General features: G+C 44.2%; 53 protein-coding genes and 16 pseudogenes. 39 read left to right on the top strand and 30 right to left on the bottom strand.

What is annotated here, in order from left to right; all coding sequences use genetic code 11:
* Positions 1 to 538: 538 nt before the first annotated feature.
* Both DXA15_RS02455 and DXA15_RS02450 read right to left on the bottom strand, forming a co-directional pair.
* Positions 539 to 967: an Hsp20/alpha crystallin family protein gene (locus tag DXA15_RS02455; protein ID WP_009859944.1), complete on the bottom strand. Its 429-nt coding sequence runs from the start codon at positions 965 to 967 to the stop codon at positions 539 to 541.
* A gap of 197 nt (positions 968 to 1,164) precedes the next feature.
* Positions 1,165 to 1,395 carry a hypothetical protein gene (locus DXA15_RS02450; protein ID WP_009859943.1) on the bottom strand — a complete coding sequence of 77 codons (231 nt, stop codon included), beginning with the start codon at positions 1,393 to 1,395 and terminating at the stop codon, positions 1,165 to 1,167.
* Between the two features lie 381 nt (positions 1,396 to 1,776).
* Here DXA15_RS02450 and pyrH point away from each other — a divergent pair, with 381 nt between their 5' ends.
* From pyrH to rsgA, 9 genes and pseudogenes are all read left to right on the top strand, one after another.
* Positions 1,777 to 2,487 (top strand): UMP kinase, encoded by a 711-nt coding sequence (gene pyrH, locus DXA15_RS02445; protein WP_005867363.1) that lies wholly within the window; start codon positions 1,777 to 1,779, stop codon positions 2,485 to 2,487.
* A gap of 6 nt (positions 2,488 to 2,493) precedes the next feature.
* The gene (locus DXA15_RS02440; RefSeq protein WP_233566694.1) at positions 2,494 to 5,280 is read left to right on the top strand and encodes a substrate-binding domain-containing protein; all 2,787 of its coding nucleotides are present in this window, start codon (positions 2,494 to 2,496) and stop codon (positions 5,278 to 5,280) included.
* Between the two features lie 144 nt (positions 5,281 to 5,424).
* Positions 5,425 to 7,715: pseudogene (locus tag DXA15_RS02435) on the top strand (TonB-dependent receptor).
* A gap of 18 nt (positions 7,716 to 7,733) precedes the next feature.
* Positions 7,734 to 9,619, top strand: a pseudogene (locus DXA15_RS02430) (DUF4980 domain-containing protein).
* Positions 9,620 to 9,789: 170 nt separating this feature from the next.
* A pseudogene (locus DXA15_RS02425) lies at positions 9,790 to 11,405 on the top strand (DUF4980 domain-containing protein).
* Between the two features lie 11 nt (positions 11,406 to 11,416).
* Positions 11,417 to 12,285 (top strand): annotated as a pseudogene (locus tag DXA15_RS02420) (carbohydrate kinase).
* 2 nt (positions 12,286 to 12,287) lie between these two features.
* A complete protein-coding gene (locus DXA15_RS02415) occupies positions 12,288 to 13,448 on the top strand; it encodes an MFS transporter (RefSeq protein WP_128132999.1) in 1,161 nt (386 codons plus the stop codon).
* A gap of 276 nt (positions 13,449 to 13,724) precedes the next feature.
* Positions 13,725 to 14,288, top strand: coding sequence for a ribosome recycling factor (frr, locus tag DXA15_RS02410; protein ID WP_128132998.1), 564 nt, complete (start codon positions 13,725 to 13,727; stop codon positions 14,286 to 14,288).
* 107 nt (positions 14,289 to 14,395) lie between these two features.
* Positions 14,396 to 15,328 carry a ribosome small subunit-dependent GTPase A gene (gene rsgA / locus DXA15_RS02405; protein ID WP_128132997.1) on the top strand — a complete coding sequence of 311 codons (933 nt, stop codon included), beginning with the start codon at positions 14,396 to 14,398 and terminating at the stop codon, positions 15,326 to 15,328.
* Here rsgA and dgt read toward each other — a convergent pair.
* Positions 15,325 to 16,650 (bottom strand): dGTP triphosphohydrolase, encoded by a 1,326-nt coding sequence (gene dgt, locus DXA15_RS02400; RefSeq protein ID WP_128132996.1) that lies wholly within the window; start codon positions 16,648 to 16,650, stop codon positions 15,325 to 15,327. The two genes, rsgA and dgt, sit on opposite strands and share 4 nt — an antisense overlap.
* Positions 16,651 to 17,043: 393 nt before the next feature.
* Here dgt and DXA15_RS02395 point away from each other — a divergent pair.
* A pseudogene (locus DXA15_RS02395) lies at positions 17,044 to 20,080 on the top strand (SusC/RagA family TonB-linked outer membrane protein).
* A 12-nt stretch (positions 20,081 to 20,092) separates the two neighbouring features.
* Positions 20,093 to 21,749: pseudogene (locus DXA15_RS02390) on the top strand (SusD/RagB family nutrient-binding outer membrane lipoprotein).
* Positions 21,750 to 21,817: 68 nt separating this feature from the next.
* On the opposite strand, the gene DXA15_RS02385 reads toward DXA15_RS02390, so the two are convergent.
* The 8 genes and pseudogenes from DXA15_RS02385 to DXA15_RS02350 all read right to left on the bottom strand — a co-directional run bounded on the left by DXA15_RS02385 (position 21,818) and on the right by DXA15_RS02350 (position 33,775).
* Entirely contained in the window at positions 21,818 to 22,423 is a 606-nt protein-coding gene (locus DXA15_RS02385) for an L-threonylcarbamoyladenylate synthase (protein ID WP_048316542.1), read from the bottom strand.
* Positions 22,424 to 22,446: 23 nt separating this feature from the next.
* Entirely contained in the window at positions 22,447 to 23,304 is an 858-nt protein-coding gene (locus tag DXA15_RS02380) for an enoyl-ACP reductase (protein WP_046146122.1), read from the bottom strand.
* A gap of 250 nt (positions 23,305 to 23,554) precedes the next feature.
* Positions 23,555 to 24,418, bottom strand: coding sequence for a RagB/SusD family nutrient uptake outer membrane protein (locus DXA15_RS02375; RefSeq protein ID WP_128132995.1), 864 nt, complete (start codon positions 24,416 to 24,418; stop codon positions 23,555 to 23,557).
* 38 nt (positions 24,419 to 24,456) lie between these two features.
* Positions 24,457 to 25,071, bottom strand: a complete 615-nt coding sequence (locus tag DXA15_RS02370) for a RagB/SusD family nutrient uptake outer membrane protein (protein ID WP_128132994.1) — start codon at positions 25,069 to 25,071, stop codon at positions 24,457 to 24,459.
* A gap of 12 nt (positions 25,072 to 25,083) precedes the next feature.
* A pseudogene (locus tag DXA15_RS02365) lies at positions 25,084 to 28,382 on the bottom strand (SusC/RagA family TonB-linked outer membrane protein).
* A gap of 1,294 nt (positions 28,383 to 29,676) precedes the next feature.
* A complete protein-coding gene (locus DXA15_RS02360) occupies positions 29,677 to 32,142 on the bottom strand; it encodes a bifunctional UDP-N-acetylmuramoyl-tripeptide:D-alanyl-D-alanine ligase/alanine racemase (RefSeq protein WP_128132993.1) in 2,466 nt (821 codons plus the stop codon).
* A 3-nt stretch (positions 32,143 to 32,145) separates the two neighbouring features.
* The gene (locus DXA15_RS02355) at positions 32,146 to 33,132 is read right to left on the bottom strand and encodes a GSCFA domain-containing protein (RefSeq protein WP_128133001.1); all 987 of its coding nucleotides are present in this window, start codon (positions 33,130 to 33,132) and stop codon (positions 32,146 to 32,148) included.
* Position 33,133: 1 nt separating this feature from the next.
* Positions 33,134 to 33,775, bottom strand: a complete 642-nt coding sequence (locus tag DXA15_RS02350; protein WP_128132992.1) for an HU family DNA-binding protein — start codon at positions 33,773 to 33,775, stop codon at positions 33,134 to 33,136.
* A 661-nt stretch (positions 33,776 to 34,436) separates the two neighbouring features.
* Between DXA15_RS02350 and DXA15_RS02345 the strand changes: the two genes are divergently transcribed.
* The 23 genes and pseudogenes from DXA15_RS02345 to DXA15_RS02240 all read left to right on the top strand — a co-directional run bounded on the left by DXA15_RS02345 (position 34,437) and on the right by DXA15_RS02240 (position 67,559).
* A complete protein-coding gene (locus DXA15_RS02345; RefSeq protein ID WP_128132991.1) occupies positions 34,437 to 37,553 on the top strand; it encodes a DUF6383 domain-containing protein in 3,117 nt (1,038 codons plus the stop codon).
* 478 nt (positions 37,554 to 38,031) lie between these two features.
* Positions 38,032 to 38,610 (top strand): RNA polymerase sigma-70 factor, encoded by a 579-nt coding sequence (locus tag DXA15_RS02340; RefSeq protein WP_128132990.1) that lies wholly within the window; start codon positions 38,032 to 38,034, stop codon positions 38,608 to 38,610.
* A gap of 63 nt (positions 38,611 to 38,673) precedes the next feature.
* A complete protein-coding gene (locus DXA15_RS02335; RefSeq protein WP_128132989.1) occupies positions 38,674 to 39,708 on the top strand; it encodes a FecR domain-containing protein in 1,035 nt (344 codons plus the stop codon).
* A gap of 328 nt (positions 39,709 to 40,036) precedes the next feature.
* Positions 40,037 to 40,372 carry an STN domain-containing protein gene (locus DXA15_RS25425; RefSeq protein WP_233566693.1) on the top strand — a complete coding sequence of 112 codons (336 nt, stop codon included), beginning with the start codon at positions 40,037 to 40,039 and terminating at the stop codon, positions 40,370 to 40,372.
* A gap of 17 nt (positions 40,373 to 40,389) precedes the next feature.
* On the top strand, positions 40,390 to 43,410 hold the full coding sequence (locus tag DXA15_RS02330; protein WP_199676192.1) for a TonB-dependent receptor: 3,021 nt from the start codon (positions 40,390 to 40,392) through the stop codon (positions 43,408 to 43,410).
* 14 nt (positions 43,411 to 43,424) lie between these two features.
* Complete coding sequence (locus DXA15_RS02325) at positions 43,425 to 45,353, top strand: RagB/SusD family nutrient uptake outer membrane protein (RefSeq protein ID WP_128132988.1); 1,929 nt, start codon at positions 43,425 to 43,427, stop codon at positions 45,351 to 45,353.
* Positions 45,354 to 45,450: 97 nt separating this feature from the next.
* Positions 45,451 to 46,539 carry a glycoside hydrolase family 105 protein gene (locus tag DXA15_RS02320; RefSeq protein ID WP_128132987.1) on the top strand — a complete coding sequence of 363 codons (1,089 nt, stop codon included), beginning with the start codon at positions 45,451 to 45,453 and terminating at the stop codon, positions 46,537 to 46,539.
* A 5-nt stretch (positions 46,540 to 46,544) separates the two neighbouring features.
* Positions 46,545 to 47,761: pseudogene (locus DXA15_RS02315) on the top strand (DUF2264 domain-containing protein).
* 136 nt (positions 47,762 to 47,897) lie between these two features.
* Positions 47,898 to 49,901, top strand: coding sequence for a hypothetical protein (locus DXA15_RS02310; RefSeq protein ID WP_128132986.1), 2,004 nt, complete (start codon positions 47,898 to 47,900; stop codon positions 49,899 to 49,901).
* A 387-nt stretch (positions 49,902 to 50,288) separates the two neighbouring features.
* Complete coding sequence (rsmH, locus tag DXA15_RS02305) at positions 50,289 to 51,221, top strand: 16S rRNA (cytosine(1402)-N(4))-methyltransferase RsmH (protein ID WP_009859919.1); 933 nt, start codon at positions 50,289 to 50,291, stop codon at positions 51,219 to 51,221.
* A 65-nt stretch (positions 51,222 to 51,286) separates the two neighbouring features.
* Entirely contained in the window at positions 51,287 to 51,640 is a 354-nt protein-coding gene (locus tag DXA15_RS02300; RefSeq protein ID WP_009859918.1) for an FtsL-like putative cell division protein, read from the top strand.
* Positions 51,641 to 51,642: 2 nt separating this feature from the next.
* The gene (locus tag DXA15_RS02295) at positions 51,643 to 53,811 is read left to right on the top strand and encodes a penicillin-binding protein (protein WP_128132985.1); all 2,169 of its coding nucleotides are present in this window, start codon (positions 51,643 to 51,645) and stop codon (positions 53,809 to 53,811) included.
* A gap of 43 nt (positions 53,812 to 53,854) precedes the next feature.
* Positions 53,855 to 55,327 carry a UDP-N-acetylmuramoyl-L-alanyl-D-glutamate--2,6-diaminopimelate ligase gene (locus DXA15_RS02290; protein WP_128132984.1) on the top strand — a complete coding sequence of 491 codons (1,473 nt, stop codon included), beginning with the start codon at positions 53,855 to 53,857 and terminating at the stop codon, positions 55,325 to 55,327.
* A gap of 90 nt (positions 55,328 to 55,417) precedes the next feature.
* Positions 55,418 to 56,677 carry a phospho-N-acetylmuramoyl-pentapeptide-transferase gene (mraY, locus tag DXA15_RS02285; RefSeq protein WP_044215089.1) on the top strand — a complete coding sequence of 420 codons (1,260 nt, stop codon included), beginning with the start codon at positions 55,418 to 55,420 and terminating at the stop codon, positions 56,675 to 56,677.
* Positions 56,678 to 56,692: 15 nt separating this feature from the next.
* Positions 56,693 to 58,027, top strand: coding sequence for a UDP-N-acetylmuramoyl-L-alanine--D-glutamate ligase (murD, locus tag DXA15_RS02280; protein ID WP_128132983.1), 1,335 nt, complete (start codon positions 56,693 to 56,695; stop codon positions 58,025 to 58,027).
* A gap of 170 nt (positions 58,028 to 58,197) precedes the next feature.
* A pseudogene (locus tag DXA15_RS02275) lies at positions 58,198 to 59,501 on the top strand (FtsW/RodA/SpoVE family cell cycle protein).
* Positions 59,498 to 60,606: pseudogene (murG, locus tag DXA15_RS02270) on the top strand (undecaprenyldiphospho-muramoylpentapeptide beta-N-acetylglucosaminyltransferase). The pseudogenes DXA15_RS02275 and murG overlap by 4 nt, the downstream one beginning before the upstream one ends.
* A 10-nt stretch (positions 60,607 to 60,616) precedes the next feature.
* Entirely contained in the window at positions 60,617 to 62,002 is a 1,386-nt protein-coding gene (gene murC / locus DXA15_RS02265; RefSeq protein WP_128132982.1) for a UDP-N-acetylmuramate--L-alanine ligase, read from the top strand.
* Positions 61,999 to 62,726 (top strand): annotated as a pseudogene (locus DXA15_RS02260) (cell division protein FtsQ/DivIB). Before murC ends, DXA15_RS02260 begins: the two are co-directional and overlap by 4 nt.
* A 5-nt stretch (positions 62,727 to 62,731) precedes the next feature.
* Positions 62,732 to 64,078: a cell division protein FtsA gene (ftsA, locus tag DXA15_RS02255; protein ID WP_128132981.1), complete on the top strand. Its 1,347-nt coding sequence runs from the start codon at positions 62,732 to 62,734 to the stop codon at positions 64,076 to 64,078.
* Positions 64,079 to 64,108: 30 nt separating this feature from the next.
* Positions 64,109 to 65,476 carry a cell division protein FtsZ gene (gene ftsZ, locus DXA15_RS02250; RefSeq protein ID WP_128132980.1) on the top strand — a complete coding sequence of 456 codons (1,368 nt, stop codon included), beginning with the start codon at positions 64,109 to 64,111 and terminating at the stop codon, positions 65,474 to 65,476.
* Between the two features lie 21 nt (positions 65,477 to 65,497).
* Positions 65,498 to 65,949, top strand: a pseudogene (locus tag DXA15_RS02245) (GatB/YqeY domain-containing protein).
* A gap of 189 nt (positions 65,950 to 66,138) precedes the next feature.
* A pseudogene (locus DXA15_RS02240) lies at positions 66,139 to 67,559 on the top strand (carbon starvation protein A).
* Between the two features lie 135 nt (positions 67,560 to 67,694).
* Here the strand turns inward: DXA15_RS02240 and DXA15_RS02235 are convergent.
* Both DXA15_RS02235 and DXA15_RS02230 read right to left on the bottom strand, forming a co-directional pair.
* Entirely contained in the window at positions 67,695 to 68,426 is a 732-nt protein-coding gene (locus DXA15_RS02235; RefSeq protein WP_005861388.1) for a response regulator transcription factor, read from the bottom strand.
* 2 nt (positions 68,427 to 68,428) lie between these two features.
* The gene (locus DXA15_RS02230) at positions 68,429 to 69,982 is read right to left on the bottom strand and encodes a sensor histidine kinase KdpD (protein WP_009859905.1); all 1,554 of its coding nucleotides are present in this window, start codon (positions 69,980 to 69,982) and stop codon (positions 68,429 to 68,431) included.
* A gap of 453 nt (positions 69,983 to 70,435) precedes the next feature.
* On the opposite strand from DXA15_RS02230, the gene DXA15_RS02225 reads away from it, so the two are divergent.
* Together DXA15_RS02225 and DXA15_RS02220 are read left to right on the top strand one after the other, a co-directional pair.
* A complete protein-coding gene (locus DXA15_RS02225) occupies positions 70,436 to 71,263 on the top strand; it encodes a 1-acyl-sn-glycerol-3-phosphate acyltransferase (protein ID WP_128132979.1) in 828 nt (275 codons plus the stop codon).
* Between the two features lie 12 nt (positions 71,264 to 71,275).
* Positions 71,276 to 72,241 carry a GNAT family N-acetyltransferase gene (locus DXA15_RS02220; RefSeq protein ID WP_128132978.1) on the top strand — a complete coding sequence of 322 codons (966 nt, stop codon included), beginning with the start codon at positions 71,276 to 71,278 and terminating at the stop codon, positions 72,239 to 72,241.
* A 153-nt stretch (positions 72,242 to 72,394) separates the two neighbouring features.
* On the opposite strand, the gene DXA15_RS02215 is transcribed toward DXA15_RS02220, so the two are convergent.
* Positions 72,395 to 72,988 carry a DUF3109 family protein gene (locus DXA15_RS02215; protein ID WP_128132977.1) on the bottom strand — a complete coding sequence of 198 codons (594 nt, stop codon included), beginning with the start codon at positions 72,986 to 72,988 and terminating at the stop codon, positions 72,395 to 72,397.
* 121 nt (positions 72,989 to 73,109) lie between these two features.
* A complete protein-coding gene (gene gpmI, locus DXA15_RS02210) occupies positions 73,110 to 74,633 on the bottom strand; it encodes a 2,3-bisphosphoglycerate-independent phosphoglycerate mutase (RefSeq protein ID WP_128132976.1) in 1,524 nt (507 codons plus the stop codon).
* 112 nt (positions 74,634 to 74,745) lie between these two features.
* Between gpmI and DXA15_RS02205 the strand changes: the two genes are divergently transcribed.
* Entirely contained in the window at positions 74,746 to 75,444 is a 699-nt protein-coding gene (locus DXA15_RS02205; RefSeq protein ID WP_128132975.1) for a M48 family metallopeptidase, read from the top strand.
* A 246-nt stretch (positions 75,445 to 75,690) separates the two neighbouring features.
* Here the strand turns inward: DXA15_RS02205 and sprA are convergent.
* The 7 genes and pseudogenes from sprA to DXA15_RS02170 form a co-directional block, all read right to left on the bottom strand.
* Positions 75,691 to 83,192, bottom strand: a pseudogene (gene sprA / locus DXA15_RS02200) (cell surface protein SprA).
* 60 nt (positions 83,193 to 83,252) lie between these two features.
* Positions 83,253 to 83,842: pseudogene (gene ruvA, locus DXA15_RS02195) on the bottom strand (Holliday junction branch migration protein RuvA).
* 93 nt (positions 83,843 to 83,935) lie between these two features.
* Positions 83,936 to 84,823, bottom strand: a complete 888-nt coding sequence (locus DXA15_RS02190; RefSeq protein ID WP_128132974.1) for an SMP-30/gluconolactonase/LRE family protein — start codon at positions 84,821 to 84,823, stop codon at positions 83,936 to 83,938.
* A gap of 12 nt (positions 84,824 to 84,835) precedes the next feature.
* On the bottom strand, positions 84,836 to 86,293 hold the full coding sequence (locus DXA15_RS02185) for a TrkH family potassium uptake protein (RefSeq protein ID WP_199676190.1): 1,458 nt from the start codon (positions 86,291 to 86,293) through the stop codon (positions 84,836 to 84,838).
* An 11-nt stretch (positions 86,294 to 86,304) separates the two neighbouring features.
* The gene (gene trkA, locus DXA15_RS02180) at positions 86,305 to 87,642 is read right to left on the bottom strand and encodes a Trk system potassium transporter TrkA (RefSeq protein ID WP_128132973.1); all 1,338 of its coding nucleotides are present in this window, start codon (positions 87,640 to 87,642) and stop codon (positions 86,305 to 86,307) included.
* A gap of 57 nt (positions 87,643 to 87,699) precedes the next feature.
* Positions 87,700 to 89,603 (bottom strand): annotated as a pseudogene (gene dxs / locus DXA15_RS02175) (1-deoxy-D-xylulose-5-phosphate synthase).
* A 119-nt stretch (positions 89,604 to 89,722) separates the two neighbouring features.
* On the bottom strand, positions 89,723 to 90,295 hold the full coding sequence (locus DXA15_RS02170) for a Crp/Fnr family transcriptional regulator (protein ID WP_128132972.1): 573 nt from the start codon (positions 90,293 to 90,295) through the stop codon (positions 89,723 to 89,725).
* Positions 90,296 to 90,446: 151 nt separating this feature from the next.
* Here DXA15_RS02170 and DXA15_RS02165 point away from each other — a divergent pair, with 151 nt between their 5' ends.
* Positions 90,447 to 90,767 carry a multidrug efflux SMR transporter gene (locus DXA15_RS02165; RefSeq protein WP_128132971.1) on the top strand — a complete coding sequence of 107 codons (321 nt, stop codon included), beginning with the start codon at positions 90,447 to 90,449 and terminating at the stop codon, positions 90,765 to 90,767.
* A gap of 78 nt (positions 90,768 to 90,845) precedes the next feature.
* Here DXA15_RS02165 and DXA15_RS02160 read toward each other — a convergent pair whose 3' ends face one another.
* The 8 genes from DXA15_RS02160 to DXA15_RS02125 form a co-directional block, all read right to left on the bottom strand.
* Positions 90,846 to 91,691: an Rpn family recombination-promoting nuclease/putative transposase gene (locus tag DXA15_RS02160; RefSeq protein WP_044245416.1), complete on the bottom strand. Its 846-nt coding sequence runs from the start codon at positions 91,689 to 91,691 to the stop codon at positions 90,846 to 90,848.
* A gap of 150 nt (positions 91,692 to 91,841) precedes the next feature.
* Entirely contained in the window at positions 91,842 to 92,300 is a 459-nt protein-coding gene (locus DXA15_RS02155; RefSeq protein WP_128132970.1) for a hypothetical protein, read from the bottom strand.
* 54 nt (positions 92,301 to 92,354) lie between these two features.
* On the bottom strand, positions 92,355 to 92,756 hold the full coding sequence (locus DXA15_RS02150; RefSeq protein WP_128132969.1) for a D-Ala-D-Ala carboxypeptidase family metallohydrolase: 402 nt from the start codon (positions 92,754 to 92,756) through the stop codon (positions 92,355 to 92,357).
* Positions 92,753 to 92,944: a hypothetical protein gene (locus DXA15_RS02145; RefSeq protein ID WP_128132968.1), complete on the bottom strand. Its 192-nt coding sequence runs from the start codon at positions 92,942 to 92,944 to the stop codon at positions 92,753 to 92,755. Before DXA15_RS02145 ends, DXA15_RS02150 begins: the two co-directional genes overlap by 4 nt.
* Positions 92,945 to 92,953: 9 nt before the next feature.
* Positions 92,954 to 93,163, bottom strand: coding sequence for a DUF4248 domain-containing protein (locus DXA15_RS02140; protein WP_044215091.1), 210 nt, complete (start codon positions 93,161 to 93,163; stop codon positions 92,954 to 92,956).
* A gap of 100 nt (positions 93,164 to 93,263) precedes the next feature.
* On the bottom strand, positions 93,264 to 93,737 hold the full coding sequence (locus DXA15_RS02135) for an HU family DNA-binding protein (RefSeq protein WP_233566692.1): 474 nt from the start codon (positions 93,735 to 93,737) through the stop codon (positions 93,264 to 93,266).
* Positions 93,738 to 93,936: 199 nt separating this feature from the next.
* The gene (locus DXA15_RS02130) at positions 93,937 to 94,470 is read right to left on the bottom strand and encodes a PDDEXK nuclease domain-containing protein (protein WP_233566690.1); all 534 of its coding nucleotides are present in this window, start codon (positions 94,468 to 94,470) and stop codon (positions 93,937 to 93,939) included.
* 202 nt (positions 94,471 to 94,672) lie between these two features.
* Complete coding sequence (locus tag DXA15_RS02125) at positions 94,673 to 94,954, bottom strand: DUF1016 N-terminal domain-containing protein (RefSeq protein WP_128132967.1); 282 nt, start codon at positions 94,952 to 94,954, stop codon at positions 94,673 to 94,675.
* Positions 94,955 to 95,212: 258 nt separating this feature from the next.
* Between DXA15_RS02125 and DXA15_RS02120 the strand changes: the two genes are divergently transcribed.
* Entirely contained in the window at positions 95,213 to 95,410 is a 198-nt protein-coding gene (locus DXA15_RS02120) for a hypothetical protein (RefSeq protein ID WP_128132966.1), read from the top strand.
* Positions 95,411 to 95,808 lie beyond the last annotated feature (398 nt).

Below are 95,808 nucleotides of genomic sequence, written 5' to 3'. Positions count from 1 at the left end.
TATGAAACTTATACTTTACTAAAAAGAAAGGTATGCCTTACATATATGTAGACATAATATTACATTTATGTATTCACTAAAAAGAAAGGTATGCCTTACATATATGTAGACATAATATTACATTTATGTATTCATATGGTTTCATATTTAAAAGTAGTAAAGAAGATGGTTAAAGTCTACTACAATAGGGCTTAGTTCTTATAGTATAATGGGGTAACTGTTCTAGGCCGGTATAAAGGCGATAGACTAGAGAGTAGCTTTATTTTTGCTATGTGAAAATAGGTGATGCCGAATAATATCTCAGCGTCACTTGTAATGTATTGATATGTAGTGTTATATTGCCTTTTTTTTTGTTTTGACACTGAATCGGTGAAAACTATGAGGCTGTGTCAAAATCTTGTTTTGTCATGGCGGACTTGATCCGCCATCTTATCCTAAGTATGGATTATCAGTGTAGGATGCGATCCCGGATCAAGTCCGGGATGACAGAATAGTGAATTTTGACACACCCTCTATTCATTATTAATGATGAGGTTACTTATTTAATCTCAATGTTTCTCTGTAATTTGGCCGTTTCTACAGGCGCTTTTTTAGGAACATCTACGGTCAATACGCCATGTTCTACTTTAGCGCTGATCTTTTCTTTGTCAACATCATCCGGCAATATCATTGTCTGCTGGAATTTAGAATATGAAAATTCGCGGCGTAGATAACGTCCGTTATGCTTTTCGTCTTTATTCTCGTTTTTCTTTTCCATTGAAACAACCAGGCAGTTGTCATCGTCAATACGGACATTGAAATCTTCCTTAGTCATTCCCGGGGCAGCCAATTCAATCTTATAATCTTTTTCGCTTTCAATTACATTGATAGCAGGTGCTGTTGAATTAGCTTTTTCCATCCAGTCGTTATCGAAGAAATCATTGAAGATACTCGGTAACCAATTTTGATTTTTTCTGATCGGCATCATAATTAAATCTCCTATTTTTAAGTTACACATTCAATAATTTACTGAACGAAGGGTTCTTTCCGAACCCTTCGTTCAGCTATCAATAAGCAAACTTTGTGCCAGTTGGATTTAATGCCTAATTCTGTCTTTTTGTCATTTATTTAAGCTGTGTTTGACAGAATTGGTGACATATTGTAGCTATAATCCTTGAATAGCTATTAATTTGTTGCCCCTTTCTTGACTTTGTCGGTGATATGTTCGACACGGTCACCGATATATTCGGCTTCGTTAACGCCTTTATCGACTACGTCTTTGATTTTCTTTTTTGCTCTGTCGGCCAGCTCGCTCATGTCGTCGTGGATACATTTGAATTTACCGTCGTCTTCCATTTTGCGAAGCACATAGCCGATAGCGATACCGGCAGCAATACCAATCAATACATTTTTCATAACTACTTAATTTTTAAATGATTCTTTTTGTTTAATGTCTCTTTGTTTATGAAACAGTGCGTCAGGCTGTATTGTTTAGGCTTTAAAAGTGAAAAAGATATATGAAATTGTAAAGTAACATTCCCCTGTCTCTTTCCGCTGAAAGGGGAGGGGAATGCTAAAGTTAGGAAGAAGGTTTGGTTGTTTTCTTAGTGTTTTTCAAAATAAGGAATAAAGTGTGTTTCATTTCGATAGCAAAAGTAGGGGGACGGCATTACAGAGTTGCTACATAGGCTATACAGTTTTATTAAATAAAACCGGATTAATTGACTCCCGATATTGTTTGCTAATCGAAATACTGTATTTTTGCAGAAGAACAATTAAAAATCAAAAAACAGAAAGATGGCACAATACAAGAGAATTCTCCTGAAGTTAAGCGGTGAGTCGCTGATGGGAGGTAAACAATATGGTATCGACGAAGTTCGTTTGAATGAGTATGCAGCACAGATCAAGGAGATTGCAGAGATGGGTGTCCAAATCGGCATTGTCATAGGCGGAGGTAATATCTTCCGTGGCTTGAGTGGGGCGTCTAAAGGGTTCGACCGGGTGAAAGGTGATCAGATGGGGATGCTGGCAACGGTAATCAATAGTTTGGCCTTGAGTTCTGCGCTGGTTGCACAGGGAGTAAAGGCGAAGGTGTTGACTGCTATCCGGATGGAGCCGATCGGTGAGTTTTATAATAAATGGCGTGCCATCGAATTGCTGGAACAGGGTAATGTGGTGATTATGTCCGGTGGAACAGGCAATCCGTTCTTTACAACCGATACAGGTTCTTCTTTAAGAGGTATCGAGATTGAAGCCGATGTGATGCTGAAAGGTACACGTGTGGATGGCATCTATACGGCCGATCCGGAAAAAGACCCGACTGCGACTAAGTTCTCAGATATTACTTATGATGAAATATACACTCGTGGCCTGAAAGTGATGGACCTGACAGCGACCACCATGTGTAAAGAAAACAATCTGCCTATCATTGTCTTTGATATGGATACCAACGGGAATCTGAAGAAGGTGATGAGCGGCGAGAATATTGGGACGTTGGTGCATAATTAGAAAAATGTGAAATACTTCCTATCCATATTATTCCTTTTATGCCTGTTGCTTGCCGGTTGCGACCGTGCCGATAGGGAAAAGAAATATGTGATAGGAATTTCCCAATGTATGCTGGATGATGCCTGGCGGCAGCAAATGATTCGGGAGGTGGGAATTGAGGCATCCAATTATGATAGTATTAAAGTTGTTATTAAGGATGCCGATAATGATAATGACCGACAAATCGAACAGATACGCGAACTGATTGCACAAAAGGTGGATGTCCTGATTATTTCACCCTTCGAGTCTGCGCCGATAACAGATGTGGCCGAAGAAGCATTCCGTGCAGGCATCCCAACGATTATCACTGACCGTAAAGTAAACACGAACCAATATACCACCTTTGTCGGAGCGAATAATTATGATCTGGGTTTTGCTGCCGGAACATATGCCGCCAAACATTTACCCCCTCATGCCACTATTCTTGAAATCTGGGGAATGATGGGCTCTTCTCCCGCCCAGGAACGTCACAACGGTTTTCGGGATGCCTTGCAGCAACGGACGGATTTAACCTTTCGCCCCGTGGAAGGCGACTGGCGGTATGATGTCGCAGCCAAGCGCTTGAAAGAGATAGACTTTTCACAACCCATCGACTTTGTATATGCTCATAACGATATGATGGCTATTGCCGCCCGTGAACATTTTCTGGCAATAGACTCGGTGCGCGGTAAGGAATTACATATTATAGGAATGGATGCCGTGGCCAATGCCGGACTGGAAGCGGTGGCGGATGGACGGATTAATGTCTCTTTCCTTTATCCGACGGGCGGTGAACAGGTGATACGGACCGCCATGCAGTTGCTTAGAGGAGAGAAGGTGGATAAATATATTCCTTTGTTGAGCGGTTTGGTTGATAAATCGGCAGCCCAGACCCTGTTGCTTCAATCTGAACGGTTGAGCAATTATCAACAGCGTATCGAGACACAGCGGAGCCGTATGGATGAACTGCTGAACCGTTTTAATTTTCTCCGGGATTCATTGAGTGTTATCATGCTTTTGATGATTGGCTTCATTTCTTTGTCGGTCTATGTATTCTATATTAACCGTAAGATACGGCTTAAAAACCGCGAATTGCGTGAGATTAATAGGAAAGAGGAAGAACAGCGCCGTAAATTGATATCTCTGAATGCGGAGATAGAAGAGGTGACAGCCTCCAAACTCCAGTTCTTTACCAATATATCCCATGAAGTACGTACTCCGTTAACACTGATATTGGGGCCGTTGGACAGGTTGCTTAACTTATTGCACGATTCCCCCTACCTTTCAGACCTGGAGTTGATTCATAAGAATGCGGGGCGTTTACTCCGCGTCATCAACCAACTATTGGATTTCCGAAAGGTGGAGAATAAGCAGGAGAAACTGAAGATACGTGAGACGGAAATCGTTTCGTTCAGCAGTGAGGTGAAGTCATATTTCAATAGTATGGCGAAGGTGCGTACTATTACCTATACTTTTGCCTCGGACATGAAGAACTGCCGTATCTGGATTGATGCGGATATGATTGAGAAGGTGTTGGTGAATTTGTTATCCAATGCATTTAAGTTTACGGCCGAAGGGGGAAAGATTGGGGTAGCGCTGGAAGAGTCGGACGAATGGGTGACGATACATGTCGAAGACAATGGCTCGGGTATCCAACCGGAGAATTTGCCTTATCTCTTCAACCGTTTCTATTCGGAGAACAGCCGGGTGGGGACAGGTATCGGTTTGCATCTGGTCCATGAATATGTGGAGATGCATAATGGAGAGGTAACAGTGGAAAGTGTCCCCGGACAGCGAACCGTTTTCTCCGTTTGCCTTCGGAAAGATAAGACGCAGCTGAACGGCGAATATATCACGGAACTGCCCGTTTCCCATTTGGCGTATGATGCTTCGAACCTGGATGATTCCGAAGAGAAAACGTTGCTGGCACAGAAATATCCTTATTCCGTTTTGGTTGTTGAAGACGATGACGAGGTCCGTGCGTTCCTGGAAAAGGAATTATCGGAGAACTTTCGCGTACTTACAGCTGCCAATGGAAAGGTTGCTTTGAATCTTCTTCAGGAGGAAAATGAAATATCGCTTGTCTTATCCGATGTGATGATGCCGGAAATGAATGGCTTCGAACTTTGCCGCAGTATAAAAACGGATATCGCCATCAGCCATATTCCCGTTATCCTGTTGACGGCCTTGTCGGATGAACGTCAGCGTATGTATGGCATATCGGGTGGGGCGGACGGTTATATCCAGAAGCCTTTCCATGTGAACTTTGTAAAACTCCGTATGATCCGTATCCTCGATGAACAAAAAAAGTTGCGTGAGGCATTGCTGAAAAAGCTGCAAAGCAATAATATGCTGATGGCGCAACCGGAGAAGGTGGAGAATATGGATGACCTGTTTCTCCGCCGATTCCTGACACAGATTGAAGAGATATATACCGATTCTGAATTTAATGTGGAGAAGTTGAGTGATACGCTCGGTTTGTCGCGCGGCCATCTCCACCGTAAGATAAAAGACCTGACCGGAACCAGCCCGGTCGATTTTCTCCGTAACTACCGTTTAAAGAAGGCTGCCGTTCTTCTGAAACAAAAGCAATACAATATCAACGAGATTGCTTACCAGACAGGTTTTTCGTCTCCCGCCTATTTTGCCAAATGCTTTAAGACCGTTTATAACCAAACCCCGAAAGAGTATCAGAATACAGAGGGGTATGATTTGAATTTAATATCCTATCACATTTGTCGCATTTATCTGACGGATATTATACTACTGGAATGAATTTCAGGGTATGTGACGAATGTGACAGGATTGGCTCGTTTTGTTATATCCGATTGTTTTCAGTGCCTCTACATTTGCTTCCGAAAACTTGTTAGCAAGAACAACATTAAAACATTCTATATGAAAACAGTTGCCATGATTACCATGAAGAAGTCTTTCCTTTTATTAGTTGCCGGCTGTACTTTGTCTGCCGCAACATATGCACAGGAAGCGGTAAAAGATACCGTTCAGGTGAATAAGGAAAAATCAAATGAAACGAACAGCCGCAATGTGATGCTGAATGCCTCCAGTGCGAATGGTCCCCGCGAGATATCCATCGGACTGCCCGGTGGGGATGTCAATGTTCTCGAAAATGGTTTGCCTGTCGTCTACAGTTCCAATCCTCATAATGTAAATACCCATTGGCGCGGTGACGGCAACTTGGGGCATGTCGGATTATTGAAGATTTCGGAAACGGCTATCACAACCGGTACTGTCGGATATGCGGTAAACTCTCATACGCAACTCGGGACGGAAAAATTCCAGGGTAAACTGAATTATAATACGAATCATTTCGGCAAGCAGCAAATCGACCTGAATATCAGTGGTAATGCTGGGAAAGGTTGGTTTTACAGCGGAAGTATTTATCAGGATTTCGACCCGGGAACTTTCAAGCTGCGTTTTGCTTCCAATCAGGACCGTACCCAGATTTATAAAGTAGCTATCACCAAACGCTATCATCAGGACCGCGGTGAATTGTCGGTTATTTATCATTACAGCAACAGCCGCTGGCCCTCGAATGCCGCGACCAATGCCCCTTTTATGTATGTGGGCGACGGAAGTGTGAAGGAGATTCCCGGTTTTAAACTGGGCACAAGTTCTTACCTGCCGACAACGGGCGAGATGGTTTATATGGATATGCGTTCCGGTGAATTGAAGAAGGCCAACCTCTATGATGCCTCTCTGAATAAAGGCAACCAGATTAGTCTGCATCATGCTTATAAATGGGATAACGGATTGAAATGGATTGTGAATGCCAAATACGACCATGCTCTCGGTTCTTATGTCTATCAGACGCCGATGTCGCTGGAAAAGAAGACTTCGGAAGACGGCTACTCCCTGAAAGACCTGGAAGGTAATCTGACTCCTTATGAAGGCTATGTGCAAAGCCGCATGTCTTGTCTGAATCGCGGTAATATAGATGAAACCTTCCTGACTTCCGAACTGTCGCGCGAATATAAAAACGGAACCTGGCGTATCGGGTTGAACCAGTGGCATTATAAGATTGATTATGCCTCCAATACTACCATGTACGACCATACAGTGGAAGAATATCCGAGCCGCTGATGAAAGAAGGTTATACTGATGGCATTTACTACGACTTCAACAAGAATGCTTCCGAATATTACAAAGGGTATGAAAATAAACTGGCCCTTTATTTTACCCACGATTGGGATATCAACGACAAAATCAATGTCTACTATGGTGCCCGTTTCGAATATCAGAAGATGCACGGTCAGAATGCAGCGGTCTATCTGAGAAATGACAGCGTATTGGGACGTTTCCCTAACTATCATTTGGGGGCGGCTTATAATAAGAACGGACAGACCGGAACTGTCGCTCCGCAGGATTTCGATTATGACTGGTTCAATCAGGTTTATACGTTTGCCCTGACCTACAAACTGACCGGGCAGTTCGGTTTTACAGGCGATTTCACTTATAATACGCAGCATCCTGCCATTTCCAGTTTTGCCCCGTCCGAATTGCCGAATGTGGAGAAAGTATCCATTCCGTTGGGACGTGCCGGTATCTATTATAATAATAACTGGTTGAGCCTGACGTCTTTGTTCTCTTATATCGGAAAGACGAACAACAACTCTACCCTGAACCTGATTAATCCGAACAACTCGAAAGATATCAACGCAGCCCCGCTCAGCTACGATATTAAAACTATCGGGTGGACGACCGACCTGATTGCCAAGTTGTTCAGAGGCTTCGACCTGCACTTCCTGTTTACTTACCAGAATCCGACCTATAAGAAATATGAAACAGGCGTGAATTTCTCGGACGGCAGCTACGCCGGTATCAATGCAACCGGCAACATCGTGACGGAAATACCGAAAGTCCTGCTGGAGATTGATCCGAGTTACACCTATAAAGACTTCCGGGTTTGGTTGAGCGCCCGTTATTTCAGCAAGACGTATGCCAATATCAACAATGCCTATTATTTTAATGGCCGTTGGGAAACATTCGGAGGCGTTAATTATAAGGTAAATAAGTATCTTAGCCTGGGAGCGACAGTCGTGAATATCCTGAACCAGACCGGAGCACGCGGCAGCATTTCGGGAGCCGAACTGGATAAGAAGGAGGATGCCTCCAAGCATAACGGGCAGTGGATGGCCGGCAGCTATATCCGTCCCTTCACCGTAGAATTTAGTGCAAACATTACATTTTAACAATTAATCTATTATCATATGAAAGCAACGATTTTAAATAACAGTAAGAATTTCCTGATGGGTTGTGCCGTATCAGTAAGCCTGGCCGCTTGCCAGTCCGCTTCTAAAGAAGGATTTACATTGGAACAGCAGGGCGATACACTAACGCTTGTCCATATTACGAATCCGGGCAAATACCTCTTGTTGCCGGTGGAAGAACATACCGGTGAAGGGCAGGTGTGTCTTGTGACGGGGAATCCGGCGGATACGGATATGGATATCCGTCTGGCTAAAAAGGAAACGGATTATTTCGTCCCTTTCGAACTGCCTGCCGGAGCAAAAGAGGTGGTTGTCCGTATCCGCAAAACGCCGAAGGATGCCGTGTGTTGGAAAGAGATGAAACTCTCCGACACGTTCGATACGGCCAACCGTGATAAATACCGTCCTCTTTACCACCATACCCCGTTGTATGGCTGGATGAATGATGCGAACGGACTGGTTTATAAGGATGGCGAATATCATCTTTACTTTCAGTATAATCCTTACGGTTCGGTATGGGGAAATATGCATTGGGGGCATTCCGTAAGCCGTGACCTGGTTCATTGGGAACATCTTCCGGTTGCTTTGGCCCGTGATACGATGGGGCATATCTTTTCCGGCAGTTCCGTTGTGGACAAGGATAATACGGCCGGTTACGGTGCCGGTTCGATTGTCTCCTTCTATACTTCCGCCAGCGATAAGAACGGACAGATACAATGTATGGCTCACAGTAGCGATAACGGGCGTACGTTTACCAAATATGAAAAGAACCCTGTCCTTACCCCGTTCGACGGCCTAAAAGATTTCCGTGATCCGAAAGTGTTCTGGTATGCTCCGGAAGAGAAGTGGGTGATGATTGTGTCTGCGGATAAGGAAATGCGGTTTTATTCTTCCAGGGATTTAAAAGACTGGACGTATATGAGTGCTTTCGGTGACGGGTACGGTGTGCAGCCGAGTCAGTTCGAATGCCCGGATATGGTGCAACTGCCGGTAAACGGAGATGTGAATATCAAGAAATGGGCGCTGATTGTCAATATCAATCCGGGCTGTTTGTTCGGAGGGTCGGCTACGCAGTATTTTATCGGGGATTTCGACGGAACAAAGTTTGTCTGCGATACGAAACCGGAAGTAGTCAAATGGATGGACTGGGGAAAAGACCATTATGCGACAGTCTGCTTTTCCAATACCGGCGACCGTGTCATTGCCGTGCCCTGGATGAGCAATTGGCAGTACGCGAATATTATTCCTACGCAGCAGTACCGTAGTGCTAATGCTTTGCCTCGCGAATTGACCATGTATCCGAAGGGAAAGAGGTGTATGTGGCTGTGAATCCGGTCAGGGAACTGGAATCGCTCCGGAAAGAGACACGTGAGATTCCTGCTTTTACGGTTGAGGCGAATAAAGCTGTCAGCATAGATACGCTGTTTGCCGGAAATGATGGCGCATTCGAGATAAATATGAATGTAGCAACCGGTGAATCGAGTATCGCAGGCTTTCAGCTGGTGAACGGGAAAGGTGAGTATGTGGATATTTATCTGGACCTGAATGCGAAGAAGCTGGTTATGGACAGGGTGCATAGCGGTATCGTGGACTTTGGAAAGAATAGTGTTCCGCATGAAAAGGAAGCACACGATAACCGTATCGCCAACTCCATTAATTATGTGGACGATTTTGCTTTGGCGACCTGGGGACCGTTATCTCCGGCACAGGAACATACGCTCCGGATATTTGTAGATAAATGTTCTGTCGAAGTTTTCCTCGATGGCGGAAAGGTGGCTATGACCAACCTTGTTTTCCCGAACGAACCTTACAACAGTCTGAACTTTTACAGTAAGGACGGCTCCTGCCGGATAAATTCGCTAGTCCTTTACAAATTAGGGCTTTGATAATTGAAAATGATGTTTTTCAGGTGTTAAGTGACATTTGTTATACTTTATGTGCGTTTTGTTATCGTTTATATTATAAGTATCTCATACTTTTGTCAGACAACTTGTGAGTATAATTTAATAGCATGAAGAACAGTATGAATTACGGAAAATTGTTAACTTTATCAGGAATGATGTTGGTTCTCTCCGCCGGTATGAATGCGGAAGATATTACATTGAAGATTACGAAGAGATATTTGAATCTTCCGGTTTCCCATCAGCAGGAACGTGCGGTAATGACATTGGCTGTCGATGGGAAACGGGTCCGGTCCTTTGATATCCGACTGGCTCCGGCGCAACCGGATTACTGGGTGTTTTGCGATGTATCCTCTTTTAAAGGGAAACAGCTGAAAATCTCTTATCCGGGAGAAGTTGCCGGACTGGACAAGATTTATCAGGCAGATGAAATAGCCGGACAAGACAGTCTTTATAAAGAGACAAACCGCCCGCAAATCCATTATACCCAGCGCAGAGGATGGAATAATGACCCGAACGGTCTGATTTATTATGAAGGCGAGTATCATCTTTTCTATCAGCATAATCCTTACGAACGGGATTGGGGCAATATGCACTGGGGGCATGCGGTGAGCAAAGACCTGGTTCATTGGGAGGAATTACCTCTTGCCTTGTTTCCGGATGAACATGGAACGATGTTTTCCGGTTCGGCTGTAATCGACTACAACAATACTGCCGGATTTAACAAGGGAGGAACTCCTGCCATGGTAGCCATCTATACGGCCGACAGTCCGGAAAAGCAGGTCCAGTGCATTGCCTACAGTCTCGATAAGGGAAGGACCTGGACTAAATATGAAGGTAATCCCATTATTGATTCGAAAGCCAAATGGAACAGCCACGATACACGTGATCCGAAAGTCTTCTGGCATGAACCTTCCGGAAAATGGGTGTTGGTGCTGAACGAACGTGACGGCCATTCAATCTATAACTCGGATGATTTGAAAAACTGGACTTACGAGAGCCATATTACCGGATTCTGGGAATGTCCCGAACTGTTCGAACTGCCGGTCGACGGAGATGTGAATAATACGAAATGGGTGATGTATGGTGCATCCGGTACTTATATGACGGGGACGTTTGATGGAAAAACATTTGTCCCCGAATCCGGAAAACATTATTATTCTACCGGAACAATCTATGCCGCACAGACTTATAATAACATACCGGCATCGGACGGACGCAGGATACAGATTGGCTGGGGCCGTATCTCCCATTCGGGTATGCCGTTTAACGGGACGATGTTGTTGCCTACTGTCCTGTCTTTGCGGACAACCAAAGAGGGAATCCGTTTGTTCAGTGAACCCGTAAAGGAATTCGAAACATTGCAAACGTTGAAAGGACAGTGGAAAGATTTGACAGCCGGGAATGCTAATGAGTTGATGCTACCTTACAATCAGGCGGATTGCCTCCGTATCCGGCTACATTGAAATTGTCGCATGCGACGAGTGCCGGATTGAGCTTGTACGGACAGAATCTGTTGGATTATGATATGAACTTCAATAGGGTTAACGGCGTTTTTTATTCTCCGGAAGATATGACGAGCATGGAAATCTCTGTCGATATGATTCTGGACAGGACTTCTGTTGAAGTATTCGTAGACGGCGGTGCCTATTCATACTCTATGGAAAGAAGGCCCGACCGCGCAAACAAGACAGGATTCAATTTCTGGGGAAATAGCATTGAAGTCACGAACCTGGAAGTCTATTCGCTTAGTTCGATTTGGAATAAATAAAATATAAAATCATGGAAAAGAATAAACCTGTAGTAGTCGGTATCGGCGAACTCCTTTGGGATGTCCTGCCAACCGGAAAGCGTGCCGGAGGTGCCCGATCAACTTTGTATATCACGCCACACAAATGGGAGCTGAGGGATATGCCATCAGCGCAGTAGGAAATGATTTGTCGGGAACGGAAATCGTTCAGGAACTGGAAAAGAATCATATCTCCAACAGCTTGGGAACAGTAGAATATCCGACCGGAAGTGTGATGGTGGAACTGAAGGACGGTATTCCAACCTACACAATCATTGAAGGTGTTGCCTGGGACCATATTCCTCTAACCCAGGATTCTATCGACCTGGTAAAGAGGGCGGATGCCATTTGTTATGGCACATTGGCTTTGCGTTCGCAGGCATCGAAAGAAACGATCCTGTCTTTATTGTCGTATGCACGTGAGGATGCTTTGCGCTTTTTCGATATCAATATCCGGCAATCGTATTACTCCAAGGAACTGATTGAAACGTTGTTGCATAAAGCGAATGTCTTTAAGGTGAATGACGAGGAACTGGTATTGCTTCGCAGTATGTGTGACTTGGAAGGTACGGACGAGGAAGTGTGCCGTAAGATGTTGAGGAAATATAACCTCAGATATGTGGTTCTGACAGCCGGAAGCGCTTTCAGTTCGATTTATTCGCCGGATGAGCAGTCCACCATCCCGACTCCTAAAGTACAAGTTGCCGATACGGTAGGAGCAGGCGATTCCTTTTCCGGGGCGTTTGTTTATTCTATATTAACAGGGAAATCCCTGCGTGAAGCCCATCAGCTTGCTGTCGAAACAGCCGCTTTTGTTTGTACACAGGAAGGGGCATGGCCTCCTTATCCGAATAAAGAATAATCATGAAAGAAAAAGGTTTATATATAAAGTTGATCCCGGTCATGCTGGCGTTCTTCGCTATGGGATTTGTGGATCTGGTGGGGATTGCTTCCAACTATGTGAAGGCCGATTTGAATCTGACAGATTCGGAGGCGAATATCTTTCCGTCGCTTGTATTCTTCTGGTTTCTGATTTTCTCTGTTCCAACCGGAATGCTGATGAACCGGATCGGACGGAAGAAGACCGTATTACTTAGTCTGATCGTTACATTCTTCTCTTTGCTGCTCCCAATCTTTGGCGATGGTTATATGCTGATGCTTATTTCCTTTTCTCTGCTGGGTATCGGTAATGCTTTGATGCAGACGTCTTTGAATCCGTTGCTTTCGAATATTATCAGTGGGGATAAGTTGGCCAGCAGTCTGACTTTCGGACAGTTTGTAAAGGCTATCGCTTCTTTCCAGGCTCCTTATATCGCGATGTGGGGCGCAACGGCTGTGATTCCTTCTTTCGGCCTGGGCTGGCGGATACTTTTCCCGGTTTATATGGTTGTTGCAGTTATTACAATCCTTTTGTTGGGAGCAACGCAGATAGAAGAAGAGAAGCCGGAAGGGAAACCTTCGACATTCGGAGAATGCTTTGCCTTGTTGGGCAAGCCTTTTATTCTGTTGTGTTTTATCGGTATCATGTGCCATGTAGGTATTGATGTCGGAACGAATACAACGGCTCCGAAAATCCTGATGGAGCGTTTAGGAATGGGATTACATGATGCATCGTTTGCCACCAGTCTTTATTTTATCTTCCGTACGGTAGGTTGTTTTCTGGGTGCTTTTATCCTGAGTCGCATGTCGGCCAAGATATTCTTTGGCATTAGCGTTGCAATGATGGCGCTGGCAATGGTCGGATTGTCTTTGTTCCACAGCAAAGAAATTATATATATATGTATAGGGTTGATTGGATTCGGAAATTCGAACGTATTCTCGATTATCTTTTCGCAGGCAATCCAGTCCATGCCCCAGCGTAAGAACGAGATATCCGGGCTGATGATTATGGGGCTGTTCGGAGGTACTGTCTTCCCCCTTTTCATGGGCTTCCTGTCGGATGCAATGGCTTCGCAATTAGGGGCGGTGATTGTGCTGAGTGTGGGCGTTCTCTATCTGATGTTACTTTGTCCGAAGCTTAAGTGATAAAGCATCCCTTATGAGGTAATGAGAATATCATATATTGTAATATAACTGTATCATAATATATGATATTTTATTTTTATAATATATGATATCTTAGTATCATAATATATGATACAAATTTTCTTTCTGGATTGCTTTGTTGATTTCTTCGGAGTCGCAAGTTTATGCTACGCTTTCAGTTGAATTATAGAGCTAAAAAAGTAATTTGTTTGTCAGGTTCAAAAACTTTACTACTTTTGTTTATCGAAAAAACAGAAAACAAAATATCAATCAGTTATGGCAGATATCAAGCAGTATGTAAATGCAGCAGAAGAGAAAATGACGTTCGCAATCGATTATCTTGACGAACAGTTGGCTCATATCCGTGCCGGAAAGGCTAATCCGAAGATCCTTGACGGAGTGAAGGTCCCTTATTACGGAGGTCTTGTTCCTCTGACTAACGTGGCTTCGGTAAATACACCGGATGCAAAAACGATTATCATTACTCCGTGGGAAAAGCCGCTTATCAAAGAGATTGAAAAGGCGATCATGAACTCGGAAGTAGGTATCACTCCTGAAAATAATGGCGAAATAATCCGCCTGGGGATTCCTCCTCTGACAGAAGAACGCCGTCGCATGTTGGCTAAACAATCCAAACAGGAAGCCGAAACGGCAAAAATCAGTGTTCGTAATGCGCGTCGTGATGCGATCGAGGCAATAAAGAAAAGTGTGAAAGCCGACGGAACTCCTGAAGATGTGGCAAAAGATGCGGAAGCGGAAGTTCAGAAGGTGCACGATAAATTTATAAAGAAAGTAGATGACCTCTACGCTGCTAAAGAAAAAGAAATAATGACAGTTTAAATAATTAAAAATTGAGAATTGAAAATTGAAAATTATTTTGACGCGTATCGTCCGGTAGTTTGTTCAATTTTCAATTCTCAATTTTCAATTTTCAATTTTCAATTAGAATGAGGGGACTGGTAATAAAGAATACAGGTAGCTGGTATACCGTACGCACCGATGACGGGCGTGATGTGGAAAGTAAGGTAAAAGGAAATTTCCGTTTAAAGGAGATACGCAGCACAAATCCTGTCTCTGTCGGTGACCGGGTTGATATCGATATCAATAATGAAGGTACGGCGTTTATTACCAAGATAGAAGACCGTAAGAACTATATTATCCGGCGGGCTTCCAACTTATCTAAACAGTCGCATATTATTGCGGCCAATCTCGATCAGGCCATGTTGATCGTAACTGTCAATTATCCGATTACTACAACTGTTTTTATCGATCGTTTTCTGGCCACGGCTGAGGCTTATAGTGTGCCGGTAAAGTTGGTTTTCAATAAAATCGACCGTTATAAAGGGGAAGATAAGGAATATCTCGACGCCTTGATTAATTTATACACAACGATCGGTTATCCCTGTTCTACCCTATGTGCTAAAACGGAAGAAGGTCTCGATGCGCTTAAAGCGGAACTGAAAGATAAGATAACTCTTTTATCCGGTCATTCGGGAGTCGGTAAATCAACGATTATCAATAAGTTAGTTCCCGGTGTTAATCTCCGGACCGGCGATATCTCCGAATATCATAATAAAGGGATGCATACGACAACTTTCTCTGAAATGATCCCGCTGCCGGAAGGAGGCTACCTGATTGATACCCCCGGAATCAAAGGGTTTGGTACGATAGAGATGGAGACTGCTGAAATCTCCCACTATTTTCCGGAGATATTCAAATTCTCCGAAGATTGCCGGTTCAATAACTGTAGCCATCGTCATGAACCGGGATGTGCTGTTTTGCAAGCGCTTGAAGATCACTATATCAGCGAGTCCCGCTATAAGAGCTATCTCAGTATCCTGGAAGATAAAGAAGAAAGCAAATATAGGGAAGAGTATTAAACGGCCGGGAGGCTCATCCCTGTGATTTTGCGGTATAGGTCGAGTGCATAAACATCCGTCATTCCTGAGATATAATCAAGTACACATTGTATTTTGCCATAAGTTGTTGGTGCATTCGTGTCATATTGTTCCGGGATGCGCTGTAACAATAATTTACTGTATGCATGACTCTGATTCATGACAGCTTCTGTCAGGCTGTCGATCAGGTGGCTGAAGATATGATAACCGGCCAGTTCTATGTCGAGTACTTCTTTGGCGCGGTAAATCTTTTTGTAAGCCGTTTTTGAACAGGTGGCATAGGCTTGTTTGGCTTGTTCTTCAATCTGTTCAATAAGTGGGGAGTTGTAAGTCCCATCAAGTATCCCGTTTTCATTTTCAAGGAAGACACGTGAACATTCATCCACCAGTAGTCCGATGATGCAGGAGCGTAGATAGGCGATCTGTTCGTTTGTATCGTCTACCATTTTCATGACACGGATGATATGGTCCAGTCGTTCTCCTTCAAAAAAGTTGAGCAATAGTTGAATGGCTTCTTCTGTTGTAAGGATGTGTAGTTTGCAGGCATCTTCTATATCCATGATCTGATAACAGATATCGTCGGCTGCTTCTACCAGATAAACCAGCGGGTAACGGACAAATTTATTCTTGTCTTCCGGATTGTGGTTTATTCCCAATTCGGTCGCTATGCGCATATAAGTCTCTTCTTCCGACTGGAAAAAACCAAACTTCCCTTTTTTACCTGAATGAACCGATGCATAAGGATATTTGACGATAGAGGCCAATGTGCTGTAAGTTAAAGCAAATCCGCCTTTTCTCCGGCCGATAAACTGATGGGTAAGCAGGCGCATGGCATTGGCATTGCCTTCAAAATGAAGAAAGTCTTCCCAACGGCCGCCGGCGGAACGAATTTCATCTTCCAGATAACTGCCGTTCCCTTCCAGGAAGTAAGCGGAAATAGCTCTCTCTCCGGAATGTCCGAATGGCGGGTTGCCCATGTCGTGAGCCAGGCAGGCTGCGGAAACAATGGAACCTATTTCCGGAAAGTTAATACTTCCGTCGGGATATTTTTGCATCAATCCCTTTGCTACATTATTACCTAACGAACGACCTACACAGGAAACTTCCAGGCTATGTGTCAGACGATTGTGGACAAAGATACTGCCCGGCAAAGGAAATACCTGCGTTTTGTTCTGTAATCTACGGAAGGGGGAGGAGAAGATCAAACGGTCATAATCCCGCTGGAAGTCTGTACGTTCATGTTTACGTTCATGATATTCTTCCATTCCGAAACGTTTACCTGATAATAATTGGGTCCAGTTCATATTGCTATATTAATAATGTAATAATTACAAAGGTAGGCATTTTGGAAGACAATAGGAATATGAAGGTTTCAAATAAATATTTTATTACGGAGTTCTACCAGAACTCTGTCTATTTGCTACAAACAAATGTTAATACTGATGCAGGTGTGCTGGGAAACGCGATATTATTGTGTTAATATAAATAAAAATAATAATCTTTATTCAAACAATTATTGCTTGTTTTGGTTATAATTTAATAGATTTACAACCGAGTAAACGCAATACTATATAAGTTCTGGTAGGACTTAGTTCTTGTTTTGGCTGTATGTATGTAAATGTTAAACGTGTTATTTAACTTTAGGATAAAGTATTATGGAAATTTTCATTATTAATTCACCTAAACAATCTGACTTTATGAGGAAGAGCTTTGTTATGTTGGTACTATTCTGCATTGGGATATGTACAAATGTGCTGTGGGCACAAGGAAAAGTAAGCGGTGTTGTGATGGACAAAGAACTGAATGAGCCTCTTGCTGGCGTAAATGTTCTACAAAAGGGTACGACTATTGGAACTGTAACTGATTTCGAAGGAAAGTATTCTCTGGAAGTTGGTGAAAATGCAATTCTGGTATTTTCTTACTTGAGTATGAAACAGTGGAAGAACCGGTTAACGGACGTTCTGTTGTTAATGTTTCTATGGTTTCCGATTCTGAACAATTGGGCGAAGTTGTTGTAACTGCCATGGGTATCAAACGCGAATCGAAAACGTTGTCATATGCAGCCCAGACTGTTGGTGGCAAAGACTTAAATGAAATTAAGAACGTAAACATGATCAACTCTTTACAGGGTAAGAGTGCCGGTTTGCAGATCACTCCGAACTCTACCGGTGCGGGTGGTGCTTCCAAGATCCTGTTTCGTGGTAACAAATCTATTAATGGTAGCAACCAACCGTTGATTGTGGTAGACGGGGTACCTTTGATGATGAATGTGTCTGATTCACAGGTAAACAGTAATTATGGTGGAGGTCGTGATGGTGGTGATGCCATGTCTACGATCAATCCGGACGATATTGCTCAGATAACTTTATTGAAAGGTGCTTCTGCGGCGGCTTTGTATGGTGCTGTGGCTGCCAACGGTGCAATTATGATTACTACTAAATCGGCATCGTCGGGTAAAGTGTCGATCGATGTATCGAGCAATACAACAGTGGAAACAGTTGCTTCGTTGCCTAAGTTCCAGAATTCTTACGGAATGAGCAATGAGGGTACATTCAGTTGGGGGGACAAATTGTCGACTACTGCTCCAAATTATGCAAAAGATTTCTATCAGACTGGTTTCACTACCAACAATTCAATTGCTTTGAGTGGTGGTAATGAACACATCTCTTCTTATTTTTCTTATGCGAATGTAGCTTCTCACGGTGTAACACCGAAAAATACCTATATGAGTCATAACCTGTTGGCTAAAGTCGGTTTCCACCTATGGAAGAAAGTTCATATTGATGTAAGTGCCCGCTATAATAATCAGGATATTGAGAATCAGGCAGCAGCCGGTTTTCTGGGTAATCCGGTTACCGGTGCTTATTTGTTCCCGAGAGGAGAAGACTGGGATCATTACAAAAATAATTACGAGGTGTATAAACCTTCTTTGAATGCAAATGTCCAGAATTGGACGAATGTTGCTCAGGAACAATTCTCCAACCCTTACTGGATGGTGAACCGTCAGAAACCGACTTCAAACCGTAACCGTTATGAGTTCGGAGGTAGTGTTAAATATGATATTATGGAAGGTCTTTCCGTTACCGGCCGTTTGCGTTACGAACGTGGCGATGAGAAATGGATATATAATGAATATGCTTCCAGTACAGGCGGACGTAACCAGATGGGTACCATGAAGGATTCCCGTATTTTCAGTGAACAGATGTATGGGGATATTCTGGCAAGCTATAATAAAAGTTGGGAAGATACTTATATCTTATCTGTAACGGCTGGTAGCAGTTTTACGAAAACAACTGGTTCCAGTGTAGATTTGATCGGTTGGGGTGACTCCAAATTCTCGGTTGTAGATGGCAAACCGACTGGTAGTGCTTATTATCCGAATATCTTCTCTCCGGCTAACTATTACCGGATGACTACGACTGAATCATTGAAAGAAAAACGTTTGAATTCTGTATTCGCGACTGCTCAGTTCGGTTATAAGGAAGGTTTGTTCCTAGATGTAACTGCCCGTAATGACTGGTCTTCTGCTTTGGCATATACGGATGGTGTTTCTTTCTTCTATCCGTCAGTAGGTGCCAGTGCTTTGCTGGATAAGTTTATTGACTTTGGCAAGAGTGTTAATATGTTTAAGTTGCGTGCTTCTTACTCAATGGTAGGTAATGACGTTCCTATTTTTATGACGAACCTGCGTTATGAGTTAGGTGACCAGGGAGCTTTGACGCCTCCCGAAAATGCACCGTTCAAAACATTGAAACCGGAAAAGACAAATTCTCTGGAAGTTGGTTTTGACGGAACATTCCTACAGAATCGCCTAGATGTGAATCTTACATATTATAAGACAAATACAAAGAACCAGTTCTTCTCAATCTCAGCTCCGTGGGAAACAGGTCTGAGAAATCGTTATGTAAATGCCGGTAATGTGCAGAACCAGGGTTTTGAAATTGGCTTGGGTTGGCATAATCAGTTTACCGATCATTTTAGCTGGAGTACAAACTTCAACTTTGCTTATAACGAGAATGAGATTAAGGAATTAGTGGATGAACTACCTGACGGTTTGACCCTGGCTGATTATGGCGGAGCAAAAGTGATCCTGAAGGAAGGCGGCCATTATGGTGACTTGTATGTTCGTCAGATCAAAAGAGATGACAACGGTAAACCTGTTGTTTCTGAAAACGGTGCTCCCCAGTTGGGTGGTGACGGTATTCAGGATCTGAAATATGTCGGTGATATGAATGCTAAAGTAAATATGGGTTGGACCAATACATTCCACTATAAAGATTTCACTTTGTCATTCTTGATCGATGCAAAGGTGGGTGGTAAAGTAATGTCTATGACCGAAGCAACATTAGATGGTTGGGGTGTTTCTGAACGCTCTGGTGCTGCCCGCGATAATGGTGGTGTTGTGTTTGAAGGAGTAACTTTCGATCCTCAGAAATTCTATTCCGTAGTAGGTGCAACAAACTTCAATTCGCAGTATGCTAATGAGTTGTATGTTTATGATGCAACAAATGTCCGTTTGCGTGAGTTGTCTTTCGGATATACGTTCCGTAACCTTTTCGGTATCGGAAAGAATCTGAATGCGTCTTTGATCGCCCGTAACCTGTTCTTCTTCTACAAAGATGCTCCGATGGATCCGGATGTATCAGCGGTACCGGAAACGGTTGGCAAGGGGTTGATATGTTTGCGTTGCCTTCTTCCCGTAGTATTGGTCTTAATCTGAAATTAAACTTCTAATCTTGATTATCTATGAAATTAAATATATTATTCAAATATGCAGCCGCTTTGGGCCTGACTATTGCCTGCGGCACGATGATTGTCGGTTGTACTGATAATTTTGAGGAACTGAATACCAATAAATATGAAGTCGATCCGGATAACATGCCGTTTGAGGCTCAGTTCATAGAACCGATTACTTATGTATATGCTCCGCAGCAGAATATGTTCCAGTTCTGGACAAACCTGAGTGTTGATCTGTTTGGCGGTTATTTCATGACCCCTCACAACTTTGGAGGTAACGGGAATGCCGATTATAAATTGAACCGTGGTTTCTGTGGCGGTATGTATGAGAATTTTTATCTGCATATCTTCAATAATACCCGCCGTCTGATCAATGCCTGTGATGAAAAGGGTATCAAAGATTATGCTGCCGTTATGCGTGTTGTCCAGGTTTACGGTATGCTGATGACGACAGATGCTTACGGACCTATTGCCTATCAGTCTGTATTGGATGGCAATGATGTGGCTTTTGCTTATGATACACAGGAAAGTGTTTATAATAGTATGTTCACTTTGCTGGATGAAGCAATAGAAGGTTTCAAAAATGGAACTTCAGCCGTAGCAGACATGCAACAGTTTGACTATTGGTGCAAAGGTGACCGCTCTTTATGGATAAAGGTTGCTAACCAGTTCAAACTTCGTATTGCGATGCGTATTGTAAAAGCGAATCCGACTTTGGCAAAACAGAAAGCGGAAGAAGCGTATCAGGGTGGTGTTCTGACCTCTGCCGATAAAGATATTCTGATCGATCAGGGTCTAAGTAATGAATTGACCCGTATGTTCGAATGGGGAGATTGTGGCGTCAATGCATCTTTGGTAACTATTATGGAAGGTTATAAGGATCCTCGTACGCCGTTGTATATAACGAAGAATACTCAGGAAATTGCTGCCGAAGACGGATCTAAAATAGCTGTAGATACTAAGTATCTGGCATACGTGCGGGTTGTGAATTACCTTCGAAGCCGAATAAATGGGGTGGTTTCTCAAGTGTCGTTTGTTCTTATGCTACTCCGTTCCCGGTAATGAAGGTGGCAGAAGCTTATTTCCTGCGTGCAGAAGGTGCTTTGCGTGGTTGGAGTATGGGTGGTAATGCCAAGGATTTGTATGAAGAAGGTATCCGTATCTCTATTAATAATGAGTTGAAATACAAAAAGGCTTATGTGAATGGAACGGTTGATATATCTGAACAAGATATCGAGAATTACATCAATGGTACTACAACGCAGATTGACTTCGTAGATCCGATTGACTCTAAAAATAGTTATAAAGCAATGAATACAGTGCCGGTTAAATGGAATGATGGTGCGAGCAATGAAGAAAAGCTGCAGCGTATCATTACGCAAAAATGGCTGGCAAACTTCCCGTTGTCTACAGAAGCCTGGCTGAATATCGCCGTACAGGTTATCCTAAACTATTCCCGGTTCGCGTCAATAGTAGTAACGGAACAATTGATACGGATGAACAAATTCGCCGTCTGATTTATTCTGAAATTGAAATCAATACAAATAATGCAGAATTACAGAAAGGTATTGATCTGTTGAATCAGGAAAACTCAAGTGGAAAATTTACCGGCGATATTGGCGGTACTCGTGTCTGGTGGGATAAAGCAAATGTGGGGAACTTCTAAATTGCAGATTCTGTTAGATAGTTAAAATAAAAAAGGCTTCCTGTTTCAATGCAGGAAGCCTTTTTGCTTTATTCTAATATACCTTTCCCTTGGCGTACAATCTCAAACTCATCCGTGGTGCAATCTACAACCGTTGAGGCTTCGAAACCACCGTAGCCACCGTCGATAACGATGTCCACCGTATTTTCATACTTTTCATGGATCAGCTCCGGATCGGTCGAATATTCGATCACGTCATCGTCGTCATGAACAGACATGGTCAGAATAGGGTTTCCCAGCTCCTTTACTAGGGTCCGGATAATATTGTTATCCGGTACACGGATACCGACTTCTTTCCTGTTTTTGTATATTTTCGGCAATTCGCTACTTGTTGGCAGGATGAAGGTGAAAGGACCGGGCAGGTTCTTCTTCATCAGCTTGAATGCCGTGTTGCTCACTTTGGCATATTCGCTCAAATTGGAAAGATCGTAACAGATGATGGAAAGGTTGCTCTTTTGAGGATTGATACCTTTCATCTGGCAGATCTTTTCAACTGCGCGGACATTCAGCGCATCACAGCCGATCGCATATACTGTGTCGGTCGGGTAAATGACCAGGCCTCCGTCGCGAAGGACGTCGATAACCTTGTCTATTTCCCTCGGATTGGGATTTTCGGGGTATATTTTTATTAGCATAACTGTCAGCTATTTACGGCTGGTTAGCCGTAAATAATATTTCCGTTCTCGTCGGTAAATTCTTCTAATCCTTTGCTGTACTGGTTCATGGCGCGAAGGCTCATGCCCATGCTTGAGAAGCCACCATCGTGGAAAAGGTTCTGCATAGTAACCTTGCGGGTCAGGTCGGAGAACATTACGATGCAGTAATCTGCACATTCTTCGGCCGATGCATTACCCAGCGGACTCATCTTATTGGAGAAATCCATCAGATGATCCATACCTTTCACTCCGCTACCGGCTGTTGTCAGGGTCGGTGACTGAGAGATCGTATTGATACGTACTCCCTTTTCGCGTCCGTAAATATAACCGAAGCTGCGTGCAATCGATTCCAGCAGGCTCTTGGCATCCGCCATGTCGTTGTAACCGAAGAAAGTACGCTGTGCTGCCACATACGATAAAGCAAGTACCGAACCGCAATCGGCGATAGCATCCTGCTTTTTGGCTACCTGGAGCATCTTGTGGAAAGAGACGGCGGATATATCCAATGTCTTTCCCAGCATATCGTAATCCAGGTCATCGTATGTACGTTTTTTGCGCACGTTCGGACTCATACCGATAGAGTGTAATACGAAATCTATTTTTCCTCCCAGTATTTCTACTGATTTTGAGAATACCATTTCCAGATCTTCCACGCTAGTGGCATCTGCCGGCAGCACTTCAGCGTTCAGCTTTTTAGCCAGGGCGTCAACTTCACCCATACGTACGGCAACCGGCGTATTACTTAATGTAATAGTTGCCCCTTCTTCCACAGCCTTTTCTGCCACCTTCCAGGCAATCGACATCTCGTTCAGCGCACCGAAGATAATGCCTCTTTTACCTTTCAATAAATTATGACTCATACCTTTATTTAATTTATTTACGGCACAAAAGTACATAAAATGTGCAAGATGGGCAACTTCTTTATCATAAACAGTGGTTTCAGTCCAAGAATACTGACAAGCATGTATCTTTTTCTGAAAAAAGACTCCCAAGAAGTATTTAATGAAAAAGATCTTCTTGGGAGGTACATTTTTATTCCGATTGTAATGCGGAATAAGGATCAATTATGCTGAAAAAGCGTAAAAGTTAATATCATAATTAATAAATCGATTAATATCCTTCGGTTTGTTTCACCAATGGATCTTTTGTCATAGTTCCCGTATCAATCGGCCAAAGTAATTTATAAGCTTCTGATTGGCTTAGTCCGCTTTGTGTGAATGCTAACGGATTACCAGAGGCATCATGCATACGGCGTACATCAAACCATCTTTTGCCTTCACGTACAAATTCTTTATCTCTTTCAGAAAGTATTGCCAACTCGTTTTCTGCAAAACTCTTATTTGTATAGCTGGGATAAGCATTTCCTGTATATGCTCTTTCTCTGATTTTATTGATTTCAACAGAAGGGTCTGATCCTTGCATGTTTTTAATTTCAGCTCTCATCAGTAATAAGTCGGCATAACGGTACAGAGGCATGTCGTCGCTGTAGTTACGTATATTATTGTCAACTGTTCCCAGAAATTTACGTAATACGACACCGTGTTGTGTTTTATCCTGATTATAGAAATCCATGAATGTCGTATATTTTCTAGTGTCATTTTCATCGTATGATTCAAACAAATCCCATTTGTATTCGTTCGCCAGAATACATCTATCACCTACATTTAATGGGTCGTTCATCGGAATCCCTTCTTTATCATACCAACTGGCCATCATTGGGATATCATACATGAATCTTCTCAAATTCTGTTCTGCTTCTCCTTTCTCATAATGTAAAGTAAGGATAATTTCATTGTTCCCTTTATTGTTGTAAGCAAAAATATCTTGAAATGAAGAGAGTAAACCAAACTTACCGGAAGCCTCCACTGCGGTGAGGGCCTGTGCGGCTGTAGTAAGATCATCAGAGGGGGATGCAGGAGGGTTCCCGTCGGTTTTTACTTTTGCCGCCCACAAGTATATCTCTGCTTTTAGCATTAGCGTTGCTGCCTTCGACCATGTTTCGCGTTTGGATGTTAATGTGAAATTATCATCCTTGAAATAACTTCGGATAGATTGATTTCTTTTTTCAAGAAATCTAAAATTTCAGCTTCTGTACTTCTGGCTGTGTATAATTCATTCGGACTAGTTGCACCTGTTGCAACTTTCGGTTCAGTAACCAGAGGAACTCCCCCCCAGGTTCGGAGCATATAGAAATAGTAATATGCCCGGATTCCATGAGCTTGTCCTAAATAAAAATCTGTTTTCTCTTTGGATAAGAATGGTAATCCGCTTTCCACTTTGTAGATAAACATATTTACATTAACCAAATTGCCATAGAAACCGTCCCAGTTGGAAAATCCGGGAGAACTTTCCTTTAAATTGTGAATAATCATATTCACATTATCCATGCCTGTTCCAAAAGTACCGTTTTCAATAAAGAGGCCGCCTCTTTGTTCTCCCATTAGAAAGAATGTGTTGGCTTTATTCCTTAAACTTGTATGCATACCGGACATGAATCCGTTAACCTGTGATTCGTTTTTCCAGAAATTGCCTTCCGCATAGTAATCTTCCGGAGCGATATCCAGTGAGTCACATGATGCAAGTATCAGCATTATACATATAGTGAGATAGTTAATAATATTTTTCATAATTCTTCATTTTTAGAAAGTTAATTGTGCACCAAATACAATTGAAATAGGTAACGGATAACCGGAGTTTGCGAATCCGCGTCCTTCCGGAGTATATACATTGGATTTCAGATAGCCCAGATTTTGTCCCGTGACAGAAAAGGTAAGTCCTTGTACGTTCACTTTACTTATCAGACTCTGTGGAAGGGCATAGCTAAGCGTAATATCACGAAAACATAAATAATTGCCTTTATGAGCAAAGAGAGTGCTACCCCTGTAGTTGTTTTTTATAAGACCGTCAGCACGATCGTATCGTGGATATTTGGCGCCAGTGTTTTCTGGTGTCCACGTATCTTTTACATCTTCCAGTGTATTAAATTCTCCCTGGTTATTCGACAAGAATCCGGGGCGGATATTATCGTAGATCGTATGCCCTAAAGCAAAATCTAATTTAGCGTAAAGAGTTAACCCTTTCCATGCAACAGTAGTGTTGATACCACCTGTCCATTTAGGGACCTGGTTGCCAAGAGACGCTTGGTCATACTGGTCGATAATGCCATCTCCGTTTATATCTTTCCATTTGATATCCCCAGGGGCGAGTTTGTAATTTTTTGCTTGATCCTCAGGAGATAGTTTGGCATATTCTTCCGGGCTGTAGGCATCTCCATAATAGGTCGTAATATCTTGTTTTATACCTGACCGGTTGATTTCATCTTCACTTTGGTAAATGCCTTCAGCTATATAGCCTACCATTTGACCGACACGTTGGCCTTCCTGGGTTCCACCGATCCAGATCTTTTCGTAAGTGCCGTCTTCCAGCTTTTTGCCGCTGTAAACCTGCTGACCTCCCTGACGGTTGTTCAGGTTGCCATTGTCCGGTAATTTTGTAACAATACTTTTGATGAAAGTGATATTGCCACCAATATCCCATTTCCAGTCTTTTGTGTTGATAATCTTTACACTTGCATCTATTTCCAAACCATTGTTGCGGACGGAACCGTTGTTTGTCAGAATTGTATTGTAGCCTGATGATCCGGGAAGATCTACATTGGCGTACAGGTCGGAAGTTATGCGATTGAAGAATCCTACACTTAGATTGTATTTATTCTCCATAAAGCTGGCATCGACAGCTGCATCAAATGTTGCGGACTTTTCCCAGCGGATTCCCGGTGTTGGCAAATTACCCATTCCAAAACCTAAAGTCCCGTTATATTTACTACTTGTTCCATAAGAACCTTGTAATGTATAACTACCGATATAATCCGGGTTTACATTTCCGTTTTGGCCGTAACCTGCACGCACTTTCAAGAAAGAAAGTACATTTCGGCTATTTTCCATAAAGTCTTCTTTTAGAATATTCCAACCCAATGATACTCCGGGGAAAAATCCCCATCGGTTATCCAACAGTTTTGAATAGCCGTCTTCTCTGAATGTAAAAGAGAGCAGGTATTTGCCATCATAATCGTAGTTGATTTTACCGAAAGCTGACATAATACGTTGGCGTTCATGCAGGAGTCAACACCTCTTTTATTCGCTTCCGAACTGGTATATCCCAGGTCCATGAAATCATCTGTCGGAGCTTGCTGGCCGGATGCAGAGAATCCTTTTTTTCTCCAGTCATAAAATTCATAGCCTACTAAAGCATCGAAATTATGCTTCTGAAAACTCTGTTGCCAACCGGCAAGTACATTATAGGTTTGAGTCAATTCTCTTTCGAATTTGGCACTGGTGGATCGGGTTGTATTGATTGTTCCCGGTCTTTCCATGTAATCCCTATCCATCGATTCATAAAAACCTTCGTTATAATACCAGTTACCGACCAGTTTTAAATAAATATGTTTAGTAATATCGAATTTGAATGTTTGTGAGAAAGACATTTTGTCTGTATTATTTTTTCGGGTGAATTTGCCGGCGTTAAAATTGGGATTACCATCTTTAGAGTGTACCCCCATTAACAATTCTCCATCTTCATTATATCCACGCATTGTAGGCGGTACACTCAACATGCGACCGAAATATTCAGCAATGCTTTGGTTCATATTGACCGGATCACGCCAACGTGCATCTGCAAAAGAAAAGCCGGAGTATGAAGTAAACCAATCAGTCACTTTGTAATCAGCATTTAATGTAGCGTTAAGTCGTTTGTACCAGGTGTTGATAGGAAATCCTTTTTCATTATAATATCCCAGTCCTAAATAATAAGAAGCCTTGTCGTTTCCACCGGTGATTGAAATATTATAGTCTTGTGTCAGTGCTACTTTACGGAAAGCTTCGTCACGAAAATTTGTTTCGGTGTACAGTAATTCATCACCGTATACCGGATCTGTCATCGTTCGCCACCCTTGATTTAATTTGTAACGGTTTTGATCATTTAAGATCATCGTGCTATAGATGGCTCTGGCATCCTTGTTTCCGTCCAGAACAACTCCTGTGTTCGGGTCATAGATTAAGTTGCCGGTACCGTAACCGTTGGCTTGTTTTAATAAAGACATCCAGCTTTCGGTAGTGGAGTTTCCCGAAGAGGCCGCATTTTTAATGCCCATACGCTGCCAGTGAAGGTAATCTCCTGCATTCAGGAATTCAGGTAAATATCCCATATAACTCAATCCTTCTTTCGCTTTAAAAGAAACTTCCGCCTTCCCTTTTTTACCTCTTTTAGTTGTGATGAGGATTACACCATTATTAGCACGGGCACCATAAATGGAGGTTGCAGCAGCGTCTTTTAAAACTTCCATCGATTCTATGTCTTCCGGATTGAAGTCACTGATTGTACGTACAATACCATCAATAACATATAGAGGGCTTCCACTTCCGTTTAACGAAGCTCCTCCACGTAGAACAACAGTAGGTACACTTCCTGGTTTTCCTGAGTTTTGTTGTACAACCAGTCCGGAAACAGTTCCTGCTAATGCTGCTGCCGGGTTAGCCTTTATGCCAATGACCAGGTCTTTTTCATTTACTTTAGATATTGCCGAGGTTACTTTAGAGCGAACCTGTGTTCCTCCGTAACCGGTAACGACCACTTCTTCCAGTTGTTGTGAATCTTCCGCTAAAGTTACTTTTAGTATTTGTTTGTCGGTAGCAGTTACTTCCATCGTTTTATATCCGATGAAAGAGACCTCTATTTTGGAACCGGCATTTACTTGTATCGTAAAATTACCGTCCATATCTGTGACAGTTCCGTTCTGTGTCCCTTTCTCGACGACAGATGCCCCCGGTATGGTCATGTTATAGTTGTCATAAACAATTCCTTTGACGCTTATTTTGTTTTGTCCCCATGCCATAACAGGTAGTAGGGTAATAAGCAAAAGAATCCATGCATTTCTTTTCATAATATTTTTATATTTAGTTTATAGTAAAAAGTTTTTTATCTTTTTCTTTGATTGATAATATCAATGGATTAAGCCAGCATAATTTATCGCTGTGTGAACAATTCATTTAATTTGTTTTGCTAGGAATGATGTTCTATGATTTTTCTAATATCCATAGGCATAGATTTTTAGTGAGACAATATGATTTTTATGTGTATTCTTTATTCCCTTTTGTTGGGTAAAAATAAATTTCTTAAAACCTAATCGGTTTGGATATTTGTTTTCAAATCCTAAAAACTTCTTGGCTGATAGTATAAATGATATTTCCGGTAACTTATAGGTAATTATTCTGAACGTTAAGGGCAATGTGTTTTGGGTATTATTGTATAAAATATTATATATGATAGTATAAATGATATTTCCGGTAACTTATAGGTAATTATTCTGAACGTTAAGGGCAATGTGTTTTGGGTATTATTGTATAAAATATTATATATTTTGAAGGAGGTATTTGTTCTGTTATTCCTCCGATTGTGTTGATAAATACTTAATTCTTTTAGTGTGTATAGTTTGTGTGTCAGAGATATTATTTGTTTTGTTATTTGAGTATTGAAACAAATAATATTAAATATTAAATTAACATAGTTCACACAAGACTCTGGTATAGTGCGAACCTTAAAGTTGATTTTGTGGATATTTTAGGCGATTGTTTATATACGCTTTGTATTTCAAGTAGTTTGTGTAGGAGTGTGTGATATCTGAGGAGATGTGTCTGCATATGATATACTATTTTTTGTCTTTGGAGTATTCTTCAAGAAAGCCTTTTAAAGGTAAATATGAAATATATTTTCATTTAAAGTATTTATTATTAAAAATATTTATTTATATTTGCATTGTATTTAAATATTAAATATGATATTGACGGGGCAAAGTAAAAATGAAGAAAAGTTCCAGTTAGTACCTGATTCCTACTTAAGTAATACAACAATCTGATTTTTTTTGTAAAATGAGACTTATGAATAGGAGAGTAGAATATTATTCAATTTCGTGTAATTTGCTTTGTATCAGCGCTCTGACGGGATGTCCTAATGGCGGAATACAGCCTTTTTTATTCTTGATAAAGGAGAGGGCTTGTAATGATCGACCAGAGTCTTGTGTGAACTACGTCTAATTAGTTGTTTAAAGAACTAATTGGCTTCTGGTTGAAAATTGTTATTGATAATATGTCAGAATTGTTTTTGGGAGAAGAATAAAAAATAAAATCCCGGGTATAACCAATCTTATATCCGGGATTTTATTATTTGATAATGTACAGTTATTCCCTGTAATAAACTCTTTTTACCCGTGGAGAAATTGAAGTAAGTATCTCGTAAGGTATAGTTTTCAGTTTGTCGGACAGTTCGCTTACCGGAAGTTCTTCGCCGAAGACGATGACCGGGTCGCCTTCCTGGGCGTCTGTGTCGGTCACGTCGATCATGCAGGCATCCATACAGATATTTCCGACGATCGGACAGCGTTTTCCACTGATGGAGACTTCGCCTCCCCGGTTACTGAAATGACGGTCCAGGCCGTCGGCATAACCGATCGGGATAATGGCGATACGTGAATCACGGTCCACATAAGTACGGCGGCTGTAACCGATGGAGTCGCCAGCCGGGACATGTTGTATCTGAAGGATGGTGGTACGCAGGGTACTGACATTGCGCAGGCCTTTTATGCCGGAAGCACTTACACCGTATAGTCCGATTCCCAGACGGACCATATCCATTTGATAGTCCATGAAACGTTCGATGCCGGCAGAGTTCAGGATATGTTTGATGACTTTATACTCCAGGCCGTTTTCCAGTTCGGCAGCCGCCAGGGTAAATGTATCCAGTTGTTTCTTTGTGAAATCATCGAAGATGGATGAGTCGCTTCCCACCAGATGGGAGAATACAGAACGTGCCGTTACGCCACTTTGTTCTTTCAGTCGTTCACAGATCGCGGGGACGTCATCCGGTTGGAATCCCAGACGGTGCATTCCTGTGTCTATCTTGATATGGATCGGGTAGGAGGTGATTCCCCGGCGTTCCGTTTCCTTTATCATGGCATCCAGCAGGCGGAAGCTATATATCTCCGGCTCCAGATTGTTTTCAAACAAGACATTGAAACTGCTGAACTCCGGATTCATTACGATAATAGGGATTGAGATGCCCTCTTTACGGAGTTCCGCCCCTTCATCGGCAACGGCAACAGCCAGGTAATCGCAACGATGTTCCTGTAACGTTTTAGCCAGTTCGTATGAACCTGCCCCGTATCCGAACGCTTTTACCATACAAACCATCTTGGTTTCCGGTTTCAGCTTCGAACGGTAATAGTTGAAGTTATGCACAACCGCGTCCAGGTTTACTTCGAGGATCGTTTCATGCACTTTCTTTTCCAGCAACTCGGAGATACGTTCGAAGTGGAAGTGGCGTGAGCCTTTTATCAGGATCAGTTCGTCTTTGAACTTCTTGAATGTCGGTGATTTGAGGAACTCATCCGTGCTGAGGTAAAATTCCTTTTCGATATCGAATGCACTGCCGTATTCTTTCAGGTCCCGTCCGATACCGATAATCCGGTCGATGTTTTTACGGCGAACCAGGTCGGCAACCTTTTTGTAAAGCGACTTGGGCAAGGTGCCTGATTGCAGGATATCGGAGAGGATCAACGTACATTTCAGGTTCTTGTCCACATGACGGCTCTGTTGGAAGTCGAGGGCGATATCCAGCGAGTTGATATCAGAGTTGTATGTGTCGTTGATCAGCATGCAATTGTTGATGCCTTGTTTTACGTCGAGACGCATGGCGACAGGCTCCAACCTGGCAAATTTGTTTGCATCATTTACGCTGGTCGGCTTTAAATAAAGCATTACTGCCAGACAATGGATCACATTTTCGATGGAAGCATCGTCGGTGAAAGGAATGACATATTTCTGAGTTAGCCCGAGCAGTGTGCAAAGGATGACTGTTTCCGCCTCTTTCTTTTCGATCTTCTCGATGTAAAGCGGCGCTTCGGAATCTGTCCGGCTCCAGGCAATCGCCTTATGTGAAAGGCAGGCCGATTCGATACAGTTGGATATAAACGCATCATCCCCATCATATATAATGGCTTCGCATTCATTGAACAACGTCAGTTTCTCCAGGCATTTCTGCGTGGTGGAAATGAAATTTTCCTGATGTGCTTCTCCGATATTGGTAATAACACCGATAGTCGGTGAAATGATCGGGCGCAGGTTTTCCATTTCATCCGGTTGGGAAATGCCGGCTTCAAAGATTCCCAGCGTATTCTTGTCGCTTATCTGCCAGACAGATAGCGGCACGCCCAACTGTGAATTGTAACTGCGCGGCGAGCGGACAATATTGAATTCCTTGTGCAATAGTTGATAAAGGAACTCCTTTACAATCGTTTTTCCGTTACTGCCTGTAATGCCGATCACCGGGATATTGAACTGTTTCCGGTGATGGGTAGCCAGTTTCTGAAGGGCTTTCAACGTATCTTTTACCACCAGGAAGTTTGCTTCTCCGAGCGATTCGAACTCCGGAAGCATTTCGCTCACTACAAAATTGCGGACGCGCAGTTTGTAGAGTTCCTTTATATATCTGTGTCCGTCGTTGGTCTTTGTCTTAAGGGCAAAGAAGAGACTTTGTTCCGGAAAAGAAAGCCGGCGACTGTCAGTCAGCAAAATGCTGATGGTACTATCCTGCAAGTTGTTTGCCTGCGCACCGATAATTCTGACGATTTCTTTTATTGAGTATTCCATTCTTTACATTAGTTTAGACTTTATTATTTCCATCTCTTTTGTACTATCAAAGGAAGGAAATTTCTCGTTAATTCGTTTCATCTTTAACAAAGTTTGCGAGATGAAGCGTTTATAGGCTTCACTTTCGGGCTGGAACGGGCGGTGATTAATAGCCTTTTGGATCTCTGCCCATTCTTTAAGAAAGCCTTTCGTTTCATCGGATAAGAAATTTTCTGTAAAACGTTGCCAAATATAATCAACAGCGAGCTCCGAAGGATGCAGCATGTCGGTTGCATAGAAGCGGTAATCGCGCAGCTCGTCCATCATGATTTCGTAGGCGGGGAAGTAAGCGATCCGTTCCGAATAGGCCGTCTGGAGCGTATCGGCTGCCAGTAGCAAAGTGGCCTTACTGAGTTGATTGCCATGTGCCCCGTCCTTCCAATGGCGTATCGGACTGACGGTGAAAAGTATCTTCAGGTCCGGGCATTGCTTCCATAGAGAGAGCAATAATTCCTTCCATTCCGACACAATCTCCGCCACGGATAGCATCGAGCGGTCAAACATTTTCTCCGGTAGCTTATGGCAGTTTGCCACCACCTGGCCGGAGCTTTTCAGCCGGTAGACATAGGCAGTCCCCAGTGTAATCACCATATATCCGGTCCTCCTGATTTCTTGTGCCGAGGCAAACAACCTGTCGTTAATATTTTCCAGGCACTCTGTTTCCGAGGTGGAAGAGAAACGGCTGTGGTGCGTAAAACTATGATATACGCCTTCGTGCCGGAATAAATTATTTGCTGTAAACCGCTCCGGATGCAGCAGCATTCGCAATGCGGCAGCGATGGATGCCGGATTATACAGTGTTCCGAACGGATTAATATCGACATTGAACTTGTTCTCAGCCAGCTTCGCCCCGATATTTTCCGCAAAACAGGAACCGAGCAGTAAGATGCGTTTCTGCCAGGAAAACCGGAAAGGGGGCTTGGGGATTTTGATAGCGGTGTATAGTTCCATATTATTCCGTTGGGTCGTTAGGTAACGGGCCGGCTGTTGGTTGCTGGGGCGAACGCCTGGTGTAGAAAGCCCGTTTTCCGCACCAGCTCTTTTGTATCTGATTGTCTTCAAGCAGCTGTTCCAGATCTTTTTTAGTCTTTTGCCGCGTGCATTGGTTTAGGCTGGCAGCAACCGTCAGGTTGATTGTCCCATAGTTTTTTATATACCACAGGATACGTTTCTGCCGGATATCGGCATTGTAGTTTTTTTTCTCGCTGGTCCCTTCCCGCCGTTCGATACGAACGCCCCGGAAACGTTTCTTCAACTCCGGATCAGCACGGAACTCCACGTTCTTAAACTCAATGGATGCCGAGCGTATATCTTTTTTGTTTTCCACCTGCTGCTTGCATCTCAGCGTCACCGAAAACGTACCGATCCCTTCCAGATGTACGCTCTGGCTATTACTGAGGCAGAAGTACAACCGTTCGCTGATTGCCTTGATTGCCCCTTTGATATCGGCCGTCGTGAAAGTGCTCATGCTCTCGATCATCCGCGCCAGTTCGTTGGTATTGACGGTCTGGATATTGATAGCTCTGGCATGTAACGTCGGCTTCTCTTCCCCATTTTTGGGGGGATTGGCAAATAAGTCGTATTCAATACTCATATTCCTCCTGATATTTAAGGTTTAACGTCATGACTATTAAGGATTTTTCTCCCTAATCTTATTTATGAAACAATTTCTTTTCATAAATGTAAGGTTAGGAATACAAATATGTAAGGAGTACTTTACTTTTCTGTAATGTATTCCTTGCATATTTAAAAGTCCGTACCAAAGGTAATAAATCTCCTGATATAAAGAATTAATTATCCAGGGCTTTTTTCTTAGTTCCGTTGGATGATTTGTGAAGTATTGTAAAGTGCTGAAAGAAAAGCTATATAGTTATATATATAGATGTACGGGCGTACATTATATTATTCGGTGCAAAATATGCGAAAAATGATATATAAATAGTTGATGAGTAGTGAGATGAGTGGAAAAATGGTGTGACGAGAAAAATCGTTCCTTTAATCTCGCCATTTTTGGGGAGGGCATTTCCTTTCGTTTGTGAAAGCCCCTATTTTGTACTTTGTTTGCTATTCAATTGATAAGAAAGCATATAGACAGATAAAAAATATCTTAAAAAGAATGGTTGGTATGAAACTAATTCTTACTTTTGTTGACGAGAAAAAAGGAACGATTAAACTCGCCATTTATCAAGAAAGCGGGGCGTTTCAATTGTGAATTGAACTTATTACACTTTAGTATTAATATTAAATTTTAAATTATGAACAAAAAGTTTTCTACTCTTTTGGCAGGTGTAGCATTGTTAGGTGCAACATCTGTTTTTGCAGCAGACAACGTTACTTCTTTAGTTGAAGGAACCAATAGTGGTTTGTATCAACTGAAAACAGACGGCGGTCAGTTCTTGTCGATTAATGAAGACGGAAAGTTAAGTGTTGTTGATGCTATTGAAGCTGACAATGTGGCAAGTACTTTGTGGTGTGTCACTGTTACAGAAGAAAATAAGGGAAAAGCTCCTTATTTTGATTTTGTAAACAAAGGCGCTGAAGCATTGCTGTCTATTACAATGGAAGAATTTGCTGCTGGTGCTACAGCAACAACTGTTGCTCCTGAAGTTGGTGGTGAGGTCAGTGGTTGGGCATTTTCTCCTACTTATGAAACTCTGGTAAATGAAAAGCCTCTGTATTCTTATTTTACAACAGACTCTGTAGTAGGATTCGTTGTTGATAATGGTACTGTAGTTTTAAAGAAAGACTTAGCAAGTAATGCAGCTACAACTTTTACTACTACTTTCTCTTTGGTTAAAGCTGATGCTGTTACTTTGAATGCAAAGCAGATCAACACTAAACTGGGTATTCAGAAAGAAGATGCTGGCGTTAAGCTGACATTTACTCCGGATGCAAACAAAACAAGTTTGAAAAATCCGTTCAGCCAGGAATTTTTCTTAGCTGCTGATGCAGAAGACGAATTTGTTTATATTACAAGAAAAGAAGACGCTAAAGCTTTGTTTGTTGATACTGCTTTCATCAACACAACTGGTTCTATGTTCCTTGCATTTAATTATATGAATGATCTGGATGCATTGAAAGCTAGCTCTTTGAAAGAGCATGGTCAATTCTTATTCACTTATTTCCCGACAAATGACTCTTTGGTTATTCAGGTGAAGACTATCATTGAAGCTCCGACTGCTGATGGTTGGAAGGCAGCAACACCGACTACTATCACTGCTAATGCTGATGACAAGAACTATGTAACAGTTCAGGATTTGGTAAAAGAAGATCAAATTCGTGTTGTAACAATCGGTGAAAAGAAAGAAACTGATATCGTATTAGGTTTCACTTCTTGTAAAGAAAGCGATACAGACAGAGTATCTTTGGAAGACGGTGTATATTTCATCCGCAATGCTAAAACTAATAAATATTACGCATCTCCGATCCATATCGATGGCGCAAAAGAAGAATGGGTGAGCGTTGACGCTGACGAACAGAATGTTGACCACATGCCGGCTTACCAGTGGGTTGTTCTGAAAACTAAGACTTCAGAATACTTCGCTGCTACTTCTCCGGTGGAAGTTGTAAACCGTGAATATGCAAGCTTGAATGGAACTTATCAGTTTACTCAGGCTACCGGTTCTTCTAAATATTTCTGTGCAGATCTTGCAGCTGACTCTTTAGTTATTACAAAAATTACAGATGCAAATATCTTAGGAGATGAACATCTTGGTTACAAATATCTGACTAAGGATGAGTTGATGATTACTAACTATGCATTCAACTACTTCAACCCTTATACAATGGAAAAATACATTGCTCAGGTGGCTGGTAGCAACAAATTGAATGTATTGCAGGATACTCCGACTTATTTCGAAATCAAACCGGTTAATGGTAACGTAGCAGCTGATTATGGTTATAAAGTAACAGCAGACGTTAAAAAGAGAATTAATGGTTTGGCTCAGTTGAAGAGAGAGTCTTATACAATCCACACTAAGAATGCTGTTATTGCTTTAGGTGAAGAAAATAACTTTGTGATCACAGATAAAACTGCTGCAAGCAAATTCTTCTTCAAAGAAAACAATCAATTGGATGCTACTTGCTATTATGCATTTATTGATGCTGCAAATCTGGAAGAAACAGATAAATCATTTAAATTTAAAGCCGGTGTTGCTGACCAGAGCTTAACTGCCCTGTTGCAACAACAGGTTATTGATGAAGTTAGAACATCTGCTTTCTCTATCGGTTTAACTGACCAACCTCTGTATCGTCGTTTCAACAATGTTAAATTGGATGGCGCTGTAGAAGGTAATGAAGATGCAACTAAGCTCTTGAAGTTCAAAGAAGCATACGTAAACGACTACTTGATGGACGAAACTAACGTAAACTTCAAGCGTGAAGGTATGAGCTACTTAGGTATCGGTGCTGCTAATATTGCTGAAGCTGGTCTGTCATTCAATGTACGTCCGTACAACATTGGTAAATCTGCACAGTATAATATCAAACCGCAATACTTAATCTATGTAAGCGAAACTGTAAACGAAGGTTCTGAAAACATTCCTTGTGATGCAACTAACCACAAGCACATGAATGCTGCTGGCGAAGAATGCGGACCAGAAGATTGTATCCACGCAACTCCGGCTGTAGAAGGCTTCAACCGTTACAAACTGTTGGTTAGCTTCGCTGACTCTACAGATGCAGAAGTTGTTACGGAAAAACAACTTTACAAATTCGGTAAATATGTTCGTGTAGGTTTCGTAGATGCAGTAGAACAGGATAGCGTAATCTATATCTTGGGTAACACATTTGCAAATATTGCAACAAAAGATCTGAATATGGATGATGTTAAGAAAGCTCTTGAAGCTAAGAAGATCTCTTCTATTAACATGAAAGCTACTGTTAAGGAAGACAAACATCACAACTACACTTGGTCATTCCGTTATATCGACCCGACTAAGGCTGCTAACGAAGTAGAAGAAGATCGCGCATTCTTGATCGAATCAAATGCTGTAGCTCCTATAGCTCCGAAGAATGCAGCATGGATCAAGAACCAGAATAACTGCTTGGTATTGTCTGCTATGGATGCTTCTTTCGATGATGCTAAGACTGGTGGTGATGCTGCTTTGATCTTCAACATCGAAAAGGGTGCTGCTGACGATATGGCAACAGACAATGAAAGCATCAGCGCTTCTGAAGTATCAGTAGTTGCAACTAACGGTGCCGTTATCATTAAGGGTGCTGAAGGTAAGACTGTTGCTATCAGCAATGTTCTTGGTCAGACAATTGCTAACACAGTAATCACTTCTAGCGAAGCTACAATCTCTGTTCCTGCAGGTGTAGTTGTAGTAGCTGTTGAAGGCGAAGCTGCTGTTAAGGCAATCGTAAAATAAGATAATTTATAATCAAAAATAAATTCTAAAATTTCCACGAGTTGGAGTCTAGGCGTGCATGCAACGCCTAGACTATCCATCAATTACCCTGTGACAGGCGAACAAGTGGTTATTAATATTAAGTAATAAAATAAAGTTCTTACTGTAATTTCTCCCGTGAGGAAGGAATACAGAAAAAAAACAGCCTCTGCGATCTTGTGTCGTAGGGGCTTTGTTGGTTGTGTTTGGTTGAATATTATCGAATGACTAGAAAAAACGGTCGTTTTAATTAGTCATGAAATCGGATGAAGGGATAAGTGAAATATTGCGATAAAAAAACTTTAGAAGTAGGGGCTAAATCACCTATTTACAGTACTTTTTGTGTTAATCATTAATGAGAACTAAAAAAATGTCTTTACCTTAGCTGCGTGACTAAAAAAAACGACCGATTAATTTAGTCAGTTAATTTAAGTAAAAAACGTCTGATAAGTGATTTATAATGAGTAAACTAGATTCGTCGCAAGAGCAATATTTGTTGTCCGCAATTAAGCAGGATAATGAAGAAGCTTTCTCATTAATCTTTCAGTCATATTATGTTGATTTAGTGCTGTTTGGCGGGAACTTTATAAAAAATGAACAAGTCTGTGAAGATATCGTCCAATCCATCTTTTTGAAGTTATGGAACGAAAGAAAGAACATTCAGATAGAAACCTCATTAAAATCTTTCCTGTTAAGATCTGTTCGAAACAGTTGCCTGGATGAATTCCGACATTTGGAAGTTGTGCGTCAGTATGAGGAAAATTATAAGGATAGTGTACTGGATTGCTATGATACAGAAAATTATATATTGTATTCCGATTTACATGATCATCTTCATAATGCATTGCAACAAATCCCTGACTTATATCGAGAAGCATTTGAGTTGAATCGTTTTGAAGGTTTGAAATACAGGGAGATTGCAGAGAAATTGAATGTATCGGAACGAACAGTAGAGGTTCGTGTGAGTAAGACATTAGAACTGTTGAGGAAACAATTGAAAGATTTTTTTATCCTTTTACTTTCAATCGGTATTCCCTAAAAAAAGTTACAAACGATGTGGAAAAAAGTTTTCGGGACGTCTTAATACTATAAAAAAGAAATAATGACAGATAAAGATCAAATACAATCTATTATAACCGCTTATCTTTCAGGAAAAGCGACAAATGAAGAGCGTCGTGAACTGGAAGATTGGGTGAGTCAATCTTCTGATAATGAACGTTGTTTTCAGGAAATGCGTAACATTTGGCAAGTAATGAATCCCGCTTTTAACCCTTCTGAGATTAACGTATTTGAAGCCAGGAAAAATATTCTTGCAAATATCGCAGCTACAAAGAGGAATATGGTTCGCAGATTGGTAGTTTATTGGCAACGTGCGGCAGCGATTCTCATTATACCTTTATTGATATTCTGCACTTATTTGTATCTGGATAAAGACAGCGGTTTGTATGATACAATAGAATATCAGGAGGTAAAGTCGCCTCATGGAACTTTCTCTGAAGTCCGTTTACCTGATGGAACCAATGTTTGGTTGAATGGCGGAAGTTCGTTGAAATATCCTTTGGTTTTCCGAAAAGGAGAACGGGATGTGTATTTGAATGGCGAAGGTTATTTTGAAGTACAGTCGGACAAGGAAAATCCTTTTATTGTAAAAACCGGTCAAGTAATCCTTAAAGCTACTGGAACGGCTTTTAATATAGAAGCCTACAATAAGGATTCTATCACTTCTGTCACAATGGTAAACGGAAAGATTGACGTTGCTTTCGGGAACTCTTCGCCTGTTGCGATGGTACCGGGAGAACGTGCCTCTTTTAACAGTCTGACAAATCGTTGCCAGATAATAAAGACAGATCCTTATAAATGGTGTGCCTGGAAGGATGGATTGATGATATTCAGGGATGATCCTCTTTCATACGTCTTTAAGCGTCTGGGGCTGACCTTCAATGTGAATATAGAACTGAAAGATTCGACTTTGGCGGATGCTCCTTACCGGGCTACTTTCGAATATGAGTCGCTGGACGAGATTTTACGATTATTACGATTAAGTGCCCCTTTATCTTTTAAACAAAATAAAAGAGTGAAGGATAAGAATAATACTTATGAAAAACAAACGATAGAAGTTTATAGAGATAAAAGGTGATTCATTCACCTTTTATTTTTTTGAAAAAAAACATTATCCTTATGTGGGAAAAAATAGCTGAAACGTCTTTTATATGATGAGAGGATATAAAACGAGTTGTTCACCCTAAAATCTAATTGCCTATGACATAAAGATGTTGTGATATATATGATTAATATGTGATTAAACAAAAAAAGGAAAGGTCTCGCACACCTTTCCTTTTGGTAGTTCAGTCATTAAAAAAGTTTTTAGTCAACCTTATTTTTCTAACTAAACAAACAAAAGTATGAATTCCATTTCGGATAAAAAAATCGAAAGGCAAAGTTTTGTCATAAAAATTTTTCGTGTTATGAGATTGTTCGTTTTATTTCTTTTTACGAGTGTAACATTGGCTATGGCAACGAATACATATTCTCAAAACGCCATCTTAAATTTACACATGGAAAATGCCACAATAGAAGATGTGATAAATAGTATTGAAAAACAGACTGGATATCATTTCCTCTACAATAAAAATATTGTGGATGTAAACCATAAAGTGACTGTATCTACAGTAGGAAAGCCTATTGCAGAAGTTCTGGACGGCCTGTTTGAAAATGCCGATATCTCTTATACCATAAGCGATAAGCACATAGTACTGAATAAGAAAGGTATATTTATGCAGGTAACTCAATCGAGGCTATAACAGGTAATGTGGTCGATATGAATGGAGAGCCGATAATCGGAGTGAATGTTGTTGAAAAAGGGACAACGAATGGTACGGTTACCGATTTGAACGGTAAGTTCTCGATTAATATCTCTCCTTCTTCCACTATTGTTGTTTCTTATATCGGTTATGTTTCTCAGGAAATTAGGGTCGGAAACAATACAAATATTGTTATCGAATTGAAGGAAGATACTCAAACACTGGATGAGGTTGTAGTAGTAGGTTACGGTACGATGCGTAAGAAAGACCTTACGGGAGCGGTTTCCCAGGTTCGTCCCGACAAATTGCTCAAAGAAGGTATTACTACGGTGCAGGATATTTTGCGTACTGGGGTTCCCGGACTGAATGTCGGAGTCAGTTCTTCTGCAAAAGGCGGAGGTTCCTTGCAGGTTCGTGGCCAGCGTTCGTTATCTGCAAATAATGATCCTTTGATTGTGGTTGATAATGTTATATTCTTTGGTGAACTATCAGAAATTAATCCTCAGGATATTGAACAGGTAGATGTTTTGAAAGACGCTTCTTCCGCAGCCGTTTTTGGTGCTAAGTCTGCAAATGGTGTTATCATTATTACTACAAAGAAAGGGAAATCAGATAAACCGAGTGTTCGTTTCGATGCTAACTGGGGGGTGACTGCCATGGGCAGACAGCGTAAAGTATATGATGCTGACGGATATTTGGACTTCCGTTCTGATTGGTTTGATAGCCAGACAGGTTTTGTTAATCCCGGAAAGTATAGACAACCTACTTCTGAAAATTTGGCAAAATATGGATTGACGCTTGATGAGTGGAGAGCGATGTCGGTCGACAAGGGCACAGATGATGAAATATGGTTAAGCCGTTTAGGATTATTCGATAAGGAAAAAGAAAACTATTTTGCAGGTAAGACCTATGATTGGTACGATGAAGCATATCGTACAGGTTTTAAGCAGGATTATAATGCCAGTATTTCCGGTCGCGGTGAGAAAATGAATTATTATTTTTCAATGGGCTATCTGGATTCAAAAGGTCAGGTTATCGGAGATGATTATAAGAGCATTCGTTCTAATTTGAAATTGGATGCAACTGTAAGTAATTTCCTGACATTAGGTGCTAATGTGAATTTTCAGGATCGTACCGATGGTAATTTGGCGGTGGCTCCCGGAGATGTTTTACAGAAAAACTCGCCATATTCTACTCCGTATGAAGATGATGGAAGTTTAGCATGGCATCCGATGGGTGAGAATCCGTTGAATATGGGTTATAACTATCGTTTTGACAAACAGTATAAAGATTTGGAACGAGGCTATACAACGTTAAATACTATTTTAACTGCAAAAGTCAAACTGCCGTTCAATATTAATTATACATTGAATTTCACTCCGCGTTTCCAATGGTATCATAATCGCTACCATGAATCTTCACAACACCCTGAGTGGAAGAGTAAACATAACGGCGCGGTAGACAGAGAACAGACGTCGCGATTTGAATGGCTGGTGAATAATACAATTAACTGGGATTATACATTCGTAGAAAAACATAAAGTGAATGTAACATTAGCGCAGGAAGCGGAAGAACATAGACGTTGGACCGATAAAATAAATGCCCGGGATTTTACTCCTACCGATGCATTGGGTTTACATTATGTAAATAGTGCCGATAAATTGAAAAGTTCTTTCTCTACTGACGATACTCACAGTACGGGTGATGCGTTGTTGGCACGTTTATTCTATGCCTATGATGATAAGTATATGACAACGTTATCTGTCCGTCGTGACGGATATTCTGCATTCGGTACATCAAATCCCAGAGCAACCTTTTGGTCGGCAGCTTTGGCCTGGACATTCACGGAAGAAGATTTCTTTACCTGGGAGCCGATGAGTCGTGGCAAATTAAGAGCTTCTTGGGGTTCGAACGGTAATCGTGGTGTCGGAATATATGATGCACTTTCTAACTTGACAACCGGATCGGGTCCTTATGCTTATATTGGTTCAAACGGTTCTTTAGAAGAAATCTCTATGTTGTATGTCAGCCGTATGGCAAATCCGAATTTGCGTTGGGAAAGAACGACCTCCTGGAACTTTGGTCTGGATTTTGGTTTCCTGAATGATCGTATCACAGGTAGTTTAGAGTACTATCAAATGCCTACAACGGACTTGGTAATGAGCCAGAGTTTGCCGAGTATTACCGGCTTCTCCAATATTACGACCAATTTAGGTGAAGTTCAAAATAAAGGTTTTGAGTTGACTTTGAATACGCTGAACATTCAAAACGAAAACTTCGAATGGAGTTCTAGCATCAATCTTTCTTTGAACAGAAATAAGATTGTTCATCTATATTATACTTTTGAAGATGTGGTGGATGAAAATGGCAATGTGATAGGACGTAAAGAAGTGGATGACCAGAAAAATAAATGGTTTATTGGTAAGGATATTAATGAAATATGGAATTATCAATACGAAGGAATCTGGCAGGTCGGCGAGGAAGAGGAAGCCGCAAAGTATAAACAAGTACCGGGAGATCCTAAATTTAAGGATGTATATGATGTTGAAAATAGAAGATATTCAAACGAAGATAAAGTATTTCAGGGTTCTACCTCTCCGCGTTTCCGCTGGTCGTTCAGAAATGATTTCACTTTTTGGAAGAATTTCAATGTGTCCGTAAACATTTATTCCAAATGGGGGCATAAAGGTTCTGAAGAATTTATAAATAGTGGGTATCAGGCTGAACGTCAGAATGTTTATCGACTGAAATATTGGACTCCTGACAATCCGACCAATAATTATGCACGTCTGGGGGCCTCGAATGTGGCCAGTGGAGGAGAGCGCATTATTGATAAATCGTTTATCCGTTTAGAAAGTATTGCTTTGGAATATAATGTTCCTAAAAAGTACTTGTCTAAATTCCATATCGGAGGTTTGCGTGTATCGGGAAGTGTCCGCAATGTTGCTTGCTGGACAAAAGAATGGCAATATAATGATCCTGAATACGGAAGTTTAGTTCCTGTTTCATTCAATTTCGGTTTAGGTGTAACTTTATAAAAAAACAGTGAAATATGAAAAATAAGAAATATATCAAACATATATTGATTGCAGCAGTATCTTCTACTGCCTTGATAATGTCGGGATGCTCTGAAGATTTTTTGAAACCGGACCCGCTTTCTTTCTATGAGCCGTCAAAGACTTTTACAACGAAAGAAGGTCTTGAATCTGCTTTGGCTACTTGTGATAAACATTTGAGAAATATGTTTTTTCACTGGGAAAATGCCGATGGAGCTCCTTTCACATCAGAATATCTCTTTTCGGAGATGGCTGTTAATGGGACAACGGATCAACCTTCAATTCCGGGTGTTGGCGTTGACCTTATCACATTGATGCAGCCTTCTGCAGCGGACAATGCTTCTACAATAAGATACGGATATTTTTGGGATCAAACCTTCTCGGGTATTAAATATGCGAATTCCATAATAACAAATATTGATAATGTAGAAGGGTTGGATCCTCAGTTACACGACGAAATGCTGGGGAGAGCTTATTTCCATAGAGCCTATAGATACTTTAATGTGGTATTTCAATTCAAAGATGTACCTTTGTTTACCAGAGAGGTTCAAGGTCCTAAATTTGATTATAAATCCACGCAACGTTCGGTTATTCTGGATATGATTACAAAAGATTTGGAGTATGCAGTCCAGCATGTACCGGAAGTAGCCGATTTAGCCGGTATGGTTAATAAAGGTACTTGCCGTCACTTGTTAATCAAATGTTATTTGGCAACAGGACAGTTTGATAAAGCTATTGCGGAAGCTGATTTATTAATTAATGATTCAGGATATTCTTTGATGACTGATAATTTCGGAACATTTATTAATCCGATGCCGGATGTTCATCCTGTTACGCGTAATGTTATTTGGGATTTGCACAGGCCTGAAAATAAAATGGCTGCTACAAACAAAGAAACAATATTCTGTATGATTAGTCGCAACGAATCAGCTTCAAGTAGCATACGTATTAAAACAATGCGTAATGCCGTTCCTTTTTGGCCGGCAGCCGGTGCTATCGGAATTATGACTCCGGATGGAAAACAAGGTATGGATATTACAACTACTTACTTTAACTATAAGAAAACTTATGGTCGTGGAGTCGCTCGTATGCGTCCGACTAATTATAATCAATATGGCTTGTGGTTGGATGATCAGACTGATTTGCGCCATAATGTTGAATCGGGTAACTGGATGGTTATGGAGAAATTTAAATACAATCATCCTAAATTATTCACGGACGGGAATCCGTATGCCGGAAAAAATATTCGTTTGTATGGTGATAACGGGGAATTGCTGTGTACTGATACTATACGAAACTGGTTCAACTGGCCTCATTACAAAACTTGGGTAGAAGATCCTAATTATGAAACAAGTAATAGTTATGAAGGAGGTGAAGCTGATTGGTATATGTTCCGTCTGGCAGAAACATATCTTTTGAGAGCAGAAGCCTATATGTGGAAAGGTGATGCGGCTAAAGCGGCTGAAGATGTTAATGTAATCCGTAAAAGATCCCATTGCTCAAAACTCTTTACAGCCGGCGAAATGAATATGGGAGTTGTCATGGACGAAAGGGCGCGTGAACTGTATCTGGAAGAATGGCGTCATACAGAATTAAGCCGCGTATCTTACATTTTTGCATTGACCGGACAAACGGATGAATTTGGACAGACGTATACAGAAGAAACATTATCTGATAATAGCTATTGGTGGCAACGAGTTTCTAAATACAATAATTTCTATAACTCAGGTATAAAAACACGTTCCGGTGTGGAATATACGATTGCTCCTTATCATATCTTTTATCCGATACCTCAAGGAACTATTGATGCAAACAGAGAAGGACGTATTAACCAGAATAAGGGATATGCCGGTTATGAATACAATGTTGCTCCGTTTGATAACTTAGAAGAGGCTATGGCGGCAGAAACAGAATATAGCAATTAATCGTATGATTTAATTGGATAGAAATGATATTCGGGAGCATGTATTTTAAGTATATTTGCTCCCGAATCATATTGGATAATCTTAAATAAAAGTATAGATGAAAAAAGTTTTATTTACTGTCTTCTGCTATCTCTTTATTGCAGGAGTAGCGGTAGGAAAGAATAAACAGAATGACCGGGAGCTTATCGACCGGGTTGCCGGCTGGCAAATAGACAACTTCGCTAAAGTTAAACATAAGAATCTCGATTGGACAAACGGCGCCCTTTATCGTGGCATGATTGAATGGGCTGACTATACCAATGACAAAAAGTATTATGATTTCCTGATGGGAATAGGTCAAAAGAATTCCTGGGATTTTTTGCCAAGAGTGTATCATGCGGATGATCTTTGTGTGGCACAAATGTATGTCGGTATGTATCGGAAATATAAAGATCCTGCAATGATCGACAATGTCCGGAAAAGATTGGATCAGATAGTATGGTATCCTTCGGACGAGCCTTTGTGGACTGCCGAGAAAGTCGCTAATAAACGTTGGTGGTGGTGTGACGCACTTTTCATGGCTCCGCCCGTATTTGTGGAAATGTATAATCTGACCAAGGATGAAAAATATCTTCAGTATATGGACCGTGAATACAAACTGACAACCGACTCTTTATTCAGTAAGGATGACGGACTGTATTTCAGGGACAAGAACTATCTGGGTAAAAAAGAGAAAAACGGTTCAAAAGTATTCTGGGGACGTGGTAATGGATGGGTTTTCGGAGGATTGGCACTTATACTGGAACATCTTCCCAAAGATCATTATACATATAATTATTATTTGAATATTTATAAAGAAATGGCTGCCGCTGTTATCCGTTGTCAGGATAAGAAAGGCTCATGGCACGCCAGTATGTATGACCATAAAGCTTATCCACAGGCAGAAAATAGCGCTTCCGGCTTTTTTGTCTATGGTTTGGCTTGGGGGATAAATAATAATATACTGGAAGGCAAGGATTATAAGAATGCTGTCGTAAAAGGATGGAAGGCTCTAAAAAGTTATGTCAATGAAGAAGGAAAACTCGGTTCTGTCCAACCGATAGCGGCAGCTCCTCAGGATGTTACATCTGATATGACTGAAGTTTATGGTGTGGGAGCATTTCTGTTGGCAGGAAAGGAAATGTTGAAATTTAATAACGAAAAATAGAAGAAATGAAATCGAAAATAATAATAGGGCTCCTTTTATATTTAGTTATATTTACTATTCCCGAAGGTCAAGCCCAATCGACAGGGAAAGATGCTAGAAAATATTGGGTGGAGACAATGTTGCAGATTGTAAGACCTGTATATGTAAATCTGAGTGAGAATACATTAAGGAAAAACATGCCGGTCGAGATGTATCATGAAAGACAGCGGGCTGGTGTAACTCATCTGGAAGCGTTGGGACGTTCATTCTGTGGTATTGCTCCCTGGTTAAATTTGCCGGATGATAATACGGATGAAGGACAACAACGGAAAGAGTTTCGTGCATTGGTCATAAGAGCAATAAAGAATGCGATGGATCCGGCTTCGCCCGATTACCTCGTTTTGATGGGCCGGGTGGACAGCCGTTGGTCGATGCCGCCTTTTTTGCTCAAGGTTTATTGCGAAGCGAAGAAGGAATATGGTTACAGCTGGATGATGTAACCCGGAAGAGAATCATAGAGAATTTTATATCTTCCAGAAAAATCAAACCGGGTGAAAGTAATTGGCTGATGTTCTCCGCTACGATAGAAGCAGCTTTACTTCATTTTACCGGAGAATGTGAAATGGGACCGATTGAATATGCCTTGAAGAAACATAAAGAATGGTATAAAGGGGACGGTTGGTATGGAGATGGTCCTAATTTCCATTTTGATTATTATAACAGCTATGTAATCCAACCGATGTTGATGGATGTTCTGGAAGTATTGCGTGAGAAGAATATGGATCCGGAAAACTTCTATGACGTACAACGGAAGAGGCTGATAAGATATGCAGAACAACAGGAAAAAATGATATCACCGGAAGGTACTTATCCCATTATCGGTCGATCGGTTGCTTATCGTTTTGGTGCATTCCAGGCGCTTTCGCAGGTTGCATTAAGAAAAGAACTTCCGCTCTATATTGCACCAGGACAGGTTCGTTGTGCTCTTACTGCTGTGATGAAACGCCAGCTTATTCCTGGGACATTTGATGAAAACGGGTGGTTGACACTTGGTGTTTGCGGCCATCAGCCGGAACTTGCCGATAGCTATGTCTCTACCGGTAGCACGTATTTATGTGCATTTGTCTTCTTGCCTTTAGGTTTACCGGCAGATGATCTTTTTTGGTCTCAGCCTTCGGCAGAATGGTCGTCGCAGAGAATATGGTCGGGCAAATCGATGCGGCGTGACGGCGCAATTAAATAGAATCAAGTTTTAGAAGGATAATGAAGTTGCAGGAAAAGTCTGTGTGTTATTTACAGACTTTTCCTATAGCTTCATTTTTTTTGTGAATACTTTTTCATACATTGCACAATTAAAAGATAAACAGAGCAATAGTATTATGAAGAAGTTATTTTTATTTGTGTTTTTATTCTGGACCCTTGTTTGTGGCGGAACTCTTTCTGCTCAAAACCGTTGGTCGATCAATCCCGACGGCAGTATCTCCTGGGATGTCAAAGACTGTATCCCTCATTATGACCATATTGAGATGAGCGGGCTGAAAGTTTCGACTGTGCTCCGTTACGGGGTGAATGCGGACGGCTCTTTTGAACTGAATAAAAGTATGGTTTGGCCCATGTTGCGTACTATCCCGAACAATACACATGCTAGCCTGATGCGCCGTTTTGCCTGGAATGCAACGGACATGGTGTCGGTGAACGGACAATCGTTATCCGGAGAAAAGGTGAATAAGATTACGCTGGATGGAAAAATGACGGTAGAGAGTACTATCGGATTATCGCGTAATGCAAAGGCTGAACTGACACGCATCATTTTCCCGGCGGTGGCGAAACCGGCCATTTATGAAAAGTATATCCTTCGGAATACAGGCAGTTCGCCTCTTATGGTGGAAGTCCCCGAATCGCGTGCCATGATTAACACAGACCCGGAAAAAGGAGTGGACGGCAGTTATAAATTAGTCTCGGAAATTATCGGGGCAGCGACCAAGCTGCTTCAGCCGAAAGAAGAACTTGTTTTCTATGCTGCCATCACCGGCTATAAAAACGGTGAAGCAGAATTGAAACCCGATGTGGAAAAAGAACTTCAGGAGCGGAAAGAACTGATTGCAGGCTTTTGGGATAACCTGATTCTCGAAACACCGGACCCTGTTGTCAATACCATGTTTGCCTTTGCCAAAATACGTGGTGCTGAAAGTATTTACGATACTAAAGGCGGATTGATGCACGGCCCTGGCGGTGAGTCGTATTATGCCGCTATCTGGGCAAACGACCAGGCGGAATATATCAATCCCTTCTTCCCTTATCTCGGATATGAAGCCGGAAATGGCTCGGCCCTTAATTCGTTTAAACATTTTGCCCGTTTCATGAATCCGGAGTACAAAAAGATACCGAGTTCAATCATCGCAGAAGGTATTGATGTCTGGGGTGGGGCCGGCGATCGTGGTGATGCGGCAATGGTCGCTTACGGAGCTTCCCGTTATGCCCTGGCAAGAGGTGACAAGGCGGAAGCCGAAGAGTTGTGGCCTCTGATTGAATGGTGTCTGGAGTATTGCCATCGTAACCTGAATGATAAAGGTGTGGTTGCCTCTGATTCGGATGAACTGGAAGGACGTTTTCCTGCCGGAAAAGCCAATCTTTGTACCTCTTCATTGTATTACGATGCGTTGCGTTCGGCTGTCTATCTGGGAAAAGATTTGAAGAAGCCTTTTTCTGTATTGAGTGCTTATGAAAAACAGGCAAGAGACCTTCGGGAAAATATGGAAAACTATTTCGGAGCCAAAGTCGAAGGTTTTGACACGTATCAATATTATGAAGGAAACGATATCCTCCGTTCCTGGATTTGTATTCCTCTGACTGTTGGAATCTTTGACCGCAAAGAAGGTACGATTAATGCCCTGTTCTCTCCCCGCCTGTGGACGGAAAACGGTTTGTTGACCCAGGCAGGAAGTGAAACATTTTGGGACCGTTCCACCCTTTATGCTTTAAGAGGCGTATATGCCTGTGGGGCAACCGAGAAGGCAACAGAATATCTGAAATTCTATTCCAATCAACGTCTGTTAGGCGAGCACGTACCTTATGCTATCGAAGCCTGGCCGGAAGGAAGTCAGCGCCATCTTTCCGCAGAAAGCGGATTATATGGGCGTATCATCACAGAAGGAATGTTTGGCATCCGTCCGACAGGACTGAAATCCTTCACTTTTACTCCCCGTTTGCCGTCGGAATGGAACAGTATGAACCTGCGTAAAATAAAAGCATTCGATACAACATTCGATATCGAAGTGCTCCGTGAGAATGGAAAACAGTTAGTTACTGTCAAATCCGAGGGAAAGACACTATTACATAAAGCCATAAAAGAAGGAGAAATCGTTTCTGTTAAACTTGACTGATTACTAATTCATTACAGTTTCCTCGTAGTTCCCTGCTTTGGATACTGGCGTTCCCTGCCTGGGAAACTACAATTCCCTGGGCAGGGAACTCTGATTTCCTCCCGAGGAAACTTCGGCTTCTTGGGAGGAAATTGTATTTATCTCCCTGTTTGTTCCATTGCAGAACCACACTATTGTTTGGGTGCAGCCTTGATCTTTGCCTACTTTTCTGTCAAGAGAAAAGTAGGTCTCCCTTACCTGTTGATAACTTTTTTGTACTTTTCTCATATATTTCTTGGAAGGTAATTTGATAAATGTTTAATTTTACCCACAAATATAGTAAAGTGCCCGTTGCCAACGAAGTAGGGTACTTTTGTTTAAGGGAAAGTTTAACGTGTAAAACAGAAAATGGAAGAGAAAGAGACTAGCTATCATGTACCGGTGATGCTCGATGAAAGCGTGAAAGGCCTGAATATTCAAGAAGGGGGTATCTACGTGGATGTGACCTTCGGAGGAGGTGGACATTCACGCGAAATCCTGAAACGGATGGATAGCGATGGCGAACTTTACGGATTTGACCAGGATGCCGACGCCGAACATAATATTCCTGACGACTCCCGTTTTGTGTTTGTTCGTAGTAATTTCCGTTATTTGTATAATTTTATGCGTTATCACGGCGTAGACGGCGAAGTGGACGGGCTATTGGCCGACCTGGGCGTTTCCTCCCATCATTTCGATGATAAAGACCGTGGTTTCTCTTTCCGTTTCGACGGAGCGCTGGATATGCGTATGAACACCCGTGCCGGCCAGACGGCTGCCGATATCGTAAACAACTATACGGAAGAAGCATTGGCCGACGTCTTTTACCTTTACGGCGAACTGAAAGTTGCCCGCAGGCTGGCCTCATTGATTGTCCGGACACGTGAAAACAAAAAGATAGAAACAATCGGAGACTTTCTGGAACTGGTTAAACCCTTTACCGGAAAAGACAAAGAGAAAAAGTTCCTGGCACAGGCATTCCAGGCCCTTCGTATTGAAGTGAACGACGAAATGCGTGCCCTGAAAGAAATGCTGCAACAAACCCTCCAGGTCTTAAAGCCCGGCGGACGTTTGGTTGTAATCACTTACCACTCTCTGGAAGACAGGTTGGTAAAGAACTTCCTGAAAACAGGAAATTTTGAAGGAAAAAGCGAACAAGACTTTTTCGGAAACGTACAAACGCCATTTCGTATGGTAAATAATAAAGTAATTGTGCCTTCCGACGAGGAGATTGAAAGAAATCCCCGGTCGAGAAGTGCCAAATTAAGAATAGCGGAGAAGAAAGGAAAAAAAGAGAATTGAAAATTATACGAACGCGAAGCTAATTTTCAATTCTTAATTTTCAATTTTCAATTAAAAAGGGAGTTATGGAGGAAAAACAACAACGTAAAAAGTCAAAGAAAAAAGAGAAACGTCTTTCTCTTTTGTATGTGCTGGGCGGTGGTATCCTGAACGAGGATTTTATCGTTAAACACACAAGAATGATTGTGCTTGTTGTGATAATGATATTTTTCTTCATCGGCAACCGCTACACCTGCATGCAGAAACTAAGGGAGATCGACCGCCTGCAACAACGTTTGCGCGACATTCGTTTCGAGGCATTGTCTATTTCATCGGAACTGACGGGCAACAGCCGTCAGTCGCAAGTAGAATTATTGATTGAAGAACAAGGTATTGAACTGGAAGGAGCCAAAACTCCGCCGTATGAATTATACAAATAAATATGGCAGAAGAGAATGAACCAATAGAAATCGCCCCGAAAAGTAACCGTATATTATTCTGTTACTTTCTTGTCGTGCTATTATTGGGGCTTATAGCAGTGGGCATATTGCTTCGCACGTTTGATACAGCTTTTGTGGAGAAGGAGAAATGGGAGAAGGTGGCCGAAAGCCAGAAACGCCCGAACCGTACGATATTACCCGGACGTGGGAACATCTATTCTTCTGATGGAAAGTTGATGGCTACCAGTGTGCCTCGTTATTATACCTATATTGACTTCCGTGCTGACGGATTTTCTGTCGATACGTTCCTGAGTTCGAAGGTGAACGGGGTGGATTCGCTGTCCGTTTATCTGTCACGTAAATTCAAGAACCGTACGCCGGCCGGATATAAGGCGCATCTGCTTCGCGGGCTGAAAAGCAAAAGCCGCCAGTATCCCGTTTATGAGGGGCGTGCTTCTTATACCGATCTGAAAGAGATGAAGAAATACCCGTTCCTCCGGCTGAGCCGTTATAAGAGCGGATTCTATACGAAGGAAATGGTGCAGCGCCAGAAACCCTTTGGGACACTGGCTTCCCGTACTATCGGAGATATTTACGGTGAGATTGAAGCCGGAGGTGTGACCAAGGGAAAGAACGGGTTGGAGTTGCAGTACGACTCTTTGCTTCGGGGTGAACCCGGGGTGAGTTCGGTTCGTCGTGTTGGTGGCGGATGGACGAATGTGGTCGAGATAGAACCGGTCGATGGTATGGATATCCGTACTACGATTGATATCAATATTCAGGATATAACCGAGAAGTCATTGGTCGATATGTTGAAGAAGATTGACGCCGAATCCGGAACAGCCGTTGTCATGGAAGTGGCGACAGGCGAGGTGAAGGCGATCACCAATATGGGCCGTATCCGTGAAGGTGCTTATGCCGAAACCAAGAACCATGCAGTAGCGGATGAGATAGAGCCGGGTTCGACCTTCAAAGTCGCCTCTATGATGGTGGCATTGGAAGACGGAATCTGCCAGCCAAGCGATACGGTAGATGTGGGTAAAGGTATTTATATGTATAAAGGTGCCCGTATGACCGACCATAATATGAATAAAGGCGGTTACGGTCGTATCTCGGCAGAACAGGCTATCTGGTATTCTTCGAATATCGGTGTGGCGAAGATTATTCTGAAAGGGTACGAAAAGAACCCGACTAAATATGTGGAAGGTTTGTATAAGCTGGGCCTGACTATCCCGCTGAACCTGGAAATCCCGGGAGCCGGACGTGCCAAAATACGTATGCCGAACGATACCGCCTTGTACTGGTCGAAGACAACATTGCCCTGGATGTCTTTCGGATATGAAACGCAGATACCGCCTATCTATACGCTGACATTCTTTAATGCCATTGCAAACGGTGGAAAGATGGTGCGCCCGATGTTCACCAAAGAGATTATGCACAACGGAAAGACGGTGCAGAGTTTCTCGACAGAGGTGTTGAAATCTTCCATCTGCTCGGATAACACACTGGCGATTATCAAAGATATGTTGCTGGGCGTAGTAGAGAAAGGAACCGGTAAAGCCGTTCATTCGGATATCATCCGTATAGCTGGAAAGACAGGTACGGCGCAGATTGCTTCGGGCGGTGTTTACCGTACAAGCGGGCACCAGGTTGCTTTTTGCGGATATTTCCCGGCCGATGAGCCGAAATATTCCTGCATTGTCGTTATCCGCCGTCCGCGTATCGGTTATCCGTCCGGTGGAACGATGTCCGGGGGCGTGGTAAAAGCCATTGCCGAGAAAGTATATGCCAGCCATATGTCGTTTGATGTGCGTGATATGGAGCGCGATTCATTAGCCGTGATATTGCCGGCAGCAAAGAACGGGAATCTGGAGGCACTGGAAAATGTATTGGATAAACTCGATGTCAATGTAAATACAGACAGTCTGGAGACGAAATGGGTTGTCGCAAAGCGTGAAGATGGCGAAGAAGAACTTCATCTGCGTGACCTGGCAATCCGTGAAGGCCTCGTGCCGAATGTGATCGGGATGGGCGCTAAAGATGCGGTTTTCCTGCTTGAAAGTGCCGGTTTGCGGGTAGTATTGGATGGAATGGGACGTGTTTCCGCCCAGTCGATGGGAGCAGGCACACGAATTGCCAAAGGACAGTCCATCCGTTTAACATTAAAATAAATAGAGGGAGAGGTTTCCGGACCTCTCCGTAAACAGATAGAATATGGAACTGAAGAAATTGATTCATGCGTTGGATGTACTGGAAGTCGTTGGAACAGATGATGTAAAAATCGCAGGTATCCAGTCTGATTCCCGTAAGGTGGAAGACGGCTTTTTGTTCGTGGCGGTAAGAGGCACGGCAGTCGACGGTCACGCTTATATTGACGGGGCCATAGCCAAAGGTGCCGTAGCGGTAGTCTGCGAGGAAATTCCATCCCTTTCGGAAGAAAATGGAAATCCTTCCGGGAGAAATGTCATTTTCATCCGGGTGAAAGATTCGGCAGATGCATTGGGTAAGTTGGTTTCGACCTGGTATGACAATCCTTCGGATAAATTGACGCTGGTGGGCGTTACCGGAACGAACGGCAAGACGACTATCGCTACCTTATTATATGAAATGTTCCGTAAGATGGGACATAAGGTTGGCTTGCTTTCAACCGTATGTAATTATATCGACGGTGAAGCGATCCCGACCGATCATACGACACCCGACCCGATCACCCTTCATAGCCTGATGACACGGATGGTGGAAGCCGGATGCGAATATGCTTTTATGGAAGTCAGTTCCCATTCGATCGACCAGAAACGTATCAGTGGTCTTTCGTTCGACGGTGGTATCTTTACCAACCTGACACGCGACCATCTGGATTATCATAAAACAGTGGAGAATTATCTGAAAGCCAAGAAGAAATTCTTCGACAACCTGCCAACCGGCGCTTTCGCACTGACGAATGCCGACGACAAATCAGGTCTGGTAATGCTTCAGAATACGGCAGCAAAGAAGCTGACCTATTCATTGCGTACATTGGCAGACTTCAAAGGAAAGATTCTTGAATCGCACTTTGAAGGAACTGAGATGATTATTAACGGCCGTGAGGTGGTTGTTCATTTCGTAGGCCGATTCAATGCCTACAACCTGCTGGCTGTTTACGGGGCTGCCGTTTCTTTGGGCAAAGATCCGGAAGAGACGCTGATTGTGTTAAGCACGCTTCATTCGGTTTCCGGTCGTTTTGAAACGATACAGTCTCCGAAGGGTTATACGGCAATTGTCGACTATGCCCATACGCCGGATGCCTTGACGAATGTGTTGAACGGTATCGATGAGGTGCTGAATGGCAGAGGCCGCATCATCACCGTAGTGGGTGCCGGAGGAAACCGTGACAAAGGCAAACGCCCGTTGATGGCAAAGGAAGCCGCCAAGCTGAGCGACCAGGTCATCCTGACTTCCGATAACCCCCGTTTTGAGGAACCGGACGATATCATCAACGATATGGTGGCCGGACTAAGCAAGGCGGATATGGAACGTACGCTCTGTATCACCGACCGTATGCAAGCCATCAAAACGGCAGCCATGCTGGCGAAGAAAGGCGATGTGATCCTTGTAGCCGGCAAGGGACACGAAGATTATCAGGAAGTAAAAGGTGTGAAACATCATTTTGACGACCGCGAAGTAATAAGAAATATATTTAATAGTTGACAGTTGACAGATGATAGTTGACAGTTAAATGTTCATCACAAATAACTGTCAACTGTCACTTGTCAACTGTCAACTGAAAACGAAGTTTTTATGTTGTATTATCTTTTTAATTATCTGGATCAGCTGGATCTCCCTGGGGCGGGGATGTTTAAGTATGTATCATTCCGTTCCGGACTGGCGTTGATCCTCTCTTTGTTCATCTCGACAGCGATCGGCCGCCGGATCATCGATCGTTTGCAGTTATTGCAGATCGGTGAAACTGTGCGTAACCTCGGACTGGAAGGGCAGATGAGTAAGAAAGGTACGCCGACAATGGGAGGTATCATTATTATCATTGCCATTTTGATCCCGACATTGCTTTGCGCCAAGCTGAACAATATTTACGTAATCCTGATGATGGTGACGACCGTCTGGCTGGGTGCTCTCGGTTTTGCTGACGATTATATCAAAGTCTTCCGCAAGAATAAGGAAGGGATGCACGGCAAGTTCAAGATCGTCGGACAGATCGGTCTGGGACTGATTGTCGGACTGGTGTTGTTTATGAGTCCGGATGTCGTAATTAAAGAGAATATGGAGGTGCGCCATGATAATGTGATTGAAGAAGTACATTATCATACGGTGGAAACAAAGTCGACCAAGACGACGATCCCGTTCCTGAAGAATAATAACTTTGATTACGCCCAACTGGTCAGCTGGGCGGGCGATTATAAGGAAGAAGCAGCGTGGCTGGTATTCGTGCTGATGACTATCTTTGTGGTGACAGCCGTTTCAAACGGGGCGAACCTGACCGACGGGTTGGACGGACTGGCTGCCGGAAGTTCTGCGATTATTGGGGTTGCTCTGGGGATATTGGCTTATATGTCGTCTCACTTCGAGTTTGCTTCCTTCTTGAATATCATGTTTATTCCGGGGGCGGAAGAACTGGTGGTCTTTGCTGCTGCCTTTATCGGGGCGACAGTCGGTTTCCTGTGGTATAATTCATATCCGGCACAGGTATTTATGGGCGACACGGGTAGTTTGACGTTGGGAGGTATTATAGCAGTGTTTGCCATAATTATCCGTAAAGAGTTGCTTATCCCGATTCTTTGTGGTATTTTTCTTGCTGAAAGTATTTCGGTGATGGCACAGGTTGCTTACTTTAAATATACAAAGAAGAAGTATGGCGAAGGTCGTCGCATATTTAAAATGACGCCATTGCATCATCATTTCCAGAAAGCAGGGAATGCAGGAATACAGGCGTTGATACAAAAACCGTTCAATGTAGTGCCCGAATCGAAGATCGTGGTGCGCTTCTGGTTGATCGGTATTATTCTGGCGGTTATTACGATCGTCACATTGAAGATGAGATAATAAATATATATAAACGTGGAAAGAATTGTTGTATTAGGGGGAGGAGAAAGCGGTGCAGGTGCTGCCGTGTTGGCGAAAGCGAAAGGATTTGACGTGTTCGTTTCCGACTTTTCGTCTATCAAACCCAAGTATAAGGAGATGCTGGACACCCACGGAATCCGTTGGGAAGAGGGACAGCATACTGAAGCCGACATTCTGAATGCCGACGAGATCATCAAGAGCCCGGGAATACCCGACAAGGCTCCGATCATCCAAAAGCTGAAAGCGCAGGGGACGCATATCATCTCCGAGATCGAATTTGCCGGACGATACACCGACTCGAAAATGGTCTGTATCACCGGTAGCAATGGGAAAACAACGACCACCATGCTGACCTACCACATCCTGAAAGAAGCCGGACTGGACGTCGGGTTGGCAGGAAACGTCGGTAACAGCCTGGCCTTACAGGTCGCAGAAGAACCGCATGCGGTCTATGTCATCGAACTGAGTAGTTTCCAGTTGGATAACATGTACGACTTCAAAGCGGATATAGCTATCTTGCTGAATATAACGCCCGATCATCTGGACCGTTATAATTACGAGATGCAGAATTATGTGGACGCCAAGTTCCGCATCATTCAGAACCAGACGTCTGAAGATGCATTCATCTTCTGGAACGACGACCCGATCATTGCCCGCGAGATCGCTAAGCACCATCCTGCGGCTACTCTTTACCCATTCGCCGAAACATATGAAGACGGCGTGAAGGGATATACGGATAATAAGCAAATAGTAATTGAAACCTCAAACGGAACATTTACAATGGATCAGGACTTATTAGCATTAACGGGTACACATAACCTGTACAATTCGTTGGCTTCGGGTATCGCCTCCAAGGTGGTCGATATCCACGATGAGAATATACGGGCTTCACTGAGTGACTTTACCGGGGTGGAACACCGCCTGGAAAAGGTTGCCCGTGTACGCGGAGTAGATTATATCAACGATTCGAAAGCAACAAACGTAAACTCTTGCTGGTATGCCTTGCAAAGTATGACTACCAAGCTGGTACTGATACTGGGCGGGACAGACAAGGGTAACGACTACTCCGAGATTGAAGAACTTGTGAAACAGAAAGTACGTGCCTTGATCTTCCTGGGTGTCGACAATGCCAAGCTACATGCCTTTTTCGATGGGAAAGTAGCGCAGATAGAAGATGCCCGCTCGATGGAAGAAGCGGTAAACAAAGCGTATAAAATGGCAGAAAAGGGAGATACGGTCTTGTTATCCCCGTGTTGCGCCAGCTTCGACCTCTTCAAGAGTTACGAAGACCGCGGCGACCAGTTCAAGGCCTGCGTGCGCAGTCTTTAATTTCCGGTTGTCGGAATAACGCTTTTCCGATGGTCGGAACAGTGCTCTTCCGATGGGTGGAACAACACTCTTCTGATGGTCGGAACAGTACTCTTCCGGTCATCGGAAATATAAATATCGGGAATCCGGAGATTGCCGTAGTTTTAATTTGAATAAAAGACAAGTATAGAATGGATCTGGCAAGTAAATTATTTAAGGGCGACCGGGTGATATGGATCATCTTCATGTTCCTGTGCCTGATTTCGGTTGTTGAGGTGTTCAGTGCCACGAGTACGATTGCCTACAAGAACGCGAATCATTGGGCGCCGATCGTTCGTCATGCCACTTTCCTGCTGGGCGGGTTTGTGCTGGTTTTGCTGTTGCACAATGTCCCGTGCCGGTTCTTTCCGGCGTTTATATTGTTGCTGCCCGTCTCGGTGCTGATGTTGCTTGTCACGCCCTTTGTCGGGATCAATGCTAACGATGCACACCGCTGGCTGGAGATATTCGGCATACAGTTCCAGCCTTCGGAGTTTGCCAAGCTGGCCTCCATTGTGTTTATCGCCTTCCTGCTCAGTAAGCGGAGCAGGTTTACCGACGACCAGATATTCAAATACATACTGATCGGGGTGGGGGTGACCTGTGTGTTGATTCTTCCGGAAACTTCTCGACGGCGTTTATGCTGTTCGGGGTCTGTTTCCTGATGATGTTCATCGGCCAGTTGCCATTGATGAAGTTGGGGAAGCTGGCGGGTGTCCTGATATTGGCACTTATCCTCTTCGTTGTCTTGCTGCGGTTTACGCCGGCTGGGGTGACCCAATATTTGCCGGACCGTTTCAGCACTTGGCAGGGACGTTTGGAGCGTTTCTTCGACGGGCATGAATCGGATACCGACGAGAACGGAGTCTATAAGATTACCGACGATAATTACCAGGTCTCCCATGCAAAGATCGCGATTGCACGCGGAGGGGTGTTCGGACAGTTGCCCGGTCATGGTCAGCAGAGGGATTTTCTTCCGCAGGCCTATTCCGACTTTATTTATGCGATCATTATTGAAGAATTGGGTGTGGTAGGCGGTGTATTCGTGCTGATGCTTTATATCATGTTATTGGTGCGAGTCGGGATGATTGCGCGAAAGTGCGAGAAAGCCTTTCCCAAATACCTGGTGCTCGGGTGCGGCCTGTTGGTCGTCGTGCAGGCGCTTGCCAATATGGCGGTGGCCGTCAACCTGATACCGGTAACCGGCCAGCCGATGCCGTTGGTCAGCCGTGGTGGTACTTCGACGGTGATATCCTGTATTTATTTCGGGATCATCCTGAGTGTAAGCCGTTTTGGAGCCAATATGGGTAATGAGGAAGATGAACTTCCGGAAGAAGATGAAACCGAAGGCGCCGGTGCAGCCCCAGCCATCACGGAGGAAGAAATCTCCAACTGGGTGCCCGACACACAGCCTGAGACAGAAGAAGTAGTAACAGAGACAAAATCAAGAGAATGAAGGAACAGTACCGTATAATAATAAGTGGTGGCGGAACCGGAGGACATATCTTCCCGGCTATCTCCATTGCCAATACTTTCAGGAAACGTTTCCTGATGCGGAAATCTTATTTGTAGGTGCGGAAGACCGGATGGAAATGGAAAAGGTTCCGGCCGCCGGCTATGAAATAGTAGGTTTACCGGTGAGCGGTTTCGACCGTGCCCACCTGCTCAACAATATAAAAGTGCTCAACCGTCTGCGTAAAAGCCTCGGACTGGCGAAGAAGACGATCCGCGAGTTTCGTCCGGACATTGCTGTGGGAGTGGGCGGCTATGCCAGCGGCCCGACATTGTGGATGGCGGCTTCGCTGGGCATTCCGACCCTGATACAGGAGCAAAACTCTTATGCCGGAGTAACCAATAAGTTGCTGGCAAAGAAGACCTCGAAGATATGTGTCGCCTACGACGGTATGGAGAAGTTCTTTCCAGCCGACAAGATTGTGATTACCGGAAACCCTGTCCGCAAGGACCTGGAAGAAGCGACCGACAAGAAAGAGGAAGCGCTGGCTTTCTTTGGTCTTTCTCTGGAAAAGAAAACGATACTGGTAGTCGGCGGTAGCTTGGGAGCCCGCACGATCAATCGCAGCATACAGGGCGACTTGGATAAATTGTTCGCTTCCGACGTGCAGGTGATTTGGCAGACGGGGCGTTATTATTACAGCGAAGCCACCAAGCATTTGAAAGCCTATCGCGGCATGCCCATCTGGTGCTCCGACTTTATCACCCGTATGGATTATGCCTATTCGGCTGCCGACCTGATCATCTCCCGTGCCGGAGCAAGTTCTATTTCTGAACTTTGCCTGTTGAAGAAACCTGTCATCCTGGTTCCTTCCCCCAACGTGGCGGAAGATCATCAGACGAAGAATGCCATGGCTTTGGTAAACAAAGATGCAGCGATCATGGTTTCAGATAAAGATGCTGAACAGCAACTGGTAACGAAAGCCCTGGAGGTTATCCACGATGACAAACGTCTGGCTCAGTTGAGCAGTAATATCGAACAGTTGGCCCAGCATCAGAGTGCAGACCGTATTGTTGACGAGATAGTAAAGATTATAGAGAAGAAATAAAGAAAACGATATGAATATAAATACGATAACGGCCGTTTATTTTGTCGGAGCCGGAGGAATCGGGATGAGTGCCCTGATCCGTTACTTTCTTTCAAAAGGAAAACAAGTAGCCGGATATGATAAGACTTCGTCCGACCTGACTGCGCAGTTGAACCGTGAAGGTGCCGTTATTCATTACGAAGATAATATCTCCTTGATACCGGATGCTTTTAAGGACCCGGCTAAGACTTTGGTTGTCTATACGCCCGCCGTTCCCGAGACGCATACGGAGCTGGCCTGGTTTCGTCAGAACGGTTTCGAGATCATGAAACGCGCCCGTGTCTTAGGCGAAATCACCAATTGTTCGCGTGGACTTTGCATTGCCGGAACACATGGTAAGACAACGACCTCTTCCATGCTTGCCCACCTGCTGAAACAATCACATGTCGATTGCAATGCTTTTCTGGGAGGTATCCTGAAGAACTATGACAGTAACCTGATGTTGTCCGATAAAAGTGACCTGACCGTGATCGAGGCAGACGAGTTCGACCGCTCTTTTCACTGGCTGACACCCTATATGGCTGTCATCACTGCCGCCGACCCGGACCATCTGGATATCTACGGCACGGCAGAAGCCTATCGTGAAAGTTTCGAACATTTCACCTCGCTGATCCGTCCCGACGGTTGCCTGCTCATGAAGAAAGGTATCAACGTAACGCCCCGGCTGAAAGAGGGGGTGAAACTCTATACTTATACCGGAGCAGAAGAAGCCGATTTCTATGCTGAAAACATCCGTATCGGAAACGGTGAGATCCACTTTGACTTCGTTGGCCCGGATATCCGTATTGCCGACATTCAACTGGGTGTTCCTGTTAAAGTAAATATAGAGAATGGGGTTGCCGCTATTGCTCTTGCCTGGCTGAACGGCGTGACTCCGGAAGAAATAAGAAAAGGCATGGCTTCCTTTGCTGGTCCGAAACGCCGTTTCGACTTCCATCTGAAGAAAGATGCTATCGTCCTGATCGACGATTATGCCCATCATCCGGCTGAACTGGCTGCCAGTATCCAATCTGTGAAGGAACTTTATGCCGGACGCAAGGTAACGGGTATCTTCCAGCCGCATCTGTATACCCGGACACGCGACTTTGCTCCCGACTTTGCCGCCAGCCTGTCGTTGTTGGACGAACTGATCCTGCTGGATATTTATCCTGCACGTGAAGAGCCTATTCCGGGGGTGACTTCGGAAATCATATTCGATGCTGTCACCATCCCAGCCAAGAAGCTGATTCGTAAAAGCGAACTGCTCGACCTGGTGGAGAAGGAGGCAAATACGTTTGAGGTTGTATTGATGGTTGGAGCCGGCGACATCGACCGGCTGATCGAACCTGTTAAACAAATATTGGATAAGAAATTGTGATTCGTATAGTTTCCATAGTAGTCGCTACACTGTTGTTTTGTTACATCGTGTTTGTATCCTTCTTCTTCCGTGAAATGAGGCAGGATAAGGTATGCCAGGACCTCAGGTCGTGGTGAAAGACAGTCTCGACAAACATTTTGTAAGCGAAAGCGATCTGGTGACGATCCTTAAAAAGGCTGATCTGAACCCGATCAAGAAGCCTATGGATGCAATCAACACCGACAGGATAGAAACCGAACTTAAAAAAAACGAAATGATTGCCCGTATCGAAGCCTATAAGACACCTTCGGGGATCGTAAAGCTTGAAGTTGAGCAAAAAATACCTATCTTGCGTGTGATTAGCTCCCGGGGAAACTTCTACGTGGATAACCTCGGCACTACGATGCCGGTCAGTTTCCGTTACGTCGCCGATGTCCCTTTGGTAAGTGGATATGTCGAAAAAGAGCTGGCGGTAACCGACTTATACAAATTTGCATTATTTTTGCAGGAGAATGAGTTCTGGAATAATCAGATAGAACAGATTTATGTTCATCCTGACAACGAAGTGGAACTGATTCCCCGGGTGGGGAACCACCGTATTGTACTGGGTACTTTCGACGATTTCCAGGAAAAGCTGGATAATCTCCGGCTCTTCTATGACAAGGTCATACCGAAAGTCGGTTGGGAGAAATACAGTATAATAAATTTAAAATACAAAGATCAGATTGTTTGTACTAAAAGATAGATGATATGGCATACACAGACTTTATAGCAGCCATCGACCTTGGCTCTTCTCACATGGTCGGTATGGTAGGAACGAAGAGCCCGACGGGGGCCCTCTCGATTATTGCCTACGAAGTTGAGAACTCCGCTACCTGTATACGAAGAGGATGTGTATATAATGTGGAAGAAACAGCAAATAAGATCAAACGACTCATCCTGAAGCTGGAAAATAAACTTGGCGGTGCCCGCATCGGAAAGGTTTATGTCGGCATCGGCGGGCAGTCGTTGCGCTCTATCGACCATACCGTTCCCCGGATATTGGGTACCGACGGGGTGGTGACGGAAGAGGTCATCAGCGGCCTGTATGAGGAATGCTGCAATTATCATCCGGATATGCTGGATGTGCTGGCTGCCGTTTCTCCTACCTATTTTTTAGACGATAAACCTGAACCTAATCCGGTTGGCATTCCCTGTACCCGGATTGAAGCTCGCTATAAGCTGATTGTCGGACGGCCTTCGTTGAAACGTTATGTAATCAACAGTATTGCCGACCGTGCCAGAATAGAAATTGCCGACATTGTCGTTTCGCCGCTGGCTTTGGCCGATGTGGTGCTGACTGACAATGAAAAGGACCTGGGCTGTGCCCTGATCGGTTTCGGTGCCGGAGTGACTACGCTGACGGTCTATAAAGCCGGACAGCTGGTGAACCTCTCCGTCATTCCTTTCGGAGGCCATTTGATTACCCGCGATATCACCAGTCTCCATCTGGTTGAAGCCGAAGCAGAACGCGTAAAGCTGACCTACGGCAGTGCCTTGATGGAGAAAGACAACGACCTGAGCATTCAGGTAAGTTCTGCTGATGGCATGGGATTGCGCGAGATCAAACTCGCCGACCTCAATAATGTAATCGAGGCGCGTATGAAGGAGATTCTCGAAAATGTATATGCCCGCCTTGAAGCAACCGGCCTGATGAACTCGCTCGGTGCGGGGATCATCATCACCGGTGGCGGTGCCGCCCTGAAGAACTTGCCGGAGGTGATTCGCGAACGTTTGAAGATGGACGTGCGTTATTCTGCCGTGCGTAAGGGTATCGTGGAAAGCGGGGAAATGATTGCCAACAATCCCGAATATGCCGTTGCTGTCGGTTTGCTGGCAAGAGGAACAATAAACTGTGCCCTTTATATACCGCCCAAGGTAGATCCTATACCGGAGAAGAAGGTTGAGGAACCGGTTGAAGAGGGACCAAAGAAGGCTCCCGAGCCTCCTAAGAAGAAACCGGAAAAGAAGAAAGGCCCCGGATTGTTCGGACGCCTGACTAAGGGAATAGATACGTTTGGTAAAAGTCTCTTTGATGACGAAGACGATATAAAGTAACAACAGCGAATGTAATAAAACCGGAAGACAATGGACGACACAATATTAAGTTTCAATTATCCGACAGATACTCCTAAGATCATCAAAGTAATTGGTGTTGGAGGCGGTGGTGGTAACGCTGTTACCCACATGTACAAAGAAGGTATACATGATGTTACATTCGTTCTGTGTAACACCGACAACCAGGCGCTGAACCGCTCGGACGTGCCGGTCAAAGTTCCGCTGGGGCGTAACATCACCCAGGGACTGGGAGCTGGAAACAAACCTGAACGGGCCATGATGGCTGCCGAGGAAAGTATGGAAGATATCCGCAAGATGCTGAGCGACGGTACCAAGATGGTCTTTATCACTGCCGGTATGGGTGGCGGTACGGGAACGGGAGCCGCTCCGGTAATCGCTCGTTTTGCCAAGGATATGGGAATACTGACGGTCGGTATCGTTACAATCCCCTTCGTCTTTGAAGGTGAACGCAAAATCATTCAGGCGTTGAACGGGGTGGAAGAGATCAGTAAGAACGTAGATGCTCTGCTGGTTATCAACAACGAACGTCTTCGTGAAATATATTCCGACCTGACCATGACGAATGCTTTCGGAAAAGCCGATGATACCTTGACGATTGCCGCTAAGAGCATTGCCGAGATCATCACTCTTCCGGGTATTATCAATCTCGACTTTGCCGATGTCAATACCACTATGAAAGACGGTGGCGTAGCTCTTATGAGTAACGGTTTCGGTGAAGGGGAAGGTCGTGTGCGCCAGGCAATAGAAGATGCTCTGAACTCTCCGTTGCTGAACAACAACGACGTGTTCAATGCTAAAAAGATATTGTTCAACGTATCGTTTGGCGAAGAGGCTGAGTTGCGTATGGAAGAAATGAATGACGTACACGATTTCATGTCACGTTTCGGACGTGATATCGAAGTGATTTGGGGTACGGCAATCGACAATACATTAGGGGCGAAAGTCAAAATGACTATCCTTGCCACCGGTTTCGGTATGGAAGACATTCCTCAGATCGCCGAAAAACGTCAGATCGAGCAAGGCCGCATGACCGAAGAGGAGCTGCGTCTGGAAGAAGAACGCTTGAACAAGGAACGTGCCGAAAAAGACCTGATCGACAAATATTACGGAGCTTCCGGCCAGCGTATGCGCCGTGTGGCCGCCCGTGCAAAAGCGGTCGTGTTGAATCAGGATGAACTGGACGACGATGCCCTGATCGCCCTGATCGAAGATAATCCTACTTATAACCGTGACCCGAAAGTGATTGCCCGTGCCCGTTCCAAAGTGATGGGCGACGAGATCCCGGTTCCATCTTCTGCGACAACGACTCCTTCGGCGCCGCGTAGCGAAGGGAAGAAACCCGATACGGGCGGTAAGCAGGTGATAAGTTTCCGATAATTCTTAAAAAAGAAATTAGATATGGATTTGTTTGAAAAAGTCAGCGAAGACATTAAAAACGCAATGAAGGCAAAAGACAAAGTTGCCCTCGAAACATTGAGAAATGTAAAGAAGTTCTTCCTGGAAGCTAAGACAGCTCCGGGAGCCAACGATACCCTGACGGATGCCGATGCGTTGAAGATTATTCAGAAGCTGGTAAAACAGGGCAAAGACTCAGCTGAAATTTATACTCAGCAAAGTCGTGCCGATCTGGCTGAAGCCGAACTGGCGCAGGTAAAAGTGCTTGAAACTTACCTTCCGAAGCAAATGACAGCCGAAGAACTGGAAGTTGAGGTGAAGGCCATCATTGCCCAGGTAGGTGCCGCCGGCCCGAAAGACATGGGTAAGGTTATGGCGTAGCTTCTAAAGCTCTTGCCGGTAAAGCGGAAGGACGTGCTATCTCTGAAACGGTAAAACGTTTGCTGAATAGCTGATATAGAAAATGTGAGTTATCAGTTTATAGTGATGGGAGTAACTGATTCCCCTCTTGAGAGGGGAACCGATTACAACCAGTTTTTAAATCAACACTCATATCTTATACTAACTAAACCATCAGGATATCCCGTTTGTGTATCGATAAATATCCTTTTCTGAATAGACCAACATTCTAATAACTCTTTATAATGATAACCTTTATCTGCTGCCTGGCAACTCTTATTGCCGGCTATTTTATCTACGGTTCTTTTATAGAACGTATCTTCGGGGTGGACCCTTCCCGTACAACCCCAGCTTACACCCATCAGACGGAGTCGATTATATTCCGATGTCTTCCTGGAAAGTTTTTATGATTCAGTTTCTGAACATTGCCGGCCTTGGTCCGATCTTCGGTGCTATTATGGGCGCAAAGTTCGGTACGGCTTCTTTCCTGTGGATTGTCTTGGGGACGATCTTTGCCGGAGCTGTCCATGACTATCTGGCGGGAATGCTTTCATTACGTCATAACGGGGAAAGCCTCCCGGAGATTATCGGGCGTTATCTTGGAAATAACTTCAAGCAATTCATGCGCGGCTTCACTGTGGTCCTGATGATATTGGTCGGTGCCGTTTTTGTAGCCGGTCCGGCCGGTTTGCTGGCGAAACTGACACCGGAGTATCTTGATGCTACATTCTGGATATTCGTGGTATTTATCTATTATATCCTGGCTACATTGTTACCGGTTGATAAAATCATCGGAAAAATTTACCCGTTGTTTGCCGCAGCTCTGCTGTTTATGGCAGTCGGCATTCTGGTGATGTTGTTTGTGAACCATCCGCCCCTGCCTGAGTTGACGGACGGGTTAGCCAATAAGCATCCGGAGAATCTTCCTATTTTCCCGATTATGTTTGTAAGTATTGCCTGCGGAGCTATTTCCGGGTTCCATGCGACACAAAGTCCGTTGATGGCCCGTTGCATCAAGAGCGAAAAGATGGGACGTCCCGTCTTCTTTGGTGCGATGATTACGGAAGGTATTGTTGCCCTGATCTGGGCGGCTGCCGCAACTTATTTCTATCATAATAACGGAATGGGAGAAAGTAATGCTGCTGTAATTGTAGATAGTATCACTAAAGAATGGCTGGGTACGGTCGGTGGTATCCTGGCTGTCCTGGGAGTTATTGCCGCTCCGATCACTTCCGGTGATACGGCATTCCGTTCGGCTCGTTTGATTGTAGCCGACTTCCTGCATAAGGAACAGAAAAGCATGGTAAGCCGTCTGGTGATTTGTATACCTTTGTTTATTGTGGCGATCGGTATACTCCTCTATAGCCTGAAAGATAAGGACGGTTTCGATATGATCTGGCGTTATTTTGCCTGGACAAACCAGACGTTGGCTGTATTTACCCTTTGGGCACTGACTGTCTTTCTGGCACGTTCCAAAAAACTGTATATTATCACTCTGATTCCGGCCCTGTTTATGACAGCCGTTTGTTCGACTTATATCTTTGTCGCCCCTGAAGGTCTGGGAATGGATGTTACTGTTTCACAAACTATCGGTTGTATCATCACCGCTATAACTCTAGTGGCATTCCTTTGGTGGAAAAAGAAAAATAAAACAGTAGAGTATTAACTCAGACTGTTGCTTCCGGAGCAAGTATTCAATCAACATAAAAAAGGCATTGCCAACTCTTTCGAGCAGCAATGCCTTTCTTATTTTATCTTCCGAAGAACTGCTTTTGGCTAGTATTTCTTCGGGATATGTTCATTAAAGTACCTGGATACCTTCTTCGCGGGCCTGTTCTTCTCCTGAAGGAGTGATCAGTTTGTAACCCTTACCGTGGATGTTGATGATTTCGATTCCGGGATCATCTTTCAACAGTTTACGAAGTTTAGTGATATACACATCCATACTACGGGCATTGAAGTAGTTATCGTCTACCCAAATAGTTTTCAGTGCATAATTACGTTCCAGAATTTCATTCGCATGAGCGCATAACAGGCTCAGCAGTTCGCATTCTTTAGTAGTCAGCTTAGTCACTTTGTCACCGATAGCCAGTGTTTGTTTCTGCGTATCGAATAAGAAATTACCCAGCTTGTAGAAAGGAATGTCTTTCATCTTCTTGCCTTTCACACGGCGAAGGATTGCTTCGATACGAAGCAAGAGTTCTTCCATGCTGAACGGTTTTGTCAGATAGTCGTCTGCACCGATCTTGAATCCTTCCAGAATGTCTTCCTTCATCGTCTTTGCTGTAAGGAAAATAATTGGAATATCAGGATTTATAGAACGGATCTCCTGTGCAAGAGTGAAACCGTCTTTTTTCGGCATCATCACGTCTAATACGCAAAGATCATATTTGCCTTTGGTGAAACCTTTGTAACCAGCTTCTCCGTCAGAGAAAAGATCTGTTACATAACCTTTTGCCTGTAAGTATTCTCTTAATAGCATACCCAGGTTTTCGTCGTCTTCACAAAAGAAGATTTTCAGTTTTTCTTCCATAACTAACTTTTTATAAGAGGTAAAGTAATAATAAATTTTGTTCCTACATTTCCGGGGCCCATTTCAGCACGGATCGTACCTTTATGGTCCTCGATAATCTTACGGACGTAAGCCAGTCCCAAACCGAAACCTTTTACGTCGTGTACATTCCCTGTCGGTACGCGGAAGAAGCGGTCGAATACTTTCTTAAGGTATTCTTTCTTGATTCCTATACCATTGTCTTCAACGGAGATCAGCAACTTTCCGTTGTTGTCGTTCCAGGTTCTTACCATCAATGTAAGCGGCACTTCCGGACGGCGGTATTTCACTGCGTTGTCCATCAGGTTAAACAATACATTGGTGATATGCATTTCATCTACGTAGATGGACGAATCGGTTGCCTGCAAGTCAATGTCGAGTGAGCCATCATACTTTTCTACTTTCAGGACGAAGGTGTTCGCTACGCTGATCACCAGGTCGTTTGCATCTACTTCTTTCAGTTTGAATGCTGCTTTCTGCCGTTCGAACAACGACATTTGAAGCACTTTTTCAACCAGGAAGCCTAATCGCTTCGTTTCATCATTTATCACGCCTGATATATGTTTGAATACATCGGGGCTTTTCGTTATATCCGAGTCTTTCAACATCTGTGCTGCCAGCGAGATAGTGGAAACCGGAGTTTTCAGCTCGTGCGTCATATTGTTGATAAAGTCGTTCTTCATTTCTGACAGTCTCTTCTGGCGGAATACAATATATATGGTAAAGATAAATGTTACCAACAGTATCAGCGAGAAAAGAACAGACGGTACAATAAATGTTACAGAACTTGAAATATAGTCACCTTTTGTAGGGAAGTATACTTTCAGATAATTCAGCTTTGAGGGAGGATCGTTCGGGAACAATACGTACGTAATTATATCAGACGCAATAGGTTCCTTCTTTATTTCCCCACTCTGGTACACGGTTTTCCCGTCTTTGTTTATAACAAAAAATATGAACGGCAGGTTCAAACCATTGTTAATAAATTCTGATTTTAAGTAATTGTTCAACTTCTTAAAATCGACACGCTCCTGAATCGGTTTAAGGTTTGCCGTATTTAATATATTCACCAAAACTTCCTGCATCAAAGCATTCTGATATTTAAGACGGCGCATAAGCGTTTTTTGCAGATCCTGGGAAGTACTGATAATATTATTGGACGTTTGTTTTTTGTCCAGCGATGACAGCGGTTCGAATTTCTGACTGAAACTGTGTAGCTGATCTATTTGCAGTATATTACCGTTGGCGTCCTTTATTTGTAATTTCTGCTGGGTGATTGTCTGAGCAATCTCTTGGGGATCCTGGTTATTTTGCAGATAATAACTCTCGTCACGCTTAAGATCTTCTTCCAGATATCTCTGCGTTTCATCCAACTCCAGGTTTTTTGAGACCTGGTGCAGGCTTCTTTTGACTGTTTCATTGAATTGCTCGCTGCTTTTTTTGAGTATGATGCTCACGTACTTAACCTGTAGGAAAAGCAAACCAGCAAAAGCAAATGCCATCACAACTGCGAGTAACCAAATCGTAGATTTCCTCATTCTAAATACTTTCTCTTTTTAACAGAACAAATAACGCTCATTTTAGTTTAATATTTACACAAAAAAGGTAAAAATAGCAGGTTGTTTGTATTAAAAAAAGTTTATCGGGTGATCCCGTTTTCTTCTTATTGGCTTTTAAAACAACCGTTTATGCTAATTAACATCTGTCTGTGTATATATCTGCATCTTCATTCCTGTTTATAAAAACATAATTATTGATTATTTTGTTTCAACTTATGCAAAAAATATGAATTTAGATGGAAGAATTCGCATCTCCATATTCATGCATACGGGATAGATAATATAATGTATAACGGATACAGATACCCTTTTATTTTATGCGGCAGTAAAGAACATATGGCCTAAGTACTTGAAACTTCTTAAAAACTTTTGCCGAATGCATTCAAATTTAATTATTAGCTATATCTTTGCTGCTGACAAGAGTTATGCAAGATGGCACAAGAAGGTATTACACAAATTGATGTAAAACAGGTATTACAACAGAAAGCGCCCTCCGTGGCCGGTAAAATACCCGGTTTTATTGTCAATTATCTGATCCGTACCATTCATCAGGACGAACTGAATGATATCCTAACCCGTTATCATGATAAGGATGGGGTTGATTTTATGCAGGAACTGATCGGTTATTTTGACCTGACCCTGGAACTGGTGAACGAAGAGAACATCCCGGCGGAAGGCCGCTATATTTTTGCTTCCAACCATCCGTTGGGAGGGCTTGACGGTATCTGTCTCTCGGCAGTGATCGGACAGCATTATGACGGAAAGATCCGTTACCTGGTCAATGACCTGCTTCTCTACTTGTCAAATCTAAGGTCCATCTTTGTCCCTATCAACAAACATGGTGCGCAGGGTAAAAACAATGCACGGCTGATCGACGAGGCTTATGCTTCCGAAAATCAGATCGTGACGTTCCCCGCAGGACTTTGTTCGCGTAAGATAAACGGACAGATACAGGATACCGACTGGAAGAAATCGTTTATCCAGAAGGCAGTCGAACATCAGCGGGATGTCGTTCCAGTATATTTCGAAGGAAGAAACTCTAATTTCTTCTACCGGTTGGCAAATCTGCGCAAGAGGTTGGGTATAAAGATGAACTATGAAATGATTTATTTGCCGGATGAGATGTTCCGGTCTAAGCATAAAACGTTCCGTATCCATTTTGGCAAGCCTGTCCCGTGGCAGACTTTCGATAGCAGCAAGAAGCCGGTCGAATGGGCTGAGTGGGTGAAGGGGCTTGCTTATAATCTCAGGAAAACATAGACTCTATAATATATGCAAGACATTATTAAGCCGATTGATCGTGCTCTTCTGAAGTCGGAGTTGACGAAAGAAAAGAAACTTCGCAGCACGAATAAGTCAAACAATGAAATATATATTGTTACAGCCCACGACGCTCCCCACGTGATGCAGGAGATCGGGCGTCTGCGGGAAATCGCATTTCGTTACTATGGTGGGGGAACGGGGTTCCCGGTAGATATCGACGAGTTCGATACGATGGAGGACGCTTATCGGCAGTTGATTGTCTGGAGTCCGGAAGATGAGCAGATCCTGGGTGGTTATCGTTTCTTGTGCGGTTCGGATGTCAAGTTCGATGAGAACGGGAAGCCGATGCTGGCTACTTCGCATCTGTTCAATTTTTCGGAAAAGTTTAATAAAGAGTTCCTTCCTTATACGGTCGAGTTGGGCCGTTCTTTCGTTACCCTGGAATATCAGTCTACACGTGCCGGCGCAAAAGGATTGTTTGTGTTGGATAATTTGTGGGATGGATTGGGAGCCTTATCGGTAGTCGATCCGAGTTTGCAATATTATTTCGGGAAGGTGACGATGTATAATACGTATAATACGGAAGCACGTAATATGATTCTTTATTTTCTGGGGATGCACTTTCCGGATGCGGATAAACTGGTGATTCCGGTATATCCGTTAGAGACAGATACGGATATCGAGAAGATGAAGGAGTTGTTCCGTTATGATAACTTCAAGGACAATTATAAGGTGTTGAATCAGGAAGTACGTAAATTCGGTATCAATGTGCCGCCGCTGGTGAATGCCTATATGAGCCTTTCACCGAAGATGCGCGTGTTCGGGACGGCCATCAACCATGAATTTGGGGATGTGGAAGAGACCGGTATCCTGATTGCGATCAATGAGATCCTGGAAGACAAGAAAAAGCGTCATATAGAAACTTATCTGAAAGAGGAAGGCCAGACGGCTGACCTGATAAGAAAAGCGGAATAACCTAGGGATGATTTCTGTTCACGAGGGCCTCATAAATGTTTTTGACGCCCTCGTGAATATTTATGAGGACGTCAAAAACAGTCTTTATACTATTATAGTCTGACAGAAGACACGTTATCCGTGTTCCATAAACAGGCACATCTATTATTGGCACTAACCCAATTTTTCCTGTTCCTTTTGTTTTCTCCACTCCTCAGCTACTTCGACCAGGCTTTCATACCATTTCTCGCCGAACTTGCGGATAAGCGGTTCTTTTAGGAACTTATATAAGGGTAGTTTCTCTTTTTGTCCTAATATTTCTGCCGCTTTACATATTTTCCAGCGGTCGTAGTTGACAGCCCGGAAATCTTTGTATTGGGTTACACGGACAGGATAGAGATGGCAGGATACCGGCTTGTAAAAGGACAGTTTCCCTTCACGATAGGCTTTCTCGATAGCACATTTACAAGTACCGTCGCTGTCATAACAGGTAAATACACAATCTTTGTTGTTAACGATGGAGGTGACGATATCACCTTCGCAGTCGATATAGGCTACGCCTTGTTTGTTGATAATTGCTTGGGCTTCGGGTGACAGGTCGTTCCATACGACCGGAAGCGCTTTCTCCAGTTTGGCAATCTCGCTTTTCTCCAGCGGGGCACCGGAATCACCTTCCACACAGCAGATACCTTTGCACTGGGCAAGGTCGCAGATGAAATTTGCCTCGATCAGGTCCAGGCTGACCAGAGTGTCGTCTATTTGGATCATTTTGTTATCAGGGAGAGGTAATAAATACCCCTCTTCAGGGAGGACATGAGGGTTTGTTGTTAAAGTTTACACACCCTCTGCCCCCTCTCAAGAGGGGAAAAGTTACTATTGGTTACAATACTTATTTGATCAATGATTTTCCTGTCATTTCTTTCGGTTGCTTCAGACCCATGATATGAAGGATTGAAGGAGCAACGTCTGCCAGGATACCGTCTTCTACTTTAGCGTCTTTGTTTTCTGTTACATAAACGAATGGAACAGGATTCAAAGAGTGAGCAGTGTTGGGTGTGTCGTCTTCGTTCAAAGCATGGTCGGCATTACCGTGGTCGGCAATGATGATTACTTCGTAACCATTAGCTTTGGCTGCTTCGACTGTGTCGTTCAGGCAAGCGTCGATAGTAACAACAGCTTTTTCGATGGCAGAATAGATACCGGTGTGGCCTACCATGTCGCCATTCGCATAGTTACAAACGATATAGTCATATTTCTTTGTGTAGATGGCTTCAACCAGTTTGTCCTTTACTTCGAAAGCACTCATTTCCGGTTTCAGGTCGTAAGTGGCCACTTTCGGAGACGGAACCAAGATACGGTCTTCACCTTCGAACGGAGTTTCGCGTCCGCCGTTGAAGAAGAAAGTAACGTGTGCATATTTTTCTGTTTCAGCGATGTGCAGCTGTGTTTTGCCGACTGATGCCAGGAATTCGCCCAGTGTATTTTCTACATTGTCTTTGTCGAACAGGATATGAACACCTTTGAAACTTGCATCGTACGGAGTCATACAGAAATACTGCAAGTTCGGAATAGTCTTCATTCCGGCTTCCGGCATATCCTGCTGAGTCAGGACGATTGTCAGTTCTTTGGCACGGTCGTTACGGTAGTTGAAGAAGATCACAACGTCTCCTTCTTCGATAGTCGCTACCGGCTTACCGTTTTCTACGTGTACGATCGGTTTGATAAATTCGTCTGTTACACCTTCTGCGTATGACTCTTCCATTGCTTGAACCATATCTTCGTAAGGTTTACCCGTGCCGTTCACGATCAGGTCGTAAGCCTCTTTTACGCGTTCCCAACGTTTGTCACGGTCCATTGCATAGTAACGGCCGATGATGGAAGCGATCTTTCCGCCTGTTGTTTGCAGGTGGTTTTCCAGCTGTTCGATAAAGCCTTTACCACTTCTCGGGTCCGTGTCGCGACCGTCCATAAAGCAATGAACATATGCTTTGTCGATTCCGTATTCTTTGGCGATGTCGGCCAGTTTGAACAGGTGTTCCAATGAGCTGTGTACACCACCGTCGGAAACCAGTCCCATGAAATGGATCTGTTTGCCGTTTTCTTTGGCGTAGCTGTAAGCACGTTTGATCTCCGGGTTATCGAGGATTGTGTTCTGGCGGCATGCGATATTGATCTTCACCAGATCCTGGTAAACGATGCGGCCGGCACCGATATTAAGGTGGCCAACTTCCGAGTTACCCATCTGTCCGTCAGGTAAACCAACGTTTTCGCCGGAAGCCTGCAACTGAGAGTTTGGGTATGTTTTCAACAGTTCGTCCCAGTAAGGAGTGGGAGTGTTGTAGATTACATCATCTTTACCACGGTCGCCGATTCCCCAGCCATCGCAGATTAGTAAAAGTGCTTTCTTGCTCATGATTGCCTTGTTTATATTGTTTATACTTATTAAATATCTAATACCGGGCGCAAAGATAAGCATTTCTGATGTAATATTATTTGCCTTTAAAGTATTACTTTTGCAGGTAGATATGGAAAAGAAGATATACGACAACGATCTGGGAACCATCCTTCTCCGTACTGCCCCGCGAGCTACCCGTTATACGCTGAAAATATCAAAGGGAATGATCACCGCCACTATGCCGGTCGGGGGTGATGAGGGGAGAATGTTGTCCTTTATTGAAGAGAACCGGCAAAAACTTCTGAACGCTCTGAAAAAGCATCCGGCACGTCCGTTGCTGAATGAAACTGCCAGATTGGAAACAACTACTTTCCTGCTACATATTTTCCGGACGGAACGTGCCAATTTTTATATGAAATTGGATAACAGTATCCTACATATCGCCTGCCCGCTGGAAACCCGGTTCGAATCGGACGAGGTTCAGCTCATATTGAAAGGTTTTCTGGAGAAGGCATTGCGGCATGAGGCAAAACGTCTGTTGCCGGACCGTCTGAAGACGTTGGCAGACCGGTATAAATTTACCTTCACGGGCGTACGGATCATGAACAGCAAGACCTGTTGGGGAAGTTGCAGCACGCGTAAAAGTATCAATCTCTCCCTTTCGCTCATGTTGCTACCCTGGCATCTGATCGATTACGTCCTGCTTCACGAACTTTGCCATACGGTAGAGATGAACCACAGCGACCGTTTCTGGAAACTCCTGAATGAGATAACGGAAAACAGGGCGTTAATGCTCCGTCAGGAGTTGAAGAAATACTCTATACTGTAACACCTTCCTCCTTCGCCCGGCACACAGGCTCTGTTCCGTTCGAAGTGCAAGGCATGCTCCGCCTGATGTATAGGGTGCGTTCAACGTAGGACGCATCGTGCGCGCTACCTATGACGCACCGTGCGTTCTACCTATGACGCAGAGTGCGTGCTACCTAGACCGCGCCTCATGCATCGGGCGGAGCATGCCTTGCACTTCGAGCGGATCACGCCCTATGCATCGGGAGACACCGGTGTTGTATTGCGTTTACTGTGCCAGTGAGAACCGTAATGCAACACCGTAGTTGGAGTTGGATGTCGGATAAGATGCATTTGAGATCAGCGGCTCATTGATCTGCAAGTCGTAGAAAGCACGCAGTGTCAGCGCACGGCTCAATCCGTAATCGGCAGAGAACTGGATCGTTTTGGCAATATTACCGCTGGTGGCCTGTGTGAAGCTATCCTCGATCTTACGGATCAACGACTGCATCTTGTTGTATGAGAAGTCCAGACGCACGGTCAGGTCATTACTGAAATCACGCGTTTTCTTCATCTTCAATATCTTGTTGAACTCGGCGAACTTATATCCCAGTCCGATGGTGTACTTATTCGAAAGTGCTTCCACAATCTGGTAAGACGAGATATTCAGGTTCAGATTACGCGTAGTCGTGTAATCGGCACGGATCGTGATATTGTTCAACATGGTCGCATCCACTCCCAGCAACGGGCTGAAACTCTCCGTCAGACTGACGGAAGAGATGGAGTAAGGTGAAGACGGGGTAGGAGCTTCGGAAGCATTCTGTGTAAATCCGAGGTTATCACCCAGTCCGGCATCCACCCAGGTCGAATAGGTTTCGTAGGCACCGACATTGTAAGTACAGCGATACTGATGGGTCAGCATGACCGACTTGAAATGTTTCTTTATGGTCGGAATGCGGATCAGTCCGTCGTAGGTGATACGCCAGTTCGGCAGCATGCTGCGGATGGCCGGGAACGGGGAGGATGAAATCTTATTAGGATCTTTCCCTGTATAAGCGGCCAGGAAGGCCGGGATCAGTACATCGGCCGAGTTATGGCTGACTCCGCCGCCATGTTCTTTATTATATTCTTTACCTCCGTATTGAGACTGTCCCAGGAAACCGGAATCGGATAGGTTGTTCCTGTATAGCGGCTTTCAAGGCGGTTCGCAATAGTCTCACGGTATTCGATGAACTTATTGAATGTTTCCGATGCATAATTATTACTTGCATTGCCGACGCCTTTGAAGAAACTACCCAATGCGACAGTCGTCATCGTAAAGTTACCTCCGGCCAGTTCCGGCATACCGGGATACATATATTGTATATCGGTGTTGCGGGTATCGACGCGGTTGGCATTCAGGTCGATCTTCAGTCCGGTGATAGGCTCCAGGTTCGCCCGGATATTCAGGTTTTTGGCACTGCTCATGACGGCCGGGTTGACATTGCTGGTGTTTTCAACCAGCCAGCCGCGGTCTTTGGCATCGTAGAGGAAGTCACGGTTCACGGCTCCGAAAGCAAAGCCAAGTCCCGGTGTCAGGCCGAAAGGCGAGCGTCCCTGTCCGAAGATATCACCGATCATCGGGGAGAATCCCGGAACCGACATACCGTCGGTCGTCGCATACTGGATATTGATACGGCGTATCATCATCAGGAAGCGGCTGCCATATTCTGCCGTTTTGTACAAGAAGTCTTCTGTCGCTTTCGGACCCGGCTTGATAGTCAGTTTCAAATGGGCCGTATCCTGGTTCAGGATCATTACCTGTGCAAAGTTGATCGGTTTGTATTTGATGGCATAGACTTTGCCGTCGGCTCCGCGGGCGGTGATGCGCACCTTCTTGGTGAACATACCGTGCTGTACGACTGTTCCGCTGTCCATATTCAGTTGGATATCTCTTTCCAGTTTGATCTCTTTCTGTTCTTTCTTTTTGGTCGTGGTACGGGTGGCCGAGAACTTCTGGTTCACTTTCTTCAGGAACTTGTTCTTGTTGTAAAGCGATTGCAAGTTCAGGCTACCCTGCCAGTCGATCTGGCGCTGGTTGGTAATCGTGTTACCGAGCTCATATTCGGTGTCGGTAATGGCTCCGCGGTCCCAGTTGTACTGTGCGTTATAAGTGATGGAACTGTTTACCCAATCCAATACCGGGATATACTGCAACGGCATATTCCAGGTCACGTTGAATGTCTGGTCGTATTTCAAAGGCGTACCCAGATCGGCGATACTTTGTTTTACGGAATCTTTCCAGATCTGATACTTATCAGGGGCGAGTTCTTTGTTCACCTGTACATACGGCTCTTCGATCCGGGCATTTGTTCCGGAGGTAAAGGTCATGTTCAGGCTGTTCGTGAAGTCCCAACGCAGGCTGAAAGCACGGTCCCAGTAGAACTCAGAGCTGAAGGTCACTTCAGGTTTGTAGCCGGTGTTTTCGAGATCGCGCAGCTGCATTTCGTTATAGTTACGCATCATGGCTGTCTGGAAACTGATGTTCGACGGCAGGTAGTTCAGGCTGAACTGCTTGATGTAACGGGTGTAACCGTTGTTCTTCTTCAGCTTCTGGAACGGGCGGAACGGTTTCGCATACGGTGTGTAGTTGTAGGCGAAGTTACCGCGGTAATCCTTTGTCGTTTCATATTCCGTTTCCGGATTCTGCGTTTTCGTCTGGCTGAATGAATAGCCGATCGAGAAGTTTGCCGGGTCGTAAGGCATCGGGGTCTTACTGCGGATATCCGCTCTTACGTTATTGAATGAGATACTCTTGATGACGGTCTGGTCGACAGCCATACTCTTGATAGAGTCTTTTTCGGCTTTCGTGTCGACAGCGTCCAGGGCGTCACTCAGTTTAATATCCTGATCGAGCGGGTTATATTTTGCTTTTGTCTGATCCTTGGAGTAGGCATAATACATCGGGATGCTGACCTTCGCTTTTTCCGGGAAGAATTTACCCCATTCGATGGTGGTAGCCACGTTGTATTGTGTGAAGTCGTCGATGCGGCGTTCTGCCAGTGACTGGTCGAGGGCACCGAAACCAGCTGTTTCGATACGTCCGCCCACATTGACTGTACCCAGGTCGGAGACTGCCACGTTCAGGTTGGCGTTGGCCGCCCAACCGCCTTCTTCGTTAAACTCGCTCAGACGGAGTTCGTTTATCCAGACTTCACCGCTTTTAACTACATTTTGTCGGTTACGGACACCGATCATGATCGTTTTCACTTCCGAGAGGCTCGGGTTACCTACGATGCTGATCGTGTTGCCATTCACCAGTTCCGAATAGACTGTGTTGAACGTAATGCCTTTTTCTCCCGCCCGTTTCTTTTTGTTTCGGTTTAGTTTGATAGTAGTCAACTCTTCGAGACTGAAGTCAAGCGTGTTTTGGGTTGGCCAGATAGACTCTGCGGTGTATGGTTCACCGTTTGGCTGAGTAACTTGCAACGGAACTTCATATTCATAGTAATTATTCTTATAGTCGGAACCTAAACGGATGAATACAGACAAATCGCCGTTGGCAAGCGATGTGTAATTATCTGCATCTTCAGGCAATGCTTCTGCGTGAGTAAACAGTTGTAGCCGTTTGTATTGACGCAGGTCGTAATATGTACTTTTGTAAACGGCACGTGCATCCTTGGCGGCCAGGTTGCTGACCTTCATGGATAATGCCTGTTCGTTCTGACGGGTCAGCTGGGGTTGGCTGGGGTCTGCTACACGGCTTACTCCCGGAGGTGTCATATAAGGAATAGGAGTCCGTCGGCTGTTTTCTTCTATATTTACAGAAGATACTTCAAGTGTGCCATTGAATAATGGCGGAACTTTCGGGTCGGACAGATCCTGCTCGTATGAACGCCATTCACCGCGTACCAGTTCGAATGTTCCGAAACGCAGTACGGTCGGTTTAGAGAATTGGGTCATATACATACGCATAAAGCGAATGCTCTTGAAGTCGCTGATGGCTCCGACAGTACGGTCGTATTGTTTAACTGGGATTTTGAACAGGTACCATTTGGCCGGATTGTTTCTGCTGTTGACGCTTGCGTTATCCCCGTTTGGTAAGCTGGGATAGGTTGTCTTCATATCCACGATGAAGTTCTTTCCTACTTTCAGGTCTTCCGGACGAACAGATACTTTGTATTCGAAATACTTTTCGTTCTTGTTCATGGTGTTATCCTGATTCAGGTCTTCCACATCCGGATTCTTGGAGGCGGACGTGTCGTAACGTTCTCCTGAAGTTCCGCTTTCGGCGGAGTTGCCTTCAGTACCATTGTAACGTTTGTAACGATCGAGGATACTAACTTCTTCGACATCCAGATTAGAGCCACGGAAATAACGGTATCTATCAGTTCCAGGGTTCCGTAAAGGCGAGAATTCATCCTGCATCATTGAATCAATTCTTGTCGGCGATAACTTTGTCATAAGTTTATCGATAAACTCCTTGTATGCCGGATAGTCCCGTTCTTCCTCTGCCGACAAACCGTTGAGTCCGACGTCCTGTCTTGCACGTGCGCCTGACGTATTGTCGAAGGCATAGACCGTGCTCTGCTGTTTCGGAACAAGTCCCCAGACGGTAGAATCGACCCTGCTTCTGTCACCGTCGATAGGTAATCCGTTTTCATAGAATTTCTTTCCGTCTTTCAGGACGTCTTCCGATATTTCACCCAGGTTGAAATACAGGTCACCGCCTTTAGCCGTAATACCTTCCTGTTCTTCATAAAGATAAGGGTCGAGCATCCAGAACTCGATGTATTCGATATTGGCCGTTTCGAAGTCGCTTTGGTCGATCTTACGCATGATACCGCCCCAGCGATTTTCCGGCTTTTGTAATGTTCCGTCAGGATTGACAAAGTCGGCATCCAGGTTGTACGGACCACGTTCATTCGGGTAATAAGCCAGGTTGAGCGCCTGGATCGTACTTGTTTCATTGTAACCCTGGTCTCTGTCCGGGAACAATTCGTCTACATAAATGGCGCGGACGTAATGGTTGGATAATTGTTCTTTATCATTACGGATATGCGTCGGAGCCTGACTGGAATTTTTACGGTTGAATAACCCGTCCACATAATACCATGCCAGCAGTGCACGGTTTTTACCATATTCTATATCGTTTGTTTTGCCTGCTTCAGGGAAAAGGGCATTAGCGCTATTATCCCAAGGCACGCTGGCGAGTTTCCACGGATACGGATTCAGCAGGTCGAAGCCGCTTTGGGTCGATTCGAAATCGTCCAGATAAGAGTAGCCTCCGCTATATTTGTTCTCATAATGGCCGGCTATCAGGTGGGCAAATTCTCCGGTGAATGCTATCTGGCTGGGTTTTGTCAGGTTCAGCAACGGCAGTTTGTCAAATGTGTTTGTCAGCCATTGGCTTTCCGATTTGTAGGCGATGTTGAATCCCCACAAGGTGTTTTTGATGGATTCGTCACCAAATACCGTTTTAGTAGTCAACGGCATTTCAGACATGTGCATAATGGTGGCCCCCAGCGAGAAGTCGGGATTGAACTGGTAGTTGAGGTCCAGTCCCATCATCGTTTTTCGCTGCATATTGTAGGCCGTCTGGTTTTCCAGCGAGACACTGACAGGAGTTCCGGCAGCAATGATACTTTCATTCAGGATAGTAACGGTTCCCGACGTATAATCGACCGTATAGTCCACATTTTCCGTTAGTGGGGCACCTGCTGCCGTTACGCGTACCGAACCGCGTGCCACGTTGCTGGCTCCCAATTGTATTTCGGATGCGGAAGAAGCCTTATATTCTCCCCGCATGATGAATTTGTTCTTTTCAGCGATCTGACGGGCGGCAGTTTGGGTCGTATCGTATAATTCCTGGAATACATATTTATCGGCAATTGCCGGACTGACAACTTTCTCCAGTTTCTCTTTCAAGCTGGAACCGAAAGGTTCGATGGTCGGGAAAATCACCCTACCGGTGGACGCCTGTACGGTGTATCCTTCCACAAAGTCGAAATATCCGTCCGGATGCGATTCGTTCTGGGCGTTCAGGCGGTCTGCTCCCATCAGGCGTATCCAGATTTGTCTGGACAACGTGTCGGTGCGTGCTTCCGGCAGATAGTTTATATAAGTACCGGTCGTATCGCTTTGGTACATGACATCCAGGCGGAACTTTTCTTTCTGGACAGAGTAAGCACCCAGGGAGTAGATATTCTTCATCATCAAATCCCAATACTTCATGGGGGGGGACATATTTGTGCCTCTCAGTAACTTCACATACAGACAGTTGCTGGGATTTGTCGGGTTGCTGTCGGAAAACTCGCCGACTCTTCCTGTCCGTTTTCCACTGGCATCGGAATATTCATATTCAAAGGCCACGGCCAGCATCTGTCCTTCCTGTAAACTCATATTCAAAGACAGGTATCCCAGTTGTTTGTCGTAGATATATTCGGAGTTCGGATCCAGCAAGCGGGCATTCTCTATGGCTTCGTATTCGGAACCTCCGGTGAATCCGGTTAATACGCTTTCTACATCGCTGATTTGACGGGCACCGGAATAGGTGGTGGTCATTTGGTTGTATAGGTCATTCGCATTATTGGCAGGATATGATCCGTCCTTAATCGGGAATGCACCGGGATTTGCCATATAGGCTGCATCGTTTTCACCGATGTCGGTAAAAGCAACGATGTTACGAGCCTGGTCGTAGTTGCCTCTTGTGTTGGTCACCCAAACTTCCAGTCGGGTAATATTCAGAGTTGCTTTTATCTGAGGCAATTGGCTGACAGCGTCGTTGTATCTGTTGCGGAAGTAGTGCGCCAGGAAGAAGTGACGGTTCGCATCATACTCGTCGATCTTCAGTTCAAAATCCTTGGTCTGTACGCCACCTTTGGAGTTTACCGTTTTTGATTCCGAGTTCTGCTGTGCGAACAACGCGTTCACCCTCAGTTTACCGAACTGAAGGTCTGCTTTCATACCGAACAGGGCAGCTCCGCCGTTGATCAGCGAGTTGCTTGTCGTCATCGACACGTTACCGGCTTCCAGTGATTTGATGATCTCATCCTCTTCGCCCGTATAAGCCAATTTCAGCTTTTTGGAATCGAAGTCGAAAGAGGTTTCCGTATTGTAGTTCATGTCGAAATTCACTTTCGAACCGACGGAGGCCTGTACATTCAACTGCACACTTTCGTCGAAGTTGAAAATGGTATTGCTACGGGCGCGTTCAGGGAGTGAAGGGTCTTTCGTGCTGTTCCGCTTCAAACCTAATGTGACTTCGGCCGACCCTTGTGTCTTTACACGTACACCTCCGGGACCGAATATACGTTCTGCCGCACCGATACCGAACTGCATATCTGCCAGGTTGAACTGCTTGTCTGCTTCCTTCTGAAACTCTTCTTCGTTTTTCTGGCGGTAGTAAGAACGGAGCGATTCCTGCATGCTGTATTTCTGATATTCTTCCGGACTCAGGTCGATCGGAGTGATCAGGTCTTTCTCCCCTAAACGGGAGCGGACAACATATCGTCCGGTCCTGATATCGTATTCAACGAAGGTTTTCACGTTTTCCGGATCGCGTAAATCTACCGAGGATTTTTTCAGGAGGTCTTTATAGGTTTCATCACCCTCCGGCACGGTTTTGGATACCGGATAGCGGGTTGCCGGGACAGTATCCTTCCCGTCGGGCATCTCGTCTTGTCCTTCAAGCAACTGGATATCCGGCAAGGACGCCGTATAAGTCAGGTAATTGGCATTCAGCGAGAGCATGCCGATCCCGAATAGCAGTATTGTAACCCAGATAAGATATTTAAGAGTCTTCTTTTTCATTTTAAACTGTCAACTGTCACTTGTAAGGGCGGTTCGCGAACAACCCCTACCTGTCAACTATTAAAGCATTCTGAGTGCACTTTTTATCACTTGTTCCACAGCCAGCATCGGCGAGGTTTTCAGTATTGAACTGACTGCCTTTTGTGAGCAGCCTTTTGGAATCCCAGCATAACCAGGGCGGCCACCGCTTCTTCGGCCACCGCGCCGTTTCCTGCCGTGGCAGCCGTTCCCGTTCCAACCATAGAATCGCCGGCTTTCACCTTGTTTTTCAGGTCGACCAGGATGCGCTGGGCTGTTTTCTGTCCGATGCCTTTTACCGAGGTCAGCGCCGTTTCGTTTTTGTTGGCGATAACCTGGATCAGTTCGGAAGGAGGAAGAGATGACAGGATCATACGTGCCGTATTAGGACCGACGCCGGATACCGATGTCAGTAATAAAAACAACTCGCGTTCAACCTTTTGGGCGAAACCGAACAGCAGGTGAGCATCTTCACGTATTACTTCATATACGTAAATTTTCCCGGTTGGTTTACCGCTGAATGCGCTGTATGTGGTCAGAGATATGTTAAGTACGTAGCCAATCCCTGCACATTCGATTACCATCTGTGTGGGAGTCAGTTCTACGATATCCCCCTTAATATATTCTATCATTTTGCGTCTCTTCTAGTTATTCGTACCTATTATAACGCAAAATTAAGCAAAAGCGTATATCAGACCTAAAGAAATATTCAAATAGGTGAATAATTATTCTCTTCCCGAATGTTCGGCAGTGAAGGTTTCGAAGCAGCCGCGATCTTGCAGGGTGACATAGCAGCGGCGGTTGTCAGGACCTCCGAATGTGATGTTTGAGGGCTTTTTGCCTTTCAGTTGTATTTCGCGGATCAGCTTGCCCTTCGGATTTATAACGGCTACCGTTCCTTTGTCGTAGCGGCAGAGATACAGGTTGCCTTTCACATCGCAACGAATTCCGTCCATGCCGAAGCCTTCGAAGGTGTGGAAAAGCCGTTTGTTTTTGAGTGTCCCGTCCGGCTTGATATCATAGACCCATACTTTGAGTTGTGCAGACTCGTTAACATAAAGTTTTTTACCATCCGGGCTGACATCGATGCCGTTGGTCGTCCCCATATTGCTTTCCAGCAGGGTCACTTTACCGTCGGGAGTGATCAGCCAGAGTTGCCCTTTCTGGTTCGGCCAGTCCGGATCGCTGGCATAGATATTGCCGCTCGGAGCGAGGGCGATGTCGTTGGGCTGGTTCATCCGGGACTCATGTGCATACGTGCTGATCGCTTTGGTCTGCATGTCGACTTTCAGGATATTATGACCGGTATAATCGGCAACCAGCATGTCTCCGGCCTTGTTGAAGCGGATGCCGTTGCCTGTCGAACCTTCGGGGAGCGTCACGAAACATTCGTGCGAGCCGTCCGGACGTACAATGCCTATCGTTCCTTCTTTTCCGTAGTTAACGGCATACAGATTGCCGGCTTTGTCGGTGGCCGGACCTTCTATTCCGTTGGTGAAAGTACCTTCCGGCAGTAAATCGGCTGTTTCCCGCTGTGCGGAGGTCTGTGCGCCGGCTGCCAGTCCTACGAACAGGCAACTCATGATTGTAAGGAACATTGTACGTGTTTTCATATCAAATCTATTTTATTGTTTCCAGAATCCCGGAACAAGTAATGTCAATACAGTAAATATCTCCAAACGTCCTGTCATCATCAGTAAGGAAAGGAACCATTTGGATACCACCGGAACTTCCGAGAAGTTGTCTACCGGCCCCAGTTTGCCAAGTCCCGGTCCGACATTGCTGATGGCTGAGACGGCAGCACCGATCGACTCTTCAAAACCCAACCCGTCGAGCATCAGCACGATACAGCTGAGTACGATCAGTGACATATAGGCAAAGGCGAAAGCCAGTACGCGGTGTACGACCTCGCCGGATACGATATGTGAATCCATCCTTACCGGGATAATGGCATGTGGATGGGTTTGTTTCTTGAATTCGTTGAACAGGTTTTTGGAAAGGATCACGAAACGTCCCATCTTCAGCCCTCCGCAGGTCGAACCAGCGCAACCGCAGATGAACATCAGTATCAGGGCGATCATCCAGAAGAAAGGCCCCCAGGGAATATAATTCTCTGTCGCGAATCCGCAGGTCGAAACCAGCGTAACCACCTGGAATGCAGCCTGCCGGAAAGCTGTCGGGAAGTCTGTAAAGAATCCGTGATACATGATCCAGCCGGTTGTTATTCCCGTCATGATCAGGACGAACCAGAAGAACCAGCGAAACTCTTCATCGAAAAACAACTTCTTTATATTCCCGTTCAGACAGAAATAGATCAGGGTGATATTAGTCGCCCCGATAAACATAAATATCGTGATAACATATTCTATATAAGCCGAATGCCAATAAGCGATACTGGCGTTCTTGGTGGAATAACCGCCGGTAGAAATCGCTGTCAGGGCATGGTTTACCGCGTCATATAAATTCATCGGGCCTATCCATAACAACCCGATCAGCAGGACGGTAAGGAACACGTAAACACCCCACAGGCGTTTGGCGACCTGTGTTACACGCGGACGGAACCGTTCGTGTGTGATCCCCGGCGTTTCGGCATTAAACATCTGTGTCGCTCCGCCTCCCAGGATAGGCATCAACGCTACGGTAAATACGATCATACCGATACCTCCCTGCCATTGGGTGAGGCTTCGCCAGAACAGGACGCCTTTAGGCAGTGCCTCTATATCGGTGAGTATGGTCGATCCGGTAGTCGTGAAACCCGACATGGTTTCAAAGAAAGCATCCGTTATATTGTCGATATATCCTCCCAGGTAGAAAGGCAACATTCCCAGCAACGAGAGCAGCAACCAGGTAAGCGTAACCGTCAGCATCCCTTCCCGGCGGCCGGCAGTGTATTCGTTTGCACGGAAACCGATGGCATAGAGCGATATGCCGACCCCGAACAGGATTCCGCTGGAGATAAGCAACGGGTAGAAATCGCCTCCTTTGTACAGGAAAGCGACCACTGTCGCCATCAGCATAAACAGTGTTTCGAGGATGCACATCATCCCCAGCATTTTTATTATGAAACGTATATTCAGTAACATACTAAAACATACTAATTAAAATAATCTTCCAGTTTACGCATGGCAGTCTCCAGGCAGAATACCACCACGTGGTCGTATGCCTGTATCTGTGTGTCACCCTTAATCATCATCGGTTCGCCGTCGCGTATCAGTCCGCCCAGCGTCAGGTCTTTCGGCAGGTGCAAGTCTTTCACCTGTTTGCGGGTGATTTTCGAATCGGGGCGTGCCACCAACTCGGCCACGTCGGCATTGGCAAAGGTCAGGAACTTCACGTTCGACACATCGGCATCCAGCAGGAACTGGTAGATATGACTGGCGGCAATCAGCTTCTTGTTGATTACCGAACCGATATCCATATTCTCGGCCAGCGGGATATAGTCGATATTCTCGATCTTGGCGACTGTCTTGAATACGCCGAAACGTTTGGCAGCCAGGCAAGCGAGGATATTCGTACTCGAATTCTCGGTGAGGGCGACAAACGCTTGTGCGTCTTTGATCCCTTCCTGCATCAGCAACTCCGTGTCGCGTCCGTCTCCGTTGATGATCAGGACATTGCTCGGCACTACCTCGGCTATGCGGTGACTTTTCTCTTTGTTTGTTTCCAGTATCTTTACGCGGATATTGTTCGGCAGGTACTGGCTGGTGCGGATAGCGATGCGGCTGCCTCCCATGATAAAGATCTTCTTTACTTCCGGGTCTTTTTTGCCGGCATGCATCTGCACGTCTTTGATATGTTCTTTGGTCGTCGTAAAGAAAACGATATCGCCGGGCAGGACAAGGTCGGTACCGCGGGGGATAATCGTTTCATATTGCCTTTTGATGGCAACGATATGGTACAGCTTTTGTTCGTTCAGCAGTTCGGCCAGTTGTTTGTTCACCAGGCGGGAGTTTTCGCGAACCTTCACCCCGATCAGGATCAGGGCTCCTCCGAACAGCTCCCAGTACTGGCGTGTCCACGGGCGGCGTATCGCGTTGACGATCTCTTTGGCCGCCAGCATTTCCGGATAGATCATCGAGTGGATGCCCAGCTTCTCGAACAGTTCTTTGTTTTTAGGCAACAGATATTCGTAGTTGTTGATACGTGCCAGAGTTTTGCGTGCTCCCAGCTTGGAAGCCAGGATACTTGCCGCAATATTCGTTGTCTCTTCCGGAGTAACGCTGACGAACAGGTCTGTTTTTTTTATGCCGGCTTCTTCCAGGTCGCGGATCGAAGTCGGATTACCAACCATAGGAAGTATCTCCATATTGGTGTTGGTGATGTTCAACCGTTCCTCACTCGGGTCCATCAGGATGATATCCTGTTTTTCCTGAGATAACATCTTTGCAAGATGCGTACCCACTTCGCCTGCCCCGGCAATAATAATCTTCATTTTATCAATTGTTACTCATTCCACCTGCCGCATCGTCCGGCAAATCGTCATTAATAATTAATCGTTCATCATCTTTCGGATTTCTCCGGCTATGCTGCCGGCATCCAAGCCGCACAATTTGTATAACTCGGGGATCGACCCGTGTTCAATGAATGTGTCGGGTATACCGATGCGTTTCACCCGCGGAGTATATCCGTTGTCTGCCATAAATTCAAGAACCGCACTACCCAGTCCGCCCTTTACTACACCGTTCTCTACGGTAATGACGCGTTTGAACTTTTTGCCTATTTCGTCCAGTAATTCTTCATCGATCGGTTTCAGGTAAATCATGTCATAATGTGCAACCGATATTCCTTCACCGGCTACTTCTTCAATTGCTTTTATCACTTCGTTTCCAATCGGTCCGATAGATAAAACAGCTATATCGTCTCCTTCGCTCAATTTCTTTCCTTTTCCGATGGGCAGGACATGCATTTCGTTACGCCAGTCCTTTTTCTCGCCTTTCCCTCGCGGATAACGGATCACGAACGTGCCCGTAGCCTCCTTGTAACCCGTGTACATCAGGTTCCGCAAATCCAACTCGTTGAGTGGCGAGGCAACCGTCAGGTTGGGTATCGGACGGAGGTAAGCTAGGTCGAACACTCCGTGGTGCGTGGCGCCGTCTTCGCCGACCAGTCCGGCACGGTCCAGGCAGATCACCATATGCAGTTTTTGCAGGGCGACGTCGTGTATCAGGTTATCGTATGCCCGCTGCATGAAAGAGGAGTAGACATTGCAGAACGGGATCATTCCTTCTTTCGCCAGTCCGGCGGAGAAAGTCACCGAGTGACCTTCGGCTATCCCGACATCGAGGCCCGTTGAGGGAATGCCTTCATCATATAGATCATGGAACTTCCGGTCGGCATGGCGGGAGTGATACCCACGATCCGCTCATCCTTTTCCGCCAGTTCCACCAGCGTATGTCCGAAGACGTCCTGATACAATTGCGGCTCATCCAGGTTGTGCACGATGATGCGCTGGCCTGTTTCCTTGTTGAACTTGCCCGGTGCATGCCATTCGGTAGCCGATTCCTCGGCAGGCTTGAACCCTTTTCCTTTCTTTGTCTTGATATGCAGCAGCTTGGGGCCCTGCAAATCTTTTATATCGTTCAGTAGCTTTATCATGTAGTTCACATCGTGCCCGTCTACGGGGCCGAAGTAACGGATGCTGAAACCTTCAAACAGATTATGTTGCTGGGTGAGCAGTGCTTTCAGGCTGTTGTTGAAGCGCAGGATATTCCCCCGGCGGTCATTGTTGATGAGCTTCATCTTCCGCAGGCCGCGGTACACATCGTAACGCATTTTGTTGTAGGCCTGGCTGGTTGTGATGTCAACCAGATACTGGCTCAATCCTCCGACACAGTTGTCGATAGCCATATCGTTGTCGTTGAGGATAATCAGCAGGTTGTTGGGGTTGGCAGAGGCATTGTTCAGCCCTTCGAAGGCCAGTCCTCCGGTCATTGCCCCGTCGCCGATCACGGCTATTACGTGGCGGTCGTGTTCCTCCTTCAGTTCCGAGGCGACCGACATACCCATGGCTGCCGAAATGGAGTTGGAGGCATGTCCGGCAATGAAAGCGTCATACTCACTTTCTCCCGGGTTGGGGAAACCGCTGATTCCTTTGAATTTCCGGAGCGTATGAAAAGCCTCCCTACGTCCGGTCAGGATTTTGTGCCCGTAAGCCTGATGTCCGACGTCCCAAACGATCCGGTCGTAGGGCGTATTGAAGACATAATGCAGGGCGACGGTCAGTTCGACAGTACCGAGGCTGGCTCCCAGATGGCCGGGGTTTTCAGAAAGTATATCTATTATGTATTGCCGCAACTCTTCACATACCTCGCCCAATTTCTCCTGAGGCAACTTGCGTAAATCCTCGGGATAATTAATGACGTTTAATATATGTTCATCCTTGCAATCTATCATGTCCGCTAATTTTTGTGGCAAATGTAAAGAATTAACGGCACATAAAATAGTTTTGGCAGCGCATTTTCTATTTCCCGTAGCCGGATTGAGGTAATTCGTCGAATAAATTGAATTTTATTTTAATACTCTCGTTTTAGCTTCGCCCTTATCCGGCTAAGGCTTACCGGGGTGATTCCCAGATAGGAGGCGAGGCATTCCAGCGGCATTCTTTGCAGTAAATCCGGATTGTCTTTCAGCAGTTCCCTGTAACGTTCGGATGCGGTTGTAAACAGGAGGGAGATAAGCCTTTTCTCTGTTTGCAGGAATTCTGTTTCTGCAAATTTACGTCCCCAGTTGGCAATATGTATATCTTCTTCGAATAGCTCATAGAGTTCTTTGCGTTTCAGCATATACAGCACCGAGTTTTCCATCAGTTCGACAGTTTCATATCCCTGCTGGTTGTTCACGTAGCTTTTCAATGAAACGATGGTGCTACCTTCCCGGCCGATCCAAAAGGTTACTTCTTTGCCGTCGACAGGGATATAAGCCCTTGCAATCCCTTTCTCGATAAAAAACAGATTTGTCTCGGTTTTGCCCGTTTCCAATATGAGGTGGCCTTTAGGATATGTAACCTTTGACAAGAGCCTCTTCAGCTTGTCCACTGAAGATTCCGGCATCGGGTATATTTTGTTTATGATCTCATGTATATCCATCGGGTATCCAATTGTTTTTACAAAAGTACTAAAAGTTACCTTTGAAAAAGGAATTTGTTTGCAACCTTCTGCCGTTATTTCTTATCAAATGTAAAGAGCCGGTGAGAGGGGGCGGCTTAACTTTGCAGCCAAATTTTAAATGTCGGAGTTTATGAGTTGGATTATATTGATTGTTGCGGGATTATTGGAGGTCTGTTTTGCCTTTTGTCTGGGTAAGACCAAGGAGACGGTAGGGAATGAATATTATCTGTGGGGAATAGGATTTGTGGTCTCTGTAACTCTGAGTATGTATCTTTTGGCAAAAGCGACACAGACTTTACCGATAGGTACTGCTTATCCGGTATGGACCGGTATCGGAGCTGTCGGTACGGTGTTGGTCGGGATTCTTTTTTTTCATGAACCGGCTACTTTGGGACGGTTGTTTTTTATTACGACTTTAATCATCTCCATCATAGGGTTGAAGATGGTTTGATTTCCTGAATTTTGGTTATCAGCAAAGTTTTCGGGTGCACCGCGAACTTTGCTGATCCATATAAATAAAGTGAGTGGATTACAAGTTGTCTATTTCTTCAATAGACAGACCTGTACACTGGGCGATCATTTCTGTGTTGACTCCCCGCTTTTTGAAATTGGCAGCGATAAGGCGTTGTTCCTCAGTCTTACCTATTTTGATCCCCTTTTCCACACCTTTCTCTTCCGCATAGTCGATCGTGTTTTTATAATCGCGATAGCGTTTCAAGGCTTCATCATACAGGATACGTTCATCCTTGCTCAGATTAGCCACATCTGCTACTTCAAGCAATTTGTCGAAGACGGCTTTGCGTGCCTTAAAAGGCATTCTTTCTAATGTATCCATATGCTTTAATAAATATAACCAACGTTCAAAATCTGTTTCGCAATCATCCGGCTCTTTTGTAAACCAGGGGAGTTCCAAATAGACCTGGCGAATCTTGTCGCTAAACATACGCCCCGTATCACGGTCTGCTAATATAACATCAGTACGGAATTTGGAGTTTATCCCCATCTTATAGTTTAACAGAAATATGCCATACACCGGACATAAGCTAAACTTCCAGTCTTTTCCCTTTTCCCCTTGATTACTGATAGCCCGTGACAAGTAATAAATACCCCGGTCGTAAAAGTAGGGTTGGGCTCCGTTTTGCATTTCGACCACAAACCAACCTCCTTTGTCATCTCTGCAATGAATGTCGAATATCACTCCCCGGTCCTCTATGGTTTCCGGTTGTTGGATAGGATTCAGGAAAGTGATGTCAATGATATGACGTTCATCTTTCAATAATTGATTCAGAAAATCAATTAATAACTCTTTGTGTACCTCTTGACCGAAGATACGGTGAAAACCGAAGTCGGTAAAAGGATTTATAAATTTTCCCATAACTAATGAATTTTGGTCGTCGTCCAATAACAGACGATGTGACAAAGGTAAAGATTATTTTAATAAACAATCGTTCTGAAGGGACTTTTTTCGTATCTCCGTCCGTTTTTGTGGTTCGGTGAAGGCGAGTATGACCTCTGATATGACTGGTCAGGCAGATTTGTGGGGAGAAAATTTGTAGAGTATGATTAGTGCGATTATGAGGGTAAATAATGCAGTCAGGTATTTGGGTAAGTCTGATTTCCTCTCTGCCTCTTTTCTGATCTCTTTTGTTTGTTTTGACTGCCTCTCCAATTGTTCCTCATATTGCCAGACGAGCGTTTGCAGGCTATCGCAGATGGCGGAGACGAATAATGTGTCGCGAAGATATTGGATTTCAGCGGTTGCCTGTCCGCTTTTTTGGATAAAGGCGGCGCCGGCTGGCAACTCTTTGAGGGCTGTGACCGGAATGGAAAGGTTGGCACGGCTTTCGGGGATTCGGGCCGTTTGAACTGTCAGGCGGCTGGTTTGCAGCAGGCTGTCGGTCTGCTGGTAAAAGGAAGCGGTGTGTTTGCGGCTCGAACAATTTGCGAAAAATAAGATGATGAGAATGAATAGGCTGAATTTCATGGAGATTTTTAATGGTATGAATTTATGGGGGTGTGTTTTGCTGTTGTCTCTTATTTATCTGTAAAGTATCTGCCAGCGGTTAAACCCTTCGCGATAAGACAGATGGAGGAACTTTTTGCGGCGGTAGAGGATTGCCTGGTCGAAAGGCAGGCCGGATTCTTTCAGTACTTCCAGCAGCTTTTCCGGCCCTTCGGCGATGTAGCAGTCGGCCGCTTCGCCTTTCGTGTGCTGTGAGTTTTTAACGCCGCCGGCCAACAGGTTGACCGTTTCGTTGCGGTAGCCGCTTGTGATGGCGATTGCACTGCCGTAGCGGTTGCGAAGCGGTTGGAGCAGGTCGGTTATAAGGTTTTTCAACGCTTGAAGGGCTTGTGGGTTCGGTACGTTTTCAAGTCCGTTTTCGACGGCAATCCGGTTGTATGTGAGTTCTTCGAAGGTGAAATTTCTACTAAGGTTCATTGATTTTGTTTGTATTTATAATCTACTCCGAACAGCGCCCCGGCAAACGTTGCAGTCTCACCGAAGGCTACCAGCACACTGTTATGAATCTCTCCCAGCGGAGCCGTCCAGAAGCCGAAAAATAAAAGGAGGATGCCGGCTGCGGTCAGCAGCACGGCAATCCAAAATTGTACACTTTGTTTCTTCACTCGGGAAAGTCAGGGTTCGCCCAGAAAATCAAAGACGAGCGTCACCTGTTTAGGAGTTAAAATCTTTTGTCCGTTGTAATAGCCCGCATCTGTGAGGGCCTGCATGAGCGGTTTGTTATACACGAGCCAGCGTTTCAGTTGTACGCCGGCGCTGCGGATGCTGCTGTGCGGAAAATACATCGCACTCAGTTCTTTAATAGAAAGCGTTGTTGGTTTCATCGTGATAACAAAGATAATGAAAATTGAAGATTAAAAATTGAAAATTGAAAATTATTTTGACTTTCAATCCGATAATTATACTGATCGCGAAGCCTAATTTTCAATTTTCAATTAGCACGTTACTCGATTTCCGGTCTGTCGCTGCCTCCGCCGCCCCCTTCGGAGCCGCTGCCTCGTCTTCTTTCTTTTCGGTAGAGGTGAAGGCGACCAGCTTTTTGGTATTACGCAGGGACGCGCCGGGTGTGAAGATCACACGTGCCCCTTTCACGTCTGCCTGGGTGAACGACTTCTTGTCGCTTGCGCCGTTGCTGGACAACGAGAGGCGGAAATTACCGAACTCGCCTAACTGGACGATACGTCCTGCACGCAGCTCCATGTCGAGGATGAAATTAAGGTTATCCAATACCGCTTTTACGTCGGCGCTGGAAACGGTAGATCGCGCTCCGATCATGACACACAATGTATCCATGTCGGTATGCCCGTTGTAGTCCGGTATCGCATAAATTTTTTCCTGTGCTGCACCGCCTTTCAGGTCGGTCACTTTTCTTGTTACTAATTTGTAGCCCTGGGCCATCGTTTAATTGATTGTTTTTAAGGTTGATACTTTGTTGTTTCGTCTGATTGACAATACAAAGTTACGACCGGTCGGATAGGCGGAGTTGAGTTGTGTGCAGATAGGTTGCATTAAATGATCTTTTGTATAATATCCTTTTGTTTATCGTTTAACATCTAATTGCTTTGTCGAAATTCTCGAACAGGAAGAGACTGTGAATTTATTCATCCTGCTCCTCTATCCATTCTCTCAATTTTGCTTGTAGCAACTGCTTATCAGGAAGGTACAGGGCGTATTGTTGTGCATAGATATTGGAATCTTTTGGCAGAGTAAGTTCTACCAACGCATCTTTCTTTTCTTTGCAAAGCAGAATGCCGATTGTCGGTTTTTCAAAATCTTGCTTGACATAACGGTCATAATAGTTGACATACATCTGCATTTGTCCCAAATCTTGATGAGCCAGTTTGTCTACTTTCAGGTCAATCAGCACATAGCATTGTAAAAGTCGGTTATAGAAAACCAAGTCGACATAGAAATTTTCTTCATCGAAAGTAAATCGCTTCTGACGTGCTTCAAATAAGAAACCTTTCCCTAGTTCTAATAAGAAATGCTGCATCTTTCCTATTATAGCATTTTCCAACTTGGTCTCAGAATATGATACATCAGATTTAAGTCCTAAAAATTCTAATGTTAGCGGATTCTTGATGATGTCATCAGGATTATTAATAGTTTGTCCCTCTTGTGCCAAACGCATGACTGCCTCTTTGTCTCTGCTGAGAACCAATCGTTCATACAGGCTTGAATTATATTGTCTTTGCAGTTGTCGAACACTCCAATTCTGCTTTTGGCATTCGATTTCATAGAACTCCGTTCTGCTTTGGATTCGATACGCATTACCAAATAGTGAGACCAAGAAAGCGTAAACGGGTATGTGTCAGTTAATTTTGTTGAGCTTTTTACCGTTTTTTGAATTCGGTCAACACTGTTGCGCCGATCTGTTTTACCGAATATATCGTGAAAAATTTACGGCATCTTTTCAAGGTTTCTACCGACCATCCATCGCCAAGTCTTTCTGTCAATACCTCTGATACACCTTTCAATAACTGTTTACCGTATGTTGCACGTTCTTCACCTTCTTGTACGACATTTACAATAATGCGCCCTATTTCATATTTGGTGATGACTTCGGTAATATTAACTGCTCGTGCAACATTTGCTCGTGCCTTGAACTTTGACATCTAAGCATTCTGCTGTGACAGACCTTTATACGACATTGCAAATATAACCTTTATTTATAGAAAACCATGTTTCTCTAGGACTTTTTTCAATCTGACACCTTATTTCTGAAAGCCAGTCTCGAATTTTACATTATCTTCCCTTCCCTGTTTCACTCCATCCGAGTCCGTTTTCAATTTCTCCCGGATGAAATTTGATTTTCTTCCGAAAGAAATTATTTTTTCTCCCGGATAGTGGTTTCTTCCTAACTCGTTCCCGTAGTGACCGAACCGGACGGTTATATCGACCTCTTGCGCTTTTGGTGGCAGGAGCTCGGTCGAAACCTTTCGGATGATGATCTGGAACGTATCTTCCGCCCGATGCTGTCGTATGCTAAAAAACAGGCGCGCAAAGGGGTGAAAGTGGAAAGCGTTTATGTAGAATACCGCGAAGAACCGAAAGGCTCGCAGGCGGCGTAAATTTAGAAAGAAATGAGTCAATGTGGCAATATGCCAATGTGCCAATTTAAAAATAATTGAACCTTCTGCTAATTATAGGATGAGCCAGTTAGTGACGGTGTCTTCAGGCTGTAGGCCTGTAACAAACTAGCCCAGGGTTCTAACCCTGGGTTCTCTTGAATCCTTCTCTTTCTGAGGCACCCTGTAGGGGTGCGACAAGATGGAAATGGTTGATATTTAGCTTGTCCCGCCCTTACAGGGCGGAAAGGCAGGAGCGAGTTTTCATAAACCCAGGGTTAGAACCCTGGGCTGGTTTGTCAAAGCCTTACAGGCTTACATTGACACCGTAGGGGCGTTCGCGAACCACACGTGTCCACCATATCCGCCCCGAGGCTATCTGCGTGATAGTGGAGAATATA

It is taken from the genome of Parabacteroides sp. AM58-2XD, from assembly GCF_003463685.1.
Classification (GTDB): domain Bacteria; phylum Bacteroidota; class Bacteroidia; order Bacteroidales; family Tannerellaceae; genus Parabacteroides; species Parabacteroides segnis.
This window is presented reverse-complemented; position numbering and strand designations above follow the sequence as displayed.

Bases quoted from the DNA above. Each gene is read 5' to 3' on its own strand.
- DXA15_RS02455 (WP_009859944.1), bottom strand. From the start codon at position 967: ATGATGCCGATCAGAAAAAATCAAAATTGGTTACCGAGTATCTTCAAT.
- DXA15_RS02450 (WP_009859943.1), bottom strand. From the start codon at position 1,395: ATGAAAAATGTATTGATTGGTATTGCTGCCGGTATCGCTATCGGCTAT.
- pyrH (WP_005867363.1), top strand. From the start codon at position 1,777: ATGGCACAATACAAGAGAATTCTCCTGAAGTTAAGCGGTGAGTCGCTG.
- DXA15_RS02415 (WP_128132999.1), top strand. From the start codon at position 12,288: ATGAAAGAAAAAGGTTTATATATAAAGTTGATCCCGGTCATGCTGGCG.
- frr (WP_128132998.1), top strand. From the start codon at position 13,725: ATGGCAGATATCAAGCAGTATGTAAATGCAGCAGAAGAGAAAATGACG.
- rsgA (WP_128132997.1), top strand. From the start codon at position 14,396: ATGAGGGGACTGGTAATAAAGAATACAGGTAGCTGGTATACCGTACGC.
- dgt (WP_128132996.1), bottom strand. From the start codon at position 16,650: ATGAACTGGACCCAATTATTATCAGGTAAACGTTTCGGAATGGAAGAA.
- DXA15_RS02385 (WP_048316542.1), bottom strand. From the start codon at position 22,423: ATGCTAATAAAAATATACCCCGAAAATCCCAATCCGAGGGAAATAGAC.
- DXA15_RS02380 (WP_046146122.1), bottom strand. From the start codon at position 23,304: ATGAGTCATAATTTATTGAAAGGTAAAAGAGGCATTATCTTCGGTGCG.
- DXA15_RS02375 (WP_128132995.1), bottom strand. From the start codon at position 24,418: ATGCTAAAAGCAGAGATATACTTGTGGGCGGCAAAAGTAAAAACCGAC.
- DXA15_RS02370 (WP_128132994.1), bottom strand. From the start codon at position 25,071: ATGAAAAATATTATTAACTATCTCACTATATGTATAATGCTGATACTT.
- DXA15_RS02360 (WP_128132993.1), bottom strand. From the start codon at position 32,142: ATGGAATACTCAATAAAAGAAATCGTCAGAATTATCGGTGCGCAGGCA.
- DXA15_RS02355 (WP_128133001.1), bottom strand. From the start codon at position 33,132: ATGGAACTATACACCGCTATCAAAATCCCCAAGCCCCCTTTCCGGTTT.
- DXA15_RS02350 (WP_128132992.1), bottom strand. From the start codon at position 33,775: ATGAGTATTGAATACGACTTATTTGCCAATCCCCCCAAAAATGGGGAA.
- DXA15_RS02345 (WP_128132991.1), top strand. From the start codon at position 34,437: ATGAACAAAAAGTTTTCTACTCTTTTGGCAGGTGTAGCATTGTTAGGT.
- DXA15_RS02340 (WP_128132990.1), top strand. From the start codon at position 38,032: ATGAGTAAACTAGATTCGTCGCAAGAGCAATATTTGTTGTCCGCAATT.
- DXA15_RS02335 (WP_128132989.1), top strand. From the start codon at position 38,674: ATGACAGATAAAGATCAAATACAATCTATTATAACCGCTTATCTTTCA.
- DXA15_RS25425 (WP_233566693.1), top strand. From the start codon at position 40,037: ATGAGATTGTTCGTTTTATTTCTTTTTACGAGTGTAACATTGGCTATG.
- DXA15_RS02330 (WP_199676192.1), top strand. From the start codon at position 40,390: ATGAATGGAGAGCCGATAATCGGAGTGAATGTTGTTGAAAAAGGGACA.
- DXA15_RS02325 (WP_128132988.1), top strand. From the start codon at position 43,425: ATGAAAAATAAGAAATATATCAAACATATATTGATTGCAGCAGTATCT.
- DXA15_RS02320 (WP_128132987.1), top strand. From the start codon at position 45,451: ATGAAAAAAGTTTTATTTACTGTCTTCTGCTATCTCTTTATTGCAGGA.
- DXA15_RS02310 (WP_128132986.1), top strand. From the start codon at position 47,898: ATGAAGAAGTTATTTTTATTTGTGTTTTTATTCTGGACCCTTGTTTGT.
- rsmH (WP_009859919.1), top strand. From the start codon at position 50,289: ATGGAAGAGAAAGAGACTAGCTATCATGTACCGGTGATGCTCGATGAA.
- DXA15_RS02300 (WP_009859918.1), top strand. From the start codon at position 51,287: ATGGAGGAAAAACAACAACGTAAAAAGTCAAAGAAAAAAGAGAAACGT.
- DXA15_RS02295 (WP_128132985.1), top strand. From the start codon at position 51,643: ATGGCAGAAGAGAATGAACCAATAGAAATCGCCCCGAAAAGTAACCGT.
- DXA15_RS02290 (WP_128132984.1), top strand. From the start codon at position 53,855: ATGGAACTGAAGAAATTGATTCATGCGTTGGATGTACTGGAAGTCGTT.
- mraY (WP_044215089.1), top strand. From the start codon at position 55,418: ATGTTGTATTATCTTTTTAATTATCTGGATCAGCTGGATCTCCCTGGG.
- murC (WP_128132982.1), top strand. From the start codon at position 60,617: ATGAATATAAATACGATAACGGCCGTTTATTTTGTCGGAGCCGGAGGA.
- ftsA (WP_128132981.1), top strand. From the start codon at position 62,732: ATGGCATACACAGACTTTATAGCAGCCATCGACCTTGGCTCTTCTCAC.
- ftsZ (WP_128132980.1), top strand. From the start codon at position 64,109: ATGGACGACACAATATTAAGTTTCAATTATCCGACAGATACTCCTAAG.
- DXA15_RS02235 (WP_005861388.1), bottom strand. From the start codon at position 68,426: ATGGAAGAAAAACTGAAAATCTTCTTTTGTGAAGACGACGAAAACCTG.
- DXA15_RS02230 (WP_009859905.1), bottom strand. From the start codon at position 69,982: ATGAGGAAATCTACGATTTGGTTACTCGCAGTTGTGATGGCATTTGCT.
- DXA15_RS02225 (WP_128132979.1), top strand. From the start codon at position 70,436: ATGGCACAAGAAGGTATTACACAAATTGATGTAAAACAGGTATTACAA.
- DXA15_RS02220 (WP_128132978.1), top strand. From the start codon at position 71,276: ATGCAAGACATTATTAAGCCGATTGATCGTGCTCTTCTGAAGTCGGAG.
- DXA15_RS02215 (WP_128132977.1), bottom strand. From the start codon at position 72,988: ATGATCCAAATAGACGACACTCTGGTCAGCCTGGACCTGATCGAGGCA.
- gpmI (WP_128132976.1), bottom strand. From the start codon at position 74,633: ATGAGCAAGAAAGCACTTTTACTAATCTGCGATGGCTGGGGAATCGGC.
- DXA15_RS02205 (WP_128132975.1), top strand. From the start codon at position 74,746: ATGGAAAAGAAGATATACGACAACGATCTGGGAACCATCCTTCTCCGT.
- DXA15_RS02190 (WP_128132974.1), bottom strand. From the start codon at position 84,823: ATGAAAACACGTACAATGTTCCTTACAATCATGAGTTGCCTGTTCGTA.
- DXA15_RS02185 (WP_199676190.1), bottom strand. From the start codon at position 86,293: ATGTTACTGAATATACGTTTCATAATAAAAATGCTGGGGATGATGTGC.
- trkA (WP_128132973.1), bottom strand. From the start codon at position 87,642: ATGAAGATTATTATTGCCGGGGCAGGCGAAGTGGGTACGCATCTTGCA.
- DXA15_RS02170 (WP_128132972.1), bottom strand. From the start codon at position 90,295: ATGGATATACATGAGATCATAAACAAAATATACCCGATGCCGGAATCT.
- DXA15_RS02165 (WP_128132971.1), top strand. From the start codon at position 90,447: ATGAGTTGGATTATATTGATTGTTGCGGGATTATTGGAGGTCTGTTTT.
- DXA15_RS02160 (WP_044245416.1), bottom strand. From the start codon at position 91,691: ATGGGAAAATTTATAAATCCTTTTACCGACTTCGGTTTTCACCGTATC.
- DXA15_RS02155 (WP_128132970.1), bottom strand. From the start codon at position 92,300: ATGAAATTCAGCCTATTCATTCTCATCATCTTATTTTTCGCAAATTGT.
- DXA15_RS02150 (WP_128132969.1), bottom strand. From the start codon at position 92,756: ATGAACCTTAGTAGAAATTTCACCTTCGAAGAACTCACATACAACCGG.
- DXA15_RS02140 (WP_044215091.1), bottom strand. From the start codon at position 93,163: ATGAAACCAACAACGCTTTCTATTAAAGAACTGAGTGCGATGTATTTT.
- DXA15_RS02135 (WP_233566692.1), bottom strand. From the start codon at position 93,737: ATGGCCCAGGGCTACAAATTAGTAACAAGAAAAGTGACCGACCTGAAA.
- DXA15_RS02130 (WP_233566690.1), bottom strand. From the start codon at position 94,470: ATGCGTTTGGCACAAGAGGGACAAACTATTAATAATCCTGATGACATC.
- DXA15_RS02125 (WP_128132967.1), bottom strand. From the start codon at position 94,954: ATGTCAAAGTTCAAGGCACGAGCAAATGTTGCACGAGCAGTTAATATT.